This is a genomic window from Shewanella decolorationis S12 (genome assembly GCF_000485795.1).
Classification (GTDB): Bacteria; Pseudomonadota; Gammaproteobacteria; order Enterobacterales; family Shewanellaceae; genus Shewanella; species Shewanella decolorationis.
In genome coordinates this window covers 1-96,875 of sequence record NZ_AXZL01000055.1, presented here as the reverse complement: position 1 = coordinate 96,875, position 96,875 = coordinate 1, and the positions used below count along the sequence as shown (strand labels likewise).

Sequence of the window (96,875 nt, the reverse complement as noted above, 5' to 3'; positions counted from 1 at the left end):
ATTCAGACATAAAAAAATCAGCCGCAACTTAGGTTGCGGCTGATTATGAAGCCCTTGAAAGATCGTTCAACTATTTAAAACGATCTGCATTAAGCCTTTGCTGGGTTTTTTTATGGCGCTTTAGGCTGTTAGAATAGCGCGCACTAAACCGGATCACCTTGGGCCCCAACGGAGAGTACTTTGGAATTTCTATACGAATATGGCATGTTTTTGGCGAAAGCCGTGACGATTGTGGTTGCGATTGTTGCTGTGATCATTGTGGTGCTCGCGTCCACGGTGAAGCACAAATCGGATAAAGGTGAACTGAGGATCACTAACCTTTCTGAAGAACTGGAAGATCTCAAACACAGTTTGAAAGAAGAACTGCTGTCGAAGAAGCAGTTTAAAGCCTACGAAAAGCAGCTGAAAGCTGACGAAAAGGCCAAGGAAAAATCGGCCGAAGAAGACCGCAAAGGCAAAGTTTTTGTTATTGATTTTAAAGGCAGTATTGATGCCGCCGAAGTGGCTTCACTGCGGGAAGAAATCAGCGCAATTTTAACCATTGCCGAAAAGGGCGACGAAGTAGTGGTGAATGTCGAGAGTGGCGGTGGTATGGTGCATGGCTACGGTTTAGCCTCTAGCCAGCTTGACCGCCTGCGTCAGGCTGAGATCCCATTAACGATTTGCGTGGATAAGGTCGCCGCCAGCGGTGGTTATATGATGGCCTGTGTGGCAAACAAAGTGTATGCCGCGCCATTCGCTATCGTTGGCTCAATCGGTGTTGTTGCCCAGTTGCCTAACTTCAACCGTCTATTGAAGAAACATGAAATCGACTACGAGCAACACACGGCCGGTGATTTTAAGCGCACCTTAACCGTGTTTGGTGAAAACACTGACGAAGGCAGACAGAAGTTCCAGCAGGAGCTGGAAGAAACCCACGTGTTGTTTAAAGCTTTTGTGAGTAAATATCGTCCTCAGCTCGATTTAGCAAAGGTCGCCACGGGTGAACATTGGTACGGCCAACAGGCGATTGAATTAGGCCTTATCGATGCGATTTCAACCAGTGATGATGTGTTAATGCAGTTAGCAAAAGAACGTACTGTGTATAAATTGCGTTATCAGGTCCGCAAGAAGTTGGCCGATAAAATCGCCCATGGTGCGTCCTTATCGGTCAATGCGATTTTTAATCGATTAGTTGAGAAAAATCGTCCCATGTAAGCCGACGAGCTGATTTAATCCTGAAGAAAACGCCTGCGAATATGCAGGCGTTTTTGTTTGAATTTGAGTATGAAATAAAAAACACATTTTTTTAACATTAAGTTTGGTTTAAGACTATTCAAATTAAGTGAGATCTTATACAACTAATCACCTAGGGAATTAAAAGCTGAACAAATCATATTAAGGATTTTCCATGTTACAGCGCGTCGACTACAAGACGAACCTGATGGTGGGTGATCAAACCTATCCCGCATTCGAATTACGCAATATTCTTGATTTTATTGCCATGGAGTTAGGTGAAAGTGCCTTACAGCAGGTGTGTGCTCACATTGGCGTTGGCCAAGCAGAGCTTAACCATTGCCAGTTTGTTTATGTATGGCAGGTAGAATATGCGATGGAGTTTTTGCGTATGCGGGTTGGTAATCCCGATATTGGAACCAAATTAGGCCTGAGCTATCGGGTGAGTAGTTTAGATGTGCTCTTACCCCATCTGGCGCAGTTGACTTCCTTACAGGCCTGCTTGCAGTTTGTGCTCAATCATCCCCGTTTAGTCGGCAGTTTTACCGATACTTTAGTACGTTTTGAAGAAGACGGTATTTGTATTCGTTGGCTCAATACTGGTCGTATCGACCAAGCACAATATGGATTCCAGTTCTTGCATAGCATTGGTTCGCTGTTAGGGCTTGCCAGAGAGCTCACAGGGGAGGCGATTATGCTTAAGCAAATCAATTTGGCGGAACCTGTCCGTGACAGCCGTTTTTTAAGCGAAGCCACGGGTGCTCAAGTGCAGTTTGATTGCGAATATTATGAATGGAGTATTTCTCTTAATTATCTTTCACTTGCTATCAATTACCCTTTCCTTTCCTACGCCGAAAATACTGCTTATGTCTCGACCACATCTTTTATCGAAACCGTACTGGCAGCAATTCGTGAGCATTTTCCCCAAGTGCTTCATTTAGATGACATGGCGATGCAACTGCATATGAGCGATCGCAGCTTTCGGCGTAAGCTGGCACAGCTTGGCTCGAGTTATCAACGCTTAATCGATCAGGTGCGTTGTCAAAGGGCGGTCGAGTTGATTTTAGCTAACGAGCTTGATATTGAGGCGATTGCCGAGACCTTAGGCTACAGTGATGTGAGCCATTTCCGTCAATCCTTTAAGCATTGGATTGGCCATCCGCCCGGGTATTTTAGTCAGCTGAATGGTGGTGAACGGGCTAACTAAGTAAGGCGATTGACTGAACCTTGCCCTTGAAGCCGCAGTTTTGCCGTTAAAGTCATAGTTAAATCATTTGGCGGTTGGTTGGAGATACAGCCATATGCCTGTATCTCTCCTAAGTGTTGATAACCGCTAGTCATCCATCTAAGTACAATTCCCTAAACTCGGTGCCAGTGAATCTATCCATTGACGAATTAATTCCACGCCTTCTTGGTGCTCAAGATTGCGGCCGATGGGCGGCATGCGATCTTTGGGTTCTGACAGTGTTTGGCGATAGAGCAAAATCGAATGGTCGGCATTGCCTGGGACGATATCGTAATCGAGTCCTTTAGCGCCGCCATCCCAGCCGGGTGGTTGTTTGCAGATCCCATATTGATAGCTGGTGTGGTCGATATAAAACCCAAGGCGTAAGCCTGAGATGCTGGCATAGCCTTTGGCGCTATGGCAATGGGCGCAGTTTACATCCAAATAACCCTTAGCGCGGCTGGTTAAATCGGCTTGGCGGTTGTCTATGGTATAGGTTTTAGCGACTTGGCTTAACTCGGGTAACTGCTCAAGCTTGCCTTGTTTGGCCCACAGGCTGAGTTGGTTGATACTTTGCCCTTGGTCGATGATATCGCGATTCAAGAGATGGGCTTTAAGGCCAATCGGAATGATTTGACTACTGTTATCTTGATTGATTTGGTGGCAAATTTTGCACTCGGCGCGGCTCGGTATGCTGTAATCGAAGCTTTGGTTTTGACCTTGATTAATCAGGGTATGATGCACGCTTGCACCCGCGGTAAGCAGCTTTGCTTCACCTTGTTGCCATTGATAAACCAGACTCGTCCAGCCTTGGGAGCGTTTGATCAATAGCCGCGTTTCAATAATGGTTTCGTTGGCTATGCCTGTGATAGCCGTATCCTGTGGCAGAGCAAAGGTTTTGACCAGCACGGTGCCAGTTGGAAACTCGAATGCCTCCTGCGCTTGGTATTGCATGCTGCTGCCTGCGGGTAAATAGATAAAACGGTATTTACTGGCATAGTTAGAAAATAACTGGGTGGCGAGCTGATAACCAAATCCCGGTGCTTGCGGCTGCGCGGTAGGGGTTGCGGGGTCGATAAAGAGCCCGTATTGGCTTAATTCTGGGCAGTCCTCTGCCATTAAGGCGGGCCAGTTAACTTGCCCTGTTGTATTCACACACAAACTGGCAGGCGTTGTCGGTACAGTCGGTGTCGTTGGCGGAGTCGGCGTTTGGCCATTATCGTTGCTTTGGCTGTCACCGCCGCCACAGGCTGTTACTAACATCGTTAAGCTGAAGATTGCGATGAGTGTTAGGCGGTTTGTCATCGGATTATCCGCTCTTTAAGTTGTTGCTTGAAATAAGAAGGCCTAAGTCGGCCTTCTCTGTCAGGATTGATCTGCTTTGGCGTGGTAAGCAAGTGGGTGATTGCAAGCCTGCTTTCACCCACTGTTACCGATAACGCTAGTGCGAGCAGCTTGCCGCGGGCAGGCGTTTTATCCATTCACTAATCAGTGCTACACCTTCATCATGGGATAAGCTGCGACCAATTTCAGGCATACGATCGCCTGGGGTCGTGCTTTGCATTCTAAAGTGCATGATGGACTCTGCGGCATTGCCTGGCACTACGTCAAAACCTAAGTTTCCACCGCCATAGGCGACTGGCGATTTACAGGTGCCGTGGGAGAAACCCGCATCATCGCTGTAGCCACGCCAGTACTCGAGTTTAAGACCTGTGTTAGAGGCGTTGCCCTCGGGTCTATGGCAATGGGCGCAGTTGATGTCGAGATAACCCTTAGCCGTTTGCATTAATGCGGTATCGCTTAAGCTTGCGACTGTGGCTTCATCACCATCGTGGTAGGCGGGCACTTGTGGTACTTGGCTCAGGTTTGGTAATCCATGCAAAATACCTAGGCTTTCCCATTTCAGCAGTTGGTTCATGGTGCCATCTTGATAGCTGTAATTGCGGTTTAAATGGCGCGCCTTAGGACCAATTGGCACAAACACGGCGTTGCTGTTGTCATCGGCCTTAAACTGGTGACACTGTTTACATTGGTTCATGCTCGGGACCATGTAGTTAAAGGTGAGGCTTTCTCCTTTATGGCTTAAGGTTTGGCTGCTAATTGCACCAGCTTTCGCCAGAGTCGCATCTGTCTTATCGGCATTCCACACATAGGGTAGGGCGCTCCAACCTGTTGGACGATGGATCAGCAGACGGGTTTCAATCAAACTCTCGTTGCTGATCCCGCGCTTACTGGTATCGCTTGGCAAGGCAAAGGTTTTAACGATGACGCTACCCACAGGGAAATCAAACGCTTCGTTTTCGGAGTAACTGGCTTTTTGTCCCGAAGGCAAATACACAAAGCGGTATTTACTGGCGTAGTCGGTAAAGAGCTGAGTGTTAAGATCATAAGGGACACCGCCCGAATTGGGCCCTGCCGTGGGGTTTTTAGCATCGCTGAACAGGTTGTAATCCGACAGTTTAGGGCAGTTTGCTTTAAGCAGCGCATCCCAACTGACGTTTGAACCCGTCGCCTGACAAAGACTTTGGTCACCATCACCCACTAAACCGCCTTCACCTTCACCGATAGTACCACCACCGCCAACGAGCACGCCGCCATCACAACCTGCGGTATTATCGTCAACCCCGCAGCCAAATACTTGGCCCGCGAAGGTGACGGTATGTACGGGTAGACTCACCTGAGTACATTTCAGCAGGTTGTTCTGGGTTTTCTCGTATTGCACATCGGCGATGCTGATGTCGGTGTTGCTGTTGGCATAGAGTCTGCCGTAGGACACATCACCGTTATCACTGGCGCAGACGTTATCGCTGCCATCTGCGGCAAAGGGGGCCTCTTTCAAACCGAGGTAAGCGGCTGTGCCGTTATTGGCAAGCATTTCCCCTAAGCCGTCGTAGAGTACGCCGGGCAAGGTGCCGTGGCTTATTACATAGGCGCGGATAATATCTTGAATTAAATAACCTTTAGGCTTGCTGCCATAGTCGGTGATCACGTTGTCGTGCAAGTAGATATTGCGCGGCACTGGGCGCCAGCCGTCTTCAATAGCTTGACCTGGTTGCCCATAGTTGCCGACAAAGGAGGTCATATCGGGTTCTGCAATAAAGAAACTGCTGACTGTTACGCCTAAGGTATCGTGGTGGGTAATTTCGTTATTAAAGATTTCCACATCGGCGGTAGACAGCACAATCACCCCAGTCCCCGGCGGCACTATGTGCACCCCTGCGGGGTTGGCCGAGGCGTTGGCAAAGTTAGGCGTGTTGTTGTCATACACTTTGTTGTTGAAAATCCGCACGCTAGAGCCGTATCTGTGGTTGTTGATCGGCAAGTCGAACACTAAAATCCCGCCAGTGTTGCCCATGGCTTCGTTGTCATACACATCGGCATATTTAGAGTTTTCGACTTCAATCCCCGCAACGTTTTCCTTGGCGATATTGCGGCGCACCACAATATATTGGGATTGGCCGACATAAATGCCCGCATCGGCACTGCCTCGGACATAGCTGTCTTCAATCAAAATGTTTTCACACTCAACGGGATACAGACCATAGGCGCCGTTATCTTTGTCGAGTTCGCCTTCCCACACCGCCCCCACACGGCGCAGTATGATGCCATTGGTATTTTTAAGCTTGATACCGTTGTTTTTGGCTTCATTGACCGACAGATCTTGAATGGTAATGTTCAGCGCATTCTGAACGAAAATCCCATCACCCGAGTTAGCTTGAGAGAAATTAAGCACAGTGTCCTTCATCCCGTAGCCCATGATAGTGACGTTTTTGGCATAGCTGCCATCCCCATCCACGTCACCATCGAACAGTAATGTCGAATCGATATTAAAGGTGCCTTTAGGAAGCACGATCACTGCACCACTTTGCGCGTTGATTAAGGCTTCTTGGATACGCATTGTGAGGTTATCGCCCGCGGGGATTTTGATGGCGCCTTCGGGGAAGGTTGGTCCTGTTTCAGGGGGCTGAACTACAGGTGGTGTCACCACTGGTGCTGGATCATCGTCAGAAAAACAACCTGTTAGATTAAAAGCCATCAGTAGGGCGACCCCTGTCGGCATCAGCCAATTCGCTTTACCTTGAGTTATATTTCTGTGGGAGTTGCTCGGCCAGAGCTGGGTTGATTTTGCCTTAATGCCCTTGCGTGAGAGTGGGTGTATCGTCTTGTTGAACATAGGTGCTCCTGCTTTTTGTTATAATTTCGTTAACAGGATGCGCTCGGAGCTGAAAAAGGCAATGTGAAATATGGCCAAAATGGTGCAAGTCATCGCTGCGGTAAGGGGAGATGGTTTTACGCGACTCGATTTAAGCTCAACATTCTCAACCCAAAATATGGGTGAGTCATTGGGGGAACTGAATACCCTTTCTGGTGTTTTTATGTTCAGATAAGGCAGTTTGATATTATTAATGCAAATTAAAACATACTTGTTACAAGATGAATAAAACATCATCTAGATAATGCTTAATTTTATTGCCACTCAAAAATCACTATGTTAAAAATCTTTCGCTAAAATAGCGCTTAATAATAAATTAAAATTAATTCAAATTTAATACCTTATTCATAATGGTCATTAAACTTGATTTGCCCCTTAACAATACGTGGAGATGAAAATGGGGAGACGCATTCGTGTGATTATTAGCTTAATAATATTCACAGTCTCGTTATTGCTTTTGTATAACCTTGAGCAGGATTATCAATTAAATGATATTTTGGCTGAGGTTAAATTATTTTTATTTTCACAGCTTGCGCTTGCAATTGCACTGACAGTGACAAGCTACTTAATCTTAACCCTGTATGATTATCTTGCGATTAAACAACTTGGCTCATCATTAAGCTATAAAAAAGTCGCTCCCGTTTCATTTTTAGCCTTTACCTTTTCCAATACCATAGGGTTTTCATTACTCACAGGCACTTCGATACGCTATAAGTTTTATTCAGAGTTAGGGTTAAGCGGTAATCAGATTACTCAAATAGTGCTTGCCTGCTCGGTGACATTTTTCCTCGGATTATTCTTTATTTGTGGTATCGCGCTGATTAACTTCCCAGCGCAGCAACTGGCTAATTTACCATTGCCGACGTGGTTATTTTCCTTGAGCCGAGTGTTTGGCGTTCTGATGCTGCTCGGCGTAGTAGGGTATTTTCTTTTTAGCCTGTGGCGTAAAAAACCTATTTATTTTCGAGGGTTTGAGTTTGCGCCTCCCGAATTGCCTCAGTCGTTGAAGCAGTTTGTGGTCTCGACACTCGATTGGTTAGTAGTGGGAACATTATTCTATTGCCTGCTGCCTGCGGTAGATGGATTAAGTTACCTTCAAGTGCTTAGTATTTTCTTTGTGGCGAATGCCATCGGGGTACTTGCTCATGTGCCTGGGGGGATTGGTGTTTTTGAATCTGTAGTTACAGTGACCTTATCTCAGTATTTACCCGTTGAGCAAATACTGGGCTCGGTCATTGTGTATCGGGTCATTTATTATATTGTGCCTTTTATGCTGGCCCTGATTTATTTTGTGGTGGGCTTGGTATTAAATAACAAGGATAAATTATCTAAGATAAATATTGATTTACATATTGTCAGGCAGTTATTGCCGTCACTATTAAGCATTAGTGTGTTTTCCGTTGGTTTAGTTTTATTGCTGTCAGTGGTTAACCCTTCCATTATGCACAAATATCATTGGCTAGGGGAGATAGTGCCGCTGCCGATAGTCGAATTGTCGAGCTTAATATTGAGTGCCAGTGGTATTTTGCTACTGTTATTATCCCATGGCTTGTTTAAGCGTTATCAAAAAGCCTTTGTACTCACCCAAAAGTTGTTATTAGTAGCCATTGTTTTTATTGTGCTTAAGGGCGCTGAGTGGCAGATTTCCCTGGCGCTCGGTCTAATCTATTTATTAATGCTGCCCTGTGAACAGGTGTTTTATCGCCAAGGTTCGATTGTGGGCGTTAAATATTCCTTCGGCTGGTTATTGTCCCTCGCCGCAGCATTGTTTTTAATGGTGTGGGTGTTGTTTTTTGCCTACCAAGATGTGGAGTATGACCATTCGCTCTGGTTAACCTTCTCGCAGGATAGCCATGTGTCCCGCGCGTTACGGGGTGGTGCGATAGCCCTCGCGATTCTGTTCGGCTTTGCCATTCGTTATGTACTTGCGGTGCGAAAACCCGATACCCGTCGCCTAGATAGTTCAGCCTTGAGCTGCGCCATGGGAATTGTTGCCGATGCACCGAGTAGCCATGGTTATCTCGCCTTAGTACAAGATAAGTCGCTGTTATTTAATGAAGATAAAGATGCCTTCTTAATGTATGCCCGCGCCGGACATTGCTGGGTGGTGATGGGCGATCCTATCGGTAATCAAGATAAATTTGATGATCTCCTGTGGCAGTTTCGCGAGCAGTGTGATGCCTACGATGGTTGGCCTGTGTTTTATCAAGTGACGCAAAAGTATTTACCTCACTTTTTAGAGCAAGGGTTGAGCCTGTATAAACTCGGCGAAGAGGCCATAGTGTCTTTAGCGGAATTTGAGTTGCAGTCAAGCAAGTATCGCAGTTTGCGACAGAGCCATGCCAAGGCATTAAGGGAAGGCTTGAGCTTTAAGCTTATCGATGCCAGTGAGGTGCAGAGTCTATTGCCAACATTAGAGGCTATTTCAACCAGTTGGCTTAAGGCTAAACAGGGGCGAGAAAAGGGATTTTCGGTTGGTTATTTCTCAGCCGCTTACCTGTGTGCCACGCCAATGGCCTTAGTGTATTTGAACGGCGAGCTGGTGGCCTTTTCCAATGTGTGGGCCAGTGCCGCCAAAATGGAGTTTTCCGTTGATTTGATGCGTTATCTGCCGAATTTATCGGGCAGCAACATAATGGACTTTTTGTTTACTGAGCTGCTGCTTTGGGGCAAACAGCAAGGATATCAGCAGTTTAATCTTGGCATGGCGCCCATGTCTGGATTAACAGATAGAGCCATAGTGCCGTTTTGGACCAAGCTTGCCAAAACGGTTTATAAGAAGGGGAATAAATTTTACAACTTTCAGGGGCTTAGAAGGTATAAGGATAAGTTTAATCCGAGATGGGAAGCTAAGTATTTGATTTGTTATGGCGGACTCTCTTTACCCGTAGTGCTGGGTAGTTTAGTGACCTTAACGAGTCGTGGTGCAACTGGCGTATTTAAAAAGTAGGTGCGAGATGACGAAATCCTTAATCAAGATACTGAGCGTTTTACTGTTATGTTCAACTGCTAATGCCTTTGCCGATGAGTTTGCCGATAATCTAGGGCTGACTCTGTTACCTGTCGAACCATCAACTCAGGTAAACGCTGCGTCATCCCATACCAAACCACCGCTGGTGATTTTTTTGAGTGGCGATGGCGGTTGGGCGACACTCGATAAAGCCGTTGGGGGCATTTTACAGCAGCAGGGCTGGCCAGTCGTCGGCTGGAGCTCGCTGAAATACTATTGGAAACAAAAAGATCCCAAAGATGTCACCCAAGATACCTTAGCAATCATCGACAAGTATCAGGCGGAATTTGGCACGCAAAAAGTGATTTTAATTGGCTATTCCTTCGGGGCTGAAGTCATTCCCTTTGTGCTAAATGAGATGCCCGCACGGTATCGGAAGAATATCTTGGGCGCTGTGCTGCTCTCTCCTTCACAATCCTCGGATTTTGAAATCCATGTGAGCGAGATGGTCACCTCGGATAATCAATCGGCCCGTTACTTAACCTTGCCCGAAGTGAACAAACAAACCACTGTGCCTATGCTTTGCCTCTATGGAAAAGAGGACGATGCGCCGCTGCATTTATGCCCTGCGGTCAAGCAGCCCAATGTCACTGTGATGGAGTTAAGCGGTGGCCACAGTTTTGACGATGACTACGATAAAGTGGTCAAGCTGATAAAAGGCTGGCTAAAGCCAAGTTAGCGCACTTTAGCGCATAGCATTGATAAGACTAATGCTTTGGAATAAAAGATAAAAAGGGCGCGGATGCGCCCTTTGTTTTAGGTTGTGCTACAGCGAATGACTAGAGCTGGTAGCTAATGTGCTGGTGGAAGCGCACCACGAGATCTTCACGCTCTGGATCTAGCCCAATCTCGGCGGCAAAGGTTTTCAGTGTGGCTTCGACGTTATTCATAAAACGGCCATAGCCTGAGTCATCACAGTCCTTGGCGCCCGCGACGATAGTAAAATGCGCGGCTTCGACTAAGTTGTCGGCATCCCAGCGTCGGATCACTTGCTGCTCGGTTGCGTTAGGGTCAAAACCGATCATTTGCACTTCGGCCTTGCTGTCGAGTTTCTCAAACTTACTGTTACGAACTAAGGGGGTTAGGCCGTTGGCGATCATAGCCAATCGCGTTAATTGCTTATTGGCAGCCGCCTTGAGGAAGTTATCTTCAAGATGTTGATATAACGGGCTAAAGTCTGTTGCAGAGTCGGGGAGTAAACCTTGTTTGAGTTTGCGACTCAGCGGCAGACTGACGGTGACATAGGTGAGTGAGCTAACATTTTCCGGCAGGTCACATTTTCTGGCCTTGTATCTTGGTGCGATGGCTCTGAGTTTATAGCCATAGGTTTCTTTATTACCTTTTGATTTAGCGAATAAATCATAGGATAAATGCTGGTGGTCGCGGATCTTCACCTTAAGATCGTTAATCGGCAGCTTAGGCATTAATTCGTTTAGGAGTTCCCGTACTCGAGTATGGAAATTAGCCGAGTTGCTACGGATCTCATCGCCAGTCGCTAAGAATACAATACGCAGTTTGCGGGCGCGGTAGTTATCCTCGGTAAACAGGTTTTGTGCCTCGTGATAGGCAGGATTGTAAAAAAACAGAATTTGTTCAGCGGTTTGGAAACAATAGGCTTCGGTGTGGTAACGCACGACTGGCAGTTTATCGTTAGTGATCACATGAACGTTACGGAGATCGTGTTGTTCTGCCAAGTTAAAAATAATGCGGCTTAAGGTTTGATAACAGCTATGGTAATCGGGGTATTGCGCCAGTAATTCATCCGTGACTTTAATTTCGGCGGTGATGTACTGGTTGGTACGAGCTTCCTTGGGTATGTACACTTTTTGCTGATGGCTAAGGGACATATTGACTCCTTGTTGGGTTAACCATTTGCTAACACGAATTTTACTGTTTATCTCAGGCGTTAATGTTGCGTTGGAGCATGTTTTTATCGCTTAAATGCAAGTTTACATCAGCAAGCTGTTTATTAGCTTAAAATTGCAGCGATTTTATTGAGTTAATGCTTTTTCAATCCAAGGTTGCATCCAAGTGGCTATCTTCTCTTGGGCCTTTTCATTGGGATGAATTCCATCCCTTTGCATCAACTCAGGATAGGGCGCAATCTCCTGCATAAAGAAGGGGATTAATGCAATCTCCTCGTCTTTAGCAATCTCTTGATACACTTGGGTGAACTTTTGGGTATAGCGAGGGCCATAGTTAGGCGGTACCATGATTTCGGTCAGTAGCACTTTAGCACCGCTATTTTTAGCTAGGGTAATGATTTGGATTAGGTTATTTTTGAGTTGCGTTGGGGGGAATCCACGTAAACCATCGTTACCACCGAGTTCGACCACCACTAAATCGGGGGCTACTGAATCGAGCAGCGCAGGCAAACGACGCAAACCGCCCGCTGTGGTTTCACCGCTCACCGAACCATTGGTAAATTCATGCTCGGGTAATTTTTTTTGCAGCAGCGCCACCCAGCCTACTTGTTCCGACATGCCATAGCTGGCACCTAAGCTATCGCCGAGGATCAATACTTTCGCCGCCTGAACTGGCGTGGTTATAAACAGACTTAACAGGATGCAGGCGCTCACGGCCTTTGCCATCGGCTTGCATCTTAGCGATTGACGCAAGAACGATTTGTATAAGAAGGATCCTATGTCTAACGTCGTTTCAAAAAACAGTGCCATCAATGTTGTTAACCTCGAAAAATCGGTGACTACTCAGGAAGGTTCGCTCACTATCCTCAAGGGCATTAACTTAGATGTCAAGCAGGGGGAAAGTGTGGCGATATTAGGCCCCTCCGGCTCGGGCAAGTCGACATTGCTTGGCTTACTCGCCGCGCTCGATACCCCCACGTCGGGGGAGATTTGGCTCGATGGCCAAGCCCTATCACCGCTCAATGAAGAACAGAAAGCCGCGCTGCGTAAGCAAAAAGTGAGCTTTATTTTTCAGTCTTTCATGTTAGTTGATACCTTAACCGCCCTCGAAAATGTGATGCTGCCGGCCGAGCTAGCTGGGGTAAAAAATGCCAAGGAGAAGGCCGAGGCCATGCTGGGGCGCGTGGGGTTATCCCACCGTTTGACCCATTTACCTAAACAGTTATCCGGCGGTGAGCAGCAAAGGGTGGCCATTGCCCGCGCCTTTATCTGTGAACCTAAAGTACTATTTGCCGACGAGCCAACCGGCAATTTAGACAGTGTTAACGGCCATAAAATTGCCGATATGTTGTTTGAGCTCAACCAAGAGAGCCACACCACGCTCATCTTAGTTACCCACGACTTGCAACTGGCGAAACGCTGCCAGCGGCAACTGGTTATGGATAACGGCCACTTGCAGGAAGAGTTAGATTCGGCTCAATCGTACAGCATGAATGACAGCCTTGAATTAAGCGCCAAGGAGGCCTAACCCATGGAGCTTAATTTGGCATGGCGCCTGTTTAAGCGCGAGCTGCAACAGGGGCAGTTGTTATTGATTATCCTCGCCATTACCTTGGCGGTGCTATCGGTTAGCGGTCTTGCGCGGGTCAGCGAGCGTTTGCAAGTCGCAATCAACGGGCAGGCGACCCAGTTTATCGCCGCCGATCGTATTATCGACTCTCCCGTTCAACTTGACGCCAGCATTCTGGCCAAGGCCGACGAGTTTGGCCTTAAGCATGTGACCAATATGCAATTTAACTCCATGGTGTATGCGGGGGATAAGTTTCAATTAGTCACAGTGCGAGCGGTTGAGTCTGGTTATCCACTTAAGGGAGATATCGAACTTAAAGCGGACAATGGCCAAGATGTTAAAGCCCAAGGCTTGCCCCACGCTGATGAGGTATGGTTCGAGAGTCGCTTAGGGGGACTCTTGGGATACCCGAAAACATTGGAATTGGGCAACAGTGAGTTTCATTTAAGTCAAGAAATCAGCCGCTTACCCGATGCGGGTTTTAATCCGTTTGCTTCTTCCCCCGTGGTATTAATGCGGATAGAAGATGTCGCCAAGACTGGGGTTATCCAACCCGGCAGCCGAGTGACCTATCTGTATCAATTTGCGGGTGCAGAAAGCGCCTTAAGCGCCTTTGAAAATAGCGTTAAACCGCTGCTAAATAATTCCCAGCGCTGGGTCGATGTGCAGTCCGGCGACTCACCGATAGCGGGCGCGGTGAAACGGGCGGAGCGTTTTTTATTGCTGGCAAGCCTGCTCGGTATTGCGCTGGCCTGCGCCGCGATTGGGATTGCCGCCCAGCGTTACTGCCAACGTCATTATGACGTGGTGGCTATGCTTAAAACCTTTGGCGCCTCATCAACACAAATTCGTCGACTGTTTGGTATCCATTTGCTGCTGGTGACGCTGTTTGGCATTGTGCTGGGGCTTATAGGTGGGGCACTGCTGGATTTAGGCATTAATCAACTGTTACCCCCTGAAATCGCTGCCTATTCGCCACCGTTGACGCGGCCGCTGCTGCTTGGGATCAGCACTGGGCTTATCAGCGCCTTTATGTTTTCGGCCTATCCTTTAATGCGTTTACTGGCGATTCCGCCGCTGCGCGTTTTGCAAAGGCAACTCGAAGGCTTGCAGCTCGGCATGTGGCTGCATTTACTCTTAAGTTTAGGGGCGATGGCATTGTTGGGATATTTGTATTCCCAAAGCTGGGCGCTGACACTGACTGTGGTCGCGGCTGTGCTGCTACTCGGCGTATTGCTGAGTATTTTAGGCTTTGTGATGATCCGCCTTGGCAACAGTGTCGGCATGAAAACCACCAATCCCTTGCAACTGGCACTGGCGGGGTTACGCCGCCGCGCGCGGCAAAATGCGGTGCAACTGGTGGGCTTTAGTGCGGCCTTGGTATTGCTACTGACCATTTTGGCCCTGAGGCAAGATTTACTAAACGAGTGGCAAAAACAGCTGCCCGAGAATGCGCCTAACTATTTCTTGGTCAATATCGCCCCCGATGATGCTAAGCCATTAAATGACTTTATGGCGCAAAGGGGCATAGCAGCGACGGATATCTATCCCGTTATTCGCGGCCGCTTGACTCAAATCAATGGTGAAACCTTGATCTCTAACGAGCAGGCTGAGGCGGGAGAGAAGGGACGAGTCGGGATTTCCCGCGAGCTTAATCTCACCTGGCGCAATAGCTTACCCGCCAACAATGAGTTAGTTGAAGGGCATTTTAATCAGGCGGCGGATGAGGTTTCTGTCGAGTCAGGTGTTGCCGAGCGTTTAGGGCTAAAATTGGGCGATACGCTGACTTATATGATTGATAACCAAGAGCTTAAAGTCAAGGTCGCCAGTATCCGTGCTGTGCACTGGGAAACCATGCAGCCAAACTTCTTTATGATCTTCACTCAAGAAGCGCTGGCGCCCTTTGCCTATACCTCGATGGCAAGCTTCTACCTCGACGACAGAAAGCCGGATGAGCTAGGGAATAATGCATCAAAGAACACAGTGATCCTCGAGCTTATCCAGCAGTTTCCTACTGTGTCGATTATCGATGTCGGCGCCATGGTGGGGCAATTGCGACAAATTATTGAGCAGGTGTCTCTGTCGCTGACGCTGGTCTTGGTCCTCGTCTTACTGGCAAGCTCTTTAGTGCTTATTGCGCAAACCGAGGCGGGAATGGCCACGCGCCAACGTGAACTCGCTGTGCTGCGCACCTTTGGCGCCTCGGGTTGGTTACTGCGTAGCGCCACTGGGCTCGAGTTTGCGTTACTCGGAGGCATCGCCGGGGTGCTTGCAGTGATAGTGGCGGAGTTTGCGCTGTATTTGTTAAAGACCCAAGTGTTTGAGCTCAATGTGTATATGCACTGGCCATGGTGGGGGATTGCCCCTGTCTGCGGTGCCTTGTTAGTTGCATTGCTGGGTGTTTGGCGTTGCCGCCAATTACTCAATCAATCCTGCGCCGAATTATTAAAAGCGGGCGCTTAAGATGAGGCCTGTTTGGGCTTAAGGCGAATGCCGCAACACCATCAGATGTAAAATCAAAATGTAAAAAATAAGCACTGGCCTAAACCAGTGCTTTTTTATGGCAATTATTTGAGTGTTTTAGCCTGAGCCTAAGCTTGCGCATTTGTCACATTGGCTTACAAATGGAAAAAGCCAAGATGTTATCTGCGAAGAACTTCGCCGAGATTGATGAGTCTATTTAACGAGCATGAGTTGCTTACGTCTGGCAATTGATAAGTTAGCACTTTCATCAAACGAGAAGATTGCTGGATTTTGGCCTTAGGGAGATAAACAGAATGTTTAAAAAACTTAGAACATTACTTAGAGATAATCGCTCCTTTTTGTTGTTTATCAGCCTAATGCTGGTGTTTAGGAGTGCGGTGGCCGATTGGAATACAGTGCCGACAGGTTCTATGTTGCCGACGATTGTCGAGGGCGACCGTATTCTAGTGAATAAGATGGCTTACGATATCAGAGTGCCCTTTACCCATATTCCACTCGTTAAACTTGCAGACCCCACTCGTGGGGAGATTATCGTGTTCGACTCTAAAAAGGCTGATAAAAAGCTGATTAAGCGGGTAATTGCCGTACCCGGTGATACTGTGATGATGCGGGATAATCGCTTGTATTTAAATGGCAAACCACTCGTTTATACATCGCAAGCATTAAGTGCCTATGCGCCGGCGAATGTCACCGAGTGGCAGGAGGAGCTCCTCGGCATAGTGCACAGTATTCGCCTCAATCCGCAGCCCTCACCGCTGGCTAATTTTGGCCCTGTTACGGTGCCTGATAACCAGTATTTGGCGCTAGGGGACAATCGAGATAACAGTGCCGATTCAAGAGTCATAGGCTTTGTGCCCAGAGAGGAGATTATTGGTCGCTCAAGCTCAGTGGTCTTCTCATTGGATTACAACGATTATTATCTGCCACGGCCAGATCGCATGATGCGCGCGTTCTAACTTTTATTAAAATTACACTCTTAACGAGATATAAAAATGGCGCCCTTATCGGCGCCATTTTTATGTGATTACGAAGCGTTGTACGCTTACATCAAAAAGCTGAGGTAGCCCTGCAATACAATTAAATTAACTATATCGATAAAGAAGGCGCCGACAATCGGTACCACCATAAAGGCCTGAGGCGAGGGGCCGGTGCGTGACACCAGTGCGCCCATATTCATCACCGCCGTAGGAGTGGCGCCCATACCAAAGCCACAGTGACCGCCGGTGATCACCGCCGCGTCGTAGTTGCTACCCATAATTTTGAAGGTCACAAAATAGGCGAATACCGCCAGCACTGCGGTTTGTACCAACAGGATAATCAGTAAGGGGATCGCCAGATCCAAAATTTCCCACAACTTGAGATTCATCAAGGCCATAGACAGGAATAACGACAGCGCCACCGTACCTATTACATCGATACTCTCGGTATGGGGTTTATAACCTCGGGTCACTTCGGTGATGTTGGCAATGATAACCCCAAGAAATAGGGCATAGACAAAGTCCGGCATCTTGAGCCAATTCAGCTGATATTCGCTAACAAACACAGTAAACCATTTCGCGCCTGCGACGCAGATCAGCAGTACAAACAGGGTTTCGATGATTGTCTTGGCGGTGACTTGGTCCTCTTCGAGCTGATCATAGGTCACCAGTTGTGGATGTGTGGCGTGGTGCTTACGGCCCATGCCGTAGCTGGATACTAGATTGTGTTTGCCAATTAATCGCTGCGCTACGGGGCCGCCGATAATGCCGCCCATGACTAAGCCAAAGGTGGCCGCCGCCATCGCGAGCTCTAAGGTATTAATCCCGTAGTTTTCGGCAAAGGTTTGTGACCAAGCAACGCCAGTCCCATGGCCGCCTGACAGCGTAATCGAGCCGGCGATAAGGCCCAAGATGGGATCTAAGCCGAGGAGGCTGGCAAGACTCACCCCCACCGCATTTTGAATGACGATATAGATAGACGCTACACCTAAAAAGATAAACACTTTTTTGCCGCCACTGAGCAGTAACTTATAGTTTGCCGACAAACCTATCGTACTGAAAAAAATCAGCATTAAGGTGTTTTGCATGGGTAAACTAAAGGCGAGTGTGATGTCTTGGAAATGTAAAAAGGCCACGACGGCGGCGACGACCAGCCCGCCTACGATAGGTTCGGGAATATTGTATTGTCTAAAAACACGCACATGGCGATTGATGGAATGGCCAATAAACAGCACGAAGATAGCAATTAAGAACGACTCTAGTTCGCCAATTGTATAAGTGGTGTGCATGATAGTTCCTTAAAAATGGTTTGTGTGGGAATACCGCTGTACTCAAGCAGGCTGTACTAAAGCTGAGTGAGGGCGACCCATCTCGTTATTTAGCATTGACTAATGCTAAGTGTTAAACGCGCGATCTAAGGACAGATTCTTGTCAATCCCCAAGGTTGGAGAAGGAGTATTAAGCGCGAATATGAACCGTATTGGTGTGGTTGATCAGTATCGCCACAGAGGGGGCGAATACTGAAGATAATGAACTTGCTTGGAGCGTTAACTGTGCTTCAGTGCAGGCGCTAACACGTCAATAGCGATAAGCAAGAGGCGGAGAGTGTAACAGAAAAATGCGTTATTGTCGTTAAATTGTCTTTAAAATCATTGTTTTGCATTTATGTTTTTCGGCTGTTGCCAGATGCGAGCGCAGCATCGCCTAAAACCAAATCGATAAATAAATCGCCTTAGGGGATTTTTATCTCTGATTTTCAAGCCATTATTCAGCATGGCGTTAACCCAGTCTCACGCGCCTGGTAACATTTTATTCTCAAGCCTGTTACCGAAAATGCTGGAGTCGAAAAAAGCGATTAACTCGCGAGTACGTCCCTTAGTGCAGGTTCGAGCCGCTCAAAACGGAAACTAAACCCCGCATCGAGCGCATGTTTGGGAAGCACAAATTGTCCTTCGATAAGTAATTCCGCCATTTCGCCCATGGCGAGTCGCAGCATAGCGGCTGGGGTCGTGATAAAGGTCGGGCGATTTAACACTCGGCCTAGGGTGGTGGCAAACTCGGCGTTACTGACAGGATTGGGCGCGGTGGCATTGAAAATACCTTCGCATTCGTCATGGTTGAGTAAGAAGTCTATCAGCGCCACCATATCCTGAATGTGGATCCAACTCATGCCTTGGCAGCCGTGGCCTATCGGTCCACCGAGTCCTAATTTAAACGGCGGCAACATCTTTGCGAGTGCGCCGCCATGGCCAAGTACTATACCCGTGCGTAGGATGCAGACGCGGGTTTTACTGGCGGCTTCTAGTGCGAATCGCTCCCATTTTTGACAAATCTCATGGCTAAACTCGGGATGTGGGGCCGCGGTTTCATCAATGGGGATGGCGCCTTGGCGGCCATAAAAACCGATGGCAGAACCACTTATCATTACCTTGGGCGGGTTGCTGCTGTTCAAAATTAGTTGGCTAAGCTTTGCTGTGGTATTCCAGCGGCTATCGCAGATGCGCTGCTTTTGCTGCGCGCTCCAACGTTTAGCAACAATGGGCTCGCCGGCGAGATTTATTACTGCATCGATATGATTTAAATTATCAATTTCATCCAAGGTACTTAGATATTGGTGCTGGGGGCCTAATAATTGCCGACTGCTGCCGGGGTGGCGGGTCAGCAAAACCAATTCATGTTGATTGGCTAAATGGGTGACTAATTGCTGGCCAATAAACCCACTTGCACCCGTTATCAATATCTTCATCGTCGAGTCCTTGGTGATAGTTTTCTATGATTATAAGCAATATACGATAACGGGCGAGTGGGGATCACTCTATTGGTGCTTTTGGTAACACAACTCCATCGACACCGAATCGGCAAAGCGCAGGGCGTGGGGCTTATCGATTTCGACACTGGCAAATTCGACCCAAGGGTGCTCACTGGCGATGGCTAGTGTCTGGCTGGTGAGGTTTTCAAGCAGTGAGAAGCGATTGTTTTCAATCAACTCAATAATTTTTTTTGTGATCGTACGATAATTCAGCGCATCGTCGACATTATCACTGTTGCGCGCCTTGTCGGCACAGTAGTGGATGACGACATTGACGATCACATCCTGCCGATTTTGGATTTCATCTTCTTTTATACCGATAAAAGTGCGCAGTCTTAAGTTTTTAATGCGTATAATCGCGGTTTCTGGTTTCATAATGACAATCTAGTTTTATGGCTTAGGTGATTGAGTTTGAGACTTTTCTTGGGCTAGCCTAACAACTTTATCAAAGATCAAGAAGGATTTTTACGCCATGACACGTTCCAATACGCCGTCTGCCGCTTACAAAGGTTTTGCCGTCATGGCCTTTGTGGTGATTATTTTGGCAGGGATAAAGGCCGCCAGCCCGATTGTTGTTCCCTTTGTGCTATCCAGTTTTATTGCGGTGATCTGTAATCCGGCGATTGGCTTGATGACCAAATACCGCGTACCTAAATGGCTCGCCGTGATCCTGTTGATGGGTTTTATCGTGTTGATGGGCTTGTGGCTGGCTTCGCTAGTGGGCAGCTCTATTAATGAGTTTTCAAAGCAGTTGCCGCAGTATCGCGATCAGCTGGTGGAGCAGTTTTCCTGGGTGCTGCATAAGTTGCAGGCGCTAAATATCCAAATCTCCAAGGAGCAAGTGCTGGCCTATTTCGACCCCGGCATGGCGTTGTCTATGACCACCAATATGCTCTCGGGTGTCGGCAATGTGATGGCAAATTTGTTCCTGATCATTCTGACCATCGTCTTTATGTTGTTTGAGGCGCAGTCTCTGCCGAAAAAACTGCATTTGGCACTGGATGATCCGGATATGCGTTTAAAGCAGATTGACCGTTTTCTGCAATCGGTGAATCAATATATGGTGATCAAGACCTTGGTCAGTTTAGCGACGGGCTTGATTGTCGGCGTGGGGCTTGCGTTTATAGGAGTCGATTACGCGCTGCTTTGGGCTGTTATCGCCTTTTTATTCAACTATATTCCCAATATCGGCTCGATTATTGCGGCCATTCCCGCCGTGTTGTTGGCCTTTATCCAATTAGGCCCCGCAGCTGCGGGCGGAACTGCGCTGCTGTACGTTGGGGCCAATATGGTAATGGGCAACGTAGTAGAGCCTAAATTTATGGGTCGCGGTCTTGGGCTTTCTACCTTAGTGGTGTTTTTATCGTTAATTTTTTGGGGGTGGTTGTTGGGCTCGGTCGGCATGTTGCTGTCGGTACCCTTAACCATGGTGGTGAAAATCGCCCTCGAATCCAGCAAGAGTGGTAGCTGGTTAGCCATATTATTATCCGACGATGTGGATGATAAACTGGTGGGCCAATCGACAAGCATCGCTCCGATTTCTGAACCTGTCGATACCCATTCAACAGATAATAAGTAGTAGATAATGCAACGTTTTATAGAAGCACTGGCGACGATTGAAGTCGGTGAGGATGCTGCGCGATTATTCCATGGCCGCGGCGGTTATTACCCAGGCTGTGAACATCTTTGTTTAGATTGGTTCGCGCCCGTGTTGTTATTGACCAGTTTTATTCCCCTCGATGCGGCCGAGTTGACCCGGTGCCAACAGGCGATTACAGCACGTTGGCAAGCGATACAGCCCAATCGGCCGCTAAACTTGGTGTATCAATACCGTAGTGGTGGTGAAACCTTTAGCCAAATACTGGTGGGTGAGGTGCCCGATCCCCATGTGGTTACCGAAAACGGCGCCCAGTTTCAGGTTCATTTATTGCGGGGACAAAACCACGGTTTGTTCCTCGATATGGCCAACGGCCGTGAATGGGTCAGGGCCCATGCACGCCATAAGAAAGTGCTGAATTTGTTTGCTTATACCTGTGGTTTCTCGGTGGCAGCACTGCAGGGCGGTGCCGATGAAGTAGTGAATATGGACATGAGTAAAGGGGCGTTAGCCATAGGCAAGCAAAATCATCTGCTGAATGGCTTTAGCGCGGGTGCCCGCTTCTTAGGGCACGATATTTTTAAGTCTTGGGGTAAGTTACGTAAGTTAGGCCCCTATGACATAGTGGTTGCCGATCCGCCGAGTAATCAAAAGGGCAGTTTCGTGGCGACTAAGGATTATGTGCGTTTGATCAAGCATTTACCGGAGTTGTTAGCCGAGAATGCCGAAGTGTTACTCTGTTTAAATGCGCCGGAACTCGATACCCAGTTTTTACGTCAGCAAGTAGAAGACGCCGCGCCTGCACTCGAATACCTTGAGCGCTTACCCAATCCCGCCGCCTTTGTTGATGTCTCTGAGGAGAAATCATTAAAGGTGCTGCGTTACCGCTTAAAGGCTTAAAGCCACTCCTCATAAAACGCCATAATAAGAGCTAGATAGGCCTTATGATGGCGTTTATGATGCTACTTCGCGCTTTATCCTGTTATCCTCTACCAAGCCAGTGAATAACCTAACCACTCAGAGCGTTGCGATTGCCTATGATGTTCAATGTCAAGACTGACATTATGCGTATCTCCGAGCATAAGCATTGAAATACCAGCATCTAACTTATCCTTTGCATCGAGTGGGATATTCATTCGAACGATAAACATATGGAACTCCAATATCTCAATCATAGCTATGGCTGGATTGGATGGTGAGTTTTGCGGCTTAACACTCATGAAAGCATTCAATCGACCTTCTATTCGCACCATTATTAATGTAGAGCTGATTATGTCTGTCTCACAGGATGCTTTGTGTGCAAGCTCATTATGGCTATGCAAACTGAAAGACTTTCAGCTATCTATACTTTTTAAAGGCTTTTTTAGCCTTTAAAGCCATTTTTATCTTTTAAATCGAAACAAAACTGAAAGTTTTCTGTAATTGCTGTTCTGGCTTTGATATACTCAGCGCCACGGAAATTCCCTTTCCTCATGGGCAAAATGTCAGCATAGAACGGCATGCCTTTGCGACCTTACAAAATCGAGCAGGAGTTGTTATGGAAGTTCATGAATACGAAAACGCTTACTACCAAGTTAAAGACGATGTAATGACGTCTTTACCTGAACAGAGCGAAGAAGAAGCGGTATAAGTTCTGTAAGCCAACAATTACAGTACGGGTTCTGAGTCTGAAGTAACAAATACAAGCACAAAAAAATCGCAACCTTAGGGTTGCGATTTTTTTATCTGATGTTGGATATCAAGCTGAAGGGAGTGATAAATCGTTTAACCATTCACCTTACGTTTTTCGGGCATGATCTCGACGATAATCCACTTGCCTGCGATTTTATGTAAACGAATCGTTCTGTCATCAATCCAAGGTTGTCCGCCCTTTAAGCCCTTCATTTTGACAACTACCATGACGTCTTTGGTGAACTTACGGAAAAAGTCGATATCAATATCATCAATTTCCATTTCGACATTGGTCATCGACAGGCTAAGCACATTACGTTGTACCGCGGCCGCGATATAGTAGTGGGTGAGTACCTCTTTGAGCGGCTCATTGACATACTGCTTGGCTTTTTCGACATCTCGCTCAACATAAATCGCACTAAAAAAACCAAGGCTAACTTCTTCTGGTGTTAGCACGGGTTGCTCTGTATTTGCAGGCTCGCCACAGCCAAACAAAAACAATAGTGAAAGGAAAAATAAGGTTCTCATGGCTTTTCGTTATAGGAATTTGTCATGAGTATCGCGATTTTAGCGGTCATGTTCAAGTTTTGTAATAATGGAGGTCACTGCCGAAAATACCTTGACTCTGAACTGCCGCTTATGGCATATCTTAAAGAATTGCTCGATTGGGTTATCCACAGAATCTGTGGAAAACCATGTTGAAGACTAGATGGATACTTTTTAAGTTGCTGATTGTATATTGTTTTATTTGCTGGTTAAAAAGTGACGCTTTTCTGAAGCCTGCTTCTTTTACCATTTCCTTGTGGATATTTTCTTAGATTTTCTCAGTCTATTCACAACCTGTGATTTTCAAGAAATAGCATTTTCATGGTGTTTTGTGGATATTTTAAGCGTTTAATGCTGCCCATTTTACAACGGATTATCAGCGGGAATAAAAAAGCACTGAACAGGTCAGTGCTTTTGTGATGATGCTTTAGCTGAGTATATTAGGCTTTGTTAGCATCGTTTTGTGACGCTTGAATCGCCGTCAGTGCGATAGTGTAGACGATATCGTCCACTAAGGCGCCGCGGGATAAGTCGTTCACAGGCTTACGCATGCCTTGCAGCATTGGGCCAATACTGATGAGGTCAGCACTACGCTGTACTGCTTTGTAGGTGGTGTTACCCGTGTTGAGATCTGGGAACACAAATACAGTCGCTTGACCCGCAACAGGGCTGTTAGGCGCTTTAGAACGAGCCACGTTTGGCATAACGGCCGCGTCGTATTGCAGTGGACCATCGATAACCAGATCAGGACGTTTTTCTTTCGCGATACGGGTCGCTTCACGCACTTTATCCACATCCGAACCAGTACCAGAGTTACCCGTTGAGTAGCTGATCATTGCCACTCTTGGTTCGATGCCGAAGGCTTTAGCAGATTCTGCCGATTGAATGGCGATATCGGCCAGTTGTTCAGCGTTAGGATCGGGGTTAATCGCACAATCACCGTAAACCAGCACTTGGTCTGGCATCAACATAAAGAAGATAGAAGAAACAAGGCTAGAACCCGGTGCGGTTTTGATCAGTTGCAGCGGCGGACGAATCGTATTGGCCGTGGTGTTTACCGCGCCAGAGACGATACCATCAACTTCGTTTTGCGCCAGCATCATAGTGCCGAGCACCATGTTGTCTTCTAACTGCTCTTTGGCAACGACTTCAGTCAGGCCTTTGCTGCGACGCAGATCGAGCATTGGTTCAACATAGCGATCACGTACATCATCGGGGTCGACAATCACAACGCCTTCGCCAAGTACTACGTCTTGTTGGGCTGCAATACGCAAGATTTCATCTTTTTTACCTAACAGCACGCAACGCGCAATGCCTCGTTCGGCACAAATCGCGGCGGCCTTGATGGTACGTGGCTCATCACCCTCTGGCAGCACCACGGTTTTGTGGGCGGCGCGCGCAAGTTCGGTGAGCTTATAACGGAACGCTGGAGGTGATAAGCGATGTTCCCTTGGAGAGTTTTTGGTCACGCTTTCAATCCAGCTTTGGTCGATATGGCTGGCAACGTATTCCTGAACTAAATCGATACGCACTGCATCATCCACCGGTACTTCGTGGTCAAAGCGTTGGATGTTTAATGAAGTCTGCCAAGTGTTAGTATCGATGAGGAATACTGGTAAACCTGTCTCGAAGGCCTGTTCACACAGTTTCAGAATTTCAGGCTCTGGCTCGTAGCTACCCGTCAGTAGCAGGGCACCAATCTTCACGCCGTTCATGGCGGCAAGGCACGCTGACACAATCACATCGGAGCGATCGCCTGAAGTCACCAGCAGTGAATCTGTCTTAATGTGGTTGACCATATTGGGCAAACTGCGGGCGCAGAAGGTGACTTTACGCAGGCGGCGGGTGTTCATCTCGCCGGCATTGAGAATGCGGGCACGTAAATGCTTAGCCAGATCCGATGCGCGTGGCGCGACCAAATCGAGGTTGTAAGGCACGCTACCTAAGATCCGCAGTGGGCTCTTACCCGGCAGTTGGAACATGATGGACGCATCAGAGCGTTGCACGCCTTGATGATCGAACACTTCCGATAAGTCTGGGCGCGCGCGACCTTCATCGTCCACCGGTGCACCAATCTTGTTGATCACTGCACCAATCAGACGTTTGTTGTTTTTGCCGCCCCATGAGTTGTAGGCAATTTCAAGGCGGTTCATCAGGCCTGTTGGCGTGTCGCTGCCGGGTGTGGCAATGAAAATCACGTCCGCGTCCATTGCCTTGGCGATAGCGTAGTTAACGTCATCGGCAAAGGGATGGTTGCGGGTAGGTACCAGACCTTCAACAATCAGGGTTTCGGTGTTGCTGGCGCATTCCGCGGCGCGGGCAATGATTTGCTCCATCAGCACATCAGTTTGGTCAGCGCGGATCAGTGCTTCGGCATGGGCCATATCGAAGGGCTCTAATGGATTAACCGTGGGCGATTTGCTTAAAATCGTGGTAGAGCGCTCTGGGCCATTATCATTAGGACGTAGCTGGGAAATGGGTTTAAAGAATTGGACTTTTACCCCGTGGCGCTCTAATGCACGCACCATACCTAGGCTTAAGGAGGTCAGGCCAACTCCTGTGCCTATGGGGATTAACATAATATTTCGAGACATAAAAACCTCTAAGTTCGATGGTTTTTGGCAGAGTAAGTCGTCTCTGCTGCTTTGCTTGTGTTTATTTAGCTGTAGGTCGCTAACAACAAAGCCGTTTGGCAGAGCAAACGGCTTGGATCATCTTATTATTTAGTAATGAGTTTAATCGAATCTTCGGCGATAACCCACTCTTCGTTGGTCGGGATGACCATGGCAACAGTACTGTTGTCTGTGGTGATGATGCCTTTCTTGCCGAAGCGGGCCGCTTTGTTTCGCTCACTATCGACATGGAAATTGAAGATTTGTAGCAGATTGAGCACTTTCTCGCGGATGAGATCGGAGTTTTCGCCGATACCACCGGTAAAGACCACGGCATCTAAACGACCGAGTGGCACAGTGTAAGACGCGATATATTTCGCCAGACGGTAGCAGAAGATTTCCAGTGCTAAGGTCGCGCCTTTGTGACCATCGGCATAACCTTCTTCGATGCCACGGCAATCGTTGGTCAGTTCAGAAATCCCTAACAAACCACTTTGCTTGTTCATCAGATTGTTGACTTCTTCCAGTGTATAACCCAGTTGGTGCACTAAGTGGTAGATAATTGATGGGTCGAGATCGCCACAGCGAGTGCCCATGACTAAGCCTTCAAGTGGCGTCAGTCCCATTGAGGTATCAACACTCTTACCGCCTTTAACCGCCGTCACCGAGGCACCGTTGCCTAAGTGCGCGCAGATCACATTGGTTTCTTCTAAAGGTTTGTTCAACACTTTAGCGGCTTCACGGCTGACAAACAGGTGGCTAGTGCCGTGCATACCATAGCGGCGGATACCGTGTTCACGGTACAGCTTGTATGGTAGAGCGTAGATAAAAGCGCGCTCAGGCATGCTTTGGTGGAATGCAGTATCGAACACCGCCACTTGTGGTAGTTTAGGGAAAGACGCAATGGCTGCGCGAATACCGATAAGGTGCGCAGGGTTATGCAGTGGCGCCAGAGATGAACACTCTTCAATTCCTTTAATCACATGCTCGTCGATGATCACTGAGCGGGTGAACTTCTCACCGCCGTGTACGATACGGTGACCTACGGCCTGAATTTGCGCGGCTAATTCAGGTTGACCGGCAAGGATTTTATTGACGATAAATTCAACGGCTTCACGGTGAGCGGTAAATGCACCTAAAGAGGATTCATGCTTTTCACCGTTGATTTTCCATTTAATGCGCGAGTCTTCTAAGCCAAAACACTCGGCTAGGCCAGAGATCTGATCGTCACCTGTTTGCGCGTCAATGACGGCAAATTTGAGTGAAGAGCTACCGCAATTGAGTACTAAAACCAGTTTATTAGACATGTGTAAACCTTTTGCCATTGTGTTTAAGTTAACGATTCAAAATCTTGGGAACGCTTGCGTAATTTGCCATCACAGTCTTGGGGCGCAGTGCCAGATTGTGCTATGGTAAAAGCAGTGTTCCTCTGTTGTAGGTGTCTAAAATTGAGTATCAATATTCTCAAAACCTTAGGTGACGGTCGTCGTTATATGAAGACGTGGCCTATGGTTAGACAACTGGGTTTGTATTTTCCTGAGTATCGGGTGGTACGCGCCACTCAGCTTGCCATTCTGGTGATGCCAGTGCTGGCGATTTTGGCGAGTGTGAGTCAGATTTATACCTATGGTTGGGCGTTTTTACCTCAAGCCATCACAATCGCGTTGTTCTTTATTAGCCTGCCGTTGCAGGGCTTATTATGGTTAGGCTGGCGTGCGCGCCATCCATTACCTTTATCGCTGTTCGACTGGAGTAATCAGTTGAGTGCGAAATTGTCTGCCATGGGCATTCATTGCCAATCCTTGGGCGCTAAGGCGTGTTACCTTGATATGGCGCTCATCTTAAAAATAGCCTTTGAGCGCTTAGATGCCAGTTATTGGGAGGAGCTTTAAGCCTCCCTTGGCGTCTTAATACACCGCATTAATCCCCTGTGAGCTAAACACGGCTTTAATTTTTTCCATGGTGTCGCGACTCGGTGGTGCGACGCCATCGAGTTGATAGCTTTCTCCCATCGCTTCCCACTTGTGTTTACCCAGTTCGTGGTAGGGCAGGAGTTCAACTTTTTCAATATTCTTCATGGGCTTGATAAATTCGGCCAGTTGTAATGCCGAGGCTTCATCGTCGGTAAATCCACCCACGACCACATAACGTATCCAGGTAGGCTGATTGCGTTTGGCGAGGTACTCGGCAAATTGCAGCGTTCTGTGGTTACTGACCTTTGTCAGTTCAATGTGTTTATCGTCATTCATTTGTTTGATATCAAGCAACACCAGATCGGTATGATCGAGAAGCTCATCAATCACTGGCGTGTACTTACGCACAAAGCCGTTGGTATCTAAACAGGTATGAATGCCTTCTTTTTTACAGGCTTTAAAAAGTTCGGCGACAAACTCCGCCTGTAATATGGCTTCGCCACCGCTGGCGGTCACACCGCCGTTGCTGGCATCGAGGAAGGGGCGGTAGCTAATGATTTGGCTCATTAACTCGTCGACCTGTACTTCTTTGCCACCATCAAGATCCCAAGTGTCACGGTTATGACAATACTGACAGCGCATTAAACAGCCCTGCATAAAGGTGATAAACCGTATGCCTGGACCATCCACTGTGCCAAAGGATTCCACTGAGTGGATCCGACCGGTAACTGCCATTGTGACTCCTGTTGAAATAAGTGAGGCTGTAGCACATTGTACTACAGCCTTACCTAATTTAGCTTACAGACCTTTTGTGAAAGTACGTGTGATCACGTCTTGCTGCTGCTCTGGGGTCAAAGAGTTAAAGCGCACTGCGTAACCCGATACCCGGATGGTCAGTTGTGGATACTTGTCAGGGTTAACGACCGCATCCTCAAGCATTTCACGGTTCATCACGTTAACGTTCAAGTGTTGACCGCCTTCGTGTCCTTCGTTGTGGGCGAAATATCCGTCCATCAACGCCGCGAGGTTAGTACGGCGACCGTCTTCATCTTTACCTAAGGCATTAGGCACGATGGAGAAGGTGTAAGAGATACCGTCCTGTGCGTGGGCAAAAGGCAGTTTTGCCACTGAGGTTAACGAGGCAATCGCGCCTTTCTCATCACGGCCGTGCATTGGGTTTGCGCCCGGTGCAAATGGTGCACCTGAACGGCGACCGTCTGGCGTGTTACCGGTTTTCTTACCATAAACCACGTTAGAGGTGATGGTCAGAATTGACTGAGTTGGGATAGCGTTGCGGTACATTTTACGGTCGCGGATCTTCGACATAAAACGTTCAACTAAGTCACAGGCGATATCGTCGACGCGTGGGTCGTTGTTACCAAATTTTGGATAATCACCGCTGATCTCAAAGTCGACGGCAATGCCGTTTTCATCGCGTACAGGTTTAACTTGAGCGTACTTGATGGCTGACAGTGAGTCGGCCGCGATTGAAAGCCCTGCGATACCGCAAGCCATAGTACGACGTACGTCTCTGTCGTGCAGCGCCATTAGCGCAGCTTCGTAGGAGTACTTGTCGTGCATGTAGTGAATAGCGTTCAGTGCCGTGACATATTGGGTTGCTAACCAATCCATCAGGCCGTCTAAGCGATTCATCACGTCATCGAAGTTCAATACTTCGTCGGTGATTGGGTCGGCTTTTGGCGCGATTTGGATTTTCAGTTTTTCGTCAACGCCGCCGTTAATCGCATACAACATGGTTTTGGCCAAGTTTGCACGGGCGCCGAAGAACTGCATGTGTTTACCCACAACCATTGGGCTCACGCAGCAAGCGATAGCGTAATCGTCAGATTGGAAATCTGGGCGCATTAAGTCATCGTTTTCGTACTGGATTGAGCTAGTGTCGATAGACACTTTCGCGCAGTACTTTTTAAAGCCTACAGGCAGTTTGTCAGACCAGAGCACAGTGATGTTTGGCTCTGGGCTTGGGCCCATAGTGTATAAAGTGTTTAAGAAACGGAAGCTGGATTTAGTTACCAGTGTACGGCCATCTAAGCCCATACCGCCGATTGATTCAGTTGCCCAAATTGGATCGCCTGAGAATAACTCATCGTATTCTGGAGTACGTAGGAAACGCACCATACGCAGTTTCATCACGAAATGGTCAATCATTTCTTGAGCTTGTTGCTCTGTGATAACGCCGTTTTTCAGATCGCGCTCGATGTAGACATCGAGGAATGATGAGGTACGGCCTAAAGACATTGCCGCGCCGTTTTGGCTCTTCACAGCGGCTAAGTAGCCAAAATATGTCCATTGAATCGCTTCTTTGGCGTTAGCGGCTGGGCGAGAAATATCGAAACCGTATTTAGCCGCCATGGTCTTCATTTGACCTAGAGCGCGGTGCTGCTCGGCAATTTCTTCACGCAGTTGGATAACGTTAGATAAATCTTCGCCGGCTTCAAACTGGGCTTGCAGTGAGCTGAACTGGGCAAATTTATCCTTCATTAAGAAGTCGATACCGTAAAGTGCAACACGGCGATAGTCACCGATGATACGGCCACGGCCATAGGCATCGGGTAAACCAGTTAATACGCCGGATTTACGACACGCCATGATTTCAGGGGTGTAGACGTCGAATACGCCTTGGTTGTGGGTTTTACGCAGTTCTGAGTAGATGTATTTTACATCGGCGTCGAGTTCGCGGTTGTAAGCGGCACATGAGCCTTCAACCATGCGAATACCACCGTTAGGTAACATAGCGCGCTTGAGCGGCGCGTCGGTTTGTAAACCAACGATAGTTTCTAAATCTTTATTGATATAACCCGCGTCATGGGAAGTGATGGTAGAGACCATCTTAGTATCAAAATCTACTGGCGCGTGGGTGCGGTTTTCTTGCTTGATGCCTTCCATCACTTTGTCCCACAACTGGGTTGTGGCTTCGGTGGCACCGGCTAGGAATGACTCGTCACCTTCATAGGGAGCATAGTTTTGTTGAATAAAGTCACGTACATTGACTTCAGATTTCCAATCGCCAGGGGTAAAACCTTCCCATGCGTTGGCAAACAGTTCAGTTTTGTCGGTCATCGTACTAATACCTTTTGGTTGAGATAAAGGTCATTGGCGCTCATGGGTAAACCATGTTGAGTATAGGCCAATCGCTATTTCCTGATTAAAGCTCCCTTCAAGATGACGCCCTATGATGGGAACTGGAACTTGGGGATGTTTATCGCGCCAAGTGTCTGTCTATTGATACCCGATAAGATGACAAATATTCGTTTAACTTGGATTATCGGCTATCGATAACTCTTTTATAAATTGGTAAGACCAATTATCCATGAGCATATTAACATAGCTCTTATTCTCTCGCATCTTAAACGGACGAGTTTGTGCCCAGTTGATCGCAAATTTGCTAGCGAGGTAGCATTTTTTTAGCACAATAAGGTTTAAAGCACGCTTTTGCTGGCCTAATGGCTGCCAATCTCATCGCTTATTTGATTGACTGTCGCGCTTTTAACCGACGAAAGCTATCACCGTATCGAATGATTTTAATTGTTTACGATTTAGGCGGCCTTTGGCCTGATAATGCAGTCGTCACAAAAGGCTCGTTTATACGGGATGCTTGGTGGTAGGGCATTTGACTGAAAATGAGCCGATATGAAATCGTTCCGTTTGAGGGGATAGAAAACATGATTGTTTTTCCTCAAATGAATGTAGCGCGAACAGTAGCGTCGTCAACAAGCCGTCATCTTGATTAGTGAAACTCGCCTTCTGTAAGGTTAAATCTGCTTCATCTTACCTAAAAATGCTCTTTAAAAGAGCAATGGCAAAAAGGTGAAAATCGACTAAAATTGGTATGACCAATTAACCTTTTATGTTTATGGCTTCAAAAATTTTACATTTTACCTGTGAATAACATCACGCTTTGGCAATCTGTGCTTCACAGCGAATACGATTTGTATGTTACAAAGCGTGACTTTAGTGAGTCATCATTTAAGCAAGTCTTAATGTAAATTTTGATTGGTTTGATCTGCGCTTGGGCGCTGTAGGAGAGACCTATGTTGCAAGTTCGCGTTTGTTTATCGGTTTTGGGAGTTCAGTTATGAAAGACTCACATGCTAACGCTCCACAGACATCATCAAATGGTCATGAGCCTGTGCAGGTTTCTTCGCATTTTAGTTGTTATCACCAGGCTGAAATTTACGGCAAAAGCAAAGTGGTTAAGGCGCCTTGGCAATCCTTTGGTTTGGCGGTATTTGCTGGCGCTTTTATTGCCTTAGCCTTTGTGTTTTATCTGACCGTCACTACTGGCGCGGGTGATAGTGCCTGGGGCTTAGTACGCCTCGTGGGCGGGATTGCCTTCAGCTTAGGCTTAATTTTGGTGGTGATTTGCGGCGGTGAGCTGTTTACCAGCTCAGTGCTGAGCAGCGTTGCATGGGCGCAAAAACAAGTGACTACCAGTGAATTGCTCAAATGCTGGAGCCGCGTGTATATCGGCAACTTTGTCGGTGCCATGTTAATGGTTGGCTTGATTATGGCGGCGGGTTTATATGAACTCGATGGCGGCAACTGGGGCTTAAATGCGCTAAAAGTGTCACAACATAAGCTACACCATACTTGGATACAGGCATTTAGCTTAGGTATTTTATGTAACATGTTGGTGTGTCTGGGTATTTGGATGACCTTCGCCAGCCGCGAATCCCTGACCAAAGCAATTTTGCTGATCCTCCCTGTAGCCATGTTTGTCAGCAGTGGTTTTGAACACAGTATTGCAAATCTGTTTATGGTGCCGCTTGGGATCACTATTCAATCGGTCGCCAGCCCTGAGTTTTTTGCTTCTTTAGGTGTGACCCAAGAACAATTTGCCGACTTAACCGTGGCACACTTCGTATTCAATAACTTAATTCCTGTGACCTTAGGGAACATTGTCGGCGGCGGTGTGATCGTCGGTCTCGGTTATTGGTGGATTGAGCAGGGCCAAATTGCCTTACCCGATCCGCAAAAATCCCATCAACCGCACTTTTTTGCGTCGCCCTTGCATACCGAAAAGGCGAAAAATAGCCAAGAGAGTAAGTAAGAGAGTTTGTAACTAAGCGAGTCAGTCGCTTAGGTTTGTGGTAAGTGTTCCTTGAGTGACTGTTTACCTTAGGCTTATAGAAATGCCCAGTGTGACTGGGCATTTTTTACTGTATTCGCCGTCGCAGACATTTTTATGCTGATTGCTTGTGTGTGATAGATGTAAGCATTTTGCGTATTCATGTAAGCGAATGAAGATTTTATGTACTGATTTACAGCGCTTTAGTTTATAGTGCGGCATTTTCCGTTTGACATAAAATGGCGCATCTATGACGACTCCACCCTCGACTCAGCCAACAAAAGCAGCTCAGACTGCTATGGCACCATCCGCTTCACATACTCCCTCAACCTTTCAAATGCCCGATACCTTAGTGATCATCTTTTTTGTGGCATTACTTGCGGGATTAATGACGTACTTTATCCCCATCGGCTCGTTTCAAACCCAAGAGGTGCATTATCTGGCCGATGGCGTCGATAAAGCGCGGACTGTGGTCGACCCTAGTTCTTTTGCCTATCAATTGGATGATGCGGGCGAGCCTAAATTGCAACCCGTAGCACTGTTTAAAGGCGAGGGCGGTGTTGGCTTTTTTAACTTCGCCTTTGAGGGCTTAACCTCGGGCTCTAAATGGGGCAGTGCGATTGGCGTGATCATGTTTATGTTGGTGATCGGCGGCTCCTTTGGGGTCGTGATGGCCACAGGCACCATAGATAACGGTATCTTAAAGTTAATCGATAAAACCCGTGGCAATGAAAAGTTATTCATTCCGGTGATATTTACGTTGTTTTCCTTAGGCGGCGCCGTGTTTGGCATGGGAGAAGAGGCCATTGCCTTCGCGATTATCATCTGCCCACTCATGATCCGTTTAGGGTATGACGGCATTACCACTGTGATGGTGACCTATGTGGCGACCCAAATTGGTTTTGCCAGTTCTTGGATGAATCCCTTCAGTGTGGCGATTGCCCAAGGGATTGCGGGGGTCCCAGTCCTTTCAGGCAGCGAGTTTCGCTTCCCCATGTGGGCTGGATTCACTTTGCTTGGCATTGTTTTTACCATGCGTTACGCCCATCGTATTCAGCAGCAACCCCATCTTTCCCATAGCTATCAGTCTGATGCTTATTTCCGTGAGCACCATGCTAATACAAAGCTCGAGAGCCGCTTTAATCTTGGGGATGTATTGGTGCTGTTGTTGTTAGTGTTAACTATGGTATGGGTGATTTGGGGCGTTGTGGCAAAGGCATGGTTTATCCCCGAGATCGCTAGTCAGTTTTTTACCATGGGTATAGTGGCCGGCGTTATTGGCTGCGTGTTTAAGCTCAATGGTTTAACGCTTAACAGGGTGGCGCAGAGTTTTAACGACGGCGCTAAAACCATGTTAGAGCCAGCACTTTTAGTGGGATGCGCCTCGGGGATTTTACTGCTCCTTGGTGGCGGCGCTCCGACGGAACCGAGTGTGCTTAATTCGATACTGAACAGTGCAGGTGGGGTGATTGGCCATCTGCCGGATGCACTCTCGGCGTGGTTTATGTTGTTATTTCAATCCGTATTCAACTTTTTTGTGACCTCAGGATCAGGGCAGGCCGCATTGACTATGCCACTGATGGCACCTCTCTCTGATATCGTCGGTGTAACGCGCCAGGTAGCGGTATTGGCCTTTCAACTCGGTGATGGTCTCACCAATATTATAGTGCCCACCTCTGCCTCTTTAATGGCGACCCTTGGCGTATGCCGCGTCGATTGGGGCAACTGGTTGAAATTTGTCTGGCGTTTTATGTTGCTGCTGATGTTGGTCTCAAGTGTGCTGGTGATAGGGGCGCACTATCTAGAATTTAACTAGGAGCGAGGATTTAGCTAAGCGTTAGGGATAACCTAAAACAGCGGGTAAATAGGCTAAGGGCTAACTCAGTCGAACGGTGAAAAAGGAGATAAAAAAACGGCATCCGAAGATGCCGTTTTTGTTGATACTAATTTATATTAGAACTTTTGAGTATAAGTCATTGTGTATGTACGTCCGTATAGGTTGTACAGTGATGAATCATATTCTAAATCAGAGTTTAGTACTGGGTCTTCGTTAGTTAAGTTACGGATACCCAAGCCAATTTTACCATTCCAAGACGTGTTATAAGCGTAGCTTAAGTCAAACGTTGTTTGGGACGTTAAGTGACCGATTTGTTGATAGGTCTTAGGATCGGTACGTTCTGCTTGACTGTCGATATATTGAGAAATAATCGACGCTGAATGTTCACCGTAAGTCCAGTCAATTGCCCAAGTGAAACGAATTTGTGGCATGCCATTGCGACCAATCTTATCGTTTACTGGACCGTCAAAGTACTCTTCTTCGTCATAGTTCAATACGTAAGTTAAATCGTAGCTGGTGCCAAACTCACCGATTGCTGTTTCAAAACCTGAGTAAGTGATGTTGAAGTCAATACCTGAGGTTTCAAAACCATTACCGTTTGCTTTTGGTGTAGTTGCGGCCAGTAATTTACCATCTGCAGTGTTACCAGCACGGACAATTTCACCACGGCTTAAGTTGCCATAACCTACTTTTTGTTCTTCTTTTAACAGTGAGTCTAAAGACACAAAAGTGATTACATCATCAATCTTCAGGTTATAGTATTCAACTTTAGTGCTTAGGTTATCAGTGATATCCCACACTAAACCTAAGTTGTAGAAGTCTGATGTTTCAGGATCAAGCTCTTTGTTTGCTTTACGTGTCACGTCATACTGTTTTGCCTTACATTCAGCAACAGGCGTGCCTTGTACGTCGCAGTAGTGGTAGTCAGTCGCAGTATCTGCACTAAATGCATCTGCAGCGAGTAAGTCAGATAATGACGGAGCACGGAAACCTTGTCCCCAAGAAGCGCGGAAAACAACACCATCAATAACTTGGTATCTTAATGCAACTTTAGGCGTAGTCGCTGAACCAAAGTCTGAGTATTTGTCGTAGCGGTAAGCTAAGTTCAACTCTAAATCTTCAGTTACAGGGATGATAGATTCCGCAAATACAGCGTAAACATCACGATCGCCTGATGAACCATTACCAGATGAACCAATAACATCACCGGCAGCAGTTTGCGCATCTACGTTCGCTTCGTATTTGTATTGAAGTGCTTCGGCACCCACATACCAACCAATGTTACCCGCTGGTAGTTCAATGGCCTCAAAGTTCACACCAGCATTCAGACTTTGGAATTCCATGATGTCTTGCTTGAGTGTTTGATGCGCCATGTCGGCGATAACAGAGGCAGAGTTACCTTCTGGACCGAAATTAAAGATACCGTCTTTAACATATTTTTCTACAGTCGGTCTGTGAACATAACCAGTACCATAGTTGCTGTTTTCAGCTAGGTTATAGTGGTAAGTCACATCCCAACCAAAGCTATCGTGACTACCCACTAATCCTAATTGAATATCAGTGCTGTAATCGATAGTGTTGGCATCGCGAGTCCCTACATCGGTAAAACGATAGTAAACACGGCCCGCATTTTGGTTTTTGTTTACACCAGTCATGTTGCCAGCGGCATCATAGTTTTGAACGTCTACTTGACCTGGAGCAACGTTGAACCAACCTGCGGCCGGGGCATATCGACCGAAGGTTTCATTGCGCGCGAAAAGGCCCTGTCCTTTGAAGGTAATTTCATCAGACAGTTCATATTCACCATTCACATAACCTGCAGTGTATGAACGTGCAGCATGGTCAGCAGCTTCTGAGGTATAGTCATAACCACAAACATAGTCACCACTACCTGCATCATAAATGTGGCCGCCGCCAACCATTTTCGGGTTATTACACGCAGTAAGTGGTTGGAAACCACCAGTCGTCATATCTAAGAAGTTACGGGCATAGATAGACACACCAGTGGTATCATCAAACTTAGGTGCTAAAACGTTGGTTGAGCTAGAGAACCAACGGTCACGTTGATAAATGATTTCACGATTTAAGTGTTCAAATGAGAAGGTCACGTTACCTTTTTCACCGACAGTACCACCCACAATGTGGGCTTTCCATTCTTCACCACCGTCCTGTGTCGGTTGTGTTGCTGTCGCTGAAACTTCTAGGCCTTCATAACCCTGTTTCAAAATAATGTTAACTACACCTGCTACCGCATCTGAACCATAAACCGCTGATGCGCCATCGGTTAACACTTCAACACGTTCAATCGCCGCAGTAGGGATAGTGTTCAAGTTGACGGCAGTACCACCTAAAGTGGGTGAACCAGGCATACGTTTGCCATTTAATAATACTAATGTACGGTCTGAACCTGCACCACGTAAGTTAATCGTGGCTTGAGACTGAGCGCTGCTACCTGAACGTTCAGAAAAAGAACCGAATGAGTTTAAGTTACTTCTTCTTAGAACATCAGTAATACTTAATTCGCCGGTCTTTTCAATTTGTGAAGCATCAATTGTAGTGACAGGTGAAGAACCTTCTAGATCGGTACGCTTAATACGTGAACCTGTTACTTCGATACGTTCAACTTTAGCACCATCTTCAGCAGCGATGGCTACAGAAGTTGATAATGCTGCCGTGGTCGCACCACCAATTAACGCAAAGCGAATCGCTTTAGCTAATACTGAATTAGCACGCATGTTATTCTCCCTAACTCTTATTTATTATTTCGTTTTTATTTTATTAAAAGGATTCTTTTGTAAATTAAAGAGTGTTCCTTTTAATTAGGTTCAGGATATAACCACAAGAATATAACAAGTGCAACAGTGTCAAGTTTTAACGAAATGTTAATTTTTGTTGTTAAAACAGAACAAACATGCGCTTCATCCCATTTTTGATATCTTTTATTATGTTTTCTATGATTAAAATGTTTTTTAATGGTTTAATTTGTTTAAAATTTGTTGTTTTTCGTTTTGATTTTGTTTGTTTTTGTTTTCTATTTTGGTTTTGGTGACATTTTAAATTTATTTCTTAATGAAAATATTATTTTATAGTCTATTGTACTGTTTGGTTTGATGGTTTTGAACTTAAGTTTAATTTAATGTTTGGTGTATCGTTTATTTTTTTGCTAAGCATGATGTTTAATCAAAAAGGTATATATCTATTTTTGGTTGAATTTTTAACATACTCCGTATCGTTATTTTGATGAATGTTAAATAGATAAAAGGAGTGAATATAAATTCACTCCTTTTATTCTGTATGTTATATTATTGGTTTGCTTATTAATTAATCTATTTTATTATACGGTTATCTATACTGATTATTTAAGCTCAACATGGTGGCTGGTAAAAATATAATCAATTGGGTTGGGTATGTAATGGGCTAAATACCGTATAACGACATAACAAACGACCAAGGTGGCAACCCCAAGTTCGAAGTCTGCAAGTAACCTTACCCATTGGGTGAGGTCGCTCATTTGACTAAATTGCGCGAGCCAGTGGGCGGTTTTAAACAGTGCTGTCGCGCCGATTACCATGGGAAAGGTGAACGCAGCATAGCCTGGGCTAAAGGGCAATTTGAGTAGATGGAAAAAAGCGAGATAAATCACAGCTGTCATCAATACTGCAATACTGGCCAATACGGCGACTAAGGCAATTGATGGCTGCTCGCACACGGTTAGGTAACCTGCAAGTGATAAGCTGGCTGGCGCAGCGAGGATGGCAATGGTGGGTTTAGCTGCATCGGGCACGGCCTGACAGAAGATTAATCGATAGAGCATCAATGGCAACATGACTAAATATGCGATCATACCGAAAGCTAGGATCAAGTTCACTAACCAAGGCGCGCCATTACTTGGGAAGGATACTGCCGCGACTATGATACCAATAGGTGGTACAAACCAGCTAGGGACCATATGCTCGAGTTTGAAGTCGATAGCGCGGAAGTAGATAAAAGCGCCTAGAAAGATGACATGGATAGCAATGGCGGTTAGCCAAAGGATTAAGCCTGCATGGGGGAAATAATGGCCGAGTAGGTTTGAAACCACCATTAACGCCATGGCGAATGTCGGGATTACGCTACCGACAACGGGATGGCTGAGTTCGTTCTTCAGCACTGTGGGATGCAGTATAAATTTTGCTGCAAGCAGTATTAGTAAGACAGAAGCAATAACGGCTCCCGTCAATTGGCCCCAACCATTGAGTGAGGGCATCACACTCTCCCAGGTCCAACCTAAGCTTGCAATCGCAAGGGCGAGGCCGCCCATAGGGCTAGGTAATTTTGCTGCCTGTGCCGTCCAACGTTTACGTTTTGAAGTCATGTTCGTTACCTCTCAACACTGACATTAATTCGATGTATCTATTTGTTAATGTCAGTGTATGACTGAGGTGTTGATAAATAAAATTGATTAATTTTATTCGTAGATTCAAATTTAATTACTTTCAAGGTTTGCGTTTACAACGCAGCAAAGTATGCCCAAGACCAAGGTTGTCAGTGTCTTCATCGACGTATAAACCTGCTTGATGTAGTAACTTTATCAAGTCCTTAGAGTGGTACATACGGCTATTACCATTGGCTATTGCAGTAAAATACAAGCTCGTCGCATTGACGCAATAGGCTGAGGCGGCGGAGGGTTGCCTGTCCCAGAAGGTTTCGACAATGAATAACTGGCTGTTTGGTGTCATCGCCTGAGCGGTACGTTGCAGAATGCTGAAGATTTGCTCTTTAGAGAAGCAATCGAGGAACTGGCTCATCCAATAGGTATCGGCGCCTTCGACAAAGGGACGTGATTCATCGAGCAAATCGGTGGCAAAGCTGTGGATCCGCTCGGCAAATCCATGCTTGGCGGCATTGTCTTTGGCAACGGCTAATTGCCCAGGGAAGTCCATTATAGTGACTTCTACTTCAGGGTTAAACTCACAGCAGCTTAGCGCCCATTTACCTGTATTTCCGCCAATATCGACTAAGTGCTTGGGAGAGTGGGCAAACACTAAGGGTAAAATCTGTGGAAAAGCATGATCAGAATAATAGTGATCGAAGGTAAACCAGCTGTCCTTAGCATCAGCTGGTAAATCCTTAAGGGCGGGGTAAATCGTTTGCCAATCACCAAATACCGCTAAACCCGCTGGTTTACCCTCGACTAAGGCTTTATCGAGTTGAAACAGACCTTGATAACACACGTCCTGCACAAAATTGAGGTTAATGGCCGCCATATCATCGTGCAGTAAAAAATAGCCTGTTTTATCGAGCACATAGGCATCGCCATTGAGCCATACCAGCCCCATGCTCAATCCCATATCGAGCAACACGCCAAGGGCGTATTCGTTTAACACACTGGTTTGCGCGAGTTGAGCAATGTTCAGCCCTTGTTCGCCTGCTCGGTCAATGGTGGCTAATACTTCAAACTTCAGTAGGCAATGGGCTACCTGAAAGCTAATAGGTGCAAAGGCGATCTTTTGCGCCTCAAACTTAGCATCAAAGGCTCTTAATTCTTTCGGCGAGTGGTAAAAAGACATAAAAAACGGGCGTTAACATTGAGGAGGCCTATTTATAACGCACTGAATTGTTAAAGCTAGTTTGGCACGGGAAAACTATGAGCTGCGTCCTACTTAATCTATGGATCAATATCATTGGTGAATGATATCTAGTGAATGAGGTTCGTTATTTGGGAGGTGTTCGAGACTCAATGGTGCATGGTTTAGCAAATTGCTACAAAAAACTGAAACCTCAACAGGCTATAGCAGTAAGTGTTACACTGGAGGAAAAAGTAACCGAAAACGCTGGGGCAATCCCCTAAAAACCTTAACGCACACAGGATGTTAGTTATAAAAATACCCAGCAGTGCTGGGTATTTTTGTCAGCAAACTTGACCGCTTACTGAATGTTCTCTTCGTCTCCAAACTGGCCTTGGAACAGTACAGACGATAAGTAACGCTCGGCAGCTGAAGGTAGGATAACCACAATGTTTTTATCCGCAAACTCTGGCAGAGCCGCGATGCGGTTCGCCGCAACCACAGCAGCACCAGAAGAAATACCGACTAAAATGCCTTCTTCTTGCATTAAGCGGCGCGCCATGTCGATGGCTTCATCGTTGGTGACGGTTTCTACGCGATCGATTAACTCAAGATCTAAGTTGCCAGGGATAAAACCTGCGCCAATACCTTGAATTTTGTGTGGACCCGGTTGCACAGGTAATCCGGCCAGAGTCTGGGTGATAACTGGCGAGTCAGCGGGTTCTACCGCAACAGAAGTAATGGCTTTGCCAGCAACTTTTTTCAGGTAACGGCTCACGCCAGTGATGGTTCCACCTGTACCCACGCCCGCAACAAACACATCCACAGCACCATCGGTATCGTTCCAGATCTCTGGACCTGTGGTCTTTTCGTGGATTTCAGGGTTTGCAGGGTTATTAAACTGCTGCAGCATAATGTATTTTTCAGGCGCTGATTGACGGATTTCTTCCGCTTTATCAATAGCACCTTTCATGCCTTTTGCGCCTTCGGTCAGCACTAGGTTTGCACCTAAGGCTTTAAGCAGTTTACGACGCTCTAGGCTCATGGTGTTTGGCATAGTTAATGTCAGCTTGTAACCACGGGCGGCCGCCACATAGGCTAAGGCAATCCCAGTGTTACCTGAGGTAGGCTCAATCAGTTCGTGATCTTTGGTGAGCAGGCCTTTTTTCTCGGCATCCCAAATCATATTGGCACCGATACGGCATTTGACACTGAAACTTGGATTACGTGCTTCGACCTTTGCCAGCACTTTACCTTGGCTTACGCGGTTTAAACGCACTAACGGGGTGTTGCCAATAGTATATGAATTGTCTTCGAAAATTTTGCTCATGGATTGCTTGCTCCTATGTTTGCACTACTGAATCATAATCACCTGTGGCGCATTTAGAAGTGATTGTTTGTTCTTCTTTATTCGATTTGGTTATTAAAGGTAATTCTGTTATTTCGCAAAGCCGGATTGGCACTGACGTTAACTGTGTTAACCTCTTGCTAACATCAATAAAAATAACCTGTAAATAAGAATAACCACTTGATGTGTCACTTATAAAACTTCTATCGGAATCGGATTGCTACCCACATGAAGCAACAACAAACGGACTTGGGCAAAGATCCAAGAACTATGGTCACCCCTAAGGCATTCACTATTGCCGAATCGGTACTTTACACCCCATTAGCGACGCCATTTAAGCGTGCGCTGGCGATGTTAATCGATGGTTTATTTATCACTATTTTAGCCGAACAAATGGATTGGCTGTTTGTTCTGCTGGTGGTGGGGATTATTTATATTGAGAAACGCAGTCGTCAGTTTGGTCGATTACTCAAATGGGGCCTCTATGCCGCCATGCTGGGGTTGATGCTCTTTAGCTCGGCGGGGAATTTGTGGAACTTCCATCAATCGAGTAAAACTTCCCGCGAAAAGGTTTCTGCCCCTCAAGATATTAATGCTGTTGTTAAGGCGATTCCAGATCTTGTCTCCCTTGGACTCTGTGAAAATACCGATTGTGCCCGTGAACAGATCCGTGCTTTGCAGCAAACGCTCGAAACTCAGACGCTCGAAAATGTGCCCATTGAGGGGATGTCGGCAGTTGAGCGCCGCGATATGGTGTTAGATACTTTAGATAGCACGGAGTTATCCGAGACCGATAAAGCACTGTTACGTGATGAAATTATGGCGGGTAGTCTCTGGCCCGAGGTAAAAGGGGGCGAAGTCACCCTAGATTCAACCAAGGGCTTAGCTAAAAATTCAACCAAGGATTCAAGCACATTACCACCTTCTTCAAAGCCAAATCAGTCGCTCGCAAACCAATCGCCCGATGGCACGCATGAAGCTGTTTCTGCACCTGAGTCAATAACCGATGGATTAGCCAACGCTCAAACCGATAATCGAGCGGCAATGGAAAATGCTCCCTTAGTTCCTGACATCAATCTCAATCCAGCACATCAAACCGAAAGCCCTAACAGTGAAGCCGATGATGAAGAAGAGAGTGACACTCGCAGTGTGCTAGCGTGGATCAAAGGCTTTATGAGCGATATGGGCTTAGGTTTTGGCTGGGCCGCATTTTACTTCACTGTGTTTACCGCCAAATTTGATGGTCAGACCTTAGGCAAGAAACTCTTAGGCATCCGCGTTATCCAACTCGATGGCGCTAAAATCAGCCTTTGGGGGGCATTTGGCCGTTATGGCGGTTATGCTGCGGGCTTCACGACGGGCTTACTGGGCTTTATGCAGATATTTTGGGATGCCAATCGGCAGGGGATCCAAGATAAAATATCTTCCACAGTCGTGATAGACTTAGCGCAAATGCATAAAAAGCAACAATTAGAGCAGCAACAGGCGCAGGCTGAACACGCATTGGCCGCCGTGCCAACACAGAATAATGCGACGTCTGCTCACCTTACAACAAGCACCCGTTCGGAGCACCTATGAAACAGGTCGTTATTTCTGGCAGCGGTTTATTTACGCCGCCACACAGTATTTCTAATGAAGCTTTGGTGGAGAGCTTCAACGCTTATGTAGATATGTTTAACCTTGAAAATGCAGGATTAATTGAGCAGGGCCATGTTGAGCCGCTGTCTTATTCCTCCAGTGAGTTTATCGAGAAAGCCTCGGGCATCAAACACAGATATGTGATGGTTAAAGACGGCATTCTCGATCCTGAAATCATGATGCCACTTATTCCTGAGCGCAGCAGTGACCAGTTATCTATGCAGGCCGAAATTGGGGTTGAGGCGGCAGTGATGGCGCTTAAGCAAGCGGATGTGAAGGCCGAGCAAATCGATTTAGTGATCGTTGCCTGTGCTTATACGCAGCGCGCTTATCCAGCGATGGCAATTGAAATCCAGCGGGCACTCGGTACCCGTGGCTATGGCTACGATATGCAGGTTGCCTGTTCTTCAGCAACCTTTGCTATTGTGGCCGCCGCTAATGCTATTGCGACGGGCTCGGCGTCGCGCGTGTTAGTGATTAACCCCGAAATTTGTTCGGCGCAGGTCAATTACCGTGATCGTGACAGTCACTTTATCTTCGGCGATGTAGCGACCGCCATGGTGCTCGAAGAGCAAAGCCTAGTGGCCGCCAATAAGGGCTTTAACATTGTTTCAAGTCGTTGTTTTACTGACTACTCGAACAATATTCGCAGTAATTTCGGTTTTTTAAATCGCTGCGACCCAAGCTCGGCGCATCAGGCGGATAAGTTATTCCATCAGCAGGGCCGCAAAGTTTTTAAAGAACTGTTGCCGATGATTTATCAGCATTTAGACGAGCATCTGGCCGAGCAATCCCTTACACCACAGTCCTTTAAACGTTTGTGGTTGCATCAAGCCAATATCAACATGAATCAATTTGTGGTGAAAAAACTGCTAGGGGATGAGGTAACGCCAGAGCAAGCGCCCGTGGTGCTCGATGAGTATGCCAATACCGCCTCCGCAGGCTCTGTGATTGCCTTCCATAAATATTCCACTGACTTTAATGCGGGCGATTTAGGGCTATTAAGTTCCTTTGGCGCGGGCTACTCTATCGGTAGCGTGATTTTGCAAAAACGCTAAATCGACTCAGGCCCCATTGCCAGCAATGGGGCCTTCGCTTTTATATTAGCATATTGATTAAACGGCTTGATGCGGTACCTTAGCCGAAAATGCCTTTACTCAGACAAGGCAGTTAGCTGCCTAAAAAACACTTTTTTAAAGCCTCAGTTGCAATGCGAGAACCTGTCACCATGACGCTTCTTTACCCTGATTCGGATATTCCGTTTCATCCCAATCCTGGCTGGTTTCTTGGCGCCTTTAATTGTTATGACTGTGAGGAAACGCTCGGGGAAACACTCAATCGCTACGATCCTTTAGACTCTGCGCAATTGCAAGCGCTGTACGATGCTTATGTGTTTGATGAGTTTAGTGAAGAGTTGGGATTTACCTCTGCCCACAGGGTCGCGATGGCGACAAATCTAATCGCTGCGCTGAGTGAGACAAAGCATGATTTCACCGATTATTTAGCGATTGATGAGAGCGAGGAGGAATGGTGTTTTCCTTCAGCGTGGGTATTCCCTAAGCCACGCTATCCCTTTGAGCAGGCGTATCTTGCGCTGCTGCGACATTGGGGCGCGGAGCTCACCGAAATCGGGATTGCACTTCCCAGCCCAAGCTTATTGGGTATTTATGAGTCTTAGTTAGAATCTCGATTTAAGCCCACAAGCCTTGTTGTGGGATTTATGCAAAATCTTTCAGCCTAGAGCAACCAGGCGTAGCTTAGCTTCATAAAATAGGTCTTCTCATCCCGAGTGAGCCGCGTGAGTTCATCATCCGAGATTAAACTGTCGGAATAGCCCAAATAGAACACGCTCTGGGGATTGAGTTTGTAGCCATAGAGGATTTCATTACCTAAGTGTGCCTCTTTGCTATCGGGTATCGAATACAAATACTGCGCAAGATTACGCTCGATTTGGGTGTAAATGCTCGATAGGCGAATAAAGCTGTGCAGACTCAGTTGCCAGTGCAGGCGAACATCCGAGAGATTTGCGGTAAAGAGTTTATCCTGCTCGACTTCCATATGTTGATATTGATGGGAAACATCTACCGACAGGCCGTTGGCAATTTTCCATTTAAACATCGGATTGATTAAGGTTTTTGTGCCTAAGCGATCGTTAAGAAAGTCAATCTCATCGCCGTAATGGATCTCCAGCTCAAGGTTGAGGGCAGAGGTGGGCGTAATTGCGCCGTAAAGCCAGCCTTGGGTTTCTTGGTATTGATTGCTGTTACCTAACACCGCCAGTTGCGCGCTGTCATGGCGTGGGCCGACGCGTTCACGGGTTTCTATCCCAAAAGATAGCTCGCTCTGCAGCGCGCCATACATTTCCCAAAAGATCTCAAACTCTTGCTCGAGCTGCTCCCCGGCTTGATTGTGGGTGATATCCCAGTCGCCACCGAATTTAATCTTGTTAAATACGGTTTCGGGATACCAAATTAAGCCTCCACCGGCCATAAAGGTGCGGTAATCAATTTTTTCCACAAAGCCTAAATCGGCACGAAAATTAGGGGAAACATCGTGATATTCACTGTAGGCAAACCAATCGCGGGCATTGTGTTCATAGGTCAGTTGATACAGGGCGCCACTGAAATCCCGATCCGATTGGCTTCGTAACACTTGCTCATTCACTTGGCATTGGCCGAGCTCACAGCTTAATGGCGTTTGGCCGCAAAGCAGCCCTTCTGTGAGTTCTCCCTCCACATTGCCACAAAATTGTTGGTACAGGGCCGTGGGGTAACGTGTCTGGGAATGGGCGACCTGAGCGGTAAAGATATCCTGGGCTGTCGGTTGGTATTTCGCATCTAAGCTCATGACATAATTATGGTAATCATTTTGCTCGGCAAATTCAGTTAGTTGATTGTCGGCACTGCTCTTTGCCGTGATAAGACCACCAAAGGAGAAGGTTTTATCCATGTCGAAGCGGTAACGCGCCGCCAAGTTAAGGCTTTCTTCCCCTAAGGTGGTGACCTCAGAACTTAAATTACCCGGCATCAAAAAGGTCGTTTGGCTGTCATTGGCGGCCAGCAATGCCCAAGTGTGTTGCTCGGTTTGGCTGGTGAGTTTCAGCCCATAGTCCGGCGATACAATATTGCGGGTATGCAGCAGATTCACTTGGGTATCGAAGTAGTCTTTATTGTCGAGGAAGAAGGGGCGTTTCTCATCAAAAAACAGCGCAAAAGTGCTGTTGATATCGAGCTGTCCAGCATCGGACTCCACCTGGGAGAAATCGGGATTAATGGTGGCATTTAGCAAGGTGCGCGAGTTAATGCCCCAGCGCAAATCGAGCCCAGGCTCATAGTTACTCTCGGTTTGCCAGCCATTTGCGCTTTTTTGCTCATTGCGATTGGCGACAAAGGACGGAGTAATTTGCAGGTCTTGTCCTTGCTTGGCGGAGGCTAAGCCCGTGGCGACGCCGAGCTGACAGAGCTGGCAACTGATGTTGCGATCGATTTTGTGGGTGGAGATGCGATAATTTTCATTGCGAGGATAGTAGCGAATAAGCTCAAATCCCCATTCTTGAACAGGCTTTTTATCGTCAAAGTTAAATAGTCGTAATGGCAGCTCGACTTCCACCTGATAACCCTCGGCGGTGATTTTTCCGGCGGTTTTCCAAATGCCGTCCCAAGCTTCGCTCTCTTCGCCCGTGAGCTCATTCTCTATCGAGTCTAGTTGCACGCCCACTGGGTTGATAAAAAACTGATAGGCCAAACGCGCGTTGTTAAAGGTATCGAGCTTGATCCCCACCAGATCGTCGCCCCAGAGATTATCCCTGTCCTTGAGTGTGGCGCGAATATGTTGTGGCTGACTGTCTTTAGCGGTAAATGCCACAAATAGGCTGGTTTGGGTCGCGTAGATTCTGGCCTCGGTGTAAACGGGCGCCGCGATGTTTTCACCGGGTTGAGTCTCATAGCCTAGCTCGACCTGCGCCGCGTGCTGCCACACCGCCTCATCAAATTCGCCATCAATATTGGCGGCATCCTCTAAGGTCGGAATCGTTAATTGAAATTGGCTAACTGAGCCGGCCTGACTTGGCAAACTGAGAAAAACCATGCTCGATAGTAGAAAGGGGAGAAACGTCTTCAACAACTGGGCCCAAAATAATCCGTAAATAACGCGCAGTGTGCCAGAAGTTATTAGTTAACAAGAATGAGTAATTGTTACAAGGATTGTATTTGGATTGAGTTAGAACCAAAGTGCACTGGATGGCGGTCATCCAGTGCGATAAGGATGATTATTCAGGTGCGACCACAGGATTACGGTAAGCTTCGCGGTACTTATCGACCCACATGGCGGTGGCACCACAAATCGCCACTGGCATCACGATAAAGTTGACGACGGGGATCATCGAAAACAGGGTTACAGTCGCACCAAAGGTAAAGCTGGTGCCGCGGGTTTGATTAAGGGCAAAGCGCATATCCTTGAAGCTCACCTTATGGTTATCAAAGGGATAGTCACAGTATTGAATCGCCATCATCCAAGCGCTGAATAAAAACCACAGGATAGGAGCTAAGGTTTGCCCCACCATGGGCACTAAAAACAGCAGCAAAAACACCAGCGCACGGGGCAAGTAGTATTTAAGTTTGATCCATTCACGGCCGAGAATGCGCGGCAAGTCTTTGACTATGTCCATGCCCGAGCCTGTATTCATCGGTTTACCGGTCAATAACTGCTCGACCTTTTCGGCCAGCAAGCCATTAAAGGGCGCGGCCAGCCAGTTCATCACCGAACTAAAGACAAACGCCAACATCACCAACATAGTGGTTACCGCTAACGGCCAGAGCAAAAAGTTAAGCCAACTTAAGTATTCGGGGAGCTGGGCATTCATCCAAGTGAAGAGCACATCGAGCTGCCCAATCGCCACATAGATAACCGCCGCAAACAGCACTAAGTTGATCATTAAGGGAATAAATACAAAGGTGCGCAGGCCTTTACGTTTGATTAAACCAAAGCCATCGAGAAAATAATTCACACCACTTTTACCCTGCGAAGGGGAGGAGGATTTCTGTGTCATATCGTCATTCCAAAAAAGTTGAGATAAAGCGTGAGATACAGATAAGTGCGATTGTGATCAACTCGTCGCGAGATGACAAGCTAAAAGACATATGAATTCAATAAAAAGCGTTACAAAATACTGCCTGCTTTGCTAAAGTTGGCCTCAGAATTCTATGACACGACTCGGGCTAATATTGGCCTGCATCCCTATATGTCATCGCCCCGATGGCTTTTTATACTGAGACGCGCTAACTGGCACCATGAGATTAAAACAAATAAAACTTGCCGGCTTTAAGTCGTTTGTCGATCCTACCAAAATTCCGTTTTTACAGGCATTAAGCGCCATTATTGGCCCAAATGGCTGCGGTAAGTCCAACGTGATTGACGCCGTGCGTTGGGTGCTGGGCGAAAGTTCGGCCAAACATTTGCGCGGTGACTCCATGAGTGACGTGATTTTTAACGGCTCCAGCGCCCGTAAACCCGTGTCTGTGGCGGGCGTTGAACTGGTGTTTGAAAATAAAGAGGGCCGCCTTGCGGGTCAATACGCCAGTTATGAAGAAATTTCGGTAAAACGTCAGGTGAGCCGTGACGGCGAGTCTTGGTATTTTCTCAATGGCCAAAAGTGTCGTCGTAAAGACATCACAGATCTGTTTATGGGCACTGGGCTTGGGCCGCGCAGTTACGCCATTATCGAGCAGGGCACTATTTCACGTTTAATTGAATCTAAACCCCAAGATTTACGCACTTTTATTGAAGAAGCGGCGGGGATTTCGCGCTATAAAGAGCGCCGGCGTGAAACGGAAAACCGTATCCGCCATACCCGCGAAAACTTGGAGCGTTTAGGGGATATTCGCAGCGAGTTAGCTAAACAACTCGAAAAACTCAGTCAGCAGGCTAAGGCGGCAAAGCAATATCGTGAGCTGAAACAAGCTGAACGTAAAACCCATGCTGAGCTGCTGGTGATGCGCTATCAAGAGCTGCAGAGCCAAATGGCGAGTCTATCGGAGCAGATTAGCTCACTCGAGCTGCAACAAGCAGCGGCCCAGTCCCTAGCGCAAACCGGCGAGTTAGAAAGCACCGAGCTGCAACTTAAACTTTCACAGTTAGCCGAGCAAGAGCTGCAGGCGGTCGAAGCCTATTACCTGACAGGTACCGAAATCGCAAAGCTTGAGCAACAGTTACAGAGCCAAAAGCAACGCGACGCCCAGTTGCATAATCAGCTTGAGCAGTTGAGCGAGCAGATCATTCAAAACCAAGCCAAATTAGCCGCTTATCAAGCCAGTTTTCAAGCGCTTGAGGCGGAGCTGAGTCAACTTGCGCCGCAACATGAGTTGCAGCAAGAGATGCTCGATGAGCTGCAAGCCCAGTGGGAGATGAGTGTTTCGCGCAGTGAGGCGCAAAGTGAAAGCGCCAGAGTGCTGGCGGCGGCCGTCGCTCAGCATAAGCTGCAATTAGAATTACACCGCAGCAAACTGGCGCATCAGCAACAATTAAATGCCCACAAAACCCAGCTGCATCAAGAGCAACAACAGGAGTTGGCCTCGCTTAATGCGCATGCCCTCGAAGATAACAGCGCAGTACTTAATGACGAGATAGCCCAGTTAGAGCAAGCATTAGCTGAACAAGTTGAAATTAATCAAGAGTTTGAATCCACTCTGGCTGCTGATACTCACGCGTTAGATTTGGCGCGCGGTGAGTTTGAGCAATTATCACAGCGTTTAACCTCAATGCGGGCACGCTTCGATCTGGTTGAACAATGGCTCGCAAAACAAGAAGAGTTATGTGATAAGCCGCAGCTGTGGCAAAGCATTCAAGTGGAAAACGGCTGGGAAGCCGCAGCAGAGCTTGCGCTGCAGGGATTGATGACGCTGCCCGTGGGCGTTAACGCCAATGAGATAGGGTTTTATGCCGATGCGGCCTTGGCGGCGGATGCGCATCTCGATGGCTCTCCCATCTTTGGTGCTACATTGAACCTTGCTCCTTGGCTTAAGGGACTCAAATGGGCCGATAATCTGGCCAGCGCACAAGCCCTGCTGTCGAGCTTGGCGGCCGATGAGCGAATAGTCACCGCCGACGGTTACTTGCTTGGCAAAGGTTTTTTGATTGCCAAACAAGACAATAGCCAATCTTTGGTGCAATTGAGTAAAGAACAAACCCAGCTGAGCGAGGCTATTGCCGAGTGTGAGCAGGCGAAGGCCATACAGCAGGCAAAGCTCGATGAATTAGCGCAGCAATTAACCCAAGTGCGTGACAGCTTAAGCCAAGGCACTGAACGCTTACACCAGTTACAGCTGGATAAAGCCACCAAATCTACCCAGCTTAATAACGCGCAGGCTCAGGCCAAACAGCGTGAAGCTAAACGGGGGCAACTCGCAGAAACCGTTGCACGAACTCAGGCCGAGTTAGCCGAGCTTGCCGAGCAGTTAATGCTGCTTGCGGAGCAAGAGGATGAGCTGGCAGAGACGCTGGAAGTAAGCCTTGAGAAACAACAGCAACAAAGCCAAGATGCGCAAGGGGATATGGCCCGCCATCAAGCCTTGAAGGCACAAATTGGCGATGCGGAGCGCCGTTTAGCGAGCCTCAATGCCAGTCTGCAATCGGTCACTACTCGGATGGCGGTGAGCACTGAACAAATTGAATTACAGCGGGTACGTGTCAGTGAATTAGTCCACTCAAAGGAAACACTGTCAGCCCAACTTGCCAACGTAGCGGCACAAGAGGGCGATCAGAAAACGGCGCAGCTCAGTGAACAACTGGCGCAGTTACTCAATCAACAGCAGGGTCAGCAACAAGCACTGAAAAGCCTCAGGTCGCAACAAAGTTCGCTCACTGAAACGCTAAACAGTATAGGATTAAAGCAAAAACAAGAGCTTGGTAAGCTTGAGGGCTTGACTCAAAGCCTCAGCACGTTAAAGTTACGTCGTGAGGGATTAAAAGGGCAGGCTGATAGCCAATTAGCAGCGCTGTCAGAGCAACAAATTGTGCTCGCCCAGATTGTCGATTCCCTGCCTGTGGATGGGCATCCCGACAAGTGGCAGCGTGATTTGGATCAGATCCGCCAAAAAATTATCCGCTTAGGGGCGATAAACCTCGCGGCGATCGAAGAATTCGAACAACAAAGTGAGCGAAAATCCTATTTGGATCATCAAGATGAAGATCTAAATAACGGTCTGGCCACCCTAGAGGAAGCGATTCGGAAGATCGATAAGGAGACCCGCACTCGCTTTAAGACCACATTTGATGCGGTAAACGAAGATCTAGGACGTTTATTCCCTAAGGTATTCGGTGGCGGACGCGCGTATTTAGCGCTGACGGAAGACGATTTATTAGAAACGGGCGTGACCATCATGGCCCAGCCGCCAGGTAAGAAGAACAGTACAATCCATCTTCTTTCCGGTGGTGAAAAAGCCCTAACGGCTTTATCATTGGTATTCGCGATTTTCAGGTTGAATCCAGCTCCCTTCTGTATGTTAGACGAAGTGGATGCGCCCTTAGACGATGCCAACGTAGAACGATTCTGCCGATTATTGAAGGAAATGTCGCAGAGCGTACAGTTTATCTATATCAGCCATAACAAAATTACGATGGAGATGGCTGATCAACTTATCGGTGTGACTATGCATGAGCCGGGTGTATCCCGTATAGTCGCAGTAGATTTAGAGCAAGCGGTGGCAATGGCCGACGCTTGATAACTAGAAGAAAGACAGGGTAACCAATGGAAGATTTGCAACTAGTATTGTTCGTTTTAGGCGCCATAGCCATAGTTGCTGTGCTGGTGCATGGATTTTGGTCTATCAGAAGACAACAACCTAAGTCATTAAAAGATAGTCCAATGGGCAATTTCTATAAAAAGCAGGCCGAACGCGGCGAGGGTGCGCCTAAGCGTGTCGATGCCGATGGTTTCGACGCTGATGGTATTGGTGCCGTCAGAGTCCGTAAAGCGAATGAAGCCCATACCCCAGAGGCCCCTGCGTTTAACCCTTATTTAAAGCAAGAAGCCAAAGTACAACCGCAACCCGTTGAACCCGTGCAAGTTGAACCTAAGCCGCTATTTAAGCAAGAGCCAAGCATGGCGCAACCTGATTTTAGTCTGCAATCCCCTACGGCCAAAGAGCAACACCGCGGTCCTAAAGCATCACGCCAAGAGCCCGTATTACAAGGACATTCTGCCAATCTAGCCCAAGCCCATGTAGGGCAATCCCATGCGGCCATGGTGGCGCAAAAAGCCGCCGAAGAGCAACGTGCGCAGGTGCAAATGCCTACGCAAACCGCCCTTTTCGATGAGGAAGAGGCGTATGAAGATGAGCAACCTCAGGCCGTAGAACAACCAGATGATGATTTAGGCGAGCCACGCGATGTATTAGTGCTGCACGTCGTGGCAAAGGAAGGTCAGCAGCTTAATGGCGCCGAATTGTTACCTTGCTTCTTAACCCTTAACTTTAAGTATGGCGATATGAATATTTTCCACCGCCATGTGGATAATGCGGGTAATGGTAAGGTGTTGTTCTCTATTGCGAATATGGTAAAGCCTGGGGTTTTTGACCCAGATAATATGGAACAATTCAGCACCCAAGGCGTGGTGTTCTTTATGACCTTACCTTGCTATGGTGATGCGCTAATGAACTTCTCCATCATGCTTAACTCGGCGCGCCAATTGGCGGATGATATCGACGCGGTAGTGCTCGATGGTCAGCGTCAACCTTGGGGCGAGTTTACCAAGCAAGATTATTTACACCGCATTCGCGCAAACGCTTAATGCAACGCCGCGAGACCGCGGTGATAGACAGATGGGGCCGCTAAATGCGGCCTCATTTTTTGCAACTTTTTGATGCTTAAGAATTCTGGATAATGAATATGCAAGACATTCAACTCGATAAACGCCTATCTGAACTGCTTTCTCAAGCTGTCACGCCACAAAATGCGCAGCCATTGATGCAGGCACTCAGCCAATCTCTGAATGAACACAATATTCGTTACTATGTCGATGATGCGCCAAGCATTACCGACTCCGAATACGACAGATTAATGCAGCAGCTGAAACAGCTTGAGGCCGAGTATCCTCAGTTTGTTGCGGCCGACTCGCCCACCCAAAGAGTGGGCGGCATGGCGTTGGCAAAGTTTGAGCAGATCACTCATCTTAAACCTATGTTAAGTCTCGATAATGCCTTCGATGAGGCAGACTTTAGCGCGTTTCATAAACGTGTCAGCGACAGAGTTGGCCAAGTGAGTTTTTGTTGTGAGCCGAAACTCGATGGTTTAGCGGTGAGTATTTTGTATCGCAATGGTGTGCTTGAGCGCGCCGCGACTCGGGGTGATGGTACCGTGGGCGAGGATATTACTGAAAACGTTAAAACCATTAAGTCGATTCCACTCAAACTGCGCGGTGACAACTATCCCGAATTGGTTGAAGTACGCGGCGAAGCCTTTATGCCCAAGGCGGCGTTTGAGGCGCTAAATGAGCGTGCGCGCTTAAAGGATGAAAAACTGTTCGTAAATCCGCGTAATGCGGCGGCGGGCAGCTTACGTCAGCTCGACAGTAAAATTACCGCGTCACGGGCGCTGTCGTTTTATGCTTATGCTTTAGGTGTGGTGGAGCCAACGTCCCATGAATTAGCTAAGACCCACTATGAGCAATTGCAGCAACTTAAATCTTGGGGGCTGCCAGTCAGCAGCGAGATCAAAGTCTGCGACGAACTCAGCCAAGTCTTTGCTTACTATCAAGATATATTAACTCGCCGCGCCGACTTACCCTTTGAGATCGATGGCGTGGTGATGAAGGTGAACGATATCGCCCAGCAGCAAACCTTAGGGTTTGTGGCCAAATCTCCCCGTTGGGCGATTGCCTATAAGTTTCCCGCGCAGGAAGAAATGACGCTGCTCGAAGGTGTAGATTTTCAGGTCGGCCGCACCGGCGCAGTGACTCCGGTTGCGCGCCTAAAACCTGTATTTGTCGGCGGCGTGACGGTATCGAACGCGACTTTGCACAATGCCGATGAAATCGCTCGTTTAGGTGTGATGGTGGGCGATACTGTGATTATCCGCCGCGCTGGCGATGTGATCCCGCAAATTGTGGCCATAGTGCCCGAGCGTCGCCCAGAAGATGCTAAGGCGATTGCCTTCCCGCAACATTGCCCGGTTTGCGGCAGTTTAGTTGAGCGATTAGAAGGTGAAGCCGTGGCGCGTTGCAGTGGCGGCTTATTCTGTGAGGCGCAGCGTAAAGAGGCGATCAAACATTTTGCCTCCCGCAAGGCATTAGATATCGACGGCATGGGCGATAAAATCGTCGAGCAATTGATTGATAAGGAGCTGGTTCAAAGCCCGGCGGACTTATTTAAACTCACCGCCTCTATGATGACCATGCTCGACCGTATGGGAATGAAGTCGGCCACCAATTTAGCACTGGCGATTGAAGCGGCTAAAACCACGACTTTGCCACGTTTTCTCTATGCCTTAGGCATTCGTGAGGTGGGGGAGGCCACGGCGGCGAACCTGGCGACTCACTTTGGCAGCTTAGAGGCGCTGCGCGTGGCTACCATTGAGCAACTTATTCAAGTTGAAGATATTGGTGAAGTGGTTGCCCAGCATGTGGCGCATTTCTTTGCCCAGCCCCATAACCTAGAGGTGATCGATGCCTTGATTGCGGCTGGCGTCAACTGGCCTGCGATTGCAGCGCCAAGCGCCGATGAGCAGCCGTTGAAGGGGCAGACTTGGGTGCTAACCGGCACCTTAAATCAACTCAACCGTAACGATGCTAAGGCGCAACTACAGGCCTTAGGCGCCAAAGTAGCGGGCAGTGTGTCGAAAAATACCGATTGCTTAGTTGCGGGTGAAGCGGCGGGTTCTAAGCTTGCCAAAGCGCAGGAGCTTGGCGTGAAGGTGATTGGCGAAGACGAATTGCTCGCACTGCTTGCTGCCAATACCTAATTCGAGTTTGATTTGATGAGTAAATCGCCTTGCTAAGCAAGGCGTTTTTGTTGAGAGTTCGTCATTATTGGGCGCGGTTTTCTCACTCAGCCATGATAAACTTGGCCTCTCAGCGGATTGCACCGATAGCAATCATTGTGCGCTTGTAAAAGGAAATCCTATGACAGATCTCAGTGATATTCGCCGTGAATATACCAAAGGCGGCTTAAGACGCGCCGATTTACCCCAAAATCCTATGCAGCTATTCGAGTTGTGGATGACGCAAGCTCGCGATGCAGAGCTTAGCGATCCTACTGCGATGTGTGTTGCTACTGTGGATGAACATGGCCAACCTTTTCAACGAATTGTATTGTTAAAGCGCTTCGATGAGACAGGGTTTGTGTTCTTCACTAACTTGGGCAGTCGCAAGGCGCAGCAGATTGCGGCCAATAATAAAGTCAGTCTGCATTTCCCGTGGCACCCGATTGAACGGCAAGTATCGATTCTTGGTGAGGCTCAGCCGCTTTCTACGGCCGAAGTGTTGAAATACTTTATGACCCGCCCCAAGGATAGCCAGATTGCCGCTTGGGTGTCACAGCAGTCGAGTAAGCTGAGCGCACGACAAGTACTCGAAGGTAAGTTCTTTGAGATGAAAGCCAAATTTGCCAAGGGCGATGTACCATTACCGAGCTTTTGGGGCGGCTATCTAGTCAAGCCCTCGAGTATTGAATTTTGGCAGGGAGGGGAACATCGCCTACACGATCGTTTCCTCTACACTCGCCAAGCGGATGAATGGGTCATTGACCGTTTAGCACCTTAATAGGCGAGGATCGTAAGCGTGGGACAGTATAAGATTTGGGTCGATGCCGATGCCTGCCCAAACCCGATTAAAGAGATTTTATTTCGTGCGGCTGAGCGTAAATCACTGCCGTTAGTGTTGGTGGCGAACCAAATGTTACGAGTGCCGCCATCGCCTTATATCAGTCAAGTGCGTGTCGGCTCAGGCTTTGATGTCGCGGATCAATATATTGTTGACCATGTCGAGGCCACGCATTTAGTGATCACCGCCGATATTCCATTAGCGGCACAAGTGATAGAAAAGGGGGCGCTGGCGCTTAATCCCCGTGGTGAACTTTACAACGCCGATAATATTCGTCAAAAACTGACAATGCGTGATTTTATGGAGGATTTACGTTCATCGGGCGTGCACAGCGGTGGCCCAGATACGTTATCGGCGGCGGATAAACAAGCTTTTGCCAATAGTTTAGATAAGTGGCTGGTGCGAGTTTAACGATAGTTTACTGGTCGCTAATTCAGAAAAAGAGTATCTTTAGCGTGGCTTAGGTGATCTTTGTCACAAATAGCCTGAGTTATTATTGTGGTTACTCGGGTGTTATCGGGTGGCTGCTTGCCTTTAAACTCACTCTTGAGGATGGATACGATGAAAAAATGGATAGGAATCGCGGCATTAGCTTCGCTGGTTAGTTTTAGTTGTGCGGCCCAGTGGCAAGTGACGGAACAGGATTCTCGGGTCAGTTTTGTCTCGGTTAAGAAAGGTGATATCGCTGAAGTTCACCACTTTAAGCAACTCAATGGTGCACTTAAAGATGATGGGCAATTCGAGTTAACCATTCCACTGATGAGCGTGGCGACAGGGATTGATGTACGTGATGAACGTATGCAAAACCTGTTGTTTGAAGTGTCATTATTCCCTGAGCTGAAACTAAGCTCACAAGTGGATAGCAAGATGGTGAAAGAACTTGCCGTTGGGCAGTCTAAAGTGGCTGACATTGACGGAAAAATTTCACTACACGGAAAACAACAAACGAAAACTTTTTCGGTAATTTTGACCAAAGTATCTGATAATAAACTGATGGTTAGTAGTTTTCAGCCGATAATAGTCAATGCAAACGAGTTTGACTTGGTTGCTGGTGTGGATAAGTTGCGGGATATTGCAGGTTTATCTAGTATTAGCCAAGCCGTTCCAGTGTCGTTTGTACTAACCTTAATAAAGTAACAACGATAAGATTGGTTTAGATCAATATGTCGGCCACACTGTTTAGGCTAATGTTACTAGGGTGGCTGGCATATGAATCCTCATTCAGATCACTTAACGAGTGTCTGTTGAGAGTTTTTCGATTTTACAGTGTTCTTGATGGCGCTCGGTTTAGTTGTTTTAAGGGTTAAAAATGGTCACAGATAAAGACGGTTACATGCATTTGATCCAGTATTTGACTGAGCATCTTGGCTTGTTCGAAACGCCTGATACCCAAAATATGTCCGATGATACTGTGATGGAGTTATTTGAGGAGCAGTTATCGGCACAGATTATTATGGTTTGTGGCCAAAATCCTTCACTTTCTTTTGCTGATCGCAATACCATCATCCGTGAGGTCGATGCGATTGTGTATGATCTTGAGGAAATCCTCGCCTCCGTTGCTAATCATAGGGCAACACCAGAACAAACGCTGTTTATTACCGAGTTTTCAGGATTAATTAAAAATTTATTTGATCAAGAAATCTCAAAAATCTAAACACATTTTTTGCACTTTGCCTCAATCTTAAAATGCGCTTCGGGGCACCTTTGTCATGTGGGGTTGAGATTTGCACCGCCCTTTGTCAACACTAAAGCGGGTTAGACTTTTATACCAATCACATTAAATATCCAATCATTTCAGAGCCTCACAGGCATCTCAATCCAAGGCGCATTGACGAAGGAATGGTTATTCCCTTTTAAGTCAATGTAACACGGGAGTGAGATGCCTGTGAGACTCCCGCTGATGAACAGATATTTAATACGATTGATATTAAACTGGGAGGCGAGTCTTGATTTGGTTTGCGATGTTATTTCACTCTATCTCATTTATCTTCACCTAATTGTCCGGCTATAAAGGTTATTCCCGTAAAATAATTGCCGTTTTTCAAGCATCTTCGCTGACAGAGTATATCTTTACTCTAGAGCCGCATTTTTTGTGTGGTGTAAAAGGAGAAGCTCGATGTTAACCCTATGCCCAAGCTATGCTGATGATATGCTGACCATTATGGTATCGGGTCAAGTGACTCATGAGGATATTGAAAGCTTATTGCTTCCTGCTATCGAGACCAAGTTGCAGGACCATGCGAGTATTCGTTTATGGTACGAGTTTGCCGCTGATTTTATGGGTATTACTGTGGGGGCGCTGTGGGATGATGCTTTGCTTAATGTGTTTCATTTTAGCGATTTTTCACGGGTCGTAATGATTGCGAATCGGCAAAGTGTTGGTGCAATGGTCAATACACTGGCTTTTATGTTGCCTTGTCCGGTGAGAGTGTTTAATGAAAATGAGCGCCAACTTGCTAAAGCATGGATAGACGAAGTAAAAGTGGCAGAGGTGTAACGGCTGTAACCATAGTGTGCTGATTTGTGACTATTCCTTATTTTTTGATTGGTTTAAATGCTATTTTTGCCTTCAGCTTAGTGTTTTTCGACTCTTTTCTTTCGCTTTTATGTTATCTCTAGCCCTTAAAAAATACAGCCTAAGTTATGGGGATTGTATCCCTGTAACCGCGATAGATAAGGAGTGGAGAATGTTACAACCGCTAAGTGTAGGTCGCAGCACCGTATTCGTATCAGTAGCCATTATCGCCAGTCTGAATATTGCAGGTTGCGGCAAAATGAGTGGAGAGCTACAAACGTCAGCGCAGAGCACCGTATCTTCTGACACTAAGGCGATAATTGGTCAGTCGGAGAAGATGCGCCTAATCGCCGCACAACTGGATTTTCAGGCAAGAATTGATACAGGCGCGGCGAACACCTCCTTACATGCCATCGATCTGCAAGTTGAAGGCGGTGCATCTGACAAGATGCAGGACAATATTGGTAAAACACTGCATTTTACCACTGAAAACGAGGCGGGTGAGCAGCGGCGCTTAGCGGCGAAAATCTTAAAGACCACCACAGTGAATAACGCTCAAGGCAGTGAAGTACGCTATTTGGTGGAGTTAGATATTGGGTTTGAGGACCAGCATCGTCTTGTCGCGGTAAACCTTCGTGACCGAAGTCATATGGATTACAAATTACTGATCGGTCGTAATTGGTTAGCGGGCCGCTATGTGGTTGATGTGGCCGAGAAACGTCTGATTGGCCCGACAGCGTTAATCAAAGTGAAAGAGGCGGAGTTGACCTTTAAAACACGCATCGATACCGGCGCGGTTGAAAATTCACTGCATGCGATTGATCTCAAGATTGACAATGAAGATCCAACCAATATGGATAACAACATCGGCAAGTGGCTCAATTTCACCACCGAAAATGAGCGTGGCGAGACGAAACGGTTAAGGGCACGGATTGTTGATACCTCGCTTATCCGTAACGCGCAGGGCAGCGAAGTACGCTATATGGTCGAGCTGACTTTAGGGGAGCCAGGATTTGAGTATCCCGTCAAAGTGAATCTTAAGGATCGTAGCCAGATGACTAATAAACTGCTGATTGGCCGTAACTGGTTACAAGGCCATTATTTAGTGGATGTGACCTTAGATAAAGCGCAGGACTAGTCTAGGATCGTACATCTAATCTGAATCTCTGGCATATCACTGTTGCTATACCGCTGATAATGGCCAATGGCACTCGATTCGAGTGCCTCGGTTTAGTTCGCTCTCAACCATTAATTCCCCCTTTAACTCTTCTTTTATCCAAAGGTTAATACAAGTGAGTGTGCCCACACATTGGTTTTGTAGTATGTCTTTTTTGAGCTGTTCAAGCTGCGATATTGATATTCCAATTCCATTGTCCTCAAGCCGGATATACAATTCATCGTCTTTCTTCTCAAGTGTTAACTGCAACTCTCGGTGTTGATTGTGCTCTTTAAAGGCATGGTGCAAGGTGTTGTTGATGAGTCGATAGAAAAATTGTAGATATTGCCAAGCATTGCCGTCGACCACTAATTGTTCGTCGCACAGCAGATTTACTTTAACTTGAGTTTTCTGCAATTGTGGTTGTAATAAGCTCAGCAAATGCCGGATAAACTGTGCTAAATGCAGTGGTCGTATTTCACTTTGTTGATCAGTAAACAACTGAGAAATATGCCTGAGTCTAACAGCTTTCTCGCTCATTAATTGCACTATTTCGGTTTGATGGGGATCCGCTGTTTGTTGGATTTGGCAAACCTGAGCAAGGAGACGATCCTGCTCTTGCATCATTTGACTCATGACTTCGGCAAGGAAGTTCTGCATCAGTTTTTGACTTTGCTGTTTACTGAGATGAAGTTGAATTAGCTGAGCCATTTCATTATTGATGGCTAGCTGCTGCTCTCTTAATTGAGCATTTTCTTGTTGTGCAAGTAGAGTTTTATGTTGTTGTTCTTTAAATTGATTTAATTGGTGTTGCAGTAGTTTTTCTTGCTCTTTTTCTTGGCGCTTTCTTAGATCGACATTAAATCCGATAGCACCAATGCCTATTGAATTATCCTCATCGTCTCGAATATCAAATTTGGTCATTTGATAGATAAGTTCACCACGAGGAGAGGGGATGGGCTCCTCAAAATGGATGGCATCGTGACTATGGCTTACCCGCTGATCGTTCTGTTGATAAAGCTGAGCAAGTGTGTTTTGAAATAAATCAAAATCCGTGGCACCGATAATTTTACGCCGCTCAATTCCTAATACTTCACAATATTTGTTGTTAACTAAGGTGTATCTGCCATTTAAGTCTTTGATGTAAATGATGGTGGACGAGAAGTCGAGTAGTGATCTTAATTGTTCTTTATGTCGTTTTAGCTCTTGTTGAAAATGCTGCTGACTTAGTAATTGCTGCTCCAACGCAAGATTGCTGGCATCAAGACTTGCCATCGCAATTTCAAGTTGTTGGGTTCGCGATAGGAAGGTCTTTGCAAGCAAACCCACTTCATCATGGCGTTCATTAGCTTTAAGCTCGATAGACGCTGAATCATTACGCTTGAGTGCCTGCACCATTCCCATGATGGGGGCAATAATCAATTTGTGCTGCAGTAAAAATAAAAGAATGAGGCCAAATAATTGTATGGCGACTAGCGAAAGTCCAACTTTCTCTATCAGGTTTTTTGCCGTGTCTTGCAATGGTGCAATGGGAGTAACAATTAAAATCTTCCAATATGTGTGAGGCATAAGGAATACTGAAACGAGCGATGGCCCTTTTAAAATGGGATCCTCTGCCAATGAGATTGATGCAATTCGCTTTGCTGTTGAGAAATGGTTCTTTGCATTGTCGTTGACTATAGCTGAGAGCATCTCCCGTTCACTGTCCCCGCTTAGGCGGGTGAGGTTATCCATTTGCTCTTGGGTAAATACACGCTCAGCCACGGCTTGTTCGATAAAACTGCGGTCGGCTAAATGCAGTGCCGAGGCGATTGGGCTAAAGGCTGACTCCGTCTTTACAAGTTCATCGAAGGTCTGAAGAGTATGGGATGGCCATGGTTGAGACTGCGGAAGACTATCGCTATTTGGAGAGGCTAATATCTGGTTTTGATGGTCAAGAGCCATCACATAACCACTCATATCTAGCATGCTATTTCGCAGTAGTTGAGTGAGTTTTTCGAGACTAATATCTGTGGTCGCAGCACCAATAAATTGATGTTCCATCCACATGGCACTTGATGCAGTCACCATTGGTTCATGGGTGGTGGGATCGATGTAGGATTTGGACCAAAATACTTTGCCAGCGGGGAAATAACGGGTTGGTCGGTACCATTCTTCAGTATGGTAGCTAGGAAAACTTTCTTCGTTGTAACTGTTAATGGCGACTAATTCACCGTGAATATTGCGCGCCCAAAATAGGCTGTCACGAAACTTTTGCTGATTAAATGCGCCGGGTTCAGGCCAAATGCCACCACCAGACACAATGTCTTTTTGATTTTCTATCGACAGTAATTCCGGAATGCTTTTACTGAGAAGTTCAGGTTCATGGCGGTATAACATTGCAATCTTGCTAATCGCATTGACTTGGTTTTCAACTTGAGAAGTCATTTCCTGCAGTTTGGCAATGATCATTTGACCATGGTTTTGATTAAGCAGAGTTTGTTGTTCATTGACTTGTTGAGTTTGGATATTCAGGATCACCCAAGCAGTACTAAAAATTAGCACGCTTGCGATAATTAGTTGGAGCAGGCTCAATTTAAATGGCAAACTTTTTTGCCATTGTGTCAATGCTGCTTGAGGCTCAATGATACGCCGTTTTTCCATGTTATACGGGGTCCGAATACCGCAATCATGGAGCCAGTTTAGCGTTTTTTAGCCTATTTGCCATTGGCTTAAATCAAAGTTCGCCTTGAGTTATCAGGGATAAATATTGAGAGGCAGCTAAAAATAAGGCAGACCTTATGTCTGCCTTAGGAAGATTATTTGTAGAGCGAAGGTTTATTCGAGCCGCTTAGAATAGGCACAATAAACAGTAATAGCGTGACTAGATAACCACTAAAGGCTACCACCATCCATTCGGCCATGGTGACGCCCATAAACTGCCATGGCACATCGGTACACATGCCCGTTGGTAACATGACGGAGGGGAACCATTCATGGAGTGGCATCCAAGCTGGAAATTCGGGTAAAAATGAGCAAGTCGAAAAGGGCGAAGGATTATTCTGCATATCGACTAAGGCTAATGCCAGTTTTAGTCCCCAGGTTGCACTGACGGCCCAACCAAGGGCACCTAGAATGCGAACGATAAGGAACTTAGGCGCCGTCATACCAATCAGTCCAGATGCCAAAATGCCGAATACGGCAAGCCGCTGGTAGATACACATCACGCAGGGATCTAATTTCATCACATATTGGAAATACAAGGCGGCGGCTTCGAGGGCAATCGCTGAGCCTGTGAGAATGAACCAAGATGCGCGGGAATGGGCAAAGCGAGTGAATGCTGTCAAAAGTGAACTCCGTATCAACAAAAAACGCCCTCGAAGGTAGGGCGTTTTTTTGACTTTACTGAACTCATAAAGTTCAGTCAACTCCGATATTTATGTTAGTGAGCTGCGGCAGGCGCTAACGCTTCTTTAACACTGTGGTGCAATATTGCATGGGAGTCGTAGTAGTATTGCGTCATTTGCTCTAAGAAGCCCGATTCAATCGCCATTACACCTACAATCGATAACACGATAGTGTAGGGCAATGCCATCCATACCATTCTGCCGTAGGATAAACGGATCAGCGGTGCAAGGGCAGAGGTCAATAAGAACAGGAATGCTGCTTGACCGTTTGGTGTTGCTACCGAAGGCAAGTTAGTTCCAGTGTTAATTGCTACCGCTAACAGGTCGAATTGATCGCGAGTAATTTGGCCGTTAATCAGAGCGGCTTTAACTTCGTTAATGTAAACCGTGCCGACGAACACGTTATCACTGACCATAGAAAGTAAACCGTTAGCGATATAGAAGATCACTAATTGGGTATTTCCTTCATGGTTCAGTGCCCATTGGATCACAGGAGCAAACAGTTGTTGATCGATAATCACAGCCACAACAGCAAAGAACACAGCTAACAGCGCAGTAAAAGGGAGCGCTTCTTCAAAGGCTTTACCCAGCGCATGCTCATCGGTAATACCGTTAAAGGCCGTAGTTAAAATAATCACAGACAGACCAATTAAGCCCACTGACGCTAGGTGCAGGGCAAGACCTGCAATCAACCATACACCCACAAAGGCTTGAATAATTAACTTGATTTTGTCTTTATTGGTACGACGCGCGTCTTCATAGGCTGCGTAATCACACAGGATTTTATGGACAGCATCTGGCAGTTGGGCACCATAACCGAACCAACGGAATTTCTCGACGATAAAACAGGTTAAGATACCCGCGAACAATACAGGCACAGTCACTGGTGACATACGGATGGCAAACTCACCAAATTGCCAGTTTGCTTGAGCTGCAATGATTAGGTTTTGCGGTTCACCCACCATAGTACACACGCCACCTAATGCGGTACCAACACCTGCGTGCATCAATAGGTTACGTAGGAAACCACGGAAAGACTCCAGCTCATCTTCATTCAGTTGGTTTTCACCATCGTCATTTTTGCCTTCGGAGGTATGGTCATGATCTGCCGAGAAATCCTTACCTGAGGCGACTTTGTGATAGATGGAGTAAAAACCAACCGCCACGGTAATAATCACGGCGATAACGGTTAATGCATCTAAGAAGGCGGATAAGAAGGCGGAAGCCAAACAGAACAACAAAGACACTAAGATTTTTGAGCGTACCTTAGTAATCATCTTAGTGAACACGAACAGCAGTAGCTGTTTCATGAAGTAAATGCCGGCCACCATAAACACCAGCAGTAATAGCACTTCAAGGTTCGCTTCAATTTCGTGGAGTACTTGGCTGGCAGAGGTCATGCCAATGGCGACAGCTTCAATTGCTAATAAACCGCCGGGTTGTAATGGGTAGCATTTTAGCGCCATTGCCAAGGTAAAAATAAATTCAAGCACTAATACCCAACCAGCCACAAAGGGGCTGACAAAGAAAAAGAGTATTGGATTGATTATTAAAAACGACAGTATTGCGATCTTGTACCACTTAGGAGAATTCCCTAAGAAGTTTCCAATAAACGCCTGACTCATTGTCATCGGCATGGCATCCTCTCTTCTAATTATCTTTTTAAATTACACAGGTTATTGTTTAGTTACGCGTGTTTTAGGATTCAGTCTAGCTTAAAGAGAATGCTAATGTAACGAGATACTGAAACCCAGATTTCAAAAAGCGGAGCTAATCGGCAAAATTGCGGTAATTGCTATTGATTTATGTCGGTTTATTGAACATTTTTGTGACAATTGTACGGTGATATTAAGTGGATTTTCAGTGAATGGTTTCCATTTTTTACCGCTCTGGTATGATCAGTGACCATTTAAAGCACAACAACTGGAAAAGTGGGCAGATGATTATCAATGCCAAAGGGCCTGCAAGTTTTGCAGAGAAGTATATTGTAAGATCGATTTGGGAAAATAAGTTTCCCCCTGGGTCCATTTTACCGGCTGAACGTGAGCTTTCTGAATTGATTGGTGTCACACGTACCACCTTACGTGAGGTATTGCAGCGTCTAGCCCGTGATGGTTGGTTGAAAATTCAACATGGTAAACCGACTCGGGTAAACAATTTTTGGGAAACCTCCGGCCTTAATATCCTTGAGACAATCGCCGATCTCAATCCTGAAGGCTTCCCTGTGCTGGTAGATCAGCTACTGTCGGCTCGAACCAATGTGAGCGCGATTTATTTTCGCGGTGCATTGCGTAACAGCCCGGATACTGCGGTGGAAGTCCTTGGACAAATTCACCAATTAGAAGATACGGCCGAATCCTTCGCCGAATATGACTACCTGTTGCATCACACCTTAGCCTTCTCTTCAGGTAATCCACTGTATGTGTTGATTTTAAACGGCTTTAAAGGTCTGTATAGCCGAGTGGGGCGTTACTATTTCAGTAGTTCTGAGGCGCGTCAGTTAGCGCTGAATTTCTATAAAGAGCTCGAACTATTAGCCAAAGCTAAAAACTATATCGATGTGCCCGCATTAATGCGTACCTACGGTATTAACAGCGGTAAAATGTGGTTGCAATTGCGTGACGATATGCCAACCTCGATTGCCCAGCAGGACGGCAATGCTTAAGTTTCGATTTCGAAGCTTAAGTGTGGTCAGTGGCCTGTTTTAAGATTGGTTAAATAAAAAGCCGTTTCATTGAGAAACGGCTTTTTGCTTTTACTTTTTGCTTTTTAATTAAACTGATATTTAGTCTGCCCTTGGTTGTTCAGGACAGGAGGCTAACAAGGTCACGCTGGTATCGGCATTTAATTGCTCCAAGCTAACAGTAAAGCCCCAGAGGCGATGCAGATGCTTTAACACTTCCTTATAGGTGCTGGCGAGCGGGATATCGTTACAGGGAACATACCTTAAGGTTAAGGAACGATCGCCGTTTATCTCAACGTTATGTACTTGAATATTGGGCTCAATATTCGACAAATTGTACTGCTGCGAGAGTAGATTGCGAATGTCTTGATAACCCTGCTCATCGTGAATGGCAGACACGGACAGATAATTGCGTTTTTCATCATCGTGGATGCCAAACAGTTTGAACTGACGGATTACCCTTGGTGATAGGTATTGGCTGATAAAGCTTTCATCCTTAAAGTTTTGCATCGCAAAGTGTAAGGTATCGAGCCAATTACTGCCTGCAATGTCTGGAAACCAAGCTTTGTCTTCCTCAGTCGGTGACTCGCAGATGCGCCGAATATCGGTAAACATCGCAAACCCTAAGGCATAGGGATTGATGCCACTGTAGTAACGACTGTTATATTCGGGCTGTGCGACAACGCCAGTATGGCTCTGCAAAAACTCCATCATAAAGCGGTCGGTGACCACGCCATCATCGTACAGATGATTCAAAATGGTGTAATGCCAGAAGGTTGCCCAGCCTTCATTCATCACTTGTGTTTGTTTTTGCGGATAAAAATACTGCGCCATCTTACGCACGATACGGATAATTTCCCGCTGCCATGACTCCAGCAATGGCGCATTTTTTTCAATAAAATACAGAATATTTTCCTGCGGTTCGGCGGGAAAACGGCGCTTTGTGGTCGAAGGTTGCTGCTGTTGGTGGGTGGGTATAGTGCGCCACAAATCGTTCACTTGGCTTTGCAGGTAAGCCTCGCGGTCTTTTTGCCTTGCCTGTTCTTCCCTAAAGGAGATTTCCGATGGGCGTTTATAGCGGTCGACACCGTAATTCATCAGGGCGTGGCAGGAGTCGATGATGCTTTCAACCTGCTCGACACCGTATTTTTGCTCGCAATCACTGATGTAGTTTTTGGCAAACACCAAGTAGTCGATAATAGAGCTTGCATCCGTCCATGTTTTAAATAAGTAATTATTTTTAAAGAAACTATTGTGGCCAAAACAGGCGTGAGCCATCACTAATGCCTGCATGGTGATGGTGTTTTCTTCCATTAAATAAGCGATACAAGGGTTAGAGTTAATCACAATTTCGTAGGCGAGCCCCATTTGCCCACGCTTGTAGCCTTGTTCGGTTTCAATAAAACGTTTGCCGAAGGACCAGTGGGTATAGCCAATGGGCATACCAATGCCGGCATAGGCGTCCATCATCTGCTCGGCGGTGATGATTTCGATTTGATTGGGATAGGCGCTTAGCTTATAAATGGCTGCCACACGCTCAATCTCTTTTAGATAACTTTGTAACAGCTCAAAGCTCCAGTCGGGACCGTCACTCAAGGCTGTACGCGTTTTTGATTCTTTTATCCCCATAGAGCCCCCTTAAACCGCCTGCTTTTTAAATAATTCTCTAAATACAGGGTAGATATCTTCGGCTTGACGAATATGTTGCACCGCTATGTTGTCGTAGTGTTGTTGTAGGGATTCGTATTCGCGCCACAGGGTTTGGTGCGCACGATTGGTGATTTCGATATAGCTAAAATAGCGCACTAGCGGCAGGATTTTTTGTTCCAATAATTGTCGACAGGTGGGTGAGTCATCGGCCCAGTTATCACCGTCAGAGGCTTGTGCGGCATAGATATTCCACTCATCGGCAGGGTAGCGAGCCTGCTGAATTTCGTGCATTAATTTTAATGCGCTTGAGACAATCGTACCGCCAGTTTCTTGGGAGTAGAAAAACTCATGTTCGTCTACTTCCTTCGCTTGGGTATGGTGGCGGATATAGACTACCTCAAGGTTTTTGTAGGTTCGGGTAAGAAACAAGTACAGCAAGATATAGAAACGTTTCGCCATATCTTTTGTCGCTTGATCCATCGAACCTGACACGTCCATTAAGCAGAACATGACCGCTTGGCTTGAGGGCACCTCACGCCTTGCAAAGTTATTGAAACGTAAGTCAAAGGTATCGATAAAGGGGACTTTAGCAATCTTCTGCTTGAGCGCCTCAATTTGGGCTTTTAAATCCAAAATCAATTCGGCTTTAGTTCCCGGAATATTTTCAAGCTCCGCCAGTTGTTGCTCTAACTCTTTGAGCAATTTCTTTTTACTCGCCGACATGGCAATGCGGCGCGCCAAGGAGGAACGCAGTGAACGCACAATATTGATATTGGCTGGCACACCATCATTGGTGAAACCCGCACGGTATATTTGATACTCGACAAGCTTGTTTAAGCGATTCTTCTGCAGATTCGGTAGTTCTAAGTCCTCAAATAACAGCTCTAGGTATTCATCCTTTGAGATTTCAAACACAAAGTCGTCGTTCCCTTCGCCCGAATCCGAGGCATCGCCTTTACCCGCACCGCCACCAGAGCCGCCTTGAGGTCTGTCGATTTTATCGCCACGGGTGAATTGATCATTGCCTGGGTGGACTCTGTCTCTTACGCCTCCTTTGCCTTGATGGAACATAGGTTCACTGATATCCCGTGTGGGAATACTGATTTTTTCGCCTTTATCCACATCCGTTACACTGCGACGCGTGACGGCATCGCTGACGGCTTTTTTGATTTGTTGCTTATATCGGTTGATAAAGCGTTGGCGGTTGACTGTACTTTTTCCTTTCGCATTCAACCGTCTATCGATAAAGTTCGCCATACGCACCTCCCAAACCCCAGCGAAGGCTTTGGCAACACCAAAGCCTCGTTTTTAGTGAGCGCAAGTTAAGAGGATTTACGAACCCGTAAATACCACTCAGACAGGAGTCTGACTTGTTTTTTGGTATAGCCTTTCTCCATCATTCGATTAACAAAATCATCGTGTTTACGTTGATCGTCAGTCGAGGTTTTGGCATTAAAGGAAATTACAGGCAATAAGTCCTCTGTATTTGAGAACATTTTCTTCTCAATAACAGTGCGTAGTTTTTCGTAGCTAGTCCAGAGTGGGTTACGTCCCTCATGGCTTGCGCGGGCGCGCAGCACAAAGTTAACGATCTCATTACGGAAATCTTTAGGGTTGCTGATCCCCGCAGGTTTTTCGATTTTTTCCAGTTCGGCATTAAGAGCGGAGCGGTCGAACAATTGACCCGTTTCAGGGTCGCGATATTCCTGATCTTGGATCCAGAAATCGGCGTAGGTGACATAACGGTCGAAGATATTTTGACCGTATTCAGAGTAGGACTCTAAGTATGCGGTTTGGATTTCCTTACCGATAAATTCGACATATTTAGGAATTAAATAGCCTTTTAAGAACTCCAGATAACGCTCAGCAGTATCACCGGGGAATTGTTCCTGCTCTATTTGGCGCTCGAGTACATAGAACAAATGGACAGGGTTAGCGGCAATCTCTGAGTGGTCAAAGTTAAATACCCGCGACAAGATTTTAAACGCGAAACGGGTAGAAAGACCGTTCATACCTTCATCAACACCGGCGTAGTCGCGGTACTCTTGGTAGGATTTGGCCTTAGGATCGGTATCTTTAAGGCTTTCACCATCATAGACCCGCATCTTTGAGTAGATGGAGGAATTTTCAGGTGTTTTGATCCTCGAGAGCACACTAAATTGCGCCAAGGTTTCTAAGGTACCAGGTGCACAAGGGGCTTGGGACAGCTCGGAGTTTTGCAGTAATTTTTTGTAAATCTGCAATTCTTCCGATACCCGCAGGCAATAGGGCACTTTGACGATATAAACCCTGTCGAGAAACGCTTCATTGTTCTTGTTGTTTTTGAAGGTTGACCATTCTGACTCGTTAGAGTGCGCCAAAATGATACCGCTATAGGGCAGGGCGGATAAGCCTTCGGTACCGTTATAGTTACCTTCTTGGGTGGCGGTGAGCAGTGGGTGTAGCACCTTAATCGGCGCCTTGAACATTTCCACGAACTCCATCATCCCTTGGTTTGCACGGCAGAGTGCGCCCGAGTAGGCGTAGGCATCGGCATCGTCTTGCGAGAAATGTTCTAGCTGACGAATATCGACCTTACCGACCAAGGAGGAAATGTCTTGGTTGTTCTCATCCCCTGGCTCGGTTTTGGCAATCGCCAATTGATCGAGGATAGAGGGATAGACCTTAACCACGCGGAATTTCGAAATATCGCCGCCAAACTCGTGCAAACGTTTCACCGCCCAAGGCGACATAATGGTTTTTAGGTAACGGGTGGGAATATTAAATTCATCCCGCAGCAGCTGGCCGTCTTCTTCGACGTCGAAGAGACAGAAAGGGTGGTCATTCACCGGACTTCTCACGCCATTTGCACTTAAAATGTAAATTGGCACTTTTTGCATCAAGGCTTTAAGTTTTTCCGCCAATGATGACTTACCGCCACCCACAGGGCCGAGTAAGTACAAAATTTGCTTCGATTCTTCTAAGCCTTGGGCCGAATGTTTTAGGTAGGCGACGATTTGCTCAATCGCATCTTCCATACCGTAAAAGTCTTTAAAGGCGGGATAGCGTGAGATAAGACGATTCGAAAAGATACGGCTTAGGGTTGGATTTTTCGCGGTATCAATAATTTCGGCTTCGCCGATGGCAAGCAGTAATCGCTCGGACGCTGACATATAAGCACTGCGATCTTCTTTGCAGATATCCAGAAACTCTTGCAAAGTATATTCTTCATCGAGTTTTTGTTCGTAGCGCTTTTGGTAATGCTCGAAAATGCCCATATAAACCCCCTGAAACGCCAGTGATGTCATGGATGGATAACTGATTTTCAGCTTCCTACACTAATCTTAGACACAAACTTGCCAGCTGTGTCAAAAAAATATCAAATAAAAACAACAACAAATGATTGCAATTGCAATTGTTGCACTTGTAGTTATTGGGCGGCGTTAGGCAAAGAGGGCAAGGTGGATGATTTTTTAGGGAATAAAAAAAGAGCCACTTGGGCTCTTTTTAGGAATGACTTAGCAGCGATTAACCTGCGAAGTTTTGGTTCACGAAGTCCCAGTTAACTAATTGCCAGAAGTGGGCTAAGTAGTCAGGACGTACGTTGCGGTAATCGATGTAGTAAGCGTGTTCCCACACGTCAACAGTCAGGATTGGTGTCACAGTGCTGTCAGTCAGTGGTGTTGCAGCATTGCTAGTGTTAACGATAGCAACGGTGCCATCAGCTTTTTTAACTAACCAAGTCCAAGCGCTACCAAAGTTGTTTACCGCAGCATCGGTAAATTGGGCTTTGAATGCCTCGAATGAACCGAATGCAGCATTGATGGCATCAGCCACAGGACCTGTTGGCTCACCGCCAGCGTTAGGCGCTAAGCAGTTCCAGTAGAAAGTGTGGTTCCAAACTTGAGCTGCGTTGTTAAATACGCCACCAGTAGAAGTCTTGATGATCTCTTCTAAAGATTTACCTGCGAAATCGGTTCCTTCGATTAAACCGTTTAGCTTAACAACGTAGGTGTTGTGATGCTTGCCGTAGTGGTATTCAATGGTTTCTTGAGAAATGTGTGGTTCTAGTGCGTTCTTTGCATATGGTAATGCGGGTAATTCGAAAGCCATTAGTATCTCTCCATGGTCTTAGGTTATCGTTTTTTAAACGTGCTCACTGCGCTCTATTGTACCGATAAAATTTGTGATGTGAATCATTGTTTGGCTAATTGATTAGATAGGCGTCATCGAAAAACTAATTGTATGGCATAACCTTACAAACTGTGGGATTTTGTTCTGTGCCTAGCTGTCGTACAATAGCGGCATTGAGTCAATGTCACGTACTTAGGAATTAAAATGGAAACAGTAGAGAAAATTAAACAGCAAATCGCTGAAAACCCGATCATCGTGTACATGAAGGGTTCTCCTAAATTACCAAGCTGTGGTTTTTCATCTCAGGTAGCACAAATCATGATTAACTGTGGCGAGCAGTTTGCATTTGTGGATATTCTCCAGCACCCAGATATCCGTGCTGAATTACCTAAGTATGCAAACTGGCCAACTTTCCCACAATTGTGGATTGAAGGCGAGCTGATTGGTGGTTGTGATATCGTGGTTGATATGTACCAAAAAGGCGAATTACAGCCGTTAATCAAAGCGACTGCTGAAAAGTACAAAACCGCAGAGTAATCACACGCTATAGTGATGAAAGAATAATAAAAAGCCGCTAAGTAATAACTTAGCGGCTTTTTTGTTGCCTAACCCTAACATAAGGATTAGGCGATGAGTGATGAACTACGGCGCGAACTCACTCTGTTTAGTGTGATGCAGCGTCACGCTCGTGGTGTTTACTCGCGGGTAACAGCAGATTCATGGTGATGGCCACAATACCACAGAGGCTGATGCCTGTGAGGCTGAAGGAGCCGATGCCAAAGGCCATACCACCGATACCAAATACTAGGGTCACGCCGACAATGCTTAAGTTACGTGGCTCGGATAAATCCACGTGATTACGGATTAGCGTATTTAAGCCTACCGCGGCGATAGAACCAAAGAGCAAACACATTATGCCGCCCATTACTGGGACGGGAATGGTTTGCATCAGAGCGCCTAATTTACCCACGAAGGCTAAGGTAATGGCGGTGATCGCCGTCCACGTCATGATTTTGGGGTCGAAGTTGCGGGTTAAGGTCACGGCGCCAGTGACTTCCGAATAGGTAGTATTTGGTGGACCACCAAAGGCCGCTGCAGCCATGGTGGCAATGCCATCACCAGTCAAGGTGCGATGCAGGCCAGGTTTTTTCATAAAATCCTTACCAGTGACATTAGAAATCGCCAGGATATCACCGATATGTTCAACCGCAGGCGCAATGGCAACAGGGATCATAAATGCAATGGCATGCCAGTTAAATTCGGGCGCGACAAATTTCGGAATAGCAATCCAGCTGGCCGCGGTAACCACTGCAAAATCCACGATACCAAAGGCAAGACTTAGACCGTAGCCGACAATGATGCCAGCTAAAATTGGCATAACTTTAAGTAAGCCCTTGGCAAAAATTGCTACTGCTATGGTGGTACACAGGGATACCAGCGAAATAATTAACGCAGTATTTGTAGGCACTAAAGTTAAGCTACCGTCTCCACTTTTGCCTAGAGCCATATTCACCGCTACCGGGGCTAAACCTAGGCCAATGATAATAATCACAGGACCAACCACCACAGGCGGTAGCAGCTTATGGATAAAGTCGGTGCCGCGCATTTTAACCAATGCGCCAAGGAGCACATACACCATACCTGCAGCAATGATGCCGCCCATGGTTGATGGGATCCCCCAAGTTTGTACTCCATACAAAATTGGAGCAATAAAAGCGAAGGAGGAGGCAAGGAAGATAGGAACCTGACGTTTAGTAATTAATTGAAATAGAAGGGTACCAATACCCGCAGTAAACAGGGCAACACTGGTATCAAGCCCTGTGAGTAGCGGCATTAGCACTAGGGCGCCAAATGCAACAAACAGCATTTGCGCACCCTGAAGTGGGATAGCGAGTCTTTTCATTTATTATTCTCGTATATTTAGGGTAAACCGCGAGATGATAACAGTTTGTTGCTAAATGTTCTCCATAAAATGCCCATTTGCTGGGGATGATCACTGTTTTATTGCATGTGGGACGGGGAATAGGTTATCTGAGTGGCGAATAAGGCTAAGGCTCGCTAAAGGCGCTAACTATGGTACAATTTGCACTATCTGATGTTACTTCAACTACTCAAAGATGCTGAAATTTCTATTAAAGCCTAGCTTACTCGCGTTTTTATATTGCCTATTTACCGTTAATAGCTTGCAAGCTGTTGAAGTGAGTAAATTAGATGAGGCTGACGTACCTGTATCTTCCCGTGCGGTGCCTGAACGTAATAGCGCACTAAAAACGGCATTGGAAAAAGTGATCATTAAGAATACCGGTACTGCTCGTTCTTTGGATAACGCCGTTATCCAATCGCAACTGGCCAATCCCGATGCACTGCTGAGCCAGTTTGGTTACTTTGAGCAAAATGGCCAACTGTTGTTAAAAGCCAACTTTGAGCATCGCCGCATTATTACCCTGTTACGTCAGGCTCAGTTACCCGTGTGGGGTATTCAACGTCCACTGACGCTCTTTTGGGTTGCTATGCCAAGTGAAGGTGACACGATTTTACTGAGTGATTCATCAACCTTAGTCGAGCGTCAGGCATTCAATACCTTCTCTGATGAGCGTGGCATTCCTGTCATGCTACCGATCCTCGACCTTGATGAGTTAATGGGCATCAATCCCAATGATGTCAAAGGCATGTTTGCTGATATCGTGGCCAGTGTATCTGGACGTTATCAAGCCGACTTCTTAGCCCTCGTCGCTATTGACCCTGCGGGGAATCAAGTGCGTTATCGCTTAAACCTTTACTCCAAAACCACCATTGATTCGTTAACCCCACCGCTGTTTAGTTTTAATGGTACGGCAGAAAATAGCGCGCAGGCGATCACCGCTATGATGGCGGCGCTAGGCGATTACTATTTTACTAAGTACGCCATCGCCGATTCGGGCGAGCAGGTCGGTGCGAGTGTGACCTTTGTGAACATTGATAAAATGGCGCAGCTGGTTGAAGTTGAAAAATACTTAAAGCAACTCAGCGCCGTGAAGAATGCGACCTTGTCGCGTATCCAAGGTAATACAGTGACGTTTTCCTTGGATTTATTTGGCTCACAGACTGACTTTGAACGTTTACTGAGTCTAGAGCCGCGAATTTCGGTGGTGGCGCCAGGGGAGTTTTCTGCCAGTGCTAGCCCAGCGGGTAAAGCTGTCTACCAATGGCGGTTACCTTAAACTTCCCTCGTCGTGACTGGGCATAGCTGTGCTCAATCATGTGGGGGAGTCGATAATTTATTGATATTGAGACGTACGAGTGCCATTAAACTCACCGCTACAACTGTCGTTACCGGTTTACTTACCGGATGATGAAACCTTTAACAGTTATTATCCGGCAGCGGGTAATGACGAACTTATCCAAAAGCTACGCGCCAATGCCGAAGGCCAAGGTGAAGCCGCTATTTATGTGTGGGGCCCCGTGAAATCGGGTCGGACGCACTTAATGCACGCCGCCTGTGCCCATGCCAATGAACTCGACCGCCGCAGTTTTTACCTTCCCCTTGGCATTCATGCGAGTATCTCGACCGCGCTGTTGGAAGGCCTGGAGCAGCTCGATTTGATCTGCATCGACGATGTGGATGACATTGCGGGTCACCCGATTTGGGAAGAAGCCATATTCGATTTGTATAATCGTGTCGCTGAGAACAAGCGTTGTGCGCTGGTGGTTAGCGGCCGCTCGGCGCCCGCGGATGCAGGCTTCTTGTTGCCCGATTTAGTTTCCAGAATGCAGTGGGGACTCAATTATCAGCTGCAACCCATGGCCGATGATGAAAAGCTAGCGGCACTGCAACGCCGCGCGGCGATGCGCGGATTACAGTTGCCCGAAGACGTGGGCCGTTTCTTGCTTAATCGTATGGCAAGGGATCTACGCACCTTGTTTGATGTGTTAGATAAACTGGATAAGGCATCCTTAGTGCATCAGCGCAAGCTCACGATTCCTTTTGCTAAAGAAATGCTGCACCTGTAATCGCACTGACTTACTGTTAATCGAAAGTCTGTGTTAATAAACATTTAGTGTTAACAAAAAGCCCGTCGTATCACGACGGGCTTTTTTATCTCTATTAATCTCTAACTTAGGTCTGCTAACAGGCTTGAGTCTAGTGTATTTGCCGATTTAGCAATCCAGATCACTGCTGTGGATGGCGGTGACGATCGCCACTGAAACGCAGCGCTGGCTCGGTAAGCATTTCGCCACTTGCTGCTACAGACTGTTGTCCCTTCACTATAGTGGTATTAGGTGAAATCCCCAGGGTTTGGCGCCAGCTTTGGCCTTGCGTCATAGCAATGGGCTCGGGAAGGCTCGTGAGCAAGCTGATGCCGTCAAGCTCTGGCAGCATGCCATCGATCACCAAGGCGGCGCGGTTCGCCAGACTATCATCACCAATTCGTCCCCTTTGTCCCCAGTCAACAATCACAGTGTCTGCCGTGAGAACTGCTGGCAGATTGGTGACGGCCACATCACGCTGGATTTGATAGCGGTAACTCATCATGGCTTCTTCGAACAACATGGCTGTATCTTCTCGGGTACTGGAATAGCTGTAAAAGTCATTGGCGATGTCACCGGAGAAAAACGTACTCACATCCGAAGGTTGATAGGCTTTTTGGGTTGCAGTGGCTTTGGCGCCTAAGAAACTCACCGACGCAAGGCCTGTCATTTCGGTACTGATGAGGGGATAGCTGCGACTCACTTGATCGGATATCAGACTCTTATTGGCATTTCGGCGGCTATAGTCGTCCAACAATCTGGGGCCTGTGAGCGTGGCGTGAATGCTTCTTGGGAAGAAGTCATTAGCGTGGGCGAGCTCATGGTATAAGAGTGAAGCGAGATCGGGATTAATCTGGCTGAGCGTGCGGGTGGCGCGCGTCGTGATTGGGAATCCCTGTGAAGCATATTGGTTATTTTTAACGTAACGCCACGGCATGAGGAAATTGAGCTCGCTGCCAAAGTCGCTGCGATAATCCGGCGCCTCGTTAATGCTGTCGCGCTGGGTTGGCGTGAGCCATAAATCATTAGGGTCGAGATAAATCGCCCCTGTGACGACCCAATAAAACGAGGGGCGCACATCATAGCTGATCACCACGGCAGTGACCGATTGTAGCAGGCGGGCAAAATCGCTGTTCGGGTCCATTTGACGTAAAAACGCGGCGAAATTGTCTCCCATCCAATCGTGGGACACTAATACGCGATCGAGAATTGTATCGACATCGAGTGTATTTGAGACTTGGCCAATAAGCGGCAATTGATTGATAGTGCAAGCCTCTTTTAACTGATTCGAGTACACACAGCTCGTTAAGGCACTGGCATAGGGTGAGGCAGGGTTATAAGCGTGGGTGCGCGCCACGGGTGTATCGAAGTAGGTAGAGCTTATCGTGGGCGCCGCAGTGGTGAGCACATAGGCTTCGTCTGTCACGGTATTACCGTTAATCGTGGCCGATGCCCTAAGGCGGGTTAAGGTATCTTGACCTACAGTGGGCGCGATAAACAGGGGCCTAAAGGGATCGCTGATATCGAGACTGACACTGGGGCCCTCGGCGATACACCAATTGATGTTTGATGCACTAAGGCCCGCTTGTTGAGCGATTCGTAGGCTGACATCGTTACCCTCAACGGCTTGATGATCTTGACGAATGTTCAGCATTGCCCCCGCGCTGTTGTCGGCATTGATCGCTATTTCGCCAGTCTCATCGATATTACTGCCGCTGATATGTAGGCTAAAACGGTAGCTGCCTGCAGTGGGGATGTCGAAGGCTAATACTGGGCTATTTTGACTCACGAGTTCAATGCTGGGGCCTTCTAACTGTTGCCAGCGGAAAGTGAGATCCTGTGAATCGCGATTCCCTAGGCTGGCGATAATGGCACTGGATTGTCCCGCCACATATTGGTGCTCAGTTTTAAAGCGGATGGCGCCTGAGTCTGTGGTGATGAGCGGAGCCACTGTGGCGCAACGTGGCACGCTAGTGGTTGGTGGGCTGACTGTACCACCATCATTATTATCCCCACCACCGCCACCACAGGCGCTGAGTGCAACGGCTGCCGCGATAATACTTAATCGACGCATTGGAACCCATTTTTCCATCATGACTCACTCCAATTAACGCTATGTTATTGTTTTTGTAGTATGACTGGCTTGATTGGCCGTCATAACTTGGCATATCGACCGACTATAGCACGCTCTTTTGGTTACAAAAAGTGATGAAAGGTAAGTTAAATGTTGTCAGTTTGCGGAGTTGGAGCCGTACCGACAAGGGATTAATACAGCAGCGTTTTTGACTGTGAGTGAAGATTATAAAGCGGGGGTAGAATTTATAGAGTCATGATGTTTTAAATCACAATCTCTTGATTCATAAGATCATGAATAACGGCATCTTGAATAACGGCTTCTCGAAACAAAGAGCGCGGAGCGGTATTAAAACCGAACCGCGCTTGTTAATCGGAACTTCCTTATCGGAACTTGCTCGTCGGCACTGGCTAATCGGAACTTGCTGTTCGCTGCCAGCGATGAGATTGATTGGTACTCACAATCAGTCTTGCTTGTCGGACTTTTTCTTAAGGCCCAGACCGAGTTCTCGTCCACGGATACGAGCATAAAACGGGAACGCGACTAACAGCGCGCCAATCAGCAGGACTTCAATAATGGCAAAGGCCAATGCATCGGTCGTGACATACAGCAAGGTGAGGGCGTGCAGCATATATAAGCATAAAATAAAGCTGGCCCAAGCATAGGTGTACGGATTGCCCTTTAAAATGCCTCGTACAGGCAACAATAAAGGCACTAGCCAGAGTAGGCTGAATAATAAGGTGTATTCCCCATTGATGCCCTGACCAATAAACCAACCGCCCAGCAGGAGAACGAGGGCAAGGTAGCCTAAACGGCTCAGTGTCAGCAGAGTGCTTGAGGTCATGATGTTCCTATTTTTTTCGCATCGAATGATGGTGAAATGGCCGAAGATTAGAGAATGTTCAGTACATTTTCCGGTGGACGACCAATGGCTGCCTGTTGATTGGCCAGTACGATTGGACGTTCAATCAATTTTGGCGTTTTGATCATGGCGTCGATAAGTTGCTCTTCGGTTAATGCCGGATTGGCGAGTCCCAGTGCTTGATACTCGTCTTCCTTAGTGCGCATTAACTCACGGGCGCTGAGTTTGAGAGTGGCTAAAATCCCACGGATATCAGCGGCGCTTGGAGGATTCTTAAGGTATTCCACGACTGTGATATCACAGCCTTGCTGCTCGAGTAGGGCTAAGGTTTCGCGGCTCTTTGAACAACGTGGGTTGTGGTAAATCGTTGCTTGGGTCATAGTACTTATGCTCAATCGGCTAAAACAATGGCGCGGATGATAGCAGAAAAAACAGCGCCCCGTCAGGGTGTTCGGGGCGCGATTATAAGGGATAGAGATAAAATGGCTATTTTACTTCAGGGCATCCATCTCTTTATCCGCTTGTTTAAATTGGCGGATACGTGCTTCTATTCGCGCCAGTTGTAATGGATTACCTTCCGAGGCGCGGTAGGCAAAGTTCAGCTGATCAATTGCCCCCTTATAGTTAGCGCCTAGCGCCATTAACTCCGCATTGGAGAAATACTCCATGCCCTGATTGCCCAATTTTTTATAGGCAAGATTGAGCAGTTGATAGGGAAGTTGATTTTGCTTATCGAGGAAAATCATGTCTTCCAGCAGTGGGATAGCCTTAGCGGGCTCACCGGCCTCAATATAGATATTGGCTAAGTTCGCATTAATCACCTGCGATGTAGGCTTCATCTTACGCTGGGCTTCGAGTAGCTTAGTCGCCTGAGCAAAATCCTTACGCTCGTTGAGTAAATCCGTCTTGGTATCGATATAAAACAAGTTGTTATCATCGATTTTTAACAGCTCATCGATAATCTTTTCGGACTCATCAAATTTCTTCAATCTAAACAGCGCTAAGGCTTTGCCGTAGAGGGCGGCCTCTTTAAAGCCGTAGGTTTGCTTATTGAGCTGCTTTTCAAACATGCTCAATACCGCATCGTCGCTGTAACTGGAAAAACGCACCTGAATACGGGCTTTGGCGAGCTGGAAGTTCAAATTATCCGGCACATAGCGGTGTGGATACTGGTGGGCGCGATCCCGCGCCTCGGAGATCCGTGACTCGGGTAATGGGTGAGTCAGCAACATTTGTGGTGGCGTAGTGGTAAAACGGTAGCGACTGGCAAGCTTACCAAAGAAATCAGCGGCCGCATTGGGGTCAAAGCCCGCATCAACCAAAATCTGCATGCCGATCCGGTCGGCTTCTTTTTCATGCAGACGGGTATAGTTGATTTTCGATTGGGTAGCCATGGCTTGAGTGGTTGCCAGTGCTGCCATCCCGGCCTGAGGAACCGCGATGGTTAATAAAATCGCCCCCAGTAGGCCTGCAACGGTCGCCGGACCACTTTTTTGCTGTGCTTCGAGGGAGCGCGCCAAGTGACGTTGGGTCACGTGGGTAATTTCGTGGCCGAGCACTGAGGCCAGCTCACTTTCATTATCGGCGTTAAGGAATAGCCCTGTGTGCACTGCAACGTGGCCGCCAAAAAACGCAAAGGCGTTGATTTCATCGTTTTGCAGTAAGAAGAAATAAAAGGGCGTTTTGACTCCCGTGGCGTGGGCGACCAATTTATTGCCCAGCTCAGTCAAATATTGGCTCAATACCGGATCGTTCAGCATCGGCGCCGATGAGCGAATAACGCGCATATAGGCATCGCCGTAGATCATTTCTTTTTCTAGGCTGAAGGTATTGACGGCGGCGGTGCCCAAGTCGGGCAAGTCGTTGTTGGCAAAACTCTTTGCGGCTCCACCGAGTAACATTAATGAAAGTACACTCGCCGCAAGGGGTTTACATCGGGTCAAAAACGTCAAATTACGCAAGTGGATCCTTTAATTCTTTTTAAGTGTCTCAACTAAGGCGAGGGAGCTCTTAGCTTGTAGTTTGAGTTGCAACTTAGGATAATAGCCCAAGTTCGTTCATAGCAAGTTCATTATGATTTTTATTGATTTAACATCATTTCGCTGCCCCATTCCATTGGTTAAGGTCAAACTTGCGTTGAAGTCCGTGTCTGCTGGCGACAGCTTACATATCCTACTCTCAGACCCAGGTTCCCGCCGAGATGTTCCCGCGTTTTTTAAAAAACAGGGGCATACCGTTGTGACATTGCAAGATGATGCCAGTCAGTTAGGGTTATTAATCACAAAAGTTGATTTATCGCAGGGATAAGTCTGCCCAAAGCATGATTCAATGCCGCAGTAAAAATGGCCAGTTAGCTTAGCTGATTGAAACTTCGCTTTTGCGTGTCGGTCATAGGTAGCAGTTAACTGATTTTCAAGCATATACACAGTAAAACGGATGCGATAAGGTTAACCACCAAAGCATAAGCTCTTTCCTGCGTTTGCGGAAAGCCAATCACCTCATTGGAACGAATTCATGTTTAGTTTTTTCTCTCGTTGGTATCAAGAGCGCTTCAGCGATCCTCAGGCGGTGACGCTGCTCGCCATTCTCGTTGGTCTTGCCCTAGTGTTGTATTTTGCGGGTGGCTTATTAGCGCCGTTACTCGTGGCGTTAGTGCTGGCCTTTTTGCTCGAATGGCCCGTGGCGCAAATGCTGAAATTGGGGATTAATCGCACGACGGGGGCTTCCTTAGTACTCGTGCTGTTTTTAGGGATAGTGGTGCTGCTGACCTTTGGCCTTATCCCGAGCGTGTGGCGCCAAGGCGTGAGCCTGATGACAGATTTGCCGAGTATGATCGACAAGGGATTACAAACCTTGCAGGGATTAGCGACCCAGTATCCGCAGTTTGTCAGCTCTGAGCAGCTCAATTTAATGGTCGCCGAGCTTAAAAAACTGCTTGATACCCAGCATGTGCTCGATATTGCCAAGCAACTGATAGGTTATTCGGCTTCATTATTGGTGCTGATGGTGTACGCCATTTTAGTGCCCTTATTAGTGTTCTTCTTTCTGAAGGATAAAGACCAACTGATCAGTGGCAGTAAACGTTTTTTCCCCACTAATCGACAGCTGGCCCGCAAGGTGTGGTTCGAAATGCACCAGCAGATCTTCAACTATATCCGCGGCAAAGTGATTGAGATTGTGATTGTCGGAGTAGCGAGCTACATCTTCTTTGCCTTTATGGGGCTGAGATACTCGGCCTTACTCGGGGTGTTGACTGGTTTGTCGGTGTTGATTCCCTATGTGGGCGCGACCTTAGTGACTCTACCCATTATGCTGGTGGCCTTTTTCCAGTGGGGTTTTAGCTCTGAGTTTGGTTATTTAATGCTAGGTTACGGCATTATTCAGGCCTTGGATGGTAACGTACTTGTACCTATCCTGTTTTCCGATGCGGTGGATTTGCATCCGGTGATCATTATTGCTGCTGTGTTAGTTTTCGGTGGTTTATGGGGCGTTTGGGGGGTGTTCTTTGCCATTCCATTAGCCTCCTTGGTGAAAGCGGTGATCAATGCTTGGCCGAAAACCGAGATTGAACCTGTGGCGATAACGCAGGTGAAGGCGGATTCGGAACAAGCCTAAGCCGCTGGCAGTAGATAAAAAGCTAATAGATAAAAACTATTAGATAAAAAACTGGGCCTGAGTGCTCAGTTTTTTATCCGCTAACTATTTGTACTAACTATTGTTTGTTGTACTAACGAACGCTGCACTCATCATTGCTGTAATAGATGCTGCGCGGTGGCGGCGAGGGCGCGATAGACCAAGGTCGTTTGCTTGGCTTTTATATTCCAATGCTGCCAATAGAGGGGCACCCGAATACGTTTTTCTGGGGTGAGCTCAATCAATATGCCTTTGTCTATCAAAGGTTTTGCCTGTAAGTGTCCCACTAAACCATAACCCAGACTTAAGTTAATCGCCTCTAAAAAACTCTCCGATGAGGGAATGCTGTGTTGCCACCATTGCCCTGGCAACATTTGAAAGTACTGGGCGAGGTACTTTTCATGCATTTTATCTTTGGTTGAAAATACTACGGCAGGGGCTTTCGCGAGCTGTGCTTGGGTAATTTGAGCGCCGACATCATCGTTATTTTTTGCCCATTCGAAATAACGCGCCGCAAATGCTGGGGTGGCGACGCACATATATTCCATGGTTCCTAAAAACTCGCTGCTACAACCAGCCATCGGGTTGGCTGTTGTGGTCACGCAACCGACGGCCTCACCATTTTTCAATAGGTGATGAGTGTAGGATTCATCATCGACAATCAATTCCAGCAGCCAAGCATGGCGGCTGAACATATCGGCCAAGGCGGGCAAAAACCATGTCGCTAAACTGTCGGCATTGACGGCAATTCGCACTGTCGTGGGATGGTTAGGGTCATCGGCATCTAACTCGGCTCTCAATTCACTCTCGAGTAGTTGCACCTGTGAATAGTGGCGCAATAAACGTTTACCCGTGGGAGTTGCCACCACTGGCGTTGAGCGGATAAGTAAGGATTGGCCGACTCGCTCTTCTAATTGCCTGACGCGCTGTGACACCGCTGATTGGGTGATATGCAACACCTTGGCGGCGCGCTCGAAGCCACCTTCGGAGACGACGACCGCAAGCGCTTTAAGATTGGCGTATTCCAACATGATTGCCGTCCTTAAAATTATTAATTTTACTTATGATACATAAAAAACATTAGTTATATTAATTTTGTTGTTTTGTCTATGCTAGCGCCTTCTTCAGACATGAGAGGTAGGTATGCAAACGGCGTTTATACAAGGTATGGGCATTGGTGGTAGTTTGATTATTGCCGTAGGGGCGCAAAATGCCTTTGTGCTAAAGCAGGGGATTAAGCGAGCTTATCCTTTGCCGATTGCGCTGCTTTGTTCAATCATCGATGCCTTAATGATCACTGCGGGTGTGGCGGGGCTTGGGCACATTATCGAAGCCTTCCCGACTATCAAACATGTGGCCAGTTTTGGTGGTGCCGCCTTTTTGATTTGGTACGGAGCTAATGCACTTAAGGCCTCGTTTGTCGCCAAGGGGATGGAGATGGACAATGCGCAAAATGCCGACACTTTGCGTAAGGCCATGCTGACCACGCTTGGGATCAGCCTGCTTAATCCACACCTTTATTTAGATACAGTCGTGCTGCTGGGTAGCATTAGTACCCAGTTCGAAGATGCCCATCGTCCTTGGTTTGGTGCGGGCGCGGTACTGGCTTCGTTTATTTGGTTCTTCAGCTTAAGTTTTGGTGCGCGTTTATTGGCGCCGATATTTAGTCGCCCAGCGGCGTGGCGATACTTAGATCGCTTTATTTGGTTGACCATGTGGAGCATCGCTGCGGCAATTATTTGGCCATATATGACGGTAAATTAATGTATTTTTTGAAGCCTTATGGCTGATTGCCATGTTCAGGTCGAAGGTGCTAACCCTTCGACCTTATTGATATTAAGTTCAAATAGTTAAATTTACTTGTCGGCGTCGAGTGTGGGGTAAGCCTGCTCAATGGCAATGTTGAGCTTACACTTGAGTGGGCTTGATTTATTTCCCCTCCCATTGAAATTATGCCAATAGACACCATTTAACAGTTATTGCTTTAGTGTTTACTAAATGGATTATCTTTGAATTTCAGTCACATCACTTGGCTTGATGATAAAGGCCATATAAAACCTCCTGTTTTTTTATATGCTATTCTGGCTTTTCTCGCCCGAGGCTGGTGTATTTTTATTGCTTCTCTGACTCAAGCGAGTGATAGATCTGAACTGGTGAGAATCTTTTATCCTGAAAAGTCAGATTTTTTACTCGCACTCGCTGCCGGACTTGGCGCTGTCATACTCTATTTTGTGGTGCTCGCAGAAAGGCGCCGTTCTCCCATGTGGTTGAGGCCTATATTTGTCCACCTAAAATGGGGCCTATGGCTATTGTTGTTATTGGATGCAACCTTGCTGGCACAAAGGTTAATTCATGGGCAGTTTTTATTTCACTGGAGTTTAGCACTCGACGCCTTAGTCTTGTTTTGGTCATGTTTGTACGTCTACAAGTCAAAACGGCTCTGCTATTACTTGGCTGATTGGCCAAAAGAGATGGAACCCTCGGTCACCAAGGACTAATTGGTATTGATGCTTAATAGGGCACTAGAAGCATGACGTAGGGCTATTTATGATGCGGATCGAGTTTCTATCGCCAAACACCAATTCAAGACGCTTATGCGCTATCGTTTCATCTAGCTGTAATTATTGCGATTTATTTGCTTTTTTACCATTTTGTACAAATTTGTGTGTACTATCCCTCAGTTTGATAAGCATTTTTTCACTGACTGCTTACTGATTTTGTTGAATCATCTATAGTTATATGTACTTAGCTTAAATGTATGGCAAAAGGCGAGTCGTCGTTAACCTTGGGCGTGCATGAAAGGAGTCATATTGCGTGGCAAAAGCAGATCATAGAAGACTATTACTTTCTCAGCTTCAACCAGGTATGCGGGTTAAGCTCCCCTTGTCGTGGACAAATCACCCATTCTTATTTAACCGAGTTGATATCAATAGTGCGGCTCAAATTGAGATGATCCGGGGGCTAGGTGTTCCCTATGTTTACCTCATTTCTGGCAGTAATGATGAGATTGATATTACTGAAGAAGAGGAAGAAATTGAAGATATTGGAGCAGCGCCACCAGAGCGAGATCTGAAAGCGGATACGCGTAAATCGATGCGATTAAGTCAAAAGCGATTTTTAGAGAGTGTTAATCAGTGTCGTAATATCTTTGGTAAGGTCGTTAGTGATCCCGAAGGGGCTTATCGATTATCGGCTGCTTTAGTTGAAGATTTGCTCAGCCATTTACAAGAAGTAGAAAAGCCTTTTTTAACCTTAGTGGGTATGGATGAAAAGGATGTCAGTGTAACCCAGCATGGGGTATCTGTGGCGGTATTAGCCATGATGATTGGTCATGCACTCGATTTACCCGTGCGGGATTTGCGTGATATCGCCTTAGGCAGTTTGTTCCATGATATTGGCAAACTTAAAGTGCCTGACGTGATCCGTCGCAAACGCAGTGCTTTAACTCCCCATGAGGCTAATTACCTGCAAATGCACCCGAACTTTGGCTACGACATGCTTAATCGCTCGGGCCTGTTCCCCAAAGAAGTGCTAAATATTGTGTTACATCACCATGAGTTTGTGGATGGTTCGGGGTTTCCTGATGGGCTTACCGGTCATAAAATCCCCATCGTGACTCAAATTGTCAGCCTAGCAAATGATTACGATCAGCAACTGAGTGGTCAGCAAGCTTCTTCTCCCCAAGTCGCCCTTGGCTACTTATTTAAAAATAGGGCTAGTAAGCATTCGGAATCGTTAATTTCGGTCTTAGTTAAGATTTTAGGTATTTATCCTCCCGGGACCTTAGTCAGGCTATCCGATCAGAGCGTTGCAAAGGTTATAATGACGACTAAAGAGGTCAGTCAACCCCAAGTGTGGGCGTGTAAGGAAGATGGTAGTGAAGCCTCATTGCGTTTTTTAAGTGATGAGGGCGTTACGGTACAAAAGTCATTGCGCGTTGAGGATTTAAGCGAAGGGGCGACTCGTACTTTACAAGTGGATAAGGGCATAAGCTTTTATTTTAGCTCGTTACAGACTTGAATCCCTGTGTCAGAGTTCCGTATGCTATTGGCCGATAATAACTAGGCCAGAGTGGATGGAACAAACAGTGTTACAACAAAAAAGTGTGGCAGTTGTTGGGTGTGGATGGTTTGGGGTTGCTCTTGCCAAGCATTTAGTACAAGCGGGTTACCGAGTCACTGGCGCTAAACGCCACATGGAGGAGTTAGGGCCTCTCACTGAAGTCGGTATCCAGGGATTTCAATTACAACTCGGGGCAGAAGCCGAGGTATTAGCGGATCCACAATCACTACAAGGGTTGTTCCAGACAGATTTTCTTGTCGTCAATATTCCTCCGCGGTTAAAACATGGCAATACCGCTTATATTCAAGAATTACAGCAGTTAATTGCGCTAACCCAAGGCTGGCATTATCAAGGTATAGTGTTTATCAGTACCACAGGCGTTTATCCCTCCCTAGATAAGTCGATGACAGAAGCGGACGCACAGGCTGAATCGGCTTCATCACAGGTGTTATTGGATGCCGAAGCCTTATTTGCTCGCCAACCGAATAGTTGCATCGTACGTTTTGCTGGCTTGGTTGGACCCAAACGCCATCCTGGGCGCTTCTTTGCCGGTAAAACCGATGTGGCGGGCGGCAATGTCGCGGTCAATCTGGTGCATTTGCAGGACTGTGTCGCGGCGGTGAGCTTGATTATTGCTGCAAAGGCGAAAGGAGATAAGGTCGCTGCTGTCTATAATCTTTGCGCGCCAGAGCATCCTTCGAGAAGCGAATTTTATGTGGCGGCTGCCGAGTCCTTGGGATTAGCGGCGCCGCAATTTAATGGGCAGCTACAACCCAGCAAAGTCATTCTAGGAGATGCGATAGTCCGCGAGCTTGGGTTTGAGTATCAGTTTGCGTCGCCCCTTGAAATGCTTGCGGCCTGTTAGTGGGTGATTTAGCACCTATTGTTAACAAATGTTTAAGAACCTTAGCCATATTTTGAGGTATCTTAATGGCCTGTGCGTGTCGCAAACGACTTACGATTCAATGATGCAGTTACTAATAAGAAGAGAAAATATGAAAAGCCTAACTAATTTTGTTCGATCTTTGGCGGCGTTGGCCTGTGGATTGGTGTTAAGTGCGAGTTTTGCGCTGCAGGCGGCGAATTTTGAAGAAGGGAAGGATTATGTCACTGTCGCTGGCATCAACGAAGCACAAAAGCCTGTGCTGCGTGAGTTCTTCTCCTATAATTGCCCGCATTGCTACAAGCAGGAACCCTTTGTCGCTTCCACGGTAAAACTCTTAGGCAAGGATGTGGCTTTCGAGCGCACGCCGGTGGGTGCGGGACGTCCTGCATGGGAGTTAAGTCAATTAGCCTATTTTGTTGCGCAAAAGCTGAAAATGACCCAGCAAGTGCACGAAGCAATTTTTAAACAAATCCATGAAAAGGGTGAACAATTTACTCGTCCTGAACAGGTAAAAGCTTTCTTTGTGGCACAAGGCGCGAAGGCCGATGATGTCGATGCAGCGATGAACTCTGTCGATGCGAAGTTCACTATGATGAATTACGACTCGCAGGCGGAATTATCGGGTATTAAGGGCGTGCCATCCTTATTAGTCAATGGCCGCTATTTAGTGACCTCTAAGGTGCATACTCCTGAAGAATTAGCCGAGCTAGTCAAGTTCTTAGCCGCCAAGTAAAAGGCTGATAGCTGTGTTTATCACAGCGTAAATTTACTGTTTTCCAATAACCCAGCGATGCTGGGTTATTTTTTGCCATTTTGCTGTTATATCTGAGCTGTAGCAATTGGGGTTATGACAACCAATTAACTCCAATGTAGTACGATATTTTGTTTATATCACAGCCAGTTAGTGTTACCTATCGTCGTATCTTACTGTCATCTAGCACGTCATTTTGTCGGTTTCTAGCCTTAGGATCTTCGACATTGGTCTAAGCCGCTTAAAAAATAACTTTTGCATCAAAATGTAAAATCATTGTTAACTTTATGATTTTAAATACTATTCGATTTTTTCTGATGTGAGGTGCTTCGCAAATTAGACTAAGGTCTTGATTGTGGTCACTCCAGCTGTTGCTAGATTTAACAGGACTTAAAAATAAAACAGCACAGGGGAGTCGCTATGGCATTTGAAAACAACGATAAAGCAAAAGGTTACTGGAATGAGAATTTACGTCTCGTTTTAGGCCTATTGGCTATTTGGGCCGCAGTCTCATTTGGATGTGGCATTCTATTGGTTGATGTACTCAATGAAATCCATTTCATGGGCTTCAAGTTAGGTTTCTGGTTTGCCCAACAGGGATCTATGTATGTCTTTGTTGCGCTTATTTTTGTCTACGCGGCAAAAGCCAACGCCTTAGATAAAAAATATAACGTACAAGAAGACTAAGGAGAACGGAAATGGGTGTACAAGGATTAACTTATCTGATTGTGGGGCTGTCGTTCGCGCTCTACATTGGGATCGCGATTTGGTCCCGCGCGGGTTCGACTAAAGAGTTCTATGTTGCGGGTGGCGGTGTTCACCCTGTAGTAAACGGTATGGCAACGGCTGCCGACTGGATGTCAGCGGCATCCTTTATTTCGTTAGCGGGTATTGTTTCTTTCGTCGGTTACGACGGCAGTGTGTACCTGATGGGCTGGACGGGCGGTTATGTATTATTAGCCCTGTGTATGGCGCCGTACTTACGTAAATTTGGTAAGTTCACTGTGCCTGATTTCGTGGGGGAGCGTTACTACTCCCAAGCGGCGCGTACGGTCGCGGTTATTTGCGCTATCTTCATCTGCTTTACTTACATCGCCGGCCAAATGCGCGGTGTGGGCGTGGTATTTTCGCGCTTCCTCGAAGTGGATGTTGATACTGGCGTGTATATTGGTATGGCCGTGGTGTTCTTCTACGCGGTGCTCGGTGGTATGAAGGGGATTACCTATACTCAGGTTGCCCAATACTGCGTGCTGATCTTCGCCTTTATGGTGCCTGCTATCTTCCTCTCTGTGATGATGACGGGTCATATCATTCCTCAAATCGGTTTCGGTGCTCAGTTACTTGATGCTGCGGGGAATAATTCTGGCGTCTATCTGTTAGAGAAACTGAATAATCTGTCTGTCGATTTAGGCTTTGCTCCTTATACCGATGGCTCTAAGAGCATGATTGACGTGTTCTGTATTACTGGTGCTTTGATGGTGGGTACTGCGGGCTTACCTCACGTTATCGTGCGTTTCTTCACTGTACCGAAAGTGAAAGATGCACGTGTGTCAGCTGGTTGGGCGTTGGTGTTTATTGCCATCATGTACACCACTGTTCCTGCATTGGCGGCATTCTCTCGCGTCAATATGATCGAAACCATTAACGGCCCAGATCAAAAGGGTGTTGCCTATGAAACTGCGCCAGATTGGATCAAAAACTGGGAAAAAACCGGTCTGATCAAATGGGATGACAAAAACGGCGACGGCAAAATCTACTATGCCAAAGGCAAAATGGAAGATGCTGCTAGCCCTAACGAAATGAAGATCGACAACGATATCATCGTATTAGCAACGCCAGAAATCGCGAATCTGCCAGCTTGGGTTATCGCACTGGTAGCTGCGGGTGGTTTAGCTGCGGCGTTATCTACCTCTGCGGGTCTGTTATTGGTTATTTCGACCTCAGTGTCACACGACTTACTGAAGAAGAACCTGATGCCCAATATCTCTGATAAGAAAGAGCTGATGTACGCTCGACTGGCAGCCGGTATCGGTATCGTGATTGCGGGCTACTTCGGGGTTAACCCACCAGGATTCGTGGCAGCGGTAGTGGCATTCGCCTTCGGTCTGGCGGCATCCTCTCTGTTCCCAGCCATCATCATGGGTATCTTCTCTAAGACGATGAACAAAGAGGGTGCAATCGCAGGTATGGTTATCGGTCTACTGTTCACTGCGAGTTACATCATCTACTTCAAGTTTGTTGACCCAACGGCTAACTTAGCGGCTAACTGGTTCCTCGGTATTTCGCCAGAAGGTATCGGTATGGTCGGTATGGTGGTGAACTTCGCGGTAGCGGCTATCGTCTGTAAAGTCACTGCAGCGGCACCTGCACATGTACAAGAAATGGTTGAATCTATCCGTTTCCCTAAAGGGGCGGGAGAAGCGAGCAGCCATTAATCTATGCGAGATTAAGCTAAATTAACACAAAAGGACGCCCATGCGTCCTTTTGCGTTTTTGGTGTCAGTGCGCAAAGATGGCTGACTTTAGTCGTATATGGCCCAACAATTGGGCGCGTTATAGTGGGATAAAATTCACCTAAAATAAGGTGTTGCTATGAACGCCAGCGAACTACAGCCAGTTGTGCAGTTTTTATCTTCTACCGCGCCCTTTGATACTTTGCCCGACGAGACCATAGTCCGCTGTGCGAAATCTGTAACGGTTGGATATTACAGTAAAGCCTCGGGATTCGTTAAATTTGATGCCGATGCGCCGAAGTTGTATCTAGTCCGTAGCGGCGCTTTTGAGGTGCGCGATCCCGAGGGGGTGCTAGTTGACAGGGTGGCAGAAGGGGAGTTTTTTGGTTTTTCGACGCTGTTATCTGGGGAGAAGGTGGTTAATCGGGTCGCGATTCTCGAAGACAGTCTAGTGTATCACCTACCGCAGGCATTGTTTGATCAACTGCGAAGTGAGAGTAGGCATTTCGATAAATTTTTTACCCGTGCTTTTGCCAAGCGGTTACGTCACGAGGCGCGGTTTAAGGCAAAGGATCTGACGACCACCAGTCGTATCAGTACCTTAATGTCCTCTTCGCCAATTATGATTGATGCTCATGCTAGCGTCACGCAAGCCGCGCTCTTGATGCGTAACTCCCGGGTTTCATCTTTATTAGTCACAGATAATCGTAAGCTAGTGGGGATTTTAACCGATAAGGATCTACGTAATCGGGTGCTCGCCGCGGGGCTGGATGGTCGAATCGCCGTACACCAAGCCATGACCACATCGCCGATTTCGATTTCATCCAATGCGTTAATCTTCGAGGCGATGTTATTGATGAGTGAGCATAATATTCATCACTTGCCGATCATTGATGAGCAAAATACCGAGGAAGTAAAAGCCATTGGCATGGTAACCAGTACTGACATTTTGCGCGGTCAAGGTTCGCAGCCCTTGTTGCTGATTGGTGAAATTGAGCGCCAACGGGATCTCGCCAGCCTTATCAGTGTCAGTAAACAAATTCCCTTGTTATTACAAAACTTAATCAGTGCCGATGCCAGGGCCGAGGAGATTGGTCGAGTGTTAACCTCGGTGACTGATGCATTAACTCGGCGTTTGATCGTGCTCAATCAGCAAATTCTCGGAGAGGCGCCGATGGCGTTTTGCTGGTTAGCCTTTGGCTCGCAAGGGCGACAAGACCAAGCGGCTTGTTCGGACCAAGATAACGGCTTACTGGTGGCAGAAGAAATGGACGACTACGCCAAAGGCTACTTCGATGCCTTGACCCATGCGGTTTGTGCGGGGCTGGATCAATGTGGTTATGCTTTTTGTCCCGGTAATATCATGGCGCAAAACCCGCAGTGGCGAATGTCGCTCAAAGCATGGCAACAGGTCTTTGAAAAGTGGGTGGTCACGCCAGAACCTAAGGCATTGATGCATGCGAGTATTTTCTTCGACATGCGCTCCGTGTTTGGCCCACAATCCCTGTTTGATGCCCTGCAGGATAAAGTGCTAGCACAAACCAAAGACAATGATATTTTCCTCGCGGGGATGACGGGTAATTCCTTAATAGAGTCGCCGCCTTTAGGCTTCTTTCGAAAATTTGTATTAGAGCGTGATGGCAGTGAGGTAAAAGGCATTGATTTAAAGCATAAAGGTAACGCTTTAATCAATGATATCGCCCGCGTATACGCGCTGTCGGCGGGAATTAAAGAAGTAAATACTGCCAAACGGATTCGGGCGCTGATGGACGCCAATATTCTTAATCGTAAGGATGCGCTTAATTTGGCCGATGCCCATGAGTTTATAGCCCATATGCGTTTGTCTAACCAAGGATACCAACATACGCAGGGGCTGAAGATCAGTAATTATTTGTTACCCGGCCATTTATCCTCTCTCGTTCGTCATCAACTACGTGATGCATTTAAAGTTGTCCATGATGCCCAATCGGGGATGAAGATGAAATTTATGCGGAGCTTTTAATGGGGGCTTGGTTAATTAACGCTACATTAAAGTGGCGGACATTAAAGTGTAACCACTCGTTATTTAAGGATTATTATCAGTCTTTAATCCCGCTTATGAGGCTGCCGGTCACTCAAGCACCTTTGATGGCGATGGATTTGGAGATGACAGGACTGGATCCTTTAAAGGACCAAATCCTAAGTATTGGTTTAGTGCCTATTGTGAATGGTGTTATTCCCCTTGATGGCGCCCAACAAAAATTGGTGCAAATACGGGGCAGTGTTGGTCAGAGCGCGACGATTCATGGGATCCTCGATAATCATTTAGCGGAGGCGGTCACCATTGAGGAGGCGATGGCATGGTTTGTGGCGCAAACCCGTGGTCATGTTTTAGTGGCGCATCACTCGCCCCTCGATTGTCGTTTTTTACAGCAAGATATTTTGTCCATTTATCGACAAGCTATTGTTTTACCAGCGATTGATACCCTGGTGCTAGAGAAAAATCGGTTGTTACGCGAGCATTCGGTGCTTAAAGAGGGTAGCTTGAGGTTAGGCGCGTGTCGTGAGCGTTATGGTTTACCGATTTATGGCGCCCACAGTGCATTAACCGATGCATTAGCCTGTGCAGAATTATTGTTAGCTCAAGTGGCGGCCATGGGGGGAGGTGCAGATATTTCTGTCGCAGATTTACTTAGCTAATAGCTAAGAAGTTTTAAATGCCTCTGGGGTATTTTCGAAGAAGGCATATTTCATTTTAGATTAAGGACTTTGGGACTAAACTGAGTTTAACTAAGCGATTAACCGTCGTGTATCCCATCGCGTTTATCTGCAAGCGACAACTGGAGCTTCGTTAGTGCGCAAATAGGTTACCCCAAATTGTTATTGGCGCGGTTTAAACCGCTAAATAGGAGAAGAGCATGCCATTACCGTTACTTTGGCTAGGCAGCGCGGCTATGGGCGCTTTATTGCTCGCCGATGAGCGTGAAAAGCGCCAGCAGCTTGAGCGTGACCGCTTATTAGGTAAGGTGCCACGGCAAACGACGGGCAGCCAAGCTATGGTGGTAGCACCGAGTCAGTGGCAAAAGGGCTTTAAACAAGTTTCGCCGCAGCCTGGCAGCATTGTCTGCTGCTATGTGTTTGGGGTCATTGAACATACGGGTATTTGGTTGGCGGATGATTGCCTCGTCGAGCTACATGGCTCAGGGCTGATAAGGGCGGTATCGGTAAAACGCTTTTTAGCGGGACGTACTGGCAGCCAAATCTATATTGCCTGTAATCATCAACATCAACCGCTGATTGCCAGTGATATGGTGAGCCGCGCCGAGCGGGCCATTTATCAGTACCGTGAATATGATTTGTTCGACAACAACTGCCATCGATTCGTCTGGTCATGCTTGTGTGGTGAAGAGGTTGCCATAAAAAGCTTTAACGAATTAAATCAAAAACTAGCAGGCTATTTTAAGCAAGGGATTTACTGGGATGAAATGCGTCTCACGCCAGAGCTTACAGATAGATAAAAGGCCATCCGAGGATGGCCTTCATATGCATAAACTTACTTACAGAAATAATCCACTGCACGTTTAACCAGCTCAATGCCACTCAACTCGCAAGGTGGCAACTGAGCATCACTCACTTGTACCGGTGTTACGCGTTCGCCCCATTGCAATAGCAGCGCTGCTGAGGTTAACCCCGCACCGAAGGCGCAGGACAAAATAGTTTGATTTGGCTTAATTAAACCTTTTTCCAATGCATCGCAGATGGCGATGGGGATTGTGGCCGCTGAGGTGTTGCCATAGTTAGCAATGTTCACGAAGGCTTTTTCTTTAGGGATCTTCATGCGGCTAACGAGGGTATCGATAATGCGCTCGTTTGCTTGGTGTGGGATCACTAAGTCGACCTCATCTTTATCGACGCCACATTTTTCCAACACTTGAGTGCTTAACTTATTCATACCGTTAATGGCACGTTTAAAGATTTCTTGGCCATCGAATTGAATATAAAAGTCTAAGGATTCTGCAGAGAATCTATCCATCGCAGTACCAAAACCGGCTTTTAGGATATCGCGACCGTCAGGGTCGTTATTCAGCTCATAACCTAAAACACCGCCCGGAACATCCGTCGCTTCCACGACAACCGCACCAGCGCCATCACCAAATAGTACTGCGGTTTCACGGCGTGACCAATCGAGGTAGAAAGATAAACGTTCGGCACCGACGACTAGTACTTTTTTGCACTGACCACTCTTGATCTGTGAGCTGGCTAAGCCTAAGCCATACAAAAAGCCACTGCAGGCTGCGTTGATATCGAAAGCTGCGCAACTTGCACCAATATTCGCCTGGACTGTGGAGGCAATATTCGGGATCAAGGTATCTGGGCTGGCGCTGGCTAAAATGATCATATCAATTTCGCTGCCATCAATGCCCGCCGCAGCAAGGGCGCGTTTAGCGGCAACCGATGCTAACTCAGAGGTATTCACATGGCTGATATGACGCTGGCTGATCCCGGTACGGCTTTTAATCCATTCATCGGAAGTTTTGATAAAAGTGGCAAGATCATCGTTGGTCAAAGTGGCGGGAGGTACACATTTTCCCCAGCCAGTGATAGTGGCGTACTGCATGGTGTTTTCTCTCAAATAAAAAAGGCAGAACCTGAAGTGCTGCCTCAAATCGACAACAAAGCTTATCGGTATAACGAATGACAGTCCGTGATCTAGACCACCTGTTTGGCGACGAGATCCCGAATTGTCATTGCGGCATGCAAAATATGATGTCGCAGCAACGCCGTGGCTTTCTCTGTTTCTCTTTGTTTGCAATAGTTGAGCAGTTCGCGGTGCTCGTGCTCTGCTGCGGGAATGCCTCCTGCGAGCAGCAATTGCAAACGGATATATCTATCGCAGTTAGTATTGAGGCCGTGGACAACCTCTAGCGTATGTGGACGATTGGCGGCTTGATATAAACAGGTATGAAACTGTGTATTTAGCTCGCTCCAACTGGCGACGGCATCTTCATGTTTAAAGGCCGATTCCAATTGTTCCAATACGCGTTCTGCTTTTATTAAATCGTCTTCTTGAAGTCGTGGTATGGCTTTAGCGAGCAGATCGGTCTCGATCATGGCACGTAATTCAAACAGCTCAGTCACTTGTTCAACGGATAATTCGGTAGCGGTCGCCCCTTTATGGGGTTCGAACTTCACCAATCCCTCCGCCTCCAATTGCAGTAAGGCTTCTCTCACGGGAATGCGGCTTACATGTAAGGCTTCGGCTAAGGCGCTTTGTCTGAGTGGTTCCCCTGCGGCTATCTCACCCGAAAGAATTTTCTCTCTGAGCACTTCGACTACTAATTGGGTGCGGGTTTTATGGACTATAGGCGTAGTTCGACTCATTATGACCGTCTATTTTTAGGTGTTTTATTGTTATCCGTGCAAGATTACCGTTAAAAACAGCACAAATAAAGGGAAAAGCTTGATTGAATACCGCCCCCCTTAAGCCTAAAAAAGCATTATCGGCCGATTTTATCGGCGAAATGCATCGGGATAAGTACGATTAAATACTGTTTGAAGCCCGCTTGGGGCGAGATAAGCCGGAACTTGTTCAAACTACGTCATGTCGCTGACAACTTCGCGGTGCAATTTCTTGCAATGGATGGAATAATAGGGAAATTACGCATTAAGCACCGTTTTTAGTGAGTGGAGTAGTACTGTGGGTACAGTCAATCGAGCCGTATTTTTAGACCGTGATGGTGTGATCAACAAAGATCATGGTTATGTGCATCAGGTGGATGACTTTGAATATATAGAAGGTGTGTTTGAAGCTTGCCTTGCATTAAAGCAAATGGGATACAAATTGGTGGTGGTCACCAATCAGTCGGGGATTGCCCGTGGCATGTATACCGAAGATCAATTCCACAGTCTCACCGAATGGATGGATTGGAACTTTGCCGATAAAGGTGTCGACCTCGATGGTATCTATTATTGCCCGCACCATAATGAAAAAGGTCTCGGCGAATATAAAGTCGATTGCGATTGCCGCAAGCCCAAACCAGGAATGTTACTCGACGCGGCAAAATTCCTAAAAATTGACTTGTCGCAGTCGGTGATGGTGGGCGATAAAGCAGACGATATGCTCGCGGCTAAAGCGGCAGGGGTGCCGACACGTATCCTCGTCCGTACTGGTAAAGCCATTGCTGATGATAGCGAGGCGTCTGTGGTGCTCGATAGCATTGCCGATGTACCGGGTTTTTTAAAGAAGTAGCCTATTCTTGCAACTTAAAGCGTGCATCAATCTATTTGAGCCGTGAGATTGAACTTGAAGGGCGAGCTTAACAACAAAAAAGTGCGGTATTGGCTTTATCGTTTTGCTTAGTGACCGATGCTAACGGCGTTATCAGGCGATAAAGATAGCCAAAGTGATGGAAATTACAGCGAAATAGGCGCTAAAACCTAGGTTTGGTTTAAAAAATGCGCATTCACATCGCTTTTTCTAATTATTTTGCCTAAAGGGGTTGCGGTAAAATCTGACATCCCTATAATGCGCATCCACTGGCCCAGCGGGGTCAACGGTGAAAGCCAAAAGCGCTAAATGCTTAAGGTAAATAACCACGCTCTTTAACAATTTATCAAGCAAATCTGTGTGGACACTCACAGGTGTTGAGTTAATCGAAATTACTCTGCCGTTTGGCGAGTAATCAAA

The 96,875-nt window shown here is 46.9% G+C and carries 76 protein-coding genes; 41 read left to right on the top strand and 35 right to left on the bottom strand.

Annotation, left to right across the window (positions count from 1 at the left end; all coding sequences use genetic code 11):
• Positions 1 to 180 precede the first annotated feature (180 nt).
• Entirely contained in the window at positions 181 to 1,197 is a 1,017-nt protein-coding gene (gene sohB, locus SHD_RS06370; protein WP_039977702.1) for a protease SohB, read from the top strand.
• Positions 1,198 to 1,390: 193 nt separating this feature from the next.
• Positions 1,391 to 2,422: an AraC family transcriptional regulator gene (locus SHD_RS06365; RefSeq protein ID WP_023266348.1), complete on the top strand. Its 1,032-nt coding sequence runs from the start codon at positions 1,391 to 1,393 to the stop codon at positions 2,420 to 2,422.
• A gap of 138 nt (positions 2,423 to 2,560) precedes the next feature.
• Here the strand turns inward: SHD_RS06365 and SHD_RS06360 are convergent, their stop codons facing one another.
• On the bottom strand, positions 2,561 to 3,745 hold the full coding sequence (locus SHD_RS06360) for an SO2930 family diheme c-type cytochrome (protein ID WP_039977700.1): 1,185 nt from the start codon (positions 3,743 to 3,745) through the stop codon (positions 2,561 to 2,563).
• A gap of 136 nt (positions 3,746 to 3,881) precedes the next feature.
• A complete protein-coding gene (locus SHD_RS06355; RefSeq protein ID WP_023266346.1) occupies positions 3,882 to 6,614 on the bottom strand; it encodes an SO2930 family diheme c-type cytochrome in 2,733 nt (910 codons plus the stop codon).
• 436 nt (positions 6,615 to 7,050) lie between these two features.
• On the opposite strand from SHD_RS06355, the gene mprF reads away from it, so the two are divergent.
• Positions 7,051 to 9,603 carry a bifunctional lysylphosphatidylglycerol flippase/synthetase MprF gene (mprF, locus tag SHD_RS06350; RefSeq protein WP_039977697.1) on the top strand — a complete coding sequence of 851 codons (2,553 nt, stop codon included), beginning with the start codon at positions 7,051 to 7,053 and terminating at the stop codon, positions 9,601 to 9,603.
• Between the two features lie 7 nt (positions 9,604 to 9,610).
• Positions 9,611 to 10,342 (top strand): AcvB/VirJ family lysyl-phosphatidylglycerol hydrolase, encoded by a 732-nt coding sequence (locus tag SHD_RS06345; protein WP_023266344.1) that lies wholly within the window; start codon positions 9,611 to 9,613, stop codon positions 10,340 to 10,342.
• A gap of 100 nt (positions 10,343 to 10,442) precedes the next feature.
• Here the strand turns inward: SHD_RS06345 and SHD_RS06340 are convergent, their stop codons facing one another.
• Together SHD_RS06340 and SHD_RS06335 are read right to left on the bottom strand one after the other, a co-directional pair.
• Positions 10,443 to 11,510 carry a DUF3083 family protein gene (locus tag SHD_RS06340; protein WP_023266343.1) on the bottom strand — a complete coding sequence of 356 codons (1,068 nt, stop codon included), beginning with the start codon at positions 11,508 to 11,510 and terminating at the stop codon, positions 10,443 to 10,445.
• 144 nt (positions 11,511 to 11,654) lie between these two features.
• Positions 11,655 to 12,254, bottom strand: coding sequence for an arylesterase (locus SHD_RS06335; RefSeq protein ID WP_023266342.1), 600 nt, complete (start codon positions 12,252 to 12,254; stop codon positions 11,655 to 11,657).
• A gap of 52 nt (positions 12,255 to 12,306) precedes the next feature.
• Between SHD_RS06335 and SHD_RS06330 the strand changes: the two genes are divergently transcribed.
• From SHD_RS06330 to lepB, 3 genes are all read left to right on the top strand, one after another.
• Positions 12,307 to 13,056 carry an ABC transporter ATP-binding protein gene (locus SHD_RS06330; protein WP_023266341.1) on the top strand — a complete coding sequence of 250 codons (750 nt, stop codon included), beginning with the start codon at positions 12,307 to 12,309 and terminating at the stop codon, positions 13,054 to 13,056.
• A gap of 3 nt (positions 13,057 to 13,059) precedes the next feature.
• Positions 13,060 to 15,561 carry an ABC transporter permease gene (locus SHD_RS06325; RefSeq protein WP_023266340.1) on the top strand — a complete coding sequence of 834 codons (2,502 nt, stop codon included), beginning with the start codon at positions 13,060 to 13,062 and terminating at the stop codon, positions 15,559 to 15,561.
• 314 nt (positions 15,562 to 15,875) lie between these two features.
• Entirely contained in the window at positions 15,876 to 16,538 is a 663-nt protein-coding gene (lepB, locus tag SHD_RS06320) for a signal peptidase I (protein ID WP_023266339.1), read from the top strand.
• 86 nt (positions 16,539 to 16,624) lie between these two features.
• On the opposite strand, the gene gltS is transcribed toward lepB, so the two are convergent.
• The 3 genes from gltS to folX form a co-directional block, all read right to left on the bottom strand.
• The gene (gene gltS / locus SHD_RS06315; RefSeq protein WP_023266338.1) at positions 16,625 to 17,848 is read right to left on the bottom strand and encodes a sodium/glutamate symporter; all 1,224 of its coding nucleotides are present in this window, start codon (positions 17,846 to 17,848) and stop codon (positions 16,625 to 16,627) included.
• Between the two features lie 566 nt (positions 17,849 to 18,414).
• Complete coding sequence (locus SHD_RS06310) at positions 18,415 to 19,305, bottom strand: TIGR01777 family oxidoreductase (RefSeq protein WP_023266337.1); 891 nt, start codon at positions 19,303 to 19,305, stop codon at positions 18,415 to 18,417.
• 69 nt (positions 19,306 to 19,374) lie between these two features.
• Positions 19,375 to 19,743 (bottom strand): dihydroneopterin triphosphate 2'-epimerase, encoded by a 369-nt coding sequence (gene folX, locus SHD_RS06305; RefSeq protein ID WP_023266336.1) that lies wholly within the window; start codon positions 19,741 to 19,743, stop codon positions 19,375 to 19,377.
• 97 nt (positions 19,744 to 19,840) lie between these two features.
• Between folX and SHD_RS06300 the strand changes: the two genes are divergently transcribed.
• Together SHD_RS06300 and SHD_RS06295 are read left to right on the top strand one after the other, a co-directional pair.
• Entirely contained in the window at positions 19,841 to 20,947 is a 1,107-nt protein-coding gene (locus SHD_RS06300; protein WP_023266335.1) for an AI-2E family transporter, read from the top strand.
• Between the two features lie 6 nt (positions 20,948 to 20,953).
• On the top strand, positions 20,954 to 21,865 hold the full coding sequence (locus SHD_RS06295; RefSeq protein WP_023266334.1) for a class I SAM-dependent methyltransferase: 912 nt from the start codon (positions 20,954 to 20,956) through the stop codon (positions 21,863 to 21,865).
• A gap of 89 nt (positions 21,866 to 21,954) precedes the next feature.
• Here SHD_RS06295 and SHD_RS06290 read toward each other — a convergent pair whose 3' ends face one another.
• From SHD_RS06290 to ackA, 4 genes are all read right to left on the bottom strand, one after another.
• Positions 21,955 to 22,116 (bottom strand): hypothetical protein, encoded by a 162-nt coding sequence (locus SHD_RS06290; RefSeq protein ID WP_235056944.1) that lies wholly within the window; start codon positions 22,114 to 22,116, stop codon positions 21,955 to 21,957.
• Between the two features lie 613 nt (positions 22,117 to 22,729).
• Positions 22,730 to 23,164 (bottom strand): hypothetical protein, encoded by a 435-nt coding sequence (locus SHD_RS06280; RefSeq protein ID WP_023266330.1) that lies wholly within the window; start codon positions 23,162 to 23,164, stop codon positions 22,730 to 22,732.
• 458 nt (positions 23,165 to 23,622) lie between these two features.
• Positions 23,623 to 25,776, bottom strand: a complete 2,154-nt coding sequence (gene pta, locus SHD_RS06275; RefSeq protein WP_039977696.1) for a phosphate acetyltransferase — start codon at positions 25,774 to 25,776, stop codon at positions 23,623 to 23,625.
• A gap of 125 nt (positions 25,777 to 25,901) precedes the next feature.
• The gene (gene ackA / locus SHD_RS06270; RefSeq protein ID WP_039977694.1) at positions 25,902 to 27,101 is read right to left on the bottom strand and encodes an acetate kinase; all 1,200 of its coding nucleotides are present in this window, start codon (positions 27,099 to 27,101) and stop codon (positions 25,902 to 25,904) included.
• A 141-nt stretch (positions 27,102 to 27,242) separates the two neighbouring features.
• Here ackA and yfbV point away from each other — a divergent pair, with 141 nt between their 5' ends.
• Positions 27,243 to 27,686: a terminus macrodomain insulation protein YfbV gene (gene yfbV / locus SHD_RS06265; protein WP_084294847.1), complete on the top strand. Its 444-nt coding sequence runs from the start codon at positions 27,243 to 27,245 to the stop codon at positions 27,684 to 27,686.
• A 15-nt stretch (positions 27,687 to 27,701) separates the two neighbouring features.
• On the opposite strand, the gene pflA is transcribed toward yfbV, so the two are convergent.
• Positions 27,702 to 28,442, bottom strand: a complete 741-nt coding sequence (pflA, locus tag SHD_RS06260; protein ID WP_023266326.1) for a pyruvate formate lyase 1-activating protein — start codon at positions 28,440 to 28,442, stop codon at positions 27,702 to 27,704.
• A 63-nt stretch (positions 28,443 to 28,505) separates the two neighbouring features.
• Positions 28,506 to 30,788 (bottom strand): formate C-acetyltransferase, encoded by a 2,283-nt coding sequence (pflB, locus tag SHD_RS06255; protein WP_023266325.1) that lies wholly within the window; start codon positions 30,786 to 30,788, stop codon positions 28,506 to 28,508.
• Positions 30,789 to 31,803: 1,015 nt separating this feature from the next.
• Between pflB and focA the strand changes: the two genes are divergently transcribed.
• Positions 31,804 to 32,778 carry a formate transporter FocA gene (focA, locus tag SHD_RS06250; RefSeq protein WP_039977692.1) on the top strand — a complete coding sequence of 325 codons (975 nt, stop codon included), beginning with the start codon at positions 31,804 to 31,806 and terminating at the stop codon, positions 32,776 to 32,778.
• A 268-nt stretch (positions 32,779 to 33,046) separates the two neighbouring features.
• Entirely contained in the window at positions 33,047 to 34,612 is a 1,566-nt protein-coding gene (gene yfcC, locus SHD_RS06245) for a putative basic amino acid antiporter YfcC (RefSeq protein ID WP_167330617.1), read from the top strand.
• Positions 34,613 to 34,749: 137 nt separating this feature from the next.
• Here the strand turns inward: yfcC and SHD_RS06240 are convergent, their stop codons facing one another.
• From SHD_RS06240 to cysK, 4 genes are all read right to left on the bottom strand, one after another.
• Complete coding sequence (locus SHD_RS06240) at positions 34,750 to 37,368, bottom strand: TonB-dependent receptor plug domain-containing protein (protein ID WP_023266322.1); 2,619 nt, start codon at positions 37,366 to 37,368, stop codon at positions 34,750 to 34,752.
• Between the two features lie 620 nt (positions 37,369 to 37,988).
• Positions 37,989 to 38,987 (bottom strand): TDT family transporter, encoded by a 999-nt coding sequence (locus SHD_RS06235; protein WP_023266321.1) that lies wholly within the window; start codon positions 38,985 to 38,987, stop codon positions 37,989 to 37,991.
• A 121-nt stretch (positions 38,988 to 39,108) separates the two neighbouring features.
• Positions 39,109 to 40,182 carry a methyltransferase gene (locus SHD_RS06230; protein ID WP_023266320.1) on the bottom strand — a complete coding sequence of 358 codons (1,074 nt, stop codon included), beginning with the start codon at positions 40,180 to 40,182 and terminating at the stop codon, positions 39,109 to 39,111.
• A gap of 358 nt (positions 40,183 to 40,540) precedes the next feature.
• Positions 40,541 to 41,509 (bottom strand): cysteine synthase A, encoded by a 969-nt coding sequence (cysK, locus tag SHD_RS06225; RefSeq protein WP_011622282.1) that lies wholly within the window; start codon positions 41,507 to 41,509, stop codon positions 40,541 to 40,543.
• A gap of 246 nt (positions 41,510 to 41,755) precedes the next feature.
• On the opposite strand from cysK, the gene SHD_RS06220 reads away from it, so the two are divergent.
• The 3 genes from SHD_RS06220 to SHD_RS06210 all read left to right on the top strand — a co-directional run bounded on the left by SHD_RS06220 (position 41,756) and on the right by SHD_RS06210 (position 44,843).
• Entirely contained in the window at positions 41,756 to 43,105 is a 1,350-nt protein-coding gene (locus SHD_RS06220) for an RDD family protein (RefSeq protein ID WP_023266319.1), read from the top strand.
• Positions 43,102 to 44,223, top strand: a complete 1,122-nt coding sequence (locus tag SHD_RS06215) for a beta-ketoacyl-ACP synthase III (protein ID WP_023266318.1) — start codon at positions 43,102 to 43,104, stop codon at positions 44,221 to 44,223. The genes SHD_RS06220 and SHD_RS06215 overlap by 4 nt, the downstream gene beginning before the upstream one ends.
• A gap of 152 nt (positions 44,224 to 44,375) precedes the next feature.
• A complete protein-coding gene (locus SHD_RS06210; RefSeq protein WP_023266317.1) occupies positions 44,376 to 44,843 on the top strand; it encodes a hypothetical protein in 468 nt (155 codons plus the stop codon).
• 59 nt (positions 44,844 to 44,902) lie between these two features.
• On the opposite strand, the gene SHD_RS06205 is transcribed toward SHD_RS06210, so the two are convergent.
• Both SHD_RS06205 and cysZ read right to left on the bottom strand, forming a co-directional pair.
• Entirely contained in the window at positions 44,903 to 47,251 is a 2,349-nt protein-coding gene (locus tag SHD_RS06205) for a carbohydrate binding family 9 domain-containing protein (protein ID WP_023266316.1), read from the bottom strand.
• 181 nt (positions 47,252 to 47,432) lie between these two features.
• Positions 47,433 to 48,212, bottom strand: a complete 780-nt coding sequence (gene cysZ / locus SHD_RS06200) for a sulfate transporter CysZ (protein WP_023266315.1) — start codon at positions 48,210 to 48,212, stop codon at positions 47,433 to 47,435.
• 241 nt (positions 48,213 to 48,453) lie between these two features.
• Between cysZ and smc the strand changes: the two genes are divergently transcribed.
• The 9 genes from smc (at position 48,454) to SHD_RS06155 (ending at position 59,629) form a co-directional block, all read left to right on the top strand.
• Complete coding sequence (gene smc / locus SHD_RS06195) at positions 48,454 to 51,882, top strand: chromosome segregation protein SMC (protein WP_023266314.1); 3,429 nt, start codon at positions 48,454 to 48,456, stop codon at positions 51,880 to 51,882.
• Between the two features lie 26 nt (positions 51,883 to 51,908).
• Entirely contained in the window at positions 51,909 to 52,949 is a 1,041-nt protein-coding gene (gene zipA / locus SHD_RS06190; RefSeq protein ID WP_023266313.1) for a cell division protein ZipA, read from the top strand.
• Positions 52,950 to 53,047: 98 nt separating this feature from the next.
• Positions 53,048 to 55,117, top strand: a complete 2,070-nt coding sequence (gene ligA / locus SHD_RS06185; RefSeq protein WP_039977707.1) for an NAD-dependent DNA ligase LigA — start codon at positions 53,048 to 53,050, stop codon at positions 55,115 to 55,117.
• A 160-nt stretch (positions 55,118 to 55,277) separates the two neighbouring features.
• Complete coding sequence (gene pdxH / locus SHD_RS06180; protein WP_039977685.1) at positions 55,278 to 55,916, top strand: pyridoxamine 5'-phosphate oxidase; 639 nt, start codon at positions 55,278 to 55,280, stop codon at positions 55,914 to 55,916.
• Between the two features lie 18 nt (positions 55,917 to 55,934).
• Positions 55,935 to 56,387 carry a YaiI/YqxD family protein gene (locus SHD_RS06175; RefSeq protein WP_023266310.1) on the top strand — a complete coding sequence of 151 codons (453 nt, stop codon included), beginning with the start codon at positions 55,935 to 55,937 and terminating at the stop codon, positions 56,385 to 56,387.
• 150 nt (positions 56,388 to 56,537) lie between these two features.
• On the top strand, positions 56,538 to 57,113 hold the full coding sequence (locus SHD_RS06170; protein WP_039977683.1) for a YceI family protein: 576 nt from the start codon (positions 56,538 to 56,540) through the stop codon (positions 57,111 to 57,113).
• A 172-nt stretch (positions 57,114 to 57,285) separates the two neighbouring features.
• The gene (locus SHD_RS06165; RefSeq protein ID WP_023266308.1) at positions 57,286 to 57,630 is read left to right on the top strand and encodes a DUF3802 family protein; all 345 of its coding nucleotides are present in this window, start codon (positions 57,286 to 57,288) and stop codon (positions 57,628 to 57,630) included.
• Between the two features lie 462 nt (positions 57,631 to 58,092).
• Positions 58,093 to 58,473 (top strand): SpoIIAA family protein, encoded by a 381-nt coding sequence (locus SHD_RS06160; protein ID WP_023266307.1) that lies wholly within the window; start codon positions 58,093 to 58,095, stop codon positions 58,471 to 58,473.
• A gap of 190 nt (positions 58,474 to 58,663) precedes the next feature.
• Positions 58,664 to 59,629 carry a putative ATP-dependent zinc protease gene (locus SHD_RS06155; protein ID WP_039977681.1) on the top strand — a complete coding sequence of 322 codons (966 nt, stop codon included), beginning with the start codon at positions 58,664 to 58,666 and terminating at the stop codon, positions 59,627 to 59,629.
• A 45-nt stretch (positions 59,630 to 59,674) separates the two neighbouring features.
• On the opposite strand, the gene SHD_RS06150 is transcribed toward SHD_RS06155, so the two are convergent.
• From SHD_RS06150 to nhaB, 3 genes are all read right to left on the bottom strand, one after another.
• Positions 59,675 to 62,290 (bottom strand): PAS domain-containing protein, encoded by a 2,616-nt coding sequence (locus SHD_RS06150; protein ID WP_023266305.1) that lies wholly within the window; start codon positions 62,288 to 62,290, stop codon positions 59,675 to 59,677.
• A gap of 155 nt (positions 62,291 to 62,445) precedes the next feature.
• Positions 62,446 to 62,973, bottom strand: a complete 528-nt coding sequence (dsbB, locus tag SHD_RS06145; RefSeq protein WP_039977680.1) for a disulfide bond formation protein DsbB — start codon at positions 62,971 to 62,973, stop codon at positions 62,446 to 62,448.
• A gap of 95 nt (positions 62,974 to 63,068) precedes the next feature.
• Positions 63,069 to 64,670: a sodium/proton antiporter NhaB gene (nhaB, locus tag SHD_RS06140; protein WP_023266303.1), complete on the bottom strand. Its 1,602-nt coding sequence runs from the start codon at positions 64,668 to 64,670 to the stop codon at positions 63,069 to 63,071.
• Positions 64,671 to 64,972: 302 nt separating this feature from the next.
• On the opposite strand from nhaB, the gene fadR reads away from it, so the two are divergent.
• A complete protein-coding gene (gene fadR, locus SHD_RS06135) occupies positions 64,973 to 65,698 on the top strand; it encodes a fatty acid metabolism transcriptional regulator FadR (RefSeq protein WP_039977705.1) in 726 nt (241 codons plus the stop codon).
• A 120-nt stretch (positions 65,699 to 65,818) separates the two neighbouring features.
• Here the strand turns inward: fadR and SHD_RS06130 are convergent, their stop codons facing one another.
• The 4 genes from SHD_RS06130 to sodB all read right to left on the bottom strand — a co-directional run bounded on the left by SHD_RS06130 (position 65,819) and on the right by sodB (position 71,458).
• Complete coding sequence (locus tag SHD_RS06130) at positions 65,819 to 67,345, bottom strand: SpoVR family protein (RefSeq protein ID WP_023266301.1); 1,527 nt, start codon at positions 67,343 to 67,345, stop codon at positions 65,819 to 65,821.
• A gap of 9 nt (positions 67,346 to 67,354) precedes the next feature.
• Positions 67,355 to 68,623, bottom strand: coding sequence for a YeaH/YhbH family protein (locus SHD_RS06125; RefSeq protein WP_023266300.1), 1,269 nt, complete (start codon positions 68,621 to 68,623; stop codon positions 67,355 to 67,357).
• A gap of 65 nt (positions 68,624 to 68,688) precedes the next feature.
• Complete coding sequence (locus SHD_RS06120; RefSeq protein ID WP_039977677.1) at positions 68,689 to 70,623, bottom strand: PrkA family serine protein kinase; 1,935 nt, start codon at positions 70,621 to 70,623, stop codon at positions 68,689 to 68,691.
• Positions 70,624 to 70,873: 250 nt separating this feature from the next.
• Complete coding sequence (sodB, locus tag SHD_RS06115; protein ID WP_023266298.1) at positions 70,874 to 71,458, bottom strand: superoxide dismutase [Fe]; 585 nt, start codon at positions 71,456 to 71,458, stop codon at positions 70,874 to 70,876.
• A 225-nt stretch (positions 71,459 to 71,683) separates the two neighbouring features.
• On the opposite strand from sodB, the gene SHD_RS06110 reads away from it, so the two are divergent.
• Positions 71,684 to 72,016: a Grx4 family monothiol glutaredoxin gene (locus SHD_RS06110; RefSeq protein WP_007649079.1), complete on the top strand. Its 333-nt coding sequence runs from the start codon at positions 71,684 to 71,686 to the stop codon at positions 72,014 to 72,016.
• 127 nt (positions 72,017 to 72,143) lie between these two features.
• Here the strand turns inward: SHD_RS06110 and SHD_RS06105 are convergent, their stop codons facing one another.
• Entirely contained in the window at positions 72,144 to 73,382 is a 1,239-nt protein-coding gene (locus SHD_RS06105; protein ID WP_023266297.1) for a uracil-xanthine permease family protein, read from the bottom strand.
• A 214-nt stretch (positions 73,383 to 73,596) separates the two neighbouring features.
• Here SHD_RS06105 and SHD_RS06100 point away from each other — a divergent pair, with 214 nt between their 5' ends.
• Positions 73,597 to 74,679 carry a DUF2066 domain-containing protein gene (locus SHD_RS06100; RefSeq protein WP_023266296.1) on the top strand — a complete coding sequence of 361 codons (1,083 nt, stop codon included), beginning with the start codon at positions 73,597 to 73,599 and terminating at the stop codon, positions 74,677 to 74,679.
• Between the two features lie 79 nt (positions 74,680 to 74,758).
• Positions 74,759 to 75,469 carry a DnaA inactivator Hda gene (hda, locus tag SHD_RS06095; protein WP_011622356.1) on the top strand — a complete coding sequence of 237 codons (711 nt, stop codon included), beginning with the start codon at positions 74,759 to 74,761 and terminating at the stop codon, positions 75,467 to 75,469.
• Between the two features lie 160 nt (positions 75,470 to 75,629).
• Here hda and SHD_RS06090 read toward each other — a convergent pair whose 3' ends face one another.
• From SHD_RS06090 to bepA, 4 genes are all read right to left on the bottom strand, one after another.
• Complete coding sequence (locus tag SHD_RS06090; RefSeq protein ID WP_023266295.1) at positions 75,630 to 77,582, bottom strand: hypothetical protein; 1,953 nt, start codon at positions 77,580 to 77,582, stop codon at positions 75,630 to 75,632.
• A 442-nt stretch (positions 77,583 to 78,024) separates the two neighbouring features.
• On the bottom strand, positions 78,025 to 78,405 hold the full coding sequence (locus tag SHD_RS06085; protein WP_011716678.1) for a DUF2069 domain-containing protein: 381 nt from the start codon (positions 78,403 to 78,405) through the stop codon (positions 78,025 to 78,027).
• 47 nt (positions 78,406 to 78,452) lie between these two features.
• Entirely contained in the window at positions 78,453 to 78,803 is a 351-nt protein-coding gene (gene arsC / locus SHD_RS06080) for an arsenate reductase (glutaredoxin) (RefSeq protein WP_023266294.1), read from the bottom strand.
• A gap of 111 nt (positions 78,804 to 78,914) precedes the next feature.
• Entirely contained in the window at positions 78,915 to 80,384 is a 1,470-nt protein-coding gene (gene bepA / locus SHD_RS06075; protein ID WP_039977676.1) for a beta-barrel assembly-enhancing protease, read from the bottom strand.
• 112 nt (positions 80,385 to 80,496) lie between these two features.
• Between bepA and SHD_RS06070 the strand changes: the two genes are divergently transcribed.
• Together SHD_RS06070 and SHD_RS06065 are read left to right on the top strand one after the other, a co-directional pair.
• Positions 80,497 to 80,730: a sulfurtransferase TusA family protein gene (locus tag SHD_RS06070; protein WP_023266292.1), complete on the top strand. Its 234-nt coding sequence runs from the start codon at positions 80,497 to 80,499 to the stop codon at positions 80,728 to 80,730.
• Positions 80,731 to 80,937: 207 nt separating this feature from the next.
• Entirely contained in the window at positions 80,938 to 82,038 is a 1,101-nt protein-coding gene (locus tag SHD_RS06065; RefSeq protein ID WP_023266291.1) for an AI-2E family transporter, read from the top strand.
• A gap of 131 nt (positions 82,039 to 82,169) precedes the next feature.
• Here SHD_RS06065 and SHD_RS06060 read toward each other — a convergent pair whose 3' ends face one another.
• On the bottom strand, positions 82,170 to 83,087 hold the full coding sequence (locus SHD_RS06060; RefSeq protein WP_023266290.1) for a LysR family transcriptional regulator ArgP: 918 nt from the start codon (positions 83,085 to 83,087) through the stop codon (positions 82,170 to 82,172).
• A 112-nt stretch (positions 83,088 to 83,199) separates the two neighbouring features.
• Between SHD_RS06060 and SHD_RS06055 the strand changes: the two genes are divergently transcribed.
• The 10 genes from SHD_RS06055 (at position 83,200) to SHD_RS06010 (ending at position 93,705) form a co-directional block, all read left to right on the top strand.
• Complete coding sequence (locus tag SHD_RS06055) at positions 83,200 to 83,820, top strand: LysE/ArgO family amino acid transporter (RefSeq protein WP_023266289.1); 621 nt, start codon at positions 83,200 to 83,202, stop codon at positions 83,818 to 83,820.
• Positions 83,821 to 84,065: 245 nt separating this feature from the next.
• Positions 84,066 to 84,554: a DUF2919 domain-containing protein gene (locus SHD_RS06050; RefSeq protein WP_023266288.1), complete on the top strand. Its 489-nt coding sequence runs from the start codon at positions 84,066 to 84,068 to the stop codon at positions 84,552 to 84,554.
• A 316-nt stretch (positions 84,555 to 84,870) separates the two neighbouring features.
• Positions 84,871 to 86,076: an HD-GYP domain-containing protein gene (locus SHD_RS06045; RefSeq protein ID WP_023266287.1), complete on the top strand. Its 1,206-nt coding sequence runs from the start codon at positions 84,871 to 84,873 to the stop codon at positions 86,074 to 86,076.
• 55 nt (positions 86,077 to 86,131) lie between these two features.
• On the top strand, positions 86,132 to 86,983 hold the full coding sequence (locus SHD_RS06040) for a Rossmann-fold NAD(P)-binding domain-containing protein (protein ID WP_023266286.1): 852 nt from the start codon (positions 86,132 to 86,134) through the stop codon (positions 86,981 to 86,983).
• 130 nt (positions 86,984 to 87,113) lie between these two features.
• On the top strand, positions 87,114 to 87,737 hold the full coding sequence (locus SHD_RS06035) for a thiol:disulfide interchange protein DsbA/DsbL (RefSeq protein ID WP_039977673.1): 624 nt from the start codon (positions 87,114 to 87,116) through the stop codon (positions 87,735 to 87,737).
• A 438-nt stretch (positions 87,738 to 88,175) separates the two neighbouring features.
• The gene (locus SHD_RS06030) at positions 88,176 to 88,442 is read left to right on the top strand and encodes a DUF4212 domain-containing protein (RefSeq protein ID WP_011622295.1); all 267 of its coding nucleotides are present in this window, start codon (positions 88,176 to 88,178) and stop codon (positions 88,440 to 88,442) included.
• An 11-nt stretch (positions 88,443 to 88,453) separates the two neighbouring features.
• A complete protein-coding gene (locus SHD_RS06025) occupies positions 88,454 to 90,190 on the top strand; it encodes a sodium:solute symporter family protein (protein WP_023266284.1) in 1,737 nt (578 codons plus the stop codon).
• A 157-nt stretch (positions 90,191 to 90,347) separates the two neighbouring features.
• Complete coding sequence (locus SHD_RS06020; protein WP_023266283.1) at positions 90,348 to 92,210, top strand: DUF294 nucleotidyltransferase-like domain-containing protein; 1,863 nt, start codon at positions 90,348 to 90,350, stop codon at positions 92,208 to 92,210.
• Positions 92,210 to 92,887, top strand: coding sequence for an exonuclease domain-containing protein (locus SHD_RS06015; protein ID WP_023266282.1), 678 nt, complete (start codon positions 92,210 to 92,212; stop codon positions 92,885 to 92,887). Before SHD_RS06020 ends, SHD_RS06015 begins: the two co-directional genes overlap by 1 nt.
• A gap of 218 nt (positions 92,888 to 93,105) precedes the next feature.
• A complete protein-coding gene (locus SHD_RS06010) occupies positions 93,106 to 93,705 on the top strand; it encodes a lecithin retinol acyltransferase family protein (protein ID WP_023266281.1) in 600 nt (199 codons plus the stop codon).
• A 35-nt stretch (positions 93,706 to 93,740) separates the two neighbouring features.
• Here the strand turns inward: SHD_RS06010 and SHD_RS06005 are convergent, their stop codons facing one another.
• Positions 93,741 to 94,805, bottom strand: a complete 1,065-nt coding sequence (locus SHD_RS06005; RefSeq protein ID WP_039977671.1) for a ketoacyl-ACP synthase III — start codon at positions 94,803 to 94,805, stop codon at positions 93,741 to 93,743.
• Between the two features lie 92 nt (positions 94,806 to 94,897).
• On the bottom strand, positions 94,898 to 95,569 hold the full coding sequence (locus SHD_RS06000) for a GntR family transcriptional regulator (RefSeq protein ID WP_023266278.1): 672 nt from the start codon (positions 95,567 to 95,569) through the stop codon (positions 94,898 to 94,900).
• 316 nt (positions 95,570 to 95,885) lie between these two features.
• Between SHD_RS06000 and gmhB the strand changes: the two genes are divergently transcribed.
• On the top strand, positions 95,886 to 96,437 hold the full coding sequence (gmhB, locus tag SHD_RS05995) for a D-glycero-beta-D-manno-heptose 1,7-bisphosphate 7-phosphatase (protein ID WP_011625872.1): 552 nt from the start codon (positions 95,886 to 95,888) through the stop codon (positions 96,435 to 96,437).
• A gap of 228 nt (positions 96,438 to 96,665) precedes the next feature.
• Here the strand turns inward: gmhB and SHD_RS22260 are convergent.
• A partial coding sequence (locus SHD_RS22260; RefSeq protein WP_023266277.1) for a hypothetical protein occupies positions 96,666 to 96,875 on the bottom strand: 210 nt, incomplete at its 5' end.

Bases quoted from the DNA above. Each gene is read 5' to 3' on its own strand.
- SHD_RS06365 (WP_023266348.1), top strand. From the start codon at position 1,391: ATGTTACAGCGCGTCGACTACAAGACGAACCTGATGGTGGGTGATCAA.
- SHD_RS06360 (WP_039977700.1), bottom strand. From the start codon at position 3,745: ATGACAAACCGCCTAACACTCATCGCAATCTTCAGCTTAACGATGTTA.
- SHD_RS06355 (WP_023266346.1), bottom strand. From the start codon at position 6,614: ATGTTCAACAAGACGATACACCCACTCTCACGCAAGGGCATTAAGGCA.
- mprF (WP_039977697.1), top strand. From the start codon at position 7,051: ATGGGGAGACGCATTCGTGTGATTATTAGCTTAATAATATTCACAGTC.
- SHD_RS06345 (WP_023266344.1), top strand. From the start codon at position 9,611: ATGACGAAATCCTTAATCAAGATACTGAGCGTTTTACTGTTATGTTCA.
- SHD_RS06340 (WP_023266343.1), bottom strand. From the start codon at position 11,510: ATGTCCCTTAGCCATCAGCAAAAAGTGTACATACCCAAGGAAGCTCGT.
- SHD_RS06335 (WP_023266342.1), bottom strand. From the start codon at position 12,254: ATGGCAAAGGCCGTGAGCGCCTGCATCCTGTTAAGTCTGTTTATAACC.
- SHD_RS06330 (WP_023266341.1), top strand. From the start codon at position 12,307: ATGTCTAACGTCGTTTCAAAAAACAGTGCCATCAATGTTGTTAACCTC.
- SHD_RS06325 (WP_023266340.1), top strand. From the start codon at position 13,060: ATGGAGCTTAATTTGGCATGGCGCCTGTTTAAGCGCGAGCTGCAACAG.
- lepB (WP_023266339.1), top strand. From the start codon at position 15,876: ATGTTTAAAAAACTTAGAACATTACTTAGAGATAATCGCTCCTTTTTG.
- gltS (WP_023266338.1), bottom strand. From the start codon at position 17,848: ATGCACACCACTTATACAATTGGCGAACTAGAGTCGTTCTTAATTGCT.
- SHD_RS06310 (WP_023266337.1), bottom strand. From the start codon at position 19,305: ATGAAGATATTGATAACGGGTGCAAGTGGGTTTATTGGCCAGCAATTA.
- folX (WP_023266336.1), bottom strand. From the start codon at position 19,743: ATGAAACCAGAAACCGCGATTATACGCATTAAAAACTTAAGACTGCGC.
- SHD_RS06300 (WP_023266335.1), top strand. From the start codon at position 19,841: ATGACACGTTCCAATACGCCGTCTGCCGCTTACAAAGGTTTTGCCGTC.
- SHD_RS06295 (WP_023266334.1), top strand. From the start codon at position 20,954: ATGCAACGTTTTATAGAAGCACTGGCGACGATTGAAGTCGGTGAGGAT.
- SHD_RS06290 (WP_235056944.1), bottom strand. From the start codon at position 22,116: ATGTTTATCGTTCGAATGAATATCCCACTCGATGCAAAGGATAAGTTA.
- SHD_RS06280 (WP_023266330.1), bottom strand. From the start codon at position 23,164: ATGAGAACCTTATTTTTCCTTTCACTATTGTTTTTGTTTGGCTGTGGC.
- pta (WP_039977696.1), bottom strand. From the start codon at position 25,776: ATGTCTCGAAATATTATGTTAATCCCCATAGGCACAGGAGTTGGCCTG.
- ackA (WP_039977694.1), bottom strand. From the start codon at position 27,101: ATGTCTAATAAACTGGTTTTAGTACTCAATTGCGGTAGCTCTTCACTC.
- pflA (WP_023266326.1), bottom strand. From the start codon at position 28,442: ATGGCAGTTACCGGTCGGATCCACTCAGTGGAATCCTTTGGCACAGTG.
- pflB (WP_023266325.1), bottom strand. From the start codon at position 30,788: ATGACCGACAAAACTGAACTGTTTGCCAACGCATGGGAAGGTTTTACC.
- focA (WP_039977692.1), top strand. From the start codon at position 31,804: ATGAAAGACTCACATGCTAACGCTCCACAGACATCATCAAATGGTCAT.
- yfcC (WP_167330617.1), top strand. From the start codon at position 33,047: ATGACGACTCCACCCTCGACTCAGCCAACAAAAGCAGCTCAGACTGCT.
- SHD_RS06240 (WP_023266322.1), bottom strand. From the start codon at position 37,368: ATGCGTGCTAATTCAGTATTAGCTAAAGCGATTCGCTTTGCGTTAATT.
- SHD_RS06235 (WP_023266321.1), bottom strand. From the start codon at position 38,987: ATGACTTCAAAACGTAAACGTTGGACGGCACAGGCAGCAAAATTACCT.
- SHD_RS06230 (WP_023266320.1), bottom strand. From the start codon at position 40,182: ATGTCTTTTTACCACTCGCCGAAAGAATTAAGAGCCTTTGATGCTAAG.
- cysK (WP_011622282.1), bottom strand. From the start codon at position 41,509: ATGAGCAAAATTTTCGAAGACAATTCATATACTATTGGCAACACCCCG.
- SHD_RS06220 (WP_023266319.1), top strand. From the start codon at position 41,756: ATGAAGCAACAACAAACGGACTTGGGCAAAGATCCAAGAACTATGGTC.
- SHD_RS06215 (WP_023266318.1), top strand. From the start codon at position 43,102: ATGAAACAGGTCGTTATTTCTGGCAGCGGTTTATTTACGCCGCCACAC.
- SHD_RS06210 (WP_023266317.1), top strand. From the start codon at position 44,376: ATGCGAGAACCTGTCACCATGACGCTTCTTTACCCTGATTCGGATATT.
- SHD_RS06205 (WP_023266316.1), bottom strand. From the start codon at position 47,251: ATGGTTTTTCTCAGTTTGCCAAGTCAGGCCGGCTCAGTTAGCCAATTT.
- cysZ (WP_023266315.1), bottom strand. From the start codon at position 48,212: ATGACACAGAAATCCTCCTCCCCTTCGCAGGGTAAAAGTGGTGTGAAT.
- smc (WP_023266314.1), top strand. From the start codon at position 48,454: ATGAGATTAAAACAAATAAAACTTGCCGGCTTTAAGTCGTTTGTCGAT.
- zipA (WP_023266313.1), top strand. From the start codon at position 51,909: ATGGAAGATTTGCAACTAGTATTGTTCGTTTTAGGCGCCATAGCCATA.
- ligA (WP_039977707.1), top strand. From the start codon at position 53,048: ATGCAAGACATTCAACTCGATAAACGCCTATCTGAACTGCTTTCTCAA.
- pdxH (WP_039977685.1), top strand. From the start codon at position 55,278: ATGACAGATCTCAGTGATATTCGCCGTGAATATACCAAAGGCGGCTTA.
- SHD_RS06170 (WP_039977683.1), top strand. From the start codon at position 56,538: ATGAAAAAATGGATAGGAATCGCGGCATTAGCTTCGCTGGTTAGTTTT.
- SHD_RS06165 (WP_023266308.1), top strand. From the start codon at position 57,286: ATGGTCACAGATAAAGACGGTTACATGCATTTGATCCAGTATTTGACT.
- SHD_RS06160 (WP_023266307.1), top strand. From the start codon at position 58,093: ATGTTAACCCTATGCCCAAGCTATGCTGATGATATGCTGACCATTATG.
- SHD_RS06155 (WP_039977681.1), top strand. From the start codon at position 58,664: ATGTTACAACCGCTAAGTGTAGGTCGCAGCACCGTATTCGTATCAGTA.
- SHD_RS06150 (WP_023266305.1), bottom strand. From the start codon at position 62,290: ATGGAAAAACGGCGTATCATTGAGCCTCAAGCAGCATTGACACAATGG.
- nhaB (WP_023266303.1), bottom strand. From the start codon at position 64,670: ATGCCGATGACAATGAGTCAGGCGTTTATTGGAAACTTCTTAGGGAAT.
- fadR (WP_039977705.1), top strand. From the start codon at position 64,973: ATGATTATCAATGCCAAAGGGCCTGCAAGTTTTGCAGAGAAGTATATT.
- SHD_RS06130 (WP_023266301.1), bottom strand. From the start codon at position 67,345: ATGGGGATAAAAGAATCAAAAACGCGTACAGCCTTGAGTGACGGTCCC.
- SHD_RS06125 (WP_023266300.1), bottom strand. From the start codon at position 68,623: ATGGCGAACTTTATCGATAGACGGTTGAATGCGAAAGGAAAAAGTACA.
- SHD_RS06120 (WP_039977677.1), bottom strand. From the start codon at position 70,623: ATGGGCATTTTCGAGCATTACCAAAAGCGCTACGAACAAAAACTCGAT.
- sodB (WP_023266298.1), bottom strand. From the start codon at position 71,458: ATGGCTTTCGAATTACCCGCATTACCATATGCAAAGAACGCACTAGAA.
- SHD_RS06110 (WP_007649079.1), top strand. From the start codon at position 71,684: ATGGAAACAGTAGAGAAAATTAAACAGCAAATCGCTGAAAACCCGATC.
- SHD_RS06105 (WP_023266297.1), bottom strand. From the start codon at position 73,382: ATGAAAAGACTCGCTATCCCACTTCAGGGTGCGCAAATGCTGTTTGTT.
- SHD_RS06100 (WP_023266296.1), top strand. From the start codon at position 73,597: ATGCTGAAATTTCTATTAAAGCCTAGCTTACTCGCGTTTTTATATTGC.
- SHD_RS06090 (WP_023266295.1), bottom strand. From the start codon at position 77,582: ATGATGGAAAAATGGGTTCCAATGCGTCGATTAAGTATTATCGCGGCA.
- SHD_RS06085 (WP_011716678.1), bottom strand. From the start codon at position 78,405: ATGACCTCAAGCACTCTGCTGACACTGAGCCGTTTAGGCTACCTTGCC.
- arsC (WP_023266294.1), bottom strand. From the start codon at position 78,803: ATGACCCAAGCAACGATTTACCACAACCCACGTTGTTCAAAGAGCCGC.
- SHD_RS06070 (WP_023266292.1), top strand. From the start codon at position 80,497: ATGATTTTTATTGATTTAACATCATTTCGCTGCCCCATTCCATTGGTT.
- SHD_RS06065 (WP_023266291.1), top strand. From the start codon at position 80,938: ATGTTTAGTTTTTTCTCTCGTTGGTATCAAGAGCGCTTCAGCGATCCT.
- SHD_RS06060 (WP_023266290.1), bottom strand. From the start codon at position 83,087: ATGTTGGAATACGCCAATCTTAAAGCGCTTGCGGTCGTCGTCTCCGAA.
- SHD_RS06055 (WP_023266289.1), top strand. From the start codon at position 83,200: ATGCAAACGGCGTTTATACAAGGTATGGGCATTGGTGGTAGTTTGATT.
- SHD_RS06040 (WP_023266286.1), top strand. From the start codon at position 86,132: ATGGAACAAACAGTGTTACAACAAAAAAGTGTGGCAGTTGTTGGGTGT.
- SHD_RS06035 (WP_039977673.1), top strand. From the start codon at position 87,114: ATGAAAAGCCTAACTAATTTTGTTCGATCTTTGGCGGCGTTGGCCTGT.
- SHD_RS06030 (WP_011622295.1), top strand. From the start codon at position 88,176: ATGGCATTTGAAAACAACGATAAAGCAAAAGGTTACTGGAATGAGAAT.
- SHD_RS06025 (WP_023266284.1), top strand. From the start codon at position 88,454: ATGGGTGTACAAGGATTAACTTATCTGATTGTGGGGCTGTCGTTCGCG.
- SHD_RS06020 (WP_023266283.1), top strand. From the start codon at position 90,348: ATGAACGCCAGCGAACTACAGCCAGTTGTGCAGTTTTTATCTTCTACC.
- SHD_RS06015 (WP_023266282.1), top strand. From the start codon at position 92,210: ATGGGGGCTTGGTTAATTAACGCTACATTAAAGTGGCGGACATTAAAG.
- SHD_RS06010 (WP_023266281.1), top strand. From the start codon at position 93,106: ATGCCATTACCGTTACTTTGGCTAGGCAGCGCGGCTATGGGCGCTTTA.
- SHD_RS06005 (WP_039977671.1), bottom strand. From the start codon at position 94,805: ATGCAGTACGCCACTATCACTGGCTGGGGAAAATGTGTACCTCCCGCC.
- SHD_RS06000 (WP_023266278.1), bottom strand. From the start codon at position 95,569: ATGAGTCGAACTACGCCTATAGTCCATAAAACCCGCACCCAATTAGTA.